The sequence below is a fragment of the Mucilaginibacter pineti genome (assembly GCF_900101875.1).
GTDB lineage: Bacteria > Bacteroidota > Bacteroidia > Sphingobacteriales > Sphingobacteriaceae > Mucilaginibacter > Mucilaginibacter pineti.
In genome coordinates this window covers 230686-346028 of sequence record NZ_FNAI01000004.1, presented here as the reverse complement: position 1 = coordinate 346028, position 115343 = coordinate 230686, and the positions used below count along the sequence as shown (strand labels likewise).

Genomic DNA, 115343 nt, shown 5'->3' with positions numbered 1-115343 from the left:
ATTTCCTTTCCGCTTTTTTCTTCGAGGTATAGCAATATCAAGGCCCTGTCAAGTTCTTTTAACTCGTTGATGAACTGGTGCAGCAGCGTTAGTTCGTGCTCTTTGTAGTTTATATCTTCGTCGTTAACAAAAGCGATCATACTTTCGGGCAATGCCGTTATCAGCTCATTTTTCTTTTTTTCTTTACGATAGGAGGCTATCGCCACGTTTAAGGCAACCCGATACATCCAGGTAGAAAATTTGCTCCGGTCGTCATAACTGGAAAATGAACGCCAAAGCTGAAGAACTATCTCCTGCATGAGGTCTTTTTTATCGTCCTCATCTTTTTTGAACGAATTGGCTATCTTGTAAATGATCCCCTTGTTTTGTTCAATTACCGCTAAAAATACTTCGTCCTGTTCAGGCGTGCCCATTGATTTGCTAATACTGTTACTAAAGTTATTTAACTTTTAGTGATTAGTTAACGCAAGGTGAGAAATGTCACAAGTCAACAGATAATTAGTTTGACAGATAATGTTGGGGGGCTAACCCATACCGAATTTAGTACGCCTATCAATTATGTAGTCCTTTTTACATGTAAACCACATTCTTTTGCATAAACTTGCAGTTTAAATAGTTGTTTAACCACAAACAGCCAATTATAAAGCATGAGTCAGGAGTTTTACCAGCAGATATTTAACAAGCAGCAAAATCTTGAGGCTGTACCATCAAACAAAGAAATTACCAAATGGGCGTTGCGGGTTATTCACCTGTTGTACCCCGAGCAAACGGCTAAGTTATTTGCTACCATTGATGAGCTGAAGCAGGAGTTTGCCTTGTTAGAAGCAGAGTTGCATCACATCATGGAAGCCACCAAAGCCTGCAGCGATTGCGACAATAAAAAACGTGCAGCCAGCTTTTTTGAAAATTTGCCCGCCCTTTACCAAACCCTGAATACCGATATACAGGCCATATTTAACGGCGACCCGGCCGCGCGCAGCGAATTTGAAGTGATTCGTACATATCCTGGGTTTTACGCCATATCGTTGTACCGTTTGGCTCACCGTTTATATGTAGATGATGTGCCGCTTATCCCGCGCATATTAACGGAATACGCGCATTCAAAAACGGGTATCGATATACACCCCGCGGCTGTAATTGGCGAATACTTTTATATAGATCACGGTACGGGCATTGTAATTGGAGAAAGTTGCAACATTGGCGCACATGTAAAACTGTACCAGGGTGTAACCCTTGGCGCGTTGAGTGTTGATAAAAGTATGGCCTTTACCAAGCGGCACCCCACGGTTGAGGATAACGTAGTGATCTACTCAGGTGCAACCATCCTGGGCGGCGAAACCATTATTGGCCGTGATAGTATTGTTGGCGGTAACGTTTGGCTTACCAAAAGTCTGCCGCCAAATTCAAGGATTTATCATACGCCAAGTCACCGGATACTAAAGCAGCTTACAAAACGCATCTTTGGATCAAAATAATAGTACAACTACCCCAAACAATGTAACATGGCTACACTCATTGATACCATAGGCAACACGCCGCTTGTTGAAATTAAAAGGCTTAACCCCAATCCTAATGTTAAAATATACGCCAAGCTGGAGGGGAACAACCCCGGAGGCAGCGTAAAGGATAGAGCCGCCCTCAACATGATCCGCAGCGCTATTGAACGGGGGGAAATTAAACCAGGCACCAAACTTATTGAGGCTACCAGCGGCAATACCGGGATAGCGCTGGCTATGATGGCCCGTTTGTTTGATTTGGAAATTGAACTGGTAATGCCCTCCAACTCCACCCGCGAGCGCACGCTTACCATGGAAGCTTTTGGAGCCAAAGTAACCCTGCTGGAAGGCATTGAACAATGCCGTGATTATGCCGAAGAAAAGGCCGCCACCGGCGAATATTATCTCATGAACCAGTTTGCCAACCCGGATAACTACGGTGCCCATATTAAAACAACCGGGCCCGAAATTTGGCGCGATACCGAAGGTAAGATCACCCATTTTGTAAGTGCTATGGGTACAACGGGTACCATCATGGGTAACTCTATTTATCTTAAACAGCAAAATCCGGAGATACGAATTGTGGGCTGCCAGCCAACCGAAGGTTCGTCTATCCCGGGCATTCGTCGCTGGCCTGTAGCGTATCTGCCAAAAATATTCGATGCATCAAAAGTAGACAGGGTGATAGACATCTCCGAAGCCGACGCTACGCTGATGGCCCGCAAACTGGCCCACACGGAAGGTATATTCGCAGGAATGAGCAGTGGTGGCGCACTAACGGCCGCTATTCAGCTGGCATCTGAGCTTAAAGAAGGTGTAATAGTTTTCATCTGCTGTGACCGTGGCGACCGGTATCTGAGCAGTGAATTATTTGGATAAACCCCTGAAGATCCGATTACTCAGCTATATCATAATTAACCACAACTGTTGGCAGCAGGGTAGCATTATCCAAAGGTACCTGGTTGTATGACATTATTGGCCTGCGCTTACTGTAAAAATCATATGCCTGCTGCTCAAGGGCTTTGCCAGCCACAGCAGGCGGGTTAAAGCTAATAGAGAACGGAATTATAAAGTCATGAAATTTTTCATGGTCTGGAATGATCCATTTATGGTTCGATTTTTTTAGTGCTTCAATAATAGGCGATACCAGGATTGCATCATCGGAATAATAAACAATGATTTTTTTAATGGTCCCTTTTTGATCGGCAGTAAATTTGAACACTGAAGTTCCTGTAGCCCTGGCTTTTATGATCTCTGGTGATACGGTAAGGCTATCCTTAAAAAAACGGGTTAATATAGGTGCGCCGCCCTGAAAAGGGAATGCAAGTTCTGTTTGGGCCTTAGCGCCAGCAGCCGATAATACGGCTATAAATAATACGATGATCTTTTTCATTTACTCTTCTTCTTTTGGTTCTCTTTTGCTGCCCAGGTACAATTCATACTCCAGCAGGCGGCAATCAAGCTTACCGTTATAAAACTCAATTCTTCTTGAAGGGCGTAAGCCTATCTTTTTGGCCAGATCGGGATTGCCTGTAAAAATATATCCGCGGTAGCCAAGGCATTTCTTTTTCATGAAATCGCCCATACGTGCATAGGTTGCTTCCAGTTTTGAGTGTACACCAAGGCGCTCGCCGTATTCCGGGTTAAACATTACTACGCCCGCATCCTCGGGTACTTCCGTAGCCTCAAAATCACAAACGGCAAAATCAATCAAATGGTCTACACCCGCAGTTTTTGCGTTCTTTTGTGCAATATCAACGGCATCTTCTGATATGTCTGTAGCTATGATCTTAAAGCCAATTTCTTTTTTTGCTTTATCTTTCAGCTTACGGCGCTCCACAAAAAACACGTTTTCATCGTACCCTAAAATATGCATAAAGCCATAATTCATACGGAACAAGCCGGGGTGTTTATCGGTAGCCAATAAAGCCGCCTCGATAGCCAGAGTGCCAGAACCGCACATGGGATTGATAAAAGTGCTTTTACGGTCCCAATTGGTAGCCATGATGGTTGATGTTGCCAAAGCCTCCAGCATAGGGGCTTTGCCAGGGATTTTGCGGTAGCTATGTTTTGCCAGCGTTTCGCCCGATGTATCCATGAATATATCGGCATCGCTATCCTGCCAGTACAGGTGTACCAGGGTTTTATTAGCTTCAGAACCAGAGTTCGGTCTGATCTCTTTTATAGCTTTAATCCTGTCCACAATGGCATCTTTTACCTTCACATTGGCAAACAACGGGGTTAAAATATGCTCATTGTTTACGTTTGAAGTTACAGAAAAATACCCGCTGAAGTCAATTAGTTTTTCCCATTCAATGGTAACCAATTCATCATACAATTGTTTAGGATCATCGGCCTTAAAGCTTTTGATAAGGTACAGCACCTGGCTTGCGCAGCGCAGGTTTAAATTAAGGGCAATGGTATCTGTTATAGTGCCTTTTAGCTCAACCCCGGTTTGAAAAACGCGGGTTGGCGTAAAGCCCAATGCCTCTACTTCCTGTTGAAGGTATGATGACAGCCTTTTGTTACAGGTGATTATGATTTTACTCTCGTTGTGGAAAACTTGCATATTAATTTGCAAAAATACGCATTATATACACCTGTTTTTTACATTCTATCTATTAACTTTACATTTTAATTATAAGCACTATGGAGATCAAAGGCAAAGTACATGAAGTTTCGGCAACACAACAGGTTACCGACTCTTTGAAAAAAAGAGAATTGATTATAGAATATATTGAAAATCCACAATATCCTGAGTACCTTAAATTTGAGGCAATTCAAGATCGTACAAGCCTTTTGGATAATACCAAAGTTGGCGATGATGTAGAGGTTTTCTTTAACCTTAAAGGCCGTAAATGGACTGATAAAATGGGTAAAGTTGTGTATTTTAACACATTACAACTATGGAAAATTAATGCTTTAAGTGCTGCAGGCGCTGCCAGCACTCCTGAATATGCAGCTCCATCAGCAGATATCAGCTCATCAAGCGATGATGACGATCTGCCATTTTAATTAAATTTTAAATTAAGCTACAATATGTAAAAGCTCTCTTTTGATAAAAAAGGGAGCTTTTGTGCTTGCTTGATTTTTTTGCATTAAACTAATGTATTTCATGAGATTTTCTATTTGATGTTTAAACTATTTTAAGGTAAGCTAATTGATATTTAGCTATTTAAACTGTTAAAATTTGTTAAATAGCACGTTTATCGGCTTATTTAAAATATTTTTGTTTTTACTGAAATGAAGAAAAGAAGCATCGTGTTGATTATCGGGCTAATGGCTTTTGCGCTTTTGGGTGTAATGGCTATGCAATTGTACTTTTTAAGGCAATCGTACCAGATGCAGGCTGAACTTTTCGACAGATCTGTTAATGAGGCTCTAAGCAACGTCGTATCCAAGGTAACCAAGCAGGATGCCAATAAATTTTTAAGTACCAAGGCGCAGGATAAAGTTGAAACGACAGACAGCCCGGGCCTAAGAATTGTAAAGAACAGTGCCAACAAACCATATATTGTAAAGGGAAAAAAAAAGCAAACCAACCGCGAAAAAAAGATAGCCCTGTTACGCGACAGCCTGGAGCGTATAATTATGCATAACAAGCTGGATGAGGAGCTAACCAATATGCTGCAGCAGGAAGGAGCTATTGATTTTAGCGTTAAAATGGAATCGTATACAGATGAGTTTGGTGTAGTGCATGTTAAATACACCCCCGAGCTCGTAAAAATAAATATCCCCCGTACGGTAAAAGGCCCTCAAAAGCTGCACAAATATGATACCCTGAGGTACATATACCCGGATCCTCAATTTGGCAAGCTGGTGGTATCTAAACTACGCTTAAACCCGCTTTGGCAGCGGGAACAGATCCGTAAGCAAAAAGAAAAACAGGTAACCCAGATTAAAAAGATGCTGCAGACAGATTCGCTGCAAAATTTAAATACGGGTAATAAAGCTACTGTTATTGAAAACCTAGCCGAAGAATACCGTAAAACCGGTGAGCCTTTAGACAAACGCCTGAGTCCTTTCTGGATAGATTCATTGCTTAGGTTTGAATTACATAACCAGGGGATTACGTCGCCGTTCAGCTATGAGGTTAGCACCGCAAACAGCGATTCATTGATATTTTCAAAAGCCAATGATGTAACCGGTCAGCGCCCCGACTTTACGGGCATGAACCCTTACCAAACGCTTATTTTTAGTAAAGATGTGATCAACGATCCTGGTTTAATCAGGCTGGTATTTCCGCAAAAAAACTCCTTGATATTAAGCAAGATGACAGCCACTATGGGCACTACCGGGGGGTTGCTGTTGGTATTGGTGTTTTGCTTTAGTTACACCATCTTCTCTATATTGAAACAAAAGAAGGTGTCTGAAATGAAAATAGATTTCATTAACAACATGACCCACGAGTTTAAAACTCCCGTATCAACCATCATGATTGCCAGTGAAGCTTTGCGCGATAGGGAGATTGCCGAAGACACAACAAGGGTATCGCGCCTTGCTAATATAATTTTTGAAGAGAATGAGCGTTTAGGTAGCCACATTGAGCGCGTGCTGAATATTGCCCGGATTGAAAAAAACGATTTTAAGCTGGATAAGAAACCGCTTGACGTAAATGATATGATAGCCGTTGTGGTAGATAGCATGGCGCTGAAACTGCATAAATGCAATGCAAAAACAACGCTTAACCTTTGCGAAGAAAGCACGGTTATTATTGCCGACGAATTGCATTTTTCGAACGTGTTATACAACCTTATAGATAATGCCATTAAATATAGTACAGACAACCCCGATATTACCATAAGTACCGCCACAAAGGGAGGCCAGGTGATTGTTAAGGTGGCGGATAAGGGCATAGGTATGAGCCGCGATCAGCAAACTAAAATATTTGAGCAATTTTATCGCATCCCAACTGGCAACCTTCATGATGTTAAAGGTTTTGGATTGGGATTGAGCTATGTAAACACCATTGTTAAGCGACTAAACGGTATTGTAAGCGTAAAATCTGAAAAGGAAAAAGGGTCGGAATTTGAATTGAAATTCTCGCTGGCTTAGGAGAGGAAGTCCGGAAGTCGGAAAAATCCGAAAGTCGGGAAGTGGGGTAGGTGCGAAAGCCGGGAAGTGAAAGCGATTTTAATATCAGAATAATATCTTTCGGACTTTCGGATTTTTCCGGCTTCCGGACTAAAAAAAACACATGAAAAAAATACTACTGGTTGAAGATGATGCCAATTTAGGTTTGCTGTTGCAGGATTACCTGCAGCTTAAAGGCAAATTTGATGTTGTTTTGTGTAAGGACGGCGAAGAGGGTTTGCGCGCCTTTACCAAACAGGTATATGACCTGTTGATATTGGATGTGATGATGCCCAAAAAGGATGGTTTTACATTGGGGAAAGACATCAGAAAGATAAACCCTCATGTGCCCATCATTTTCGCTACCGCCAAGGGTATGATAGAGGATAAAATGCAGGCCTTTAACCTGGGTGGTGATGATTACATTACCAAACCCTTTCGTATTGAAGAGTTACTGCTGCGCATAAACGCCCTGCTTAAACGCACTAGCGGTTCCGAAAAATCTGAAGAAGAAAAACAAACCAGTTTCAAAGTTGGGCGCTACACATTTGATTATACCACGCAAATTATCTCCATTGGCGATAGTAACCAAAAGCTATCAACCAAAGAAGCCGAACTGCTGCGCTTGTTATGTATGCGTAAAAACGAGGTGCTGACCCGCGAAGAAGCCTTGCTGAACATCTGGCACGATGATAATTATTTTAACGGGCGGAGTATGGATGTGTTTTTAAGCAAAATCAGAAAGTACCTTAAAGATGACCCCAATGTGGAGATCATTAACGTACATGGCAGGGGGTATAAGCTGCTTATTAATTAAGTTGTCGTCTAAAATATCTTCGGCATACGGGATAATGCTACCATTATTCCGTATGCCGAGTTACTTCACCTCCTTTTTTGTTAATCCAATTCAATCCGCTGATGCTGATACGGAATCTCGATATGGTTAAATCCTTTAGCCTTTAGTTTTTCACTAAAATGCTGCTGTACCTCGTATTCGCCATGCACGAGGAAAATCTTTTTAACCAGGGCCGGGTCCTGGCAGGCCAGAAAATGCAGCAGGTCCTCATAATCGCCGTGGGCGCTCATTGATCTTATCGATTTTACTTCGGCATTAACCTTGTACAGCTCGCCGTAGATATACACTTCATGATCGCCCGCTAATAAATGACCACCTAATGAGTTAGGCTCACAATAGCCCACCATTAGTATGGTATTCTTATCGCTGTTGATGTTATTTTTAATGTGATGCTTAACCCGGCCCGCCTCGGCCATGCCCGATGAAGAAATAATTACGCAAGGGCGCACATCGTTATTCAGGGCGATGGATTCCTCGGTAGATTGTATAAAGCGTAAACCTTTAAAGCCAAAAGGATTGGGGTCTGTCTTTAAAACTTCTTTCACATCTTTATTATATACCTCCGGGTGGTTCATCAAAACCTCTGTTGCCTTTTGGGATAGGGGGCTATCTACATAATAAGGCAGGTCAGGTAATACGCCTCTTAATTCTAATGCATTAAGTGCATAAAGTAATTCCTGCGTGCGCCCAACACTAAACGCTGGGATAATCACTTTCCCTTTTTTTACTTCGCAGGTTTGCTTAATGATCTCCAGTAAGGCATCCTCAATTGGTCCGAGATCTTTATGCAGAGAATCGCCATAGGTTGATTCCAGTAAAATATAATCGGCCTGGTCAAATGTTTGCGGATCATTCAGCAGCATATCATCATAGCGGCCAACATCGCCGCTAAAAGTGATGTTGGTAAGCTTTCCATCTTCCAGGATAGATACATGCACGGCTGCGCTGCCTAATATATGCCCGGCATCTGTAAATTTGAATTTCACACGGGGTGTTATTTCATGCTCCTGGTTATATTCTACAATTTTAAACAGACGCAGGGCGGTCATTGCCTGTTCGTCGGTATACAATGGTTCCAGCAATGGCTGGCCTTTGCGTGCGCGGTGCTTATTACTGTAAGCCACATCCTGCATTTGGATATGTGCCGAATCCATCAGCAGTATGCGGGCCAGATCCATAGTGGCCGATGTGCAAAATATGGGGCCGTTAAAGCCTTCGGCAACAAGGCGGGGTATTAACCCGCAATGGTCAATGTGGGCATGCGATAAAATCATATAGTCAACCTTTTTAGGGTTGAAGCCAAAATGCTCGTTCAAATCTTCAGATTGTTCGCCCATGCCCTGGAACATGCCGCAATCCAATAAAATACTGGTATCATCTTTTAGTCTGATAAGGTGTTTGCTGCCCGTAACATTACGTGCAGCGCCATGAAAAGTTATATTCATTTACAATATGGTGTTTTCAAATAAACCGGGCATGGCTGTAAAAGTTCTTAAAACAAATTTTACAACTAAATTATTAGTTGTAGATTTATTTTCTAAAATTCAACAGTTATGAAACTCAGTTTATTAATGGTTATGTTACTTTTTGTTAAAACGGTTTTTGCGCAACATATTGCCGATAGCTTTCAAAATGCCGAAGCTAAGGGGTATAGTATGCAAGCGCTGGATAAACAATACCCAAGCGCTATTGGCAGCGGCAATGTAGTATTTAAAGGGGATAATGAAAAACATTTAATAACCGCTTACACTGCCATGATACAGGATTTGAACGGCTACCTAAACAAAAACGATTTTAAATGGGGCGGCAAAGTGCACATATTTAACCGTATATATTTTGAACCCGATGGCAGCATAAGCTATTACCTGGTGAACTTAGCGCCAACCGGGCTAAACGAAGAAAGGCAAGCCCGTTTTTTAGCCCTGGTAAGTGCATTTATACAGGATTATAAGATAAATATAACCGCGAAAACCGGGTTTGCACAATGCAGTCCTATTACCTATCAGGATATAAATTAAAGCAACTAAAATTAAAACTAAAGATTTAGTTGTTAATTTGATTTATTGTTTTTACCTTAGATTAACCAATTGGATAGTTGGCGTGATTTTAAATAAACGCTAACGATTTTTACTTACAAGCACATGGAAATTAAAGAGTTAACCCGGGCCGAAGAACAAATTATGCAAGTGTTATGGCAACTGGAAAAAGCCTATGTAAAAGATGTGATCGATCTGCTACCTGAGCCAAAGCCGGCCTATAATACGGTATCAACCATTATAAGGATATTGGAAACAAAGGGATTTGTAGGGCACGAAGCATTTGGAAAAAGCCATCAGTATCACCCGGTAATAAGTAAAGATCAGTACCAGAACTTTGCTGCCGATAAACTGCTGAGCGGCTATTTTGATAATTCGGTGAACCGCATGTTTTCCTTCTTTGTAAAAAAAGAGAAGATAGATCTTAAAGAGGCTGATGCGATTATGAAACTAATTGAAAAACTTAAAGACAAATAGTTATGAGTTGGTGGCAATATTTATTACTGGTAAATATTTACCTGGTACTGTTTTACGCGTTTTATGTTTTACTGCTAAAAAAGGAAACCTTTTTTCAGCTTAACCGGGTGTACCTGGTAACTGCGTCGTTACTATCGTTCTTTATCCCGCTGATACAGGCAAATTGGGTGCAAAACCTATTTATTACCCAGCAGGTAAAATATACAATATACAGCAGCCCCGTTTTGGTATATCATTTTAAACCAGTTATAGAAGATGCCCACATAAGTGTTGGCGAAGTATTGGCAATATTTTACGTGTGCGGAATATTGTTTTTATTAACCAGGCTCATCTGGCAGTTGCTTAAACTAAAAAAGGTGATCAGCCAGCCACAAACCACCGCGGCCTATTCGTTTTTTAAGAAAATTAAGTTAGATGAAGGCAATGCGGATAACGCCATTATTGAAGCCCATGAACAGGTACACGCGCAGCAATGGCATTCGGCCGATGTATTGCTGATAGAGCTTGTCATGATCGTCAATTGGTTTAATCCGGTGGTATATATGTACCGCTTTGCAATCAAACACATTCACGAGTACATTGCCGACAGGCAGGCCGTGCAGGCAGGCACCAACAAGGCAGAGTATGCTTTGCTGCTGCTAAGCCAAACGTTTCACACGCCGGCCCACCAGTTGGTTAATCCATTTTTTAACCACAGTTTACTAAAACAACGTATCATCATGTTACAAAAAAATAATTCGCAGCGCATATCGCTCATAAAATACGGGCTATCGGCTCCTCTATTTATTTTAATGCTGATACTATCGTCGGCTACTATTAATAACAGTAAAACCGTAACTGTTATCAACAAAAAAGCCGCCCGCTTATTTACAACTCCAGCGGAGCCATTAGCATTAGCCCATGCCATAACCGCCGACACGGTTGTAATTGTATCCGACCCAAAACTTAAAAAACAAAACCAGGTTACCGTAACGGATGTAAAACTTAAGCCGGGACAAGTCCCCGTAACAGATGTAAAGCTTAACCCCGGGCAGGTTAAAGTAACCGATGTGGCTTTAGCCAGTAATGCCACCAGCAAAGCAATTTCAGTTGAAATACAAGCAGCAAGGGATACGGGAAAGAAGACCAAGGTGTTTGCTTCTGTTGAACAAGTTCCAGAATTTCCGGGAGGATCGCCGGCATTCAGTAAGTTTCTTTCAGCCAACATCAGGTATCCCAAAGAGGCCCGTGATAAAGGTATTCAGGGAAGAGTAATAGCAACTTTTATTGTTGAAACAGATGGTTCGCTTTCTGATATAAAAATTACCCGCGGCTTAGGTTACGGTTGCGATGAAGAGGCGGTAAGGGTACTTAAACTTTCGCCTAAATGGAAACACGGTACCCAAAACGGTAAGCCAGTAAGAGTACAGTACTCTGTGCCTATTCAATATAGTTTAGCTGCAGATGATGATGATAAAAAAGGGAAGAAAACAGGTGCCGTTAAAAAAGGTGTAGGCACAGATAATACATTTTCAACAGCAAGTCCCGATTCGGTTGTAAAGTTCAAAGGTAAAATGGGCAACACTGATCTGACAACCTTGAAGCTTGATCCCGCTAAACAACCGCTTTATATACTCGACGGCAAAGAGCTGACAGAAGGTGGTTTTAAAGACATTGACGTAAATACTATAGAATCAATACAAGTTTTAAAGGATGCCAGCGCACAATCCCTTTATGGCGAAAGGGCTAAAAACGGCGTTGTAATTGTTAATACAAAGAAAGATAACACGAAGTCGATAATCTTAAAGCCAAAAGAAACTAAGGAATAGGTTTTAGATGTTCAATAGTTTGTCATTGCTGTAAGGTACAAGCAATCTCATAGGACAAGTGGTGACCCAATACGATTAATATGATGGGGATCGCCACGCTACGCTCGCAATGACAAGGTGTAAAACCAGCGTCCTTTACAAATGTTGCTTAGATAGAATGTCCAATTAAACCTAATCCCATAAACAAAAAGCCGGTGATCTTAATAAAAGATCACCGGCTTTTTCATCTGAAATCTGCATATCTATAATCTGCAAATCTTACTTCGTATACCTGTTGATGATATCAACTATCACCTTATTTTCTTGTAGTTGTGGCAGGTAATCAAATAGTATATAATGTTTTTCCGGGTCGCTGGTAAGCGCCAGTTCCAACTGGCTTAATGCTTCGTTGTACTCGCCTTTGGCAAACAGGTAGGCTACCATGCGATAGTATAATTCCGCAGCTTCGGGGTTGTTCTTTATTGCCTGCGAGATGATCTCGATAGCACCAACAAGCCTGTTTTGCTCATATAATATCGATGAATAATCCAGCCATGCGTCAATATCAAGCGGATTAAGCTCTACCACTTTTTCATATGCTTCCTCAGCTTCGGTCATGTGGCCAAGTTTATATTCAGCATCGGCAATGGCAAACCAGTAATCGGCATTGGCAATATCAAGATCGAGCGCTTTTTTGTAAAAGTGCAGGGCCTCAAAATAGCGTTCCTCAAAATCAAGTGTAACACCAATTCCAAACCAGGCATCGGCCAGCTTAGGATCCATCTTAACCGATTTTTTGTAGAAAGCCCGCGCATCATCCATCTGCTCCAGCTTTTCGTAACATTCACCAATTGCGCAATAAGTATCGGCATTTGGCTGCTCATACTCAAAGGTGTGGCGGTATACTTCAATAGCCTCGGCATATTTTTCCAGGTTAACCAAGGCATTACCCTTGTTAAAGTAGGCCGACGCAAAGCTGTCTTTTATGAGGATGGCGTAGTCATAGGCATCAATAGCTTTTTCAAACAAACTTAGCTTGGTATAGGCGTTTCCCAGGTTGTACCAGGCTGCATAGCTGTAAGGTTCATTATCAATATATTGCTGGTAAAACTGAACACTTTCCTGCTGATTGTCCATTACGTCGTAGCAAAAAGCCAGCTCGTAAAGGGCATCTTGATTTTCCATATTTTGCTTTAAGCAAAGCTTAAGATAAGTAATGGCGGTATCATAATCGCCCATGTTTTGGTAAACGTAGGCAATGTGCAGTAATATTTCGTCGGTTTCTTCGGCCAGGCCAAGGGCTTTTTCATAGTTTTCCAGGGCTTCGCCAAAGCGTTCCATACTTTCGTAAAGGTTACCGCGGATAATATAGATATCGGCATCAGATGCCTCCAGCATGGCAGCTTTTTCAAGCGCCGCAAAAGCTTCGGGAACTTTATTGCCAACTACCAGCAACTGTGCCTGTTTTATTAAAAATACCGCCGCAAAAGGGTGCTGATTACGTGCATACTCTGCTACCTGTAATGCCCTGGATGGATCATTTTTTTCGATGTAATAGTCGATAATGTTCTCAAACGCCTGGGCATCAAAAAAGTACTGGTCTTGATTCCGGATCATTTCCTCGTACCGCTCTACCGAAAACTTTGGATCTTCGGTAAAACCAAATTCAAATTCTTCTTCCATTCAATTTTGTTTGCAGAACATCCGCTTTAGGTTACAATTGATATTGCTTTGTAAAGACTTATTGAGTTCAAAATACAATAAGTAAATATCCAATTTGCAATTAAGTTTTCAACATTCACACATTCTCAACAGCCTTTAGCTGCAAACCCTTGATAATTAATGTTAATCAATTAAGTGGCTGGTGGCGGGTGAAGAAAAAATTGCCTTAAAGATTTTTACCTTTGACAAAAGTAACAATTATGAACCTCGATATTAAAGATATTCTAAAACGTTTACATATAAACGATATAAACGAAGCTTTTAGTACTGGCAGCACCTGGGGCAGCAGCAACGGTGCCATAGTAAAAGATATTACGTCACCGGTTGATGGCCAAAAGATAGCGGCAGTAAAATTTGCTACTGAAAACGATTATAACCAGGTAGTTGTACAAGCCTCAAAAGCGTTCAAAACCTGGCGTACTACGCCGGCGCCAAAGCGCGGCGAAATTGTACGCCAAATAGGCGAGGCCCTGCGCGCCAATAAGCAAGCCCTGGGTACGCTGGTATCTTATGAAATGGGCAAAAGCCTGCAGGAGGGCCTTGGCGAAGTACAGGAGATGATAGATATTGCCGATTTCGCGGTAGGACTTAGTCGCCAGTTATATGGGTTAACCATGCACAGCGAACGCCCCGAGCACCGCATGTATGAGCAATACCATCCGCTGGGTATAGTTGGTATTATCTCGGCATTTAACTTCCCGGTGGCGGTTTGGAGCTGGAACTCGCTGCTGGCCCTTGTTTGCGGTGATGTTTGTATCTGGAAGCCATCCGAAAAAACACCTTTAACTGCCATTGCCTGTCAGCATATTGCGCAGGAGGTTTTTAAAAAAAATAACATTGACGAAGGCGTATCAAACCTGATTATCGGCGACCGTAACATTGGCGAGCTGATGGCTGCTGATACCCGCGTACCACTAATATCGGCCACGGGCTCAACCCGTATGGGTAAAGCAGTGAGCGCTGCTGTGGGTGCCCGTTTAGGTAAAAGCCTGCTGGAGCTTGGCGGCAACAATGCCATCATCATAACTGAAAATGCCGATCTGGATATGTCATTAATAGGCGCGGTATTTGGTGCTGTAGGCACAGCCGGACAGCGGTGCACCAGTACGCGCAGACTTATTATTCATGAAAGTGTTTATGATGCTTTTAAACAGAAACTGGTGAGCGCCTATGGGCAGATCCGCATAGGCAACCCGCTGGACGAAAACAACCACATGGGCCCGCTGATAGATGCGGATGCTGTAGCGCTTTATCTTGATTCTATTGAAAAATGCAAAGCCGAAGGTGGTAGGTTTGTGGTGGAAGGCGGCAAGCTGGAAGGCGCTGCCTATGCATCCGGCTGTTATGTAAAACCATGTATCGCCGAAGTTGAAAATCACTTCAAGATAGTGCAGCATGAAACATTTGCGCCAATACTTTACCTCATAAAATACAACACAATTGAAGAGGCTATCGACCTGCAAAACGGCGTTCCGCAGGGCCTGTCATCGGCTATAATGACCAATAATTTACGCGAGGCAGAACAATTTTTATCTTACGCTGGTTCTGATTGTGGTATTGCTAACGTAAACATAGGTACATCGGGTGCGGAGGTAGGCGGGGCCTTTGGCGGTGAAAAAGAAACCGGCGGCGGTCGCGAATCCGGATCTGATGCATGGAAAGTTTACATGAGAAGGCAAACCAATACTATTAATTATTCAAAAACGTTGCCTTTAGCGCAGGGGATCAAATTCGACCTCTAAAAATTATATACTAAATTATACATGTTTAATTTTCGCAAATACATTACCCGTTCTGTTTTATTCGCAGCGTTAAGTTTTAGTTTTTCTGGATCGGTACAAGCCCAGCAGGGCCCCGATGCTCAAATGATGCAAAAGCCCGATCCCGAACCTCCCCGGCACTGGCAGCTGATGGATTTAAAGGAGAACGGTTTTTACGGGATCAGCATAAAACAAGCTTATCTTTTTATACAAGGAAAAAAAAGCAAGCCGGTAGTAGTTGCAACTATTGATAGTGGAATTGATACCGCCCAACAGGACCTTAAAAGTGTTTTATGGGTAAACACCAAGGAAATTGCGGGTAATGGTATTGATGACGATCATAACGGTTATGTTGATGATATACACGGCTGGAATTTTTTAGGCGGCCCCAATGGAAAAGCCGATTTTAATGAAACCACCGAAGAGGTGCGCGAATACAATAAACTGGTTGGCAAATACGCAAACCTTACCGATGCCACCGCTACCGATAAAAAGGAATTTGCCTACTGGCAGCGTGTAAAAACAATTTACGATACCACCGTAAACAAGGCCCGTACAGAAACCACGCAATTACAACCAGTAATGAACGCACTTATGGTAACCAGCGGTTATATCAAAAAAGCGTTGAAGCTGCAGGCAAACGGAACTTTTGTTATTGCTGATCTGGATAAAATTAAAGCGGGTAATGATACCCTTACCCAAAGCAAATACGTTTGGAGTACCATATTTACACAGTCGGGAGGTAACAGCACCAACGCTGCGGTTATTAAAGACCTGAGCGAATACCTGGCTAAGTTAAATAACGATCTGGCGCCCGATCTGGATGCCCGTAAACGTATAGTTGGCGACAATGTAGATAGCATGGATCATAAACCGTACGGCAACAACCTGCTTAAATACCCGGATGCCTCACACGGTACCGGCGTAGCCGGACTGATTGGTGCAGCGCGCGGTAACAATTATGGTATAAACGGTATTGCCGACAACGTAAAGATCATGGCTATTAAGGCCGTACCTAACGGCGATGAGTACGATAAGGATATTGCCAATGCTATTCATTACGCGGTTGATAACGGAGCGCAGATAATAAATATGAGCTTTGGTAAAAAGCTGTCGCCACATAAGGTATGGGTAGAGGAAGCCTTTAAATATGCAGCATCAAAAAATGTGCTGCTGGTACAGGCATCGGGTAACGACGGCGAGGATATGGATAAAGAACCCGATAACCCAAATGATACTTTTTCTGACGGGTCGGCAACCGATGCAGACAATGTAATAAACGTCGGTGCATCTTCTGCCAGATTAGGTGAGCACTTGGCGGGTGACTTTAGCAACTACGGTAAAAAAAATGTAGATGTATTTGCACCGGGTGTTAAAGTAACTACTATTGATATGGATGCCGAATTTAATACCGAGGATGGCACCAGCTTTTCATCGCCAATAACGGCGGGTATTGCGGCCCTTGTACTGGAATATTATCCAACACTAAGCGCCAAACAATTAAAACAAGTAATTTTGCAATCGGCCACGCCATTATCCGGTACAATGGTTATAAAGCCCGGCAGCAAAACCGGCGAGAAGGTTGATTTTACCACGTTAAGCAAAAGCGGCGGCATTGTTAATGCTTATAAAGCATTGCAAATAGCATCAAAGATGCAGGGGGAGTTATAGTTTTTTGAACTAAGGGACTATTGGACTCTTGGATTAGGAAGATCATCTTAAAAGAAGTCCAATAGTCCCAAAAGTCCAATAATCTTTTACTCCTGAAAAATTATTTCTTCTTATCGCCGCCTATCGGTTTTACGGCGTCTTTTTTGCCTGATTGATAATCTGAAGGAGCTTTTTTACCTCCTTCTGCGGCGGGTTTCTTTTTTTCCTTTACTGCTTGTCTGTCTTTGCTCATGATCTTATAGGTTTTTGAATGTTGATTTTAAAAGGCGGCAAAACGTTTGCATCCCCAATAGTTTAGTATGTTAAAAGCATTATGCGGACTTAAATTTAACGCCCGGCTTAGAAGAGAAAATAGAATTGCTTTATTTTTTAAAACGTTTATTTTTGACGGATTATTACAGCAATTAATTAAAGGTAGCTGTTTTAATTAGTAATATACAGCCAGCAGTTAATTATTAATCATTTTTTAATGTGGAACTGCCTGTACATTTTCTTAACTTTGAACCAAAATTTAACACACGAATATTTATACTAAAGTACATTACTATAATTAGCTAAAAATGAAAAGCTTTATTTCAACAACATCTTACGCAGTTATAAATTACATAACAGCTTTATTGCTGCTTACCTCACCATGGTTATTTGGCTTTGTGCACGTAGGTGGCGCATCGTTGTTTTTACCGCTGCTGTTTGGATGGTACCAATTGATCATGGCCATATTTGCAAATAATAAGCTTGGCTTTTTAAAGGTATTCCCTATGCAAATGCACTTTGTACTTGATGTTATTTTAGGTTCATTCCTGATGTGCTCGCCATGGGTTTATAACTACGCAAATGAGCATCATTTATTTTTACCGCAACTTATTTTAGGTGGCGTGCTTGTTTTTGGTGGTGTATTTACACACGGATCGCAGTTTACCAACAGAACTGAACATGAAGCCCGTGCATGGCACCACTTTAATTAATAGCTCAACCATATTTGATATAACAGAAAAGGGACGCAATTTGCGTCCCTTTTCTGTTATATAGCATTCTTTTCCGCTTCTTCTTTTTCGCGCAGGTTGCGCATAATTTTTGTGAAGCCACGGTGCTGGTGCTGTTCGTCATATAAGGGAAAAACAAGGCCGCTGCCCCAAAAGCGTGTTCCATCCTTTCGCATGTGGTAACGCTCGTCAATAGCACGCCCGTCTTTTAATGATGTTCTTAACTCCATTTCGGGTACGCCTGCGGCAACATCCTCTGGAGTGAAAAATACACGGGCGCTTACGCCGATGATCTCGTGTTCGGTATATCCCAATACCTTTTCGGCACCCGTATTCCAGCTGTTAATGTCGCCGTTCTTGTCGGTAGTAACAACGGCATAGTCTTCCAGGCTTTCCAGCACCTGCCTGAAAAAATCCTCGCTCATCCTAAAATAACGGTCGTCGAACAAGGCTTCACTGGTTATAGCTTTATCGCTGGTAGGGTATTCAATAAAAATATTGTTGTTATCAATACCGCAGGCCAGCTGCATTGGCTCGCGGGTAATTTTATAAAACGTTTCATAGCCATCGGGCAGGTTATTTAATTGCGGCTTTTGCTTTACTGGCATTAGCGTAATATCAACGGCATCGTTAGTAAGCTGGTTATTTATGTTTACCAATAGGTGGGTGTAACCTTTTTCTATCAGGCTACCCAGTAGCTCGGGGGTTAATGGAATACGCATTTTTAAGTTTTGGTTTCTTTTCGGGTAGGTGCTCAAAAATGCTACCAGTTATTAACCTATAGGTAAAAAAGACATTTGATTTGGAAAAAGGGATTGGCGATGCGTGTTTAAAACACTTCGTTAAGCCCTAAAAAAAAGCCACCCGAGCCATAGCTGCCGCGCCCGTAATCAATGCAAAGGTTTGATCGGGTGTATTTATTGAACAGTAACCGTAAACCAACGCCGCCGCCAGGCTCCCAGTAACGCAGCAGTTTTATATTTCGCTGGTTGTCGGCCGATTCAATATTGGCAAACGTTACACCGCTAAGTAGCTTGTTTTTTGTTAAGGGAAAACGGTATTCCAACTCGTTATAAACAAACGATAAACCTTTGAACCTGCCGATAATAAATGCCCGGCCGATGCGCCCGTAAGCATCGCTGCCTGTTCCGGGTAGTTCCAGGTAAGGTAACGAGCCACGTAGCAGGTAATTGGCCCAATGCCAAAAAGCCAATACGTTTTCAGGGTGAGCTTCAGACAGGCTCCAGTATTTCCTGAACTCTGTTTTTAGCTGCAAGGCATTACGGTCGCTACCCAGCCAGGTTTGATTGCTGCGGAGAATCACATCTACATAAATACCCCTGAACGGGCGATTGGGCTGATCCCTGTTGTTGAATTGCAGGTTAAATAAAATACCATTTGCGGCATAGGCGTATGGCGAGTAGCCGTTTTGAATACTATACCGGTAATTATGGGTTTCAGTTATCGGGAAGTTTTTGCGATCGTCGTCAATATGGCTGTAAAAATTAAAGCTGAGGCCGGCGCCGGCGTAAATATGATTAGCAATTTTTCGGTAGATGCGTTCGTTTACTTTTATATATAAGTAGCGTACGGGGTATTCGTCAGGGTTATTCAGAAAATGCTGATTGTTCATTCTAAACTCGCCTTCGCCAAAGCTGCGCCTGCCGGTGCCCAGGCCGTTATCTTTGGCTATGGTTTTGCCAATTTGCATAGTGCCCTGCAGATTCCATTCATTTTGAGATGAAAAAGCATTGTGCTTAAACTCAAATGTAGACAGGCCTTTTGTAGAAATATAAGCACCTGCGTTAATAACGGATAACGTTGTGTTTTCGGGATTGCCAAAGTATTTGCCCCCCGATGTAATTACCCCTACCGCAAAACCCACGCTTGGGTTGTAGGCGGCCGATGGCAATACCGACCAGCTGGAGTGTTTTTTATTGCTTACCGTATCGGCCAGGCTTTTTTTGCCGCTGAAAAAATCGCTCAGAATACCATTAGCATCCAGTTCCGAATCAAGTGAATCAGCCTTATTCCCATGGATTTGCGCAAGCAATATGCCATTACTGAAAAATATAATACATGCAGTTACCAGGTAGCTGCAAAGTTGCGATCTCAATTCAGGAGTTTAATGTTAGTTATATGGCTAATATAAAATTATATACACTTGAAGCGAAATTTAAATGACATAGAAATGATAATTAAAATTTAGGAAAAGGAGCTCAAAAAATGCCCACCCAGCCGCGTTAGGGATAGCAGCGGATACCGGCCCGTGACTAAGGCCCGTGCAGTATGAGCGAATAGCCCGGCCGAAGGCAACGCCATTATTTTAAATACCAAAGCAAATGGAATACCAAAGCAATGGGTAGCCTCTATGAGGCAAAAAGACGGCTAATGATGTTTCTACAAACAGGTAGCTCCTAACGGAGCATCTTGTAGTAGCCTCAATTAATAAGCACATACATAAATGGCTATTCAAAGGGGGGATATAATTACCGCTTAAATTTAAAAACCTATCCACTTTTTCAACCGCCCGGCTCAACCTGTAAAGTATAACCCAGCACGCATCAAATTTTTCCACAAAAGCATTTGTTATTAACATAATAAGCTGTATCTTTGCAGTCCCGAAAATGCGGGGTATAATAAACGTTTAAACAATTTAATTTAAAGCAAGTGAATACGTTAAGTTACAAAACTGTCTCAGCCAACAAAAAAACCGTTAACAAACAATGGGTTGTTGTTGACGCACAAGGCGAGATTTTGGGGCGCTTGTCCACTAAGATCGCAATGATCATCCGTGGTAAAACCAAGCCAGATTTCACCCCGAACGTAGACTGCGGTGATAATGTAATAGTTATCAATGCAGACAAGGTAAAGTTGACCGGAAACAAATTCAGCGAAAAGCAGTATGTTTCTTACACAGGTTATCCTGGTGGTCAGCGCTTCATTTCTCCTAAGGAGTTAATGGCGAAACATCCAACACGCGTAATTGAAAAAGCCGTGCGTGGTATGTTACCTAAAAATCGTTTGGGTAAAGCATTATTTGGCAATCTGCATGTTTATGCAGGTTCTGAGCATCCTCATGCAGCACAAAACCCAACAACCATTTAACTTTTAATTTTTAAAGGAGAAAAGAAATGCCAACAACTAACACTTCAGGCAGAAGAAAAACAGCCGTTGCCCGCATCTACCTTTCAGAAGGAAATGGTGCGATCATCGTTAACGGTAAAGATTACAAAGAGTACTTCCCAACATTGCCATTACAGTACATTGTTACTCAGAGCACCGAAGTTTCTGGTTCAACCGGAAAATTTGATGTTAAAGTTAACGTTGCAGGTGGTGGTGTAAAAGGACAGGCAGAAGCCGTTCGTTTAGCTATTGCGAAAGCCATTGTTGAACTGGATCCTGAAAAGAAACCAGCACTGCGTGCTAAAGGTATTATGACCCGTGATGACCGTATGGTTGAGCGTAAAAAACCAGGACGCAAGAAAGCACGTAAGAGATTCCAATTCAGTAAACGTTAATCACAGGAGGACAACAAAATGGCAAGAACAACATATCAGGATTTACTGGATGCAGGTGTACACTTTGGTCACCTTACCCGCAAATGGGATCCGAAAATGTCACAGTACATTTTCATGGAGCGCAACGGTATCCACATTATTGACTTAAACAAAACCTTAACAAAGGTTGAAGAAGCTGCTGCAGCTATAAAACAAATTGTAAAATCGGGCCGTAAGGTATTATTCGTAGCTACAAAGAAACAAGCGAAAGATATTGTTGCTGATTATGCAAAAAGCGTGAACATGCCATACATCACCGAGCGTTGGTTGGGTGGTATGTTAACCAACTTTGCAACTGTACGTAAGTCAATCAAAAAGATGTCAAACATCGATAAATTGACTAAAGACGGTACTTACAGCAACCTATCTAAAAAAGAAAGACTGATGATACAGCGTGAGCGTATCAAATTAGAAACCCTTTTAGGTGGTATCTCTGATTTGAACCGTTTACCTGCAGCATTATTCCTTATCGACGTTAAGAAAGAACATATCGCAGTTTCAGAAGCTTTGAAGTTGAACATCCCTACATTTGCTATGGTTGATACCAACTCTGATCCTTCAAACATCGATTTCCCAATTCCGGCGAATGACGATGCTACAAAATCAATTTCATTGATCACCAGCATTATCATCAAAGCTATTGAAGAAGGTTTAGATGAGCGCAAACGCGAAAAAGAAGACGAAGCAGAAAAAGAAGCAGCTACCGCGAAAGCAAAAGCTGATGCTCCTGAAGTAAAAGACCGCAGCGAAAACGAAGGCGGTAAAAGAACCAGGAAAACTGCAGAAGTTGCAGACGTAGTTGCCGATGCTGATGCAGAAGCTCCTGCTGCTGAAACCGAAGAATAATTAAGTTGTGGGTTGTAAGTTGCATGTTGTAAGCTTAGGCTTATAACTGTAATGTACAACCCACACTTTTAATATTAAAAATAGTTACAGGTTACAGCACAGCTTTAACTTTGCCGGCAGCCTTAACATATAACTTACAATAAAAAACTTAAAAACATGTCTACAGTACAAATATCTGCAGCCGACGTAAATAAACTGCGCCAGCAAACTGGTGCCGGTATGATGGATTGCAAAAAAGCATTAACCGAAACTAACGGTGATTTTGAAGCAGCTATCGATTTTTTAAGAAAAAAAGGTGCTAAAGTTGCCGCAAGCCGTCAGGATCGTGAATCAAACGAAGGTGTTGTTATCTCTCGTACATCTGAAGATGGCAAAACCGGTGTTATCATCGAGCTTAACTGCGAAACAGATTTCGTAGCTAAAAATGCAGAATTTATCGCTTTTGCTAACCTTGTTGCTAACAAAGCGGTTGAATTTAAACCAGCAACAATTGAAGAGCTTTATGCCCTTAACATTGATGTTGAAAACACCACTACTACTATTGGTGAGGCTATCATTGACAAAACCGGTAAAATTGGCGAGAAAATTGGCGTATCTAAATTAGAGATCATCTCAGGCGAAAAAGTTATTGCTTATGTACACGGTAACTTCCGTTTAGGTGTATTGGTTGCATTAAACTCAAACCCAGCAGGTGCAGACGAAGCAGGTAAAGATGTTGCCATGCAAATTGCAGCTATGAACCCAATTGCGGTTGATAAAGATGGTGTTGATTCTTCATTAATTGAGCGTGAGCTTGAAATTGCTAAAGACGTGATCCGCGCCGAAGGCAAACCAGAAGAAATGGTTGAAAAAATTGCTGCTGGAAAGCTTAATAAATTCTACAAAGACTCAACCCTGTTAAATCAGGAGTTTGTGAAAGATTCATCTAAAAACGTTGCCCAGTTCCTGAGCACCGTTGAAAAGGGCCTCACAGTAACCGCATTTAAGCGGGTAGCTTTAGGAGCTTAAATATTTTATCCCCCTCGTTTTAACGAGGGGGATTTTTTTTGTCAAAAATGTTTCCTGTATGCCCAAGCCATTCTTATTAAGGCATTAAATCCTGTCATGCTGAGGAACGAAGCATCTATCGACAGATTTTTTGGCACCGGCACTTGTCGGTTAATAGATCCTTCCTCCGTCAGGATGACAAACATTGTTTAAACATGGCTACATCATAATGGCGAACTACTAAATAATAACGAAGCATGGTAACAGCGATCCACAATCTCCAACTCATTTCAAATGGGCAAATAACCCCTGGTAAAGCCGTTTTAATCTCCAATGGTAAAATCACTGATGTTATTCAAGAAACGGCTATCCCAGCCGATGCCGTGAAACACAATTTAAATGGGGCCTATCTTGCTCCCGGCTTTATCGATCTGCAAATTTACGGTAGTGGGGGCAAGCTATTTGCCGGCTCGCCAAGTGTTGCAGCATTACAACAGTTGGAAAACGATTTGCTTAACCAGGGAACCACCGGCTTTTTTGCTACTATAGGTACCAATACAAATGAAATTGTTGAGGGAGGAATACAGGCCGCTAAGGACTATCGTAAAACCTGTAAAGGTAATTTCTGGGGTTTACATTTGGAAGGGCCATATTTAAACCCGATCAAAAAGGGGGCACATCCCGAAAAATATATCAAGAAGGCTACGCTTGCCGAAGTTAAAGGATGGGTAGAAAGTGCTCAAGGCGAAATAAAAATGATCACCATTGCGCCAGAATTGCAGGATCAGGAGGTGATTGATTACTTGTATGCGCAGGGTATTATCATTTCATCGGGCCATAGCAATGCTACCTATGCCCAGGGAAAAGCCTTTTTAAATAAGCCGATACCGGCTGTAACCCATTTATTTAATGCCATGCCGCAGATGCACCACCGTGAACCGGGATACATTCCCGCTATTTTTGAAGAGCGGCCGTATACCAGTATCGTTGCCGATGGCAATCATGTTGATTTTGCCATGATTCGCCTGGCTAAACGGGAATTGGGTGATAAACTTTTTTTAATTACAGATGCCGTTACCGCAGCTACCGAAGGCACTTACCAGCACCAGTTAGTAGGCGATAAATATGTAATGCCCGACGGAACGCTATCCGGCTCGTCGCTTACGATGTTAAAGGCGGTTGAAAATTGTGTGAAACAGGTGAGGATACCCTTGGCTGAAGCGGTTAATATGGCCTCGCTATATCCGGCACAATTAGCTAAACAAACCACAAAGGGCCAAATACAAAAAGGCTTTGATGCTGAGCTGGCTATTTTTACAGCAGATTTCGAGGTGGTCGGAACATACATCAACGGTCATTTTTTAACAAAGACAACATAAAATTTTAACACTCGCTTTTATTCTTTATTTTTGGCGAACTACACTGACATGAACAACGCTTTATCAATTCTTGATATCTACAAAAGCAGTTTCCATCATTATCTATTAATAACAAATCACACCGTATGAAATACAAAAGAATCTTACTCAAGCTTTCGGGCGAATCGCTTATGGGCACCAGGCAATATGGTATTGATAACAACCAGGTTTTGCAATATGCCCAGGACATTAAAAATGTGGCAGACACAGGCATGGAAATAGCGATAGTTGTTGGCGGAGGTAATATTTTTAGGGGCCTAAGCGCCGAGAAATCGGGTATGGAACGTGCGCAGGCCGATTATATGGGCATGCTTGCAACTGTTATTAACTGTATGGCCCTGCAAAACGCATTGGAAAGCATTGGTGTAGAAACACGATTACAATCGGCCATAAAAATGGAACAGATTTGCGAGCCTTATATCCGTCGCAGAGCAATGCATCACTTAGAGGTTGGAAAAATTGTAATTTTTGGTGCTGGTACAGGTAATCCGTATTTTACTACAGATACAGCTGCTTCATTGCGCGCTATTGAGATAAAAGCCGACGTTGTATTGAAAGGTACCCGTGTTGATGGTATTTATACCGCCGACCCTGAGAAAGATCCATCTGCAACGCGTTATGATGAAATAAGCTTTCAGGAAGTATATGACAAGGGCCTCAATGTAATGGATATGACAGCCATTACCCTTTGCCAGGAAAATAAACTGCCTATCATTGTATTTGACATGAACAAACCCGGCAATTTCATGAAAATTGCCCAGGGCGAAGCCATTGGTACATTGGTAAAGTAATATAATTTGTTCTGTCATCCTGAGGAACGAATGCTCTATTCTTGAACATACTAAGAGATGAGTAAATACTTCACTGCGTTCAGCATGACAAGCGCGGCGTTATTTGTTCTTACAACCCCTGTCTATAAGGATTTTAAATCTTAAAGCCCTGTTATTCCGTAATTCTGGAATAACAGGGCTTTATTTTTTAAAGTATGAAAACGATTTGCACGGCAGTTATTTTATTATTTACTACGCTAACAGGCCCGGCTAATAAGCCGGTAAGTAAGGTTGATCTCAATAAATTTTCGGGTAAGTGGTATTCTTTGTACTCTATTCCTACCATGTTTGATAAAGGCACGCGCGAAACCACCACCACATATACCCTCAATGCCGATGGTTATTATAATGTGGTAACCGTAGCTAAAAAGGGTGAAGACAATGTAATAAAAACCTATAAATCAAAACTGTTTCCTGATAAAGAAGATAACGGAGCCGAAATGAAGGCGCAGTTCATTTGGCCTATAAAGGTTGATTACTGGGTTATTGACATAGCCGATGATTACTCCTATGCAGTAGTTGGGCATCCCGACCATAAGTTTTTATTTATCATGAGCCGCAAGCCATCCATACCGCAAAAGGAATATGAGGAGATCATAAGCCGTTGTAAAGCTATGGGTTATCCGGTTGAGAAATTGGTTTCGCAGCAGCACAAAGCCGGTTAATATTTTATATCCCCTAATTAATTGAAGGCCGCCCTATCAGCGGTCTTTTTTTTGCTGCTAAAACCAACATTTTATAAGGGTTTCTCGTAAAACTGGAAGCTATATTATAAATGAAAAGCTGGTTAAAAATATTACTATTATTGGTGGCTATTCTCGCTTTGGGCCTTGGCTTTTATATAAATCAGCGCTATTCGTTTGAGAAAAGACATGCTTTTATCCCCGAGAAAAAGTACAAGAATAACATATTAAGAATAGGCATAATTGGCGATAGCTGGGCCACCGGTATTTCCATAGATACCATTATAAGCGATGAGTTTTTAAGACACGGGCAAAAAACCGAGATCATATCTTTTGGTCAGCCCGAAGCAAAAACCAAGCAGATCTACGATAATTTATATGCTACTCCCGGTACGCCTTACTCCAGTAGTGAAATTTTGCACCATAACCTCGATTATTGTATAATTTTGGCCGGCACAAGTGATGCCAGCGGCGAAATGGGCGCTAAATTTTACGCCTATTATTGCTCGCTTATTATAGACGATTTGCTAAAAAATAAAATTGAACCTGTTTTTGTAACCATGCCCAGTTTTGGCTTTAAGGAAACTACCGATAGTTTGGGTATCCTTAAAAATGTACGCAATGAAGTAACGTCTTTACTGATAGATAATGGCAGCACCGGCAGTCTTGATGATTATCGTAAAGAGGTAAATGAATTGCTAAAAGATACCCACCTACAAGATTCAACTATTATTGTCCCTTTTAATAGCGCGGGGGATAGCTACCAAAAAAACAGGATCTTGTATCGCAATAGCGGGCATCTTTCAACTGCGGGCAAACAAAAAATGGGGCGGTTGATTGCCCAATATATTTTAGATAAAATGAAAAGCACAAATGCCCCGGTACAACATGGCGGAGCGGGCAACGAAAATATCGTTAATTCCGAAAAGAAGAAATGAGGCGACCTGCTGGTGGCTAACTCGTTAGTTTTTTGATATCGCGGTAGCAGAGATACAGCGGAATGATTCCAAAAATCCCAAAACAACAATCGATCAATCGCCAGTAAACGGGGATGCCCCTAATTGGACCGGCGATAAACGCCAAAGGGAAAACCATTACGCAGGCAATCATTCCAAATTCAATGATCCAAATGTTTTTTACTGGATCGCGCAGCGGCCCTATGAACACAGTTGCTATTACCAGGTGACCAAAAGCCAGCCAATCGGTACCATAGCTTAGATAGGGGTAGTTTTGATTAGTTGTTTTTACAGCGTGGTAAATGGTACTGATCCAGGCGGCCATAAAATCGGGGAATATATGCGCGTGTGCCGAAAGAAAGGCCAGTTCGGTTTCAATAGGGAAGGCGGTTATTCCGCTCAGTACCAGGCCAACAATAAACACAATTATCCAGTTTTTAACGCGCCTGCGTATTTTCTGCTCGTTTTGCATAATGAGGGTGAATTTATATAATTGTTGAGTTAATTTATTGCAATTAGCAGGTTTATGAAGATTTACTATATTTGTGTCAAAGGAAATGGTGTCTTCCTACTTAACCGCCCTAAAAAGCTGATGGCGCCTGCATAATGATTAAATCACGGGGAAACTTGTGCTAAATTTTGCAGGTGAAAAAATATAACAGCGGTTCCATTTCAAAATCTAAAGGTGTAATAAATCCCCACCTCTCCAATATTTCTTCGATATTCTATCTTAAATTAGCGTTCAATAAAATGAATGATAAACTTTTTACGTCTGAACAGTTTTTGATCCTGAAGCGCCAGTTGCGGTGGACCGTAATTATTATCCCTATAGCCATAGTAATAGGCAGTATGGTAGCACTGTTTTTATGGCTTTTGAGTTTAGCTATTCATTTTCGGTTTAAAAATACCTGGCTGCTTTACCTATTGCCCCTGGCCGGCATATTGATCCATTTTATTTATAAGCTGGCAGGTGGTTCATCAGAAAAGGGAAATAACCTTATCATCGACGAAATACACAAGCCTGGTGGCGGTGTGCCAAAGCGGATGGCACCTATTGTGCTGGCAACCACAATAATTACCCACCTTTTTGGCGGATCGGCAGGGCGAGAGGGCACAGCGGTGCAAATAGGCGGCAGCATAGCGCAAATGTTTGGCAAATGGTTTAGGCTTAATGAGGCCGATACCCGCATTGTACTCATTGCGGGGATAGCAGCAGGTTTTGGAGCTGTATTTGGCACCCCATTAACCGGGGCTATATTTGCTATGGAGGTGCTAACTATGGGCCGTATTCAATATAATGCACTGCTTCCCTGCCTTATTGCAAGCATTGTTGGCGATGTAACGGTGGCTGCTTGGGGCATCCATCATACGGCTTACCACATCGATGTTTTTGCAGTGGCGCCACATTGGTTTTCGGGTTATTTTTCGTTTGATGTTTTATTGCTGGTCAAGATCATCGTAGCATCCATAGCATTCGGATTGGCCAGTTATCTGTTTGCCAGTTTGGTTCATGGTATCAAAACCTTTTTTATAAAGCGGATCCCAATAGCCTGGCTTATTCCGGTCATTGGTGGATTGATCATTATAGGCCTCACTGCCATTTTGGGTAAACCCGATTATCTAAGCTTAGGTATCGATGCTGAACATGCAGGAGCGGTCACGATACCATCGGCATTTCATGCAGGCGGGAGCGACACATGGAGCTGGCTTTGGAAAACTATTTATACCACTGTTACGCTTGCTACGGGCTTTAAGGGGGGCGAGGTTACCCCGTTATTTTATATTGGCGCAACGCTGGGCAATACCCTGTCCGTTTTGATGGATGCACCAGTAGGTCTTTTCGCGGCGCTGGGTTTTATAGCTGTTTTTGCCGGGGCTACCAACACCCCGTTAGCATGCACTTTTATGGGCATTGAACTCTTTGGCGGGCAATATGCTATCTTTTTTGCAGTGGCCTGTTTTACAGCATACTTTTTTAGCGGGCACTCGGGTATTTACGGTTCGCAGCGTATCGGGATATCTAAATTAGATGACAGCCAATCAGCAGATTCCTACACCTTAGCAGATGCTGCAAAGCGCCGGCAAACCTATCTGCGGCAAAAAATAGAAAAGTATAAGCTGGGCAAAAAGTAGCAACTGGCAATTAACCGATACAAACTTTTATTGTTTCTTAGTAGAATCCTTAACGGCCTTTACTGCAGGGAGCTTGTCCCCGGTTTTTACAACTGTATCCTTGATTGCCTTTATTGTGCCGTTTGTCTTTATTGTTGTATCCTTAATTGCCTTGGGTGATGTTGCCGGACTGCCGGTTTTAACCGTGCTATCTTTAACAGCTTTTATAGGTCCTCCCTTTATAACCGAATCCTTTGTCATTTTTAGCGGACGCAGTTTCGTAGTATCAGTTTTAAGGCTATCTCCTTTTAACGAATGGCCTTTCAAGCTATCGGCAGCCGCACCATTTATTGGTTTGCCACCCGGTGCCTGCAAGCCAGACTTACCTTTTGCCGCTGCAGGTTTTTTATGTCTGGATGGAATGATGGATTCTTTTGATATAGGTCTGTCCTTCGGTTTCCAGATAAAGGCTTTTAGCAATTTATCATCCTCCGTAACCTTGCTCATTGGCAGGTATTTGTTTTCGGGTTTGGTTTCAAACTTGGTTCTTATAGCCTGTCCGTTTTTAAATGTTACCCTTATACGACTGCTGAGCGATCGTTGCATCCCCGTAACTTTACCGCTATCGCGTTTAAAGTAAATACTTTCGGCATTGCCTACGGTGTACATGGTTTCCAGCTTGTCGTTCTTAAAGAAACCCCGCATTTTTTTTCCGCCAACCTGGTTATAGTGTACCGAATCTTTTTTCTCGATATTAACAATAAACGCATTGGGGAACAACTCTATATTGTCCAGTTTTTTATTGCGCATTTGCAGGTAAACGGTATCGCCCGATAACTGGGAGTCCTGCGTCCAGAACATTGGTTTTACATAACAGCGTATAGTTGAATCACTGGCGCTGTAAAACAATGAGTCGGATTTTCCCTGCAGGTCCGATTTAAAGATCTTTACGTTATGGTGTGCTATCAGGATTCTTACCCTGGCAGTATCCGCCAGCTTGATTTCGTGGGTGGCAAAAACAGGATCGTTTTGACGGGCAACACGGGCAACACTGTCTTGTTTAGCCTTTTTTACCGCCGCCAAAGCATCCTTTTTACGTTGCAGCGAATCATTAACAGGTTTTGGCTTGCCGAAGAACAGCTTATGCAAATAGGTAGTATCCATCTGCATTCGCGGCCGAACAGCCACTAAAAACTTTGATGATGTGGGTTTCTTTTTAATTGCTGCCAAAGCAGCCGCTTTTTTCCCCGCTTCGGATGTGTCCACATATCTGAAAGCCCGTTGCTTTTCCTGGTAAGCCTTCAGGTTTTTGTAAGTCATTATCTGGGTTTCCAGCGTATCTGCCGTCATGTATATCGAGTCGCGTTTTACCTTTTCTGCCGGTTTTGCGGTAGTAGAAGTTGTAACGGCTGCTGTATTTGCTCCTTTCTTAGGCTTAATGGCTTCGCCCAGTTTGGCCATGTTGGTGATCTTCGCCGCATCGGCAGGTTTGTTTTTACCTTGTTTGGCTAACTCTTTTATAGCTGAATTTACCTGCGCCGAATCTTTATTGGAGATGGTTCCCTTTGGCAGGAGCGCCTGCCCCATTTTAGCCATATTGGTTATTTCATCGGTCGACATATTTTTCGCCTGTTCCGATAAGGCCTTAATAGTCGAATCTGCTTTTACCGAATCCTTTTTTGCTATAACAACGCCTTTCGGTTTCAGGTCCTGCACCATTTTGGATAGGTTGGTTACAGGCATAGTATTTGGTGGCGGCTTTAGCTCCTTGTTTTTAGCAAGCTGTGCCGGTGGAGGAACCGAATCTATTTTGGTGGTGTCCTTTTCTTCGGTGGTCATTACCACGTAGGCGTATTGCGTAACAACGGTGCGCTCATCGGCCCTGAAGTAAGTACCTAAATCGCCTTTCAGGGTAATCTTCTGTTCCCTGTCTATAAAGGTTATATTTTTAACGGCGCGACCATAGCCTTTAAGCTTATCATAAAATAAACTATCGCCTTTTAATGATTTTGTACCTTGTTTATACAGGTTGTGCTTGCCGAAAGCCGCCTGCTCTACAACGGTGTTATACTGGCCGTTTTCGGTGTAAAGGGTGTCGTTGTCTTTTTTTCCGTAGATGTTGCTTGGGCCTAAAAAGTAGGAGATTCGTGTGCCGGTATTATACCGCAGCGTATCTGTTTTTATAAGCGCATCGATGGTGGTAAGTACCACATCGTACCTGAAATACGAATCGCGGGAGTTGGCGAAATAGTAGCCATTTTTACTCGTAAGTACGTTATCCTTATTAATAAGCTTGCCACCACTGGTATAGGTGCCTATACGGGTGGCTGTATTATAGGTAAGGTAATTGGTAGTGAGGGTAGCATCCCTGTCAACCATTTTAACATTATCGGTAAGGATGGCGATTTTTGTATTACCGTTGTAATTTAACTTATCTGAGTAGATGTTGAGCGTATCGCCCTGATTAATATTTACATTGCTAAACGCATCAAAAGCATTTTCCTTGTAATAAAAGTAAGCACTGTCTGACCGTAAGGTGGAAAAGTCCTGCTTAAATACGCCTTTATACACCTTTATTACATCGCGGCCATTCATCTTTAAGCTCACGCTTCGTTCCGATTGTATCAGGGTTACGATCGACTTTTTTTGGCCCATAACTGTGGCCGCTATCGTCAATAATAATAAGCTTAAAACGTATTTCCTCACGTTGGCAAAATTAGTTTTTTGTTGGGGTTATTAAATTAATAATTTTGATGAATGCTACCAACTAAACAGTTTGTTGATTTTATTGAACAAAACGCGTTATTTACCGGCGACAGCAACATCCTGGCGGCGGTAAGCGGTGGCATGGACTCGGTTTTAATGGCCCATTTGCTAAAAGCCGCGGGCTATAATTTTGCTATTGCCCATTGCAATTTTCAGCTGCGTGCCGATGAAGCCCTGCGCGACCAGGAATTTTGCAATAGCCTGGCCAACCAGTTGCGCGTGCCCTTCCACACTATCAATTTCGACACCAAAGCGTATGCAGCCGATAAAAAGATCTCTATCCAGATGGCAGCCCGCGAATTGCGTTACCAATGGTTTGATACCCTGAGCCGCCAGGCTGGTTACCAGCATATTGCGCTTGCACACCACCAAAACGATACTATTGAAACAATATTGTTGAACCTTACACGCGGCACCGGAATTGCCGGTTTACACGGTATTTTACCTGTAAACGGTAAGCTGGTACGCCCAATGCTGTTCCTGAAACGCGAAGAAATAACCGCCATTGTTGAGCAGGAGAAAATATCCTATGTAGAGGATAGCTCCAACGCATCGGCAAAATATGCGCGTAATAAAATACGGCTGGAGGTGGTGCCAAGGCTAAAGGAGCTTAACCCATCGCTTGAAAATACTTTTGAAAATACCCTCAAGCATTTCAGGGATCTGGAACAATTGCTGGAAAATCACCTTACAGAATTAAGAAGAACCATACTTAAGCAGGGCATTGACGACAGCTATTTTTTAATTGAGGATATTAAAAAATTAAACCCTGCAGGCTTGCTGCTGTTTAAACTACTGCAACCATACGGTTTTAATGAAACTGCCGTTGAAGATGTGTTGTCGGTTTTGGATAAGCATTCAGGCCGCATATTTGAGTCGGCCGGGTATTTGTTGGTGCTTGACCGGGATAGGCTGATTCTCAAAAAAAGAACCATTGGCGGGCAGCAATCCATCAGCATAAATGAAACGGACCATGAGGTGCATTATGATGGGTACAAGTTGAATTTGCTGCATGACGACAGTGCTTTAATTATTAAAGATAATCCTATGGCCACATCAATTGATGCTGCTTTGCTGGTTTACCCGCTTACACTGCGTGCCTGGCAGGAAGGCGATTATTTTTATCCGCTGGGCATGAAGGGTAAGAAAAAACTGAGCGATTATTTTATCAACCAAAAAGTACCTTTGCATCAAAAGGACGAAATTCCGATACTGGTAAATGGAAATGACGAAGTAATGTGGGTTGCCGGGTACCGGGCCGACGAAAGGTATAAAGTAAATAATAACACTAAAAAAGTTACTATCTTCGAATTGTATAAACTAAGATGAGCGATAAAACAGCCTTTGTAGAAAAACAGTACCTCGGCAGGGAATTTATACCCATTACCATTCGCTTGGTTTTGGCTATGTTTTGCTTTGCAGCCTATTTTTTTACCGATGAACGCGAGCGTAACGGCGATTTGCTGGTTGTTGTGGGTTTTGCCATCATTATTATATCTATTATCATGGGGTTTCTGCTCCATTTCCGTACAAAGGTTGAAAATAAGAGCATTCTTCTTAATGGCTTGTGGACAACCCGCCTCGTAAAGATTGACCTTAACGGCATTGTGAAAGTGGAGAAGGGCTCCTACAGCCGCTATCTTTTTAATAACCCTGTTTATAACCTGCACACCAAGGGAACAATCCGTTTTTATACAGCCGGTAACGACGCCATTCACCTTACCGACAGGGATGGCCTGTTATACATCATTGGCTCCCAACATGCTAATGAATTTTTACGGGCGATTAAAGAGGAAATGAAAAAGTAATTTCCCAACACTTAGGAAGCGTTAATTGCGTGTGATTATAGGTGATTTAAATCAATAGCACCTATTGAACAGCAGCGTTGTATTTTAAAAATGTATTTGTTTTTATGTACATACATTTGTACATTTGATTTTATTCAAATCATTATAACTTACCTAACATTAGCTAAAACCGATGGCATCCACGCTTAAATCCTTGTCAACATTAATTGCTTCAATTGCAATATCCTGCACACAATTTTTTTGCTATGCGCAGGTAAAGCAGCCGGTTGATTATGTTGATCCGTTTATTGGTACATCAAATTCACGGTGGATGCTGTTCCCCGGCGTTACGCAGCCAAATGGCATGGTAAAGTTAAGTCCGGATAATCAGCAGGGTGTTTGGCAGGGAGGTTATGAGTATTCTATTGGCAGTATCCATGGCTTTAGCTTTTTGCACGGGTGGACAATGGCCGGTCTGCTCACTATGCCCGCCAATGGCGATCTGACCTTAAAACCCGGTGGCGCCGATGAACCATTTAAAGGGGCAAACGCGGGCTATCATTCGCGCTTCAGGCATGAGGATGAACATGCTTCACCGGGCTATTATTCTGTTTATTTGTTAGATCCTGAGGCAAAGGTAGAGCTTGCATCTACAGAAAGAGCGGGCTACGAGCGTATAACCTTCGCTAAAGACAGCACAAATCGCTTTATGGTAAGTTTAAATGTACCTGCCGAATATGGTTACGACTTAAAGGACGCGGTAATTACCAAGGTAAGCAACACCGAAATACAAGGCTATGCTAAATCCTCATCGGCGGGGTTTAATGATTATACACTTTGTTTTGTGATGCAGTTTAGCAAGCCGTTTCAGCAATTTAGCGGTTGGGTAGATCAGCGGGAAACCGGCAGTAATACCGAAGTAAAAGGAGCAAGGGATGTAGGTGCTTACCTAACTTTCCCAACCTCAAAACAGGAGCAGGTTATTGTGCGCACGGGTATTTCCTTTGTGAGCATAGATCAGGCACGCGGCAATTTAAAAACAGAATCGGCCGGGTTTAATTGGGATTTTGATGCTTTAGTGAAACATAACCGCGCTGCATGGAACAATATTTTAAAAACCATTGAGGTAGATGGCGGTACGGAAATAGATAAGAAAAAATTTTATACCAATTTTTACAGGTGCTTTACCGCTAAAATGATCATGAGCGATGCCGACGGCAAATACACCGATGCTTGTGAAAACGTACAGCAGCTCCCGGCAGGCAGAAAAGCCATGATTGGCGGCGATGCTTACTGGAATACGTTTTGGAATTTGAATTTGCTATGGTCGTTAACTACGCCGGATATTGTAAATCAGTTAGTTGGTACACAATTGGAAATGTACGAGAAAACAGGCTGGTTATCTAAAGGCCCGGCGGGAATAGAGTACTCAGGCATTATGGAAGGATCGCATGAAATGGCACTTATGACCAGCGCCTACCTGAAAGGTATAGTTAAAAAAGACGCCGGAACGGCCTACCTGGCTATGAAAAAAAATGTTACCGTTGAGCCGCAAAACACCTGCGGAGGGTATCCCGGAAATCCGAAAATAACCGACTATGCTAAGCTTGGGTACGTGCCCTATGAAAAAGGCGCTGCCTCCAAAACGCTTGATTATGCTTATGACGATTGGTGTGTGGCGCAAATGGCGCAGCTGCTGCACAAAAACGACGATTATAACTTTTTTTTAAAACGCTCGGGAAGCTGGAAAAATGCATTTGACCCGCAGCTAAAATATGTACGCCCAAAAGGCGAGAATGGTTCCTTCGAACCAAACTTCGATCTGTTTTCGGTAAATCATTTTGTGGAGGGCAATTCATGGCAGTACTCGCTGTACGTGCCGCATGATATCCCGGGACTGGTAAAGTTTATTGATAAGGATGTATTGCTGAAACGGATAAAAACAGGTTTTGAAAAATCGGAATCAAAAAAATTCGCCGCGCACGCGCTTGACCGCACCATGGGGCAATCTGCCGAGTATTACATTAACCAGGGTAACGAGGTAAATATGCAGGCCCCGTATTTGTTTAACTATGTTGGCAAGCCCCATTTAACCCAGTATTATACCCGTAAAATATTAAGCACATTTTATGATGCATCGCCATATGTTGGCTGGAATGGGGACGAAGATGAAGGCCAAATGGGGGCGTGGTTTGTTACCAGTGCACTGGGTCTTTTTGAAATGAACGGCGGTACATCGCCCGACTTGAAAATTGACCTTACCAGCCCGTTGTTTCAACACATCAAAATTAAGCTCGATCCGGCCTATTATGCGGGAAAGGTATTCGAGATAAAGGCTTATAATAATTCGCCCACAAATATCTATATCCAGTCGGCCAGGCTTAACGGAAAGCTTTTAACGGAAAATGCAATTAGCTTTAAAGATATAGTAAAAGGCGGCAAGCTGGAATTGTTTATGACATCAAAGCCCTAAAAGGAGGTTTTTAGTGCTTTCCGAGTGTTGTAAACAGCGCGTTAAGATCTATCAGTAAATGACAAATAATAAGCACCTTCAGGTTTCGGTATTTGTAATAATGATAGGCAAATACAAAGCCTATTATTATGGGTATCAACACATTTATCAGCGTGCCGTAGCCATAGTGCATTAACCCGAAAAGCAGCGTTGAAATTATAATTGGCAGATGTTCGTTCTTAAAAAACTTCATAAGCCTGGGAATCATATACCCTCTGAAAATGAGTTCTTCTACAACGCCAGCCGTAATAATGCCGAGTAATTTTAAGGGTATGCTAAAATTACGCATCAGCGAAAATGCCGCACTTGCTTTAAGCAAACCCAATGGTCGTAATATCACCACCGTTAATGCAGCCAGGGTTAAAATAAATAATAGGGTCCCAATAACCGATAAAATATAAAAGCCAAAGGAGTAGGCTTTTTCGGGCCATAGCAAAAAAGGCTGCCGTTCTTTTTTAGCTACGTAAATGTATATGATTGCCAGCCATACCCAGAAAACTATCCGAGTTATAAAAAAGCGTAATCCCATGGATAATTTTAATGCAGATAAAAATTGTGCACCCGCAAAAACAGCCAATAGCAATGCACCCGTAAGGATAAGTCCTTTTAATATAATGGTATTATCGCTTTTAACTGCCGTTTGTTCCATGTGGTATTTTAAGCGTAATATAGCTTATTTGCATCAATGTACCTCGCAATAAAAAAGCCCGCTTCATTTTGAAGCGGGCTCGGTAGAATTACATTTTCAACCCTATTTCTCTCAACCGCTCATCCAGGTATTCGCCGGCGGTGATATCAGTATATAATTTCGGATGCTCCTCATCAATACATGAAGCAAGGCTGGTTAAATCCATATTAGCTTTAGGATGCAGGAAAAAGGGCACCGAATAGCGGGAGTTCTTCATTTGATCGCGTGGCGGGTTAACTACCCTGTGCGTGGTTGATTTTAGTTTGTTGTTAGTTAAGCGTTGCAGCATATCGCCTACGTTAACCACCAGGTCTTCGCCATGTGCCTTAACCGGGAACCATGCGCCTTCGCGGGTAAGCAGTTCCAGCCCATCGGCGCTTGCACCTATAAGCAGGGTAATCAGGTTAATATCCTCATGCGCGCCGGCGCGTACGGCGTCATCCGGTACCGAGTCCAGGTCGGTAATAGGGAAATAGTGCAGTGTACGCAAAATGGAATTACCGTTGTGTACCTTATCGTCGAAATAATTTTCTGGCAGGTTCAGATAAACAGCAATAGCCTGGAGCAGGTGTTTGCCTGCACCTTCCAGTTTTTTGTAAACATCAAGTGTGGTGCTGTTAAAAGACGGCAGCTCATCAACTACTATATTGTCGGGATAAAGGTCTTTGATGACAGCTCCATCAGTAACTGTTTGGCCAATCTGCCAAAATTCTTTAAGATCGGGTGTTTTAAAACCCTTTGCAGTTTCCTTACTTTTACCCGTATAACCACGCTGACCAGCCAGGCCAGGGATCTCGTATTTTAATTTAATCTCGTCAGGCAATGAAAACAGGGTTTTAACCTGTGCATACAGTTCATCAATAAGTTGTTTGCTGAGGCCGTGGTTGGTGATGGTTACAAAACCTGTTTGGTTAAAGGCGCGGCCAATATCGTCAGAAAACTGCTTACGATCGGCAGCGTTGCCGTTTATATAGGAGTTAAGATCCAACCGTGGAATATTTACTGTGCTCATAGTATAATGTATATGGTAGAAGGCAAAATTATTCAAAATTTAAGATAGCTTTTGATAACCGGCGATAAAAAGTTTTTGTGTAACAATATAATAGTGCTAACTATACTAACTCATTAAAACAATTTTTGATTTAAACGTTTTATAATCTGTTCTGTCATACTACACGAACTACTTTTATAAAACCTTGAAAAAATGAAATATTTAAATAAAATATGCGGCTTAGGCGTAATAGCATTTTTGATAATGCTGGCCGTACCAAATAAGAGCCACGCCCAGGAGGGTGGCTATGTATCAGACCAGGAATTTTATGACGAGCTTGATCCTTACGGTACCTGGGTTGATGACCCTACCTACGGAAACGTTTGGATTCCTGATGCCGAAGATGGTTTTAGGCCATATGCCTCACGCGGGCACTGGGTAGTAACAGACTATGGCAATACCTGGGTGTCAGATTATCCGTGGGGATGGGCAACTTTTCACTACGGCAGATGGCGCTATGATGATTACTATGGATGGGAATGGATTCCGGGCCATGAATGGGCACCGGCATGGGTTAACTGGCGTAGGGGCGGTGGCTATTATGCCTGGGCTCCGTTAACACCAGGTATTAGCATCAGTCTTTCGTTTGGCAATAACTATCGTGTGCCCGATTCTTACTGGACATGCGCCCCCCAGGCTTACATTGGCCGGCCAAACATTTATAATTACTATGCGCCGCATGCCAGGGTAGTAAATATTATACACCAAACAACTATTATAAATAACACTTACGTGTATAATAACCGTACCTACGTAACAGGGCCGCGTATTACCGAAATAAGAAAAGTTACCAGAGAAAACGTTAGGGTATATAAAGTTGGTAATGCCAGCAGAAACACAGGCAATACAACTATTACCAATAACACGCTGAATGTCTATCGTCCTCAAATTCGGAAAACTGCCGATGCACGCCCGGCAAGGGTTGTAAACGGTAACGAATACCGGAAAGAGCACCCAACCGAAGGCATCGCCAATAGGCAAGGTGGCCAGGCAACTATAAACCGCAATAATGCGGCAAGGTTGGCGGCAGTTGCAAAAAGTAATAATGAAAAATTGGTTAAAGTTAATCACGACAGACCAGCCACCGCAACAAGGCCGGGACAGCCAGACAACAAACGTCCCGATCAGCCAAATACCCGGCCTGCACAAGCAGGGGCAAGACCAACACCAGCACAGGGCGATAACAAACGTCCGGATCAAAACACTCGTCCCGGACAAAGTGGTGTTAAACCTGCTGTACAACCCGGGGCACGCCCAACCAGGCAGCCAAACAACGCCCAAGCTACTGATCAGAATAAAGTAAGGCTGCAACAGGAACAGGCAAGGCAACAACAAGAGCAAGTTAAACAAAAACAACAGCAGGGACGACAAACCGGTCAGCAGCAACAGGATCAAGCTAAACAACAGCAGGCGCAGCAACGTCAGCAGCAAGCAGATCAAGCTAAGCAGCAGCAATTGCAACAACGTCAGCAGCAGGCGGGGCAGGCTAAGCAACAACAGGCACAGCAGCGCCAGCAACAACAGGAGCAGGCCAAGCAACAGCAGTTACAACAACGCCAGCAGCAACAAGAACAAGCCAAGCAGCAACAGGTGCAGCAACGTCAGCAACAACAGGAGCAGGCTAAGCAACAGCAATTACAGCAACGTCAGCAACAACAGGAGCAGGCCAAGCAGCAACAGCAGGTACAGCAACGCCAGCAACAACAACAGGCACAGCAGCAGCAGGCACAGCAACGCCAACAACAGCAAGCACAACAACGTCAGGCTCAACAACAGGCTCAACGCCAGCAGCAGCAAAAGCAGCAGCAGGAAAAAAGACCCGTTGCCCGTCCTGTTGATCAGTAATTGTTAAACATCTTATAAAATTGCAGATAGCACATATAAAGTTTATATGTGCTATTTTTATGTTTTTTAACTTCGCAAATCATATGAAATATTGGCTTTCCGCATTAGCTTGTACAATAATAACGGTATTATTGATAACGGTTTTCCCGGTAACAGATAAAGCAGAACATATTGCTGTACCTACTCCTAAACCATCGGCACAAATAAACTTTATTGAAAATTCATGGAACGAAGCTTTGAAACAGGCAGCGGCTCAAAACAAATACATTTTTGTTGATGCTTATGCCACATGGTGCGGGCCATGTAAAATGCTAAAAGCAACAACCTTTAAAAACAAAAAGGTGGCCGAGTTTTATAATGGTAACTTTATAAATGTAGCTATGGATATGGAAAAAGGCGATGGCCCGCAGCTTGCCGCTAAATGGGGTTTAAGAGCGTACCCAACATTGCTTATATTTACGCCTAAAGGTAAACCTGTTTACGGCTCCGAAGGGTATATAGGTGCGGATGCCCTGATAAGGTTTGGGGTAAAAGCGCTTAACAAATAAGCACATAAAAAAACCGGATCGCTTGTTATGCGCCCCGGTCTTTTTTAATATTTGAAAACAATGTAGCTTATGGAGTAGCTTTAACAATAAATGAACCCAACAGTAAATCATATACCTGGCCCATGCTCAATGGCTCATCAAATGCGGCGGTTGCAACAGCAACAGAAGTAGTAGATGCTGAATAGCTTTTTAGTGTTGTTACATTTACGCCACCTTGAGTAACGTTTTCTTCGCCTGCATAGTTGCCATCAACCAAGGCTACGCCGGTATCATTACCTTTTGATGCAGTACTGGTGATCCAAGGTGTAACACCTATAATCTGGCGTATTGCAGATGCGTGACGGGCCTCAACTGCGTGAATAGATAAAGCAGCAGTTAAAACAGTTTTATACAGATCGGCACCGGCTGCTGCCTTGTTGGCTAAAATGTTTTCGGCCTGACCTTTATAAGCGCGAACGCCGGTATCTTCAAACGCAAGGGCTACTTTAAGGAAAAGTGAGTTGTAATTACCAGCTGTAAATAATCCTTTAAATGGTCCGTTTCCGCTTCCATTGCCAGCTGTGTAATCTACTGCTGGTACAGTCGCTGGAGTGCCACCTACCGATTTTATAACATTGGTTAAAAATGTTACGTGGTTGTTTTCATCATCCTGGATATCCTTAATGTAATTTAAGTCAGAGGCAGGGATCAAGTTTGGCGCTGCTACTCCGGCATTATAAAATCCGGCTTCAAGATATTCTAAGGTAAGCGCATAGTTTAAAATATCAACAACTGAAGGAACAGCTGTTTGCGCTACTGATCTTTTTATCATTGTACCTAAAGCAAAAGGCACAGCGGCTAAGGCTACCTTTGAGCCAAAGCTGGTAATGTTTTTAATCGCGGCACGACGAGGGTTTAACTTGTCGGTAAAATCCGGATCAATTTTTTCAATTTCGTCTATTATATTAAATAAATTCATGGCGTTTTCTGGTTTAAGCTGCTACGTAATTGTAATTTGATGCACTAACTTTAGTTTTCAGGTATTTATTGGCAATTGCCAATACTTCGGCTATCGAGGCTGATTTATTCAATCCGTTGGTTCCGTCAACCTGATCGGAGGCTGCAAATGATCCTGGTACAAGTAGGTTGCTTATTAAAGCAGCGTGTCTTGCCTCAACTGAAACAATTTTACCAGCTAATGTAAGATAAACCCCACCGCCAATTAAATAGCCTGCGCCATCATAAGCCTTTACACCTGTATCTTCAAAAGCCTTGGCTGCGCCAAGCGTTGCAGCCCTGTTAGTAAAGTCAATTGAGCTAAAGTCAGGAGTTAGGCCTGGAATGGCATTTACGCCCAATGCAGCCTTAAAAAACTCGCGGTGTAAAATTTCGTGATCGCGGATGGAAGTTAACATCTCCTTTTCGCTGGAAGAGATGCCAGAATAAGGCGTTAAAATTACCTGAGTGTAAAATGCTGCTTCAAGTTGCTCTAAAGCATAAGCATAATTAAGGATGGCTAAATCTCCTGTTGCGCCAATATCAACACCGTTACTGGTAATTACTTTGTGATCTTTATGGCAGGCTGCAGTAGCTAAAAGGCCAACTGAGGCGGCCCCGATACCGGCGTAGCGCAGAAACGATCTCCGGGCCATATTTGCGCCGGTTATGTTTTCTTGTGATTCTGTTTTCATAGAAATTTAAATTTTAAAAGTGTTTCGATTGGTTTGCTTTGTTAGTATGACATACGCGTATAGAAACTCATCGGATTGTAAAATGTTGATAATTAACTCACTCTTAATCAGAGTACTTTTAATAGGAGTAAAATTTAAATGAAAAGGCTATGGAACAGCAAGGTAGACGTGTAAGTGTATCAACCGTTAAGGTTGTTGCGGGATGGTGGGGAGTTTAGATTGAAAAAGTTTTGCACAAAAAAGGCCGAAAGACTCTCGCAGTATTTCGGCCCTACATCTACCTATGAAAAACAACCCTTTGAGAAGGGTATAAAGTAATATTCAATTGCAATGCCAAATGCCAAAACAGGCCTATTAAGTATTTTTGGCTGTTTTTTAATTAATGAGATAAATTAACGTGGAATTACTTCCCCGGATAATGGGCAATACTTGCACAATGGGTTGATATTTAGATGGGTAACGTCACATCTCACTGTTTATATACAGCGATAACTCCAATTAAATAAGTGAACATACCAGAAACCATACGTCACAAATGTTGTTAATGAATTATGGACTACAATGTTTATTTATTGGCCACAGACCCTAAAAATCCTTGCCAGGATGTAATCCACTCGAGGGATACTCGATTGAAGGTTAGGGTTTTTTGCCTTGATGACGAGCGCTTTAGTCCCGATGATGGTGAAATTCAGCTATATGGGTACGCAAATAGTAAGTTATTTGCCTTTGAAACCATCAACATAGTAGCCGAAGATGCCCTTGACCTGGTAGGGGCAATACAGTGGTACGCCAACTATATCAGTTACCCGGAGATGGAAATCCTACCTGAAGACCCCCGGCCGGGCCAAAATATAGCCATGTAAGCTTATAAAGGACACATAATTATATTCCTTTTAATTATAACTGGTTAATAAATAGCCATCTAAAACAAAATGTAAATTTTTTTTTGAACAATAGATCAAAGATTCTATATTTGCAGACCCAAAAGCAAGGGAGTTTAGCTCAGCTGGTTCAGAGCATCTGCCTTACAAGCAGAGGGTCACTGGTTCGAACCCAGTAACTCCCACACTTTTAAAAGCCCGACAGAGATGCCGGGCTTTTCTTTTTTAGTTTATCACGTACATTTGCAAATAGTACTTAGCGGCGAGAAATATGTTTAACTTAACAATACATATGGTTTCGAGTCTTGACGGCTATATTGCCAAAAAAGACAATAGCATTTCGTGGTTTGAAACATCGGATAGCTACGAGAACGGAATTAACATTACGGAGCAAGAGGCGGCGGAGTTTCTTAAAAAGATAGACTGTTATATAATGGGTTCCCGGACATATGAACACGCCTTGGAGCTTTCAAAATCCTATGGATGGATTTACGGAGATGTGCCCACTGTTGTATTAACTCATAGAGAACTGCCCGTTGACAGGCAGAATATCGAAACTTATTCGGGCGATTTAAACAAACTTGTGAATGAACGGTTAAAACCGAATTATAAAAATGTTTGGCTTGTAGGTGGCGCTGAACTTAGCAGAGATTTCATCCGTTTAAACTTAGCTGACGAAATAAGGCAATCAATTCTACCCATTATTTTAGGTGATGGAATACCGTTTTTTGATCAAATAAGACAAGAAAAAGCGTTACATCTAAAAAACGTTACGGCCCACAGTAGTGGTATGGTAGAACTCTGTTACGAAATAAAAAAATAACATTTTTGCCGGCTGATGTAGTAGTTATTAAGTAACCTTACCATATCATTTAACAACCATGCTATTTCATTTCAGAGATAAGTTTCCGCAATTAAATCCCTATTGGGATAAGTATCTGGAATTTCAGCAACGGCTGGAAGTACCGGCAAAAACCATTTTGCTTTACGAGGGCAAAATATCGCAGAACTATATTTTTGTTGAGAAAGGCTGCGTAAGGGCTTTTTTTAATAATAACGGCGACGATAAAACTATCCAGTTCTTTTTCGAAAATGAAGGGCTTTTTTCGGTCGATAGCTTTGTTAATAATATTCCGAGTGTATTTAGCATAGAAACCATTGAGCCATCGGTTATTTACCTGCTGCCGAGGGAATACGTTACTCAATTGATGGCCGAGTTGAGTGCCGAACCGGATTTTTTGCAAATTGTGTTAAAAATGTTTACCCAAAGACAAACGCATTACATCAATGAATTTGTTTCCTTCATCCGCGATACGCCCGAGCAGCGCTATAACAACCTGTTAGTCGAACGGCCGCATATTGTACTGCGGGTTCCGCAGCATTACATTGCCTCTTACCTGGGTGTAAGTGCCGTACACCTGAGCCGTATTAAAAGTAAACTGGCAAAAGGTAAGTTACATTTCTAAACTTGATAACATATGTTATCGTTACGGGACTGCTTCCTGATCTAATTTTGTTTACACAAAAAAAGGAAAGAAAATGAAAGCAGCAGTAATATATCAAAAAGGGGAATTACCCCAATATGTAGATTTTCCGGAACCGGTAGCACAAAACGGCGACGAAGTGCTGGTTACGGTAAAAGCAGTAGCCATTAAACACTTTGATAAGGTACGGGCAGCCGGCAAGCATTATTCAAACGATGCACCGCAGGAAAACGGTCGTGTAATTGGCGGCGATGGCGTTTGCCTGCTGAAGGATGGCACAAGAGTATACGGCATGGGCGTAAGCGGCACGCTGGCTCAAAAAGCAACTATAGAAAAAGACCGGATTGTAAAACTGCCGGATGGGGTAGATGATGCTACAGCGGCAGCTTTGCCAAATGCCGTTATCGGTGCGGCAATGGGGCTTAAGTTTAAAGCAGACATTCAGCCCGGCGATGTGGTGTTTATAAATGGGGCCACGGGTTTTACAGGGCGCGTTGCGGTGCAGATAGCCAAACATTACGGAGCAAAAAGAGTAATTGTAACCGGCAGAAACCAAACTTCGCTCAATGATCTTTTATCACTGGGTGCCGATGAGATCGTATCTGTAATGCAGGACGATGAGCGTTTTAAAGCACAGATTGCCGCAATCCATTCACAAACGCCTATTGATATCATCGTTGATTATCTATGGGGACACACTGCCGAAATGATACTGCCCTGCCTAAAAGGCAAAGGCTCCTTTACCAATAAAATAAGATACGTATCTGTAGGCAGTATGACGGGCGATGTTATCCAATTATCCGCGGCAAATCTCCGTAGTGTTGATCTGCAGTTAACAGGTTCCGGCCTGGGTGCATGGTCCAAACAGCAGGTTGGTTTGCTTTTTAGCGAGATCTTGCCAGAGATGTTTCGTCTGGCGGCAACAGGCAGGCTAAAAGTGGAAACCACCTCCGTAAAGCTGGAAAACATCGCTGAGCTATGGAATCTGGAAGTAGCAAACGGGCAGCGGCTGGTGGTTACCATTTAAACGTTTTTAAAGTCAGGATTTCTATTCTGGAGATAAAGGAAATATACTGCTATAAACCCTTCAAGTTAAGTTTTGAAGGGTTTTTTGTTTGCGACAAATTGCGTCGCCCTATTTCATTATTTCCCGCTGAATATCAAATAAAAACTCGAAAAGGTTTACCTCTGTTGGAATAAGCAGTTTTTTACGGAGCCTGTACCTGCTTATTTCTACCCCGCGTACAGATATGGCCATCAGCTGGGCAATTTCCTTGCTGGATAGGTTCATGATCAGGTAGGCGCACAATTTAAGTTCCTGCTGGTTAATGGTAGGGTAGCGCTCTTTAAGTACGGTAAGGAAATCGGCGTGTACCTTATTAAAGTGTACCGAAAATTGCTCCCACTCTTCGTTTATTTTTTTCTCTTCTGATAAAAGACGCAGGATCTTTTTAATCTCTACAGCATCTACCATGTCCTGGCCGGATTTGTTGAGGCGCTGCAGTTCTTCCTTTACCTTTAACAAAAACTCTTTCTTTTGCACCAGGTTCATCGCTGCCGATGCCAGTTCGGAGTTTTTGTATTCAATTTCAGTTTCCAGCTTTTCATTGCGAAGTTTAACAACTTCGGTTTCGGCTATTTCCAGTTCCAACTGGTGAAGGTAAGCCATACGTTTTTGTTCTTCCTCGTTCTTTTGGCGCTGTAGTAAAAGCTCTTTTTCCTGGTTGCGTACATGGCGTTTTTCCTGCAGCTTATAAAAAAAATAAAGCAGGGAAATTACCAGCAATATATAAATGCCATAAGCCCACAAGGTTTGGTACCAGGGTGGATTAATGGTGAACGAATATGTGCTCACCGGCGATTCGTTATTTTGATGGTTGCGCGCCCTTATCTTAAAGGTGTAATTGCCTGCTGGTAAATTAGTATAGTCCTTTTCGGATTTTTTCGACCAATCAGACCATTCCTTATCAAATCCGTCTAAGAAATAACTGTATTCTACATTTGACTGTTCCTCAAAAATGGGCGATGAGTATTCAAAATGCAGGGAATTCCATAAGTAGCTTAATGATGGCGTGCTGGCTGCCGATTGCCGGCCATCGTCATTCACATGGCCAAAGTAGCCACCAAAAAGCAGGCTGTCTGTATTGGCTATGGCTTTTACCTTCCTGATATAAATTTGCAGCGGGTGGATATTTTCCTTGTATTTAGCATAGTTGATATGATAAAAGCCATTTTCGCCGCTTACAAAAACGTTGTTGTCGTTTATTGGATACACGTTTTCAAAGCCGCTCAAGATACGCCCAGTTAACTCGGGGAAATTGATAATGTTGGGCTTATGATGCGAGTAATCAACCACGGCCATACTTTTACCCTGCACAAACCAAATATTACCCGCTGGGTCCTGCTTTAGGTAGCGCAGGCTACGGGTGCCAAAAATGCTTTTAAACTCGGCCGAGATCATGAACCTGTCGGTTTTGCGGTTGTATTCATACACACCTTTTTCGGTAGCTACAACCACCCGGTTACGGATCTTAAAAACAAAATTGTTGAGGGTTGATGGCAAGCCCTCGGCTTGTGTATACACTTTTGCCTGCTGGCTGTTAAGGCTCAGCTTATAAACGCCGCGATAGGGGTGCGATGTCCAGATGGTATTATTACTGTCGATCTCCAGGTAACGAGCCGACTCTTTAAAATTGCCGACACTGCCTTTATCAATAAAGGCAGCGTCCTTATGCTCAAACAGGCGCACGCCATAATAGTTACCGGCTGCGATTAACGAGCTATCCGCTTTTTTCGATAGCGAATGAAAAAGCCAGAAACCACCGCTTTTATCAACAGGGACAAGTTTGTCGTTCTTTATCTCCGAAAAACCATCATCGCTTCCCGCCAGTAAACTGCCATTTACAACCGATAAATTCCATGATAGGCCTTCAGACAGGCTCCGGAAATTATTACGTGTATAACTCAGATCGGCAATGGGATTTATCGGTAACTGATAAATACCGTTGGATAGTGCGAAGTAAAGGCTGCTTTTATACATTGCCATAGAAAAACCGCCGCCATCCTTAAAAACTGTGGGGTTTATGTGCTTAACCGCATTATTGTAGGCTATAAAATCAATGCCATTATCAAGTCCCAGCCATATATTATGGTTATTATCCATAAGCAGGGTGTGCACATTACTGTTTTGCAAGCCATCTTTTTTGGAGATATTATCAACAACGGTACCATCCCGGTTTACCTGGTAAATACCGTTTGAATAAGTGCTGATAAGAAAGCTATTAGCATCTAACTGAACCGCATTGGAAAAATGCTGACCGTTATCTATCCCAAGGCCATTAAATACCCAGGGTTTTAGCTGGTTACCGGTTAAAATGAACACCCCGTTTTTGGCGGTAGTAATGAGGCTTGATGTTTTATTAAAAGGCGATATGCTGGTAATATAAAAGCCATTAGGTAGCAGGCTTTTGGCAATGAGGGTTTCCCAGCTGCCATCTTTATAAACAAGTACCCCCTTTTGCTCATCGTGCACTATCAGCTGTTTTTGATGCAGCCCCATATACAACCATGCCGAATATGCGGGATAAATAGTTATCTGGTTATTGCTGTACCTGAAAATACGGGTACGCGAGCGAAAAAATATATCGCCATCATTACAAACGATATCCCATATATCTGAAAATTTTTGATCGGCTTTGGGCAGCAGATTTTTTAAGGAAGTGAAAGTCAGCAATCCGTTTTTGTCCGGCGAAAAATAACCTATTTCGTCCTGGCCGCCGGCATACAATCTTTTATCATTTCCAAATTCAATTGACCATACAATGGTTTTATTAGGCAGGGGATAAAGCTGCCAGTAAGCGCCGTCGTAAACCAGTACGCCCTCGTTATTGGCAAAATACATACGACCTTGCGCATCCTGTTTAATTTTCCAGTTTTGGGTGCCCGCGTTGTACTGTTTTTTTTCATAATTAATAGTTTCGCGCTGTCCGATGTAGGCCTGCGCAAACAAAACCTGCACGTTGGCAAGTATCACAATTACAAATAAAAAGGCTCTTAACGGCATAATTAGGCGGTATTGGCTAAGCTACATCATTTTTATGCAGCTAAACAAGGCTTATAATAATGAATTTACGAAATTTTGAAACTGTGTGGTAGTGATGTAGTGCGATATTTCATTTCTGATAAACCTAAACATACATTTGATTTCATAAACCAATGCTTCGGCAAATAAACTTTCATTAAAAAAACTATTATGTATATGTGTACAGAATACTGTACTGCAGCCTGTTTTTTAAACAGCCGCAGTTGCATGTATCTGGGCGGAATAAGGACCAGCATGGCCCCGGAATTTCCACCCTGAAAATACATGCTTTAGCGCTTACCAATGGCGCGCCTGTAAATGCGGCTCAGCTACCGGCATTGGCAGTTAATAAACTTAATTATAAACCAAAATTAAACCATAGTATGCAATTAAAACTCAAGTTTTGTCTGGGCATCGCTTTGCTTTTGTGCTTTGTGAACGGGGCCTTTGCGCAAAACCTTCGCTTAAGCGGAAAAGTAACATCAAAAGCAACAGGAGAAGTATTACCCGGCGCTTCTGTAAAAATTAAAGGCACAGCCACAGGTACGCTAACCGACGTTAACGGCTTTTACAGCCTGTCGGTGCCGCAAGGTGGCGCAACCATAGTAGTAAGCTTTATTGGCCTTACCACTGTTGAAAAGAAGGTGACCGAAGCCGGTGAAGTGAATTTTTCGATGGAAGATAGTCCGGCGAGTGCATTGAATGAAGTAGTAGTGATGGGCTACGGTACACAAAAGATCACTAATGTTTCGGGCGCTATATCAACCGTTAAAGCATCCGATCTGGCAAAGGCGGCACCGGTACGTTTAGACGATGCCTTACAAGGACGCGCGTCTGGCGTAACTGTCATCCAGGGTGGTTCACCCGGTTCGCAACCAACACTTGTTATCAGGGGGATCCCATCATTTACAGGGAGTGCCCCACTGGTTGTGATCGACGGATCGCCGCAGGATCAGGTTGATTTTAACTCCATTAACCCAAATGATATAGAATCGGTAAACGTATTAAAGGATGCCGCCACGCTTGCCATATATGGTGTTAAGGGCGGTAACGGGGTTATCGTGATAACTACCAAATCGGGCAAAAAAAATCAAAAAACGGTTATTTCATTGAATGCTAATTATGGTGTGCAGGAAGTAGCTCATAAAGTAGGCGTGTTAAACGCAACCGAATATGGCGCTATAATTAATGAAGCCAGCGTATCAGCAGGTGGCGATGTGGTTTTTCCCGACCTTACTAAACTTGGCGTTGGTACCAACTGGCAGGATCAGGTATTTGAAACCGCACCATTGCAGGTTCACAACTTATCTGCTACCGGCGGCAGCGATAAAATGCAATACTTTTTAGGCGCCGGTTACACCAGCCAGGGTGGTATTGTAGGCGGTTATGATAAATCGAGATATAACAGGGGTAACTTTACAGCCAACCTAACCTTCGATTTGAGTTCAAAGGTAAAATTCATTGTAAACGCTACAGATGTTATCCTTAGCTCAAAAGGCATTCAGGAAAACTCATTTAACAGCATCCTGGGCAGTGCCTTGAATTTCGACCCAACTGTACCTGTTTTAAATAATGTTGCAGGCACACCGGGTAAATACGGTTTTAGTAATACTATTCTGTCTGAAATTTATAACCCGCTTACCAAGCTGGATAATACTTACAATCAAAACTCAGGTAATAAGCTATATGGTAAGTTTGAGTTGCAGTACCAGGTAATAAAAGGACTTACACTAACCAGTCGCTACGGTTACCGTAAATACGATGCCACCTCTAAAACATTTACACCGCTTGTGTTTTACGGGCCAAACAATGTTGACAACACCATGAAGGCCGATGGCACAACGGTTATTGGCGCGCATAATAGCGTAGCACAGGCAAAAGACAGTAATTACAATTACACCTGGGAAACATTTGGCAATTACAATTTCGATGTTTTCAAAGATCATCACTTTGAAACCGTTGTTGGTTTTTCTATGGCCAAAACAACTAACAATTCTGCTGGTGCAAACAGGCAGGATGTTCCTTTTAACTCTTGGCAATTTGCAGACTATACCGCTGCCACAGGTGTCAATAATGCCGATAACCTTACAGCGGCAGGTGGATATTACTACCAGGGTTTTCACACAAATAATTCACTATTCGGACGTTTAAATTATGATTACAAAGGGACTTATTTAGCTTCATTTTCAGGCCGTCGCGACGGTTCTATTGCTTTTGGCGCCAACAATAAATATGCAAACTTTTATGCAGGTTCATTGGGCTGGGTTGCAACCAATGAGGATTTTTTCCACGTGTCATTCATTGATTATTTAAAGATAAGAGGTAGTTACGGTACCTCGGGTAACGAAAATACGCCACCACAATCTGTACAGATCGTTACCGGCGGCCCGGATTATGGCCCAACAGCCAATAGCAACGGTTACACCTATGGCAATGTATTTTATCCCGGTTCAACAGTTGCATCGGCAGAAAATAAAAACCTTGCATGGGAAGTACAAACACAATCAAACATAGGTTTTGATATCACCCTGTTAAAAGGAAAACTTTCCCTATCAGCAGATTATTATGAAAAAAAGGTAAAAGGGCTTTTGTTTAAACCATCAGCATCCTTATACCTGGGTACAGTACCAATCCCTGATGCCAACATAGGTTCAACCAAAACCAATGGCGTTGATATTACCTTAACCTACAACGAAACCGTAAATCAGGATTTTAAACTTGGCAACTCGTTTACGTTTACTACTGCTAAAAACATAGTAACAGCAACCAACACAGATGGTACCGCGAGGGTTGTGGGCGGCAGTTATTTTAACGGCCAATCGCAAACGGTAACTGTATTTGAAAAAGGGTTTACCCCGGGCTATTTTTATGGTTATAAAACAGACGGCTTGTTCCAAACCGCTGCCGAAATTGCCGCTGCACCAACACAGGCCAATGCCCAGCCGGGAGATATCCGTTATGTAGATGTAAACAAGGATGGCCAGATAACATCTGCCGATCAAACCAAAATAGGCGATCCATTCCCTAAGTTCACCATCGGCTGGAATTTGAACCTTTCCTACAAAAACTTCGATTTTACCGCGTTTACCTACGCCTCGATAGGTGGCGATATTTACCGCGCCTACGAGCGTAACGGTACCTACACCAACAAATTCCGCGGCATCTTAGCCCGCTGGACCGGACCCGGAAGCACCAATGATGCCCGTTATCCGCGCAACTCGTTTGATGATGCCAACAATAACGCCCGCGTATCCGACAGATATGTAGAGAACGGCACGTTTGTGAAGGTTAAAAACCTGCAACTGGGTTATAATTTCCCAACATCACTTATCAAAAACACCTTTAAATCGGTACGGCTGTTTGCACAGGTAAGGAATGCGCTCACCCTTACCAAATACTCCGGTTTTGATCCTGAAATACCAGGTGGAATATTGGAGAGCGGTATTGACCGTGGTGCATACCCTATAGCCAGAACTTATTCTGTTGGGCTTGATATTAAATTATAATCATTTAAATAGCTATTAAAATGAAAAAGATATACATAAAGCTAATGGGCCTGGTAGTGTTACTAACCGCGCTTACAGCATGCAAAAAATTCATACAATATGATCCGCATGATGAGTTTAAGATCACCGAGCTGGATTATTTGAAATCAGAAAGCGATTATCGTACCATGACCGTCAGCGCTTACACACCGCTACAATGGCTAAATCAGGTTGTACCTACCGGCGATATCGCTTCAGACAATTCGGTAAGTGCCGGCGAAGGTCCTAATGATGTGGCGTCATTAAAGCAAATGGACGATTATACGTTGGATGCTACGAACAGTACCCTTACAGACCTTTGGCAGGTTGCTTATGAAGGCATAAACCGCACCAATTATTTAACGCAATACAAGGATAAAAACCTGGCAGGCCAAACTGTTGATTTCGCGGGTAAAAGCGCCCTGTACGGCGAGATTACCTTTTTACGCGCCTACTACTACTTTACATTGGTTAAGCTTTTTGGCGATGTGCCTTTATTTACCGATAAGCGTTTAGGCTTAAGCGATTCAAGGAGTCTTAAAAGAGCCCCTAAAGCCGATGTTTACAAACAAATTGAAACAGATTTACTAAGTGCTATTGCCGTATTGCCACCAGTGGCTGTTGTACAGGCGCAACCGGGTAAAGTAACCAAATATGCTGCTATGGCATTATTAGGGAAGGTTTACCTGTATGAAGGTAAGTTTGATGAGGCCAAAGCTATTTTAGAGCCGATAATTACATCGGGCGCATTTACATTAGTTCAGAACTTCGATTCGATATTTTTACTTGCCGGCGAAAATGGTCCGGAATCTGTTTTCGAAATTCAGTATTCCAACGGTTCGCCGTACTACAACTGGGGCGGTACAACACGCGGACAGGGTAATTATAACGTACAGCAAAACGGTGTGCGTGGTATAAGCGGTACAACCCCATATGCAGCAGGCTGGAGCACCGATATGCCAACACAGGAATTGGCAGCAGCTTACGCCCCCGGCGATCAGCGTAAAGATGCTACGGTATTTAACATGGAAGCCTACAAGCAAAATTCCCCTCCGGCTTGGAATATCGATTACCAGGTGGCCCCATACCGCAATACCGGTTTTTACAATAAAAAGTATTTGCCATACAAAGGCGAAACATCCGGCCAAGTGGAGCTGAACTATGATAATAACTTCAGGACCATCCGGTATGCCGAAGTATTGCTGATGGCTGCCGAGGCCAACAATCGTGCAAGCGCCCCCGATGATACAAAAGCGCAAGGCTATATTAACCAGGTGCGCCACCGTGCATTTCAGGATGATAACCACCAGGTTACTGTAACCGGCACTGCCTTAAAACAAGCCATCTGGGATGAAAGAAGGTTGGAACTGGCTATGGAGGGCGATCGCTTTTTTGACCTCGTGCGAACCGGGCAGGCAGCAACAAAACTTACAGGGTTTAAAACGGGTAAAAATGAAGTATTCCCTATTCCGCAGTTAGAAGTGCAGGTTTCTGGGTTAGCGCAAAATCCGGGATACTAATCATTAACCATTAAAATTAAAGATCATGAATGCAATAAAATATATTTTTAGCATAGCATTTCTACTCGCTGTTATTGTGGGCTGTAAAAAGGAAACCTATACCGATACGGCTTTTATAAATGGCGCTACTGCCCCGGCCAAACTATCGGTAATGTATAACATTACACAGGATAACTCGGGCCTGGTAACCATTACGCCAAATGGCGAAGGCGCATCGGTATACGATGTTTATTATGGCGATGCCAGCAGCACACCAGCAAAGGTTTATGCAGGTAAAAATACCCAGCATACCTATGCCGAGGGTTCATACACGGTTAAAATAGTAGCCCATAATGTTACAGGAAAAACCGCCGAAATGACGCAGCCATTAACCGTTTCATTTAAAGCGCCCGAGAACGTTGAGCCTACTATTACTACCAGCGGCTTAACCGTAACCGTTTCGGCTACTGCTGATTATGAAACGCTGTTTAAAGTTTACTATGGTGATTCAACTTCAACCTCACCAGAACCATCACATTCGGTTTTGCAGGGACAGAACATAACGCATACTTATACAAGCGCGGGTACTTATGAAGTTAGAGTAGTAGCCTTAAGCGGTGGTGCTGCAACAACCGAGGTAAAACAAACCGTTAAAGTTGGCAAGCAGATAGATTTGCCGGTTACGTTTGATGACCCTAACTACGATTACACCATGAGCGATTTTGGCGGTAACATATCATCTGTAGCTGTCGATCCGGCAAACCCGGCCAACAAGGTGTTGAAAGCCATTAAGGGCGCAGGTTCAGAGGTTTGGGCCGGAACCACTATTGGTACCGCACTGGGCTTTGCAACCAAAATTCCGCTAAGTGCAAGTGCTACCAAAATGAGCGTTCGCGTTTATTCACCGGCGGCAGGTCTGGATATCAAACTAAAAATTGAAGACCATGCCGATGGTACACACGCCGTTGAAACTGATGTTAAAACAACCGTAGCCAATAAGTGGGAAACGCTGGTGTTTGACTTTGCCAACCAGGCAGCAGGTACACCGGCCTTAAACGCGGGATATACTTATGATAAAGCGTCTATCTTCTTCAACTTTGGCGTAGCCGGCGATGGTAAGGCTTATTACGCCGACGACCTGCAAACGGTAGTTGCCATTAAACAGATCAGCCTGCCTGTTACGTTTGACGAAGCCAATGTTGATTACTCGGTAATTGATTTTGGTAATAACGTAACCGCCGAGGCTGTCGACCCAACAAATGCTACCAACAAAGTAAAATTAACCACCAAACCAAGTGGTGCGCAAACATGGGCCGGTACTACCATCGGTACAAATTTAGGCTTTGCAACTAAAGTACCATTGGCCGCAGGTGCCATGAAAATGAGCGTGCGTGTTTATTCGCCAGCAGCAGGTTTGGATATCAAACTGAAACTGGAAGACCATACCGACGGCACCAAAGCGGTAGAAACGGATGTTAATACCACGGTTGCAAACGCATGGGAAACATTAACCTTTGATTTTAGCAATCCTGCATCGGGTACCCCGGCATTTAACAGCGCGGTTACTTATGATAAGGCTTCCATCTTCTTTGATTTTAATGTAGCGGGCTCCGGCAAAAAATTCTATTGGGACGATGTTAAATTCCTGGGAAATGTAGAGCCTACCGTTTTGGGGTTCCCGCTTACTTTCCAATCGGCTATAATTGATTATACCTTTACCGATTTTAACGGCGGTGGAGTTACAATCATCAACAATCCGCACGCTACAGGTATTAATACCAGCACCAAGGTTGGCCAAATGGTAAAAAGTAATGGCGCAACCTATGGCGGCAGCTATATTGCCATGCCTGGCCCTATTGATTTTTCGACAAAGAAAACGTTTACCATGAAGGTTTACTCACCAAGGGTAGGCGCTAAGGTATTGTTAAAGGTAGAGAACTTAACAGACGGTAATACCAGCTATGAGAAAGAAGTAACCACCGCCAAAGCCGGCGAATGGGAACTGCTTACGTTTGATTACAGCGCCGTAGATGTGTCAAAATCATACCAGAAAGTAGTACTCATATTTGATAACGGAACCATGGGAGATGGATCTGCAAATTATACCTGGCTGTTTGATGATATTACACTTAATTAATTTCAAAAATATTGATCATGAAAATTAATATAAAAGCAATCGCACTCATTTTTATGGCCGCTGTTATTAATTTAAGCAGCTGTACAAAAACCAAATATTCATTTGGTGATATAAAAACCCCAACCGATGTAAGCTTAACAGCAAAAGTTGCCGGTGTAACCGATGCCACGCCAAATGGCACGGGCAACGGCGCTGTGACCATTACCCTTGCAGCCCAAAACGCCATAACTTATAAGGTTGATTTTGGCGACGGTCACGTTATAATGGAACCTGCAGGCACCATTAATTATAGCTACACCAGCCCGGGTACATTTGATTATACCATTACCGTAAGCGCAGTGGGCACCGGTGGTACATCATCAACCGTCAGTAAAAAAATTACTGTTTTTGTTGATTTTACCATCCCCGAAGCAATGATGACAGCGCTAACCGGTAATGCCTCAAAAGTGTGGCAAACTGCAAACGAAACTGTAGGCCACGTAGGTGTTGGTCCGGCGGATACGTACCAGTCTGATTATTATTCGGCTGCGCCAAATGAGCGTGCTGCATGTTTATATGATGATGAAATTACGTTTACCAAGGTAGGTAACGGCATCACCATGTCTATAGATAATAAAGGCGCTTCATTCTTTACCGCGGCGGCTACTGCTTTCTACGGTAAATCGGGTGGTGATAACTGTTATGATATAGATGAAACCGGCGTTAAAAAGCTGGCCTTCATGAATGCCACATCAGGTTCAACCAGTGCAAACTCAACACGCATACAATTCGTAGTTCCTGGTAACGGATTAATAAACTTCGGTACCGGCGGTACAGCCTACGAGATCATGGCCTATACAGACAACACCATAACGTTAAGAAACATTGGTATTGATAAGCTGGCCTGGTATCAGAAATTACAAGTAAAAAAATAATAAAATGAAGTATCTACGAATAACCTTTTTAGCGATGCTGGTATCAGTATTCGCCAATTGCAAAAAAAGTGGTAGCGATGGTGCAGCAAACACTAATGTTGCACCCACAAATCTCAGCATTAATACAACGGTTAATACTGATAATAGTGGCAATGTTGTGTTCACAGCTTCGGCGAATAACGCGGTTAGCTATGACTATGATTTTGGCGACGGCACTTATCAAACTGTACCATCGGGTGTGGTAACTTATAAATATCTGGCATCGGGTACGTATACGGTTAACGTAGTGGCTAAAGGTTCGGGCGGTACAACGCTGTCGAAATCCACATCGGTAATAGTCACGGTAACACAAACTGTAACCTGGTCTGACGAGTTTAACACGCCCGGCGCACCTGATCCAACAAAATGGGTTTATGATACAGGTACCGGCGATAATGGCTGGGGTAATTCCGAATTGGAATATTACACCAACCGCAGCGATAACGTAATTGTATCAGACGGTACGTTGAAAATAACCGCTAAAAAGGAAAACTTCGGTGGCAGTGCTTACACATCGGCCAGGATGCTTACAAAAGGTAAATTTTCGTTTAAATATGGTAAGCTGGAAATTAAGGCTAAGCTGCCTGCCGGTGGCGGTACATGGCCCGCTATATGGACACTTGGTGATGATTTTGCAACCAACCCGTGGCCGGCCTGCGGCGAGATGGATATTATGGAACACAAGGGTAACGACCTTAACCGGATCTTCGGTACGTTCCATTATCCGGGCCACTCGGGCGGTAATGCCAATGGTAAAACAATCGTTATTGAAAATGCTACAACGCAGTTTCATGTGTACGCCCTGGATTGGTCGCCAAGCACCATAAAAATGTCTGTGGATGGCAATGTGTATTTCACATTTGCCAACAGCAGCGCGGTACCTTTTAACCATAATTTCTTTATCATTTTAAACGTAGCAATGGGCGGTACTTTCGGGGGAGCAGTTGATCCTGCATTTACCAGCGGTACTATGGAAATTGATTACATAAGGTTAACCGGTAATTAATAGCGGCCCAATACCATCTGTCTGATCTTTTGATCTGGTCTTTTTCTTATACAGAATAAGCATCAGAGGGATGGTATTGGGTTTTTTGTAAAGAATGAGGCATGCAAATGCTTTTAACTCCCTGATTATTATGAACCATTACAAATATAAATACAAGTGTATACTGGGTGTTTTGGGTGCCATTGTATTGCTGGCATCATGTTCGCCGTTAAAACAAACCAGTGCCGCAGGCCCCAATGAAAAGGTGGTTTTTTTTGACGACTTTAACGGTAACAAGCTGGATAATGCCAAGTGGAACGTTGAGGTAACCGGTATGCATTTCAATAATGAACTACAGGCTTATGTCGATTCATCGGCAACAATATTTATAGCGCATGGCGCACAGGCTGAGGGTGCCGCCAATGGTGCGTTGGTATTGCAGCCGCGCTCGGCACCAGGCTTTAAAACCAAGGATGGGCAAAGTTTCGATTTTATATCGGGCCGGATAAATACAAAAGATAAATTTGAGTTTACCTACGGCACCGCCGAAGCAAGGATCAAGGTTACCGAAGGTTCTGGTCTGTGGCCGGCCTGGTGGATGCTGGGTACTAACGGCGAATGGCCAGCCTGCGGAGAAATTGATATCATGGAGCACGTTGGCGAAAAGGACTGGGCCAGTGCAGCTGTACATGGTCCCGGCTACAGCGGCGAAACCCCTTTTGTAAACCGCCAGTACTTCCCACCAAATAATGACGTAACTCAATGGCATACCTACGCTGTGGATTGGACACCTGACAGCCTGCTGTTCAAATACGACGGCGTACTGATGTTCCGTATCAACAGGCACATGGTTGAACATTACGGTAAGTGGGCGTATGATACCCCCCAGTTCCTGATGTTGAATTATGCCCTGGGCGGAGCCTATCCGGTAAAAATAAATAACCTTAAAACGCCTTACCTGGGCATGCCGCAATCAACTGCCAACATGGTGAAAAACAACAAAGTAAAAATGCTGGTAGATTGGGTGCGCGTTACCAAAAGGAGCGATCAGACCAGGTAGATCAGTTAAACAACACAAAAAACCGCCCGGTTTATCCGGGCGGTTTTTTGTGTTATTAAGGATAGGCTTATCCTCTTGTTTTTGCTTTTTTGTTTCTCAGCATCATTTTAATGCGTTTGCGTTTTAATGATATAAAAGTACTTGCCTGGTCGTTATCCTGTATGTGATATTTGTAGCTCAGTATTATATCGCGGTATGATAGCACATCTATAACCCTATGATCATCAGCCGAAAGAACGGGCAGCACCTCGGCCTTTTGTTCAGACATCAGCTCAACAGCCTTACGCAGGTTATCATTGCTTTGAACCGACAGGTGATCAGGTTGTGTGATTTCCCTTAATGAGGTTTCCAGGTTTTCGCGGTATTTGTAAATGTCTGATAATTTAACCGTTCCGGTATACCTGTTATCGTTGTCTGTTGTTACCAGGAAACTGTCCTGAACGTTTTGGTTCTTTAACAATTCCCTTACCTCAAGTATAGTAGCATACGCGTTCAGTATTGTTTTTTTACCGTTGATAACCCTTGCCACATTTATTTTTTGTAAAATATCGGGTTCAAAGGAGTCGGGTGTGAAAACACCGCGACGGGCTATCTTCTCGGTCATGATGGTGTTTTCCATAAATATAAACGAAACGATGTATGCAGCAGTACATGCGCCTAATAAAGGCAGTAAAGCGTGCGACTGCATGGTTGCTTCAAGAGCAAAGGTAATGCTGGTTAAGTAAGCTCTTGATGCCCCCGCGAACATGGCCGACATGCCAATAAGCGCTGCCATTGGAATAATGATACCTGCCTGCGGAAACCAGGTCTGTATCAGGGTGCCAATAATGGCACCCGCTGCGCCGCCAATAGTTAGTAAAGGCGCCAGTGTACCGCCCGATGTGCCGCTACCCAAGGCAATAGCCCACGATAGGAATTTAAAAAGACATAAGGTACAAATAAGGGTTAACGGCCATTTGCCCGATAGGATGCCGGTAATATTATCGTATCCAACGCCCAGTGTATGTGGCGCGAAATAGCCAATAACACCTACAGCCAAACCTCCTATTGCCGGCCACCACATCCAGTTAAGGGGGAGTTTTTCGAAGCTATCTTCAATAAGATATACAATTTTGGTGATTCCCAGTGATAAAAACCCTATAATTAATCCTATAAAACTATAAACAGCCAATGAAAGGTTTGATGGTGTAGCAAGATCGGGCATGGCAAATACGGGGCCGCTTTCAAACAATAAATGATGACCTGCAGCCCCGGTTATGCACGCCAGCGCTACCGGTAAAATTGATTTTGGTGAAAACTCAAATAGCAATAATTCAATGGCCAGGAAAACAGCTGCTATGGGTGTACCAAAGATGGCCGACATGCCCGCCGTAGCACCCGATGCTAAAATGATCTTACGCTCGTTTGATGAGATCCTGAACAGCTGCCCCAAAGTTGAACCCAATGCCCCACCGGTAGCAATAATGGGGCCTTCGGCTCCAAACGGGCCACCGGTTCCTATGGCTATAGCCGATGATATAGGCTTTAAAAAAGTAATGGATGGCTTTATCTTACTGCCATTCACCAGTATTTGTTCCATGGCTTCCGGTATACCGTGGCCCCTGATGGCTTTTGACCCGTATACGGCCATTAAACCAACCAATATACCGCCAATGGCGGGTATAATAATAACCAGCAAGCCCAGGTGATTACCAGCCGGACTGTGGAAGCCAAACTCAAACAAGCCGTAAAAAGAAATATTTGTTACCAAGTTAATAAGATAGATCAACGCTTTTGCAATAAGGCTTATAGCTACAGCTACTGCTATTGAAAGGCAGGAAATAAATAGCAGGCGCTTTTTTGTGGCCCAGTTGTTTTTTGAGTTGTTTACTGATGGCTCAAAGGAGTTTAATATGGGCGAAATGGGGATTCCGTTCCCGATGTTGTGTTTTTTCATTTTTCATGGTGCAGAACCGATTGCCTGCCGTTACGAGAATAACATGTTGTTTTGATTTTGCAAAAGTATACATTATTAAATGTTTTAGCAATTGAAATTTTATTAAAAATATTGTTTATACAATATTAAAATTAATTAAATTGCAATTTTATTTATATTTTTATTGTTTAAACAATGTATTTGAAGCGCGATATTTGCATCGGCACTTGTGGCTTTATGGAGGGGATATGGTGTGTTTAACTTTTAATTGACTATATAATAATTAATATTGCACTCGTTAACCAGGCCAAAATTTTATGACAAAAACAACCCATATATGTGATTTAAACACCTGCTTTTTGTGCCGGAACTGTTTAAAAGACTGGTTACCCGCTATTGCAGCAAACAGGGAAAACTTTGTTGTAAAAAAAGGGCAACAGTTATTTAAGGAAGGGGATAATGTTACCGGGATCTACTTTGTATATAGCGGCATTATTAAAGTACATAAACGCTGGGATCAGGAAAAAGACCTCATATTACGGTTTGCAAAACAAGGCGATATTTTAGGGCATTTGGGTTTGGCCGATACCACATCTTATCCCATATCAGCAACGGCTATTGAACCATCGGTTGTCTGCTACCTTAAAATGGATTTTTTTGAATCGTCATTAAATGTAAACAACCAGTTTACCTATAAATTGATGCGCTTTTTTGCCAATGAGCTGAATGAATCGGAAAAACGGATGCGCAACCTGGCACATATGCCCGTAAAAGAGCGCATAGCGCAAGCGCTGTTATCACTTAAAGATCAATTTGGACTAAATACCGATGGTTACCTTAATATTGAACTTACCAGGCAGGACCTTTCATCATATGCCAGCGTTGCCTACGAAACCTTGTTTAAAGTTACCCAGGAGTTTTTGCAAAACAATTTGATTGCCATAACCGGCAAAAATATTAAGTTGTTGAATGAACAGGCATTACAAGCCATGACGCTTGAAAAGAAGGTTTAAATAGTTGTGTTCCGTTAAAGCACGTTCAATAAAGCTCCTGTAAACATTGCGTATACGTAGCCCCAATGGGGATGGTATGGTTGCCGATGTTTATTTGCGCCCTGTCAAACCGGGTAACTTTTTCGCGGGCCACTATAAATGCGCGGTGCGTGCGGATAAACCGTGGTGAGGGGAGCAGCTGCTGCATATCGCTTATGGTTACGCGGGTGCTTAGTTGTTTATCGCCTTCGAGGTATACTTTGGTGTAGTTGCCAGCCGCCTCAATAAATAAAATATCGGCAAGCATTACTTTAATTTGCTCGTAGCCGTCTTTTATAAATACGGATGCCGGTTCTTCGGTCTGGGGCTGGCGATTGCGAAGGGTATAAAGCTCCTGCGCTTTATTGCAGGCCTTTAAAAATCGCGATAGCGAGAAGGGTTTTAACAGGTAATCAATAGCATCAAGCTCAAAGCTTTTTACGGCATGTTCCGAATAGGCGGTTGTAAACACCACCATAGGCGGATTGGTGAGGCTGTGCAGGAAATCTATCCCGCTTATATCGGGCATTTTTATATCCAGGAAAATAAGATCTATCTTGTTCTGCTGCAGGTAGGTCAACGCATCGAAAGCATTCGTAAAAGTGGCGCTAAGTTCCACAAACGGAACCTTAGCCGCATGAGATCTTACAACATCAAGGGCTATGGGTTCGTCGTCAATGGCAATGGCTATCATTAGTTAAATGTAGCTATTTGATATTAATTGCACTGTTAAGTGAATAAAAAATTCCTTGGCATTCTGGCGGATCACCAGGTCATACCTATCGGGATATAACAGGCTGAGGCGTTGTTTTACGTTTTCGAGGCCAATACCGCTCTGCCCTTTTTCAGGGTCGTTATCGGGGCGGATATGAATGCTGTTATGTACATCAAAATAAAGGGTATTATCCTTGGTTTGCAGTGTTACCTTTATGTGTGACGGGTTTTGCAGGCTGATACCATGTTTAAAGGCGTTTTCCACAAAGGGGATCAACAGCATGGGCGTTATCATTAAATCGCCGGTATATTCCTCTATTTGTGTTTCAATGGTAACATCTTCTGAGGTTGATGTGCGCAGCTTTTGCAGCAGGATGTAGTTGTTGAGGTAATCAATATCGCGCGATAGGCGGATGGTATCCTGCGTGTTTTCCTGTAGCATAAAACGCATCATATCGCCAAGTTTCTGAATGCCCTCACCAGTGCGTTCGGCATTTTCCTGCAGGGCAGTGCCGTAAAGTGTGTTAAGGGCATTAAACAAAAAGTGCGGGTTTATCTGCGATTTAAGGAAGTTGAGATTAGCATCTGATTTGCCCAACTCGGTTTTAAGGGTTTTAATCTCTTCATCTTGTCTGGCATTGCGGCTTTTATGTATATTCCATGAGATGGGCATTACCAATAATAGCTGTGTAAAAAAATTACCGATCACGATAACAGCTATTTGATTTCCATCGGTATAAACATGTAATGAGAAGATGGCAGTTGCTGTGCTGAACATCCGGTTTGGGTATTCAAAGCAAAAGCCGATACCGGTTAATATTAAGCACGAAAAAAGGGTTAATAAAACCATACGGCCAGCGTAGTTCCCTAAGCCCTTATTGCGGATAAAAAGTTTTGGTAATAACCTGTGTACCGAATAAAGATATATTATTATGGCTGCCGGGCCGGCAAATATGATGTAAAATTTAACAGCTTCGGGTAACGAAAGATATAGCGAGCCTACTACAAGGAGTATCCATGATGCGGTAAGTAAGGCTGCTTCGTAGTATAAGGCGTTTTCTTTATTCCTGGTATTTCTGTTAAACAACAACAATAATATTTTTATGGCCAGTAAGGCGGCAAAGTATAGGTTTATAATGCCCAATATAGTACAGGCACCGATGAAAATAAATACAAAAAGCGTATTGGATGCTGCTGGCTGGTTTTCCTTTTCAAAAGCCGGCTCCACATAAAAACAGAGCAAAAGGTAACTAATAAAAGTAACAATGGAGTTAAATAAAATGGGTACAATAAGGCCGCTTAGGTAATTGTTTTTAAGGTCGGTTACACGAATTTCATCGCCTATTGTGAATAGCAGGGAAGTGAGGATGATGCCCGTCACTATCCAGAATTCAATCCGGGCAACATCGTTCTTTAATTTCATGTTTAGTTGTTTATACATGGCTTTTGTGGGTTTGGTTATTTAATGGCACAATGGTACAAAAGCGTATTTTTTTTAATATTTAAATGTGACGAAGCTACCCAAAAATGTGATGAACATGCAAAATCCCGACTTAATTCATATTCGGTTGTTTATCATATCATGATCTTTTTAAGGATCTCGTCTTTTTTCATGCGCGATACCGGTACCTGGCTGCCATCGCTCATTATAATAAAGCCACCTTCGGTTTTTACATAGGATGCTATTTTTTTGAAGTTTACCAGGTGCGACTGATGGGTGCGTAAAAAGCCAAACGGTACCAGCAGGTCGTCATAATCTTTCAAGGTTTTACTCACCATATATTTTTTGCCGTTGTTAAGATAAATGTGCGTGTAGTTGCCCTCGGCTTGCAGGCGTATGATGTTGTTGATGGTTACAAACTCAATTTTCTCCGCCATGGCTATAGCAATACGCTGTTCGTCTTCGCCACGGTCGAGGTTTGAGATCAGTTCTTTTAGGCGTAGGTTTTCTTTTTTTGGGCCAATGTGCTGCAATGCTTTATCAACCGCGCTGGTAAGTTCTAAAATATTAATAGGTTTTAGCAGGTAATCAATAGCACAGGCCTTAACCGCCTGGATGCCATATTTATCAAAGGCGGTTACAAAAATAACCTCGAAGGTTTGCGCCCCGTTTAACGAGCGCAAGAGGTCGAACCCCGATTCGGCACCCATTTCAATATCCAGGAAAAGCAGGTCGGGTTGTAGCTGCCTGATGAGTTTAATAGCTTCGGCGGGCGATGTGGCCTCGCCAATAACCTCAACGCCGGGGCAATATTCCTGTAATAGCAGGCGCAGGTTTTTCCTGCTTTTTGGCTCATCATCAACCAGTATACTTTTAATTACCACGGTTTAGTTAATTGGGAGTGTAAGTGTAACAATAGCGCCTGTACCATTATCCTGGTTAGCCAAAATTAGTTGTGCCTTGTGGCCATCAGCCTGCAAAATACTTAGTCGTTCGTTAACCAGTTTAAGTCCGAAACTATTTGGGTTAACAGGGTTGCCATTAAATCCCGGGCCATTATCGCTTACTATTACACTCAGGTTATTGTCAGTGGTAAATATATTAATTTCGAGCTTTCCCTCGGCGCCCTTTTGTGCAAGGCCGTGAATAATGGCGTTCTCTACCAGTGGCTGTATGATCATACCGGGGATCTCAATCAGCTCGGTATTAAGGCCGGGGGCTATCTGCATGTTTAAATCAAAATCAAAACGCAACTGCTCTAACTGGCAATACAAGGTCACGGCGTCCAGCTCTTCGGATAAAGCAACCATGCTTTTCTCCGAATTGTTAAGCACCTTACGCATCATCAAAGCAAATTTTTCGAGGTAGATATTGGCCTCCTTATACAGTTTGCTGTTGATAAGCGACTGGATGGAGTTTAAGGCGTTAAAGATAAAATGCGGGTTCATTTGCGAGCGGATTGCTTTTATCTCCAACTCTTTTATGCGTTGTTTTACGTTTAGTTCGCGTTTTATTTTTGCTACGCGATTCCTGTAAATCAGATAACCCGCTATAAATGCCAAAAGGATGGAGCTTGCGCCCCATCCTAAAGTTGTGTAAAATTTTGTTTTTTGATCCTTGCTGTACCGTGTTACCGCGGTTGCTTTTTGCAAGGCCTTGTCAAGCCGTTCGTAATCAATCTCGGACTTGTTGGTTTCGTTGTTCATGAAAAGGTTGCTGCCAATATTAGGTATATCATCAACTACCCGTAACCACTTATCAAAAAAGTATACGCTTGATTCACCACCGTAAATCTCAACTCCCTTCATGTTTAGCGGGCTGCCATCAACCTCGTTATAACTTATATTGGGCTTCTTTAAAAACGAGCCGTCAATGGTCATAGCTCCATATCCCCGCGAGGCCAGCTGTATAATTACAAACTGTACTTTTTCGGGATCTTGTTTTTTGATAAAGGGTTCGTACTGTTTCAGGTCATCGGGCGAGGTATAGTTTATAATAACACATACCTGTTTCCCTTTAAATTTTTCCAGATCGAGTTTTTGTCCGTTTTTGAATGTTATGTTTAATGGAGATGACTTACCGGGTTCCCAGGCTGCCAGTGTGTTCCATTTTTCTATGATAGGTTTGGTAAGGGTGGTATCACCGCAATTATTTATAAAATCAAGATAGTATGGTTTAAGTTTAGCAAGGTCTTTAAAGTGGCTGGCATGTAATTCCTGGTCCAACTGTTTTGAAAGTGCCAGGTAAAGCGCATAGCCCTTAAATGACGCCAAACATGCCGAATAATCTGTCAGGAAACCGTTTTGACCACCGTTAATCAGTTTAAGCTTTGCGCTGCGGTAAAGCACCAGCCAATTGAAACAGGTTTTATACCAATCACTGTTAGGATAATCATTCATCAATACCGGCAGGTTGTCAATGTCTGAAAAGTAATTGGCTGGAAAACCCTCAAAGGATGCAGCAGATTGAGGAGTGTACAGGTAATTATTATGATAAAGCACGTATAATCTGGCTTCGGCCTGCAAGTAAATCCATTCGTTAGTATAATAATCGATAGCGGTTTTTGAAACTTTGCCTTTAAGGGTATTGATCAAAGCGTCGAAATCCTTTTTGCCTTTTTCCTGGAAGGCTATAAAACTATCCATTGATTTTGAAGCCGCCATCATATCCGGAAACTGGTTGCCTTGCTGCATATAAAGTTGATATAGTGGTTTTTGTGCGGCAGCATCGGCAGCTCCCGATCCTGAATAAGTAACCGTTTCCAAAAAGGGCCCGCTGAAGTAAGGGCCGCGAACAAGTTTCTTTACTGTTTCTGCATCTTGTGGTTCCAAAGCATCGGCAGTAATGGTTAAGGTATCACCGGGTTTTACGAGTGGTTTTATAGTGTTTAGCGGGTTTTGCCCATAAATAAATAACACGGCTGTAGGTTCGGTAAGCAGTATTTCAGTTTTAAAAGTTCCGTCGGCATTAATTTTTATAGTGCCAAAGTCAGTATAAATTTCTGGCTTATTATTGCCGGTAAGGTGGTGCAATATTTTACCGGTAATAAGTACGTTTTTACGTACCGGGAACGATGCGGCAACAGGTAGAATGGAGATATCACTTTCGATAGCCTTATTTGATACAACATCTTTTAATCCACTGATTGGCTTGCCACTTAACGCCTGCATATTGCCCTTTTTAATAGTAGTGGCAATAATGTTAAAAAGACTATTTAGGAACGGCGGTGGAAGCGACTCATAGCTTTGTGAAGACATATTGCTGATCACCTTTTTTGGGCTTATCTCCGTTATCATAATTTGTGGGTAGGGCTTTTTATGGTCATCTATCTTAATAACCTTGCCTTGCGCGTCAATTTCAACCCCTAAGGTTATCCGCGAAAGTGTATCGCTATTGCCTTGCAGGTAAGCGGGATAATAGCTGTCATAGCCATACCATTTATCGGCGAAATAACGCTTAAACTTTAGCCGCTCAAGCGTAGCATTGTACAATTCATGCCCGTTCGCTAATTGTTTATTTAATACGAACCTAATGTCGTATTGGCTTTTGCCCTGTTCGCTAGTCATCAGGTCTTCGACGGATGAGCCGGCGCCAATTGTTTGGCCCTCGCGGGAGTTAATGTTTACCTGCACTTTAAACCAGTCGCCGGGCTTTAGTTTAAGGAATGGGTTTTGGGCCGATAACAACAGCGGGAATAGCATCCCCAGGGTTATCATTAAAAGTTTTCTCTGTTTCATTGTTTTGTTATTTGAAACAAAGGAGCCGAAATGATAGGGTAGTATTATTGGTCATTGAGCAAGCGGTAGTTATCACTTATTATTCGGCAAATAAACGCAATTAAGATGTGCATTCATACCGTTTAATTTACCAGATGGATATCTTTTAAATGCACTGATTTGCTGTTTTGTAACAAATTTGTTGAAACGGGCCTATGATATAATTAAGCCTGCTTTTTTACGCCCAGCACAACTTTACGCTCTAAATCTTTAAAAACCAAAGCTTTCATATTAAGTTAATTAACAATTAAACGTTGAATTAATGCATAATGCAACGGTTGATTATCATTCATAAGCTTAGTATGAACGGTAATATATCTTATCACTATGATTAAAGGAGTAAATAAAATACCTATAAAAAGATACGGATTAATTGTCGCCTTGTTGGTTGTTCTTTTCTCGGGCGTGTTCTATCTGTATCTGCATTATCACAGGGCGCAAAATTTAAAAAACAGTATCGGAAAACTTATCTCGGCCCGCGAAAATTCATCGCTTATTGATAGCTGTTTGCTTATTTTATATAGCGCCGATAATAACATTCATTTATATGCTTTAACCGGCGATAAGGAGTACAAAAGAAAGTTTGCCATCCAAATAAAGGAGGTATCGGCCACCGTGAAAAAGGTAAAGTCCGATCAGCAATATTCAACCAACCTTACCCCGGCTACACTGGGCAAACTTATTAGTGAAAAAGCCGCCAAAACAGATAATTATTTAAAACTTCAACAGCTTACAGACAGCCTTATAAAGCTATCTATTAAGGCCGAAAAAATGCAATCGGTTAAGAAAACGACCGTGGCTATGCCTGTTGTTAAAATAACAAGCTCAACAATACACATAGATACCATTAAGTTGCCGGCAAAAGCACCCGAACGGAAAAAATTCTTCGGGCGGATAGTGGCTGCATTTTCGGGCAAACAAAAAGACCAGAAACCTGCCGATGCGATGATCATTAAGCGAGATACACAGATTAAAACAGTAGAACAGGTAAGAACTGAGTACATCCATCTGAGGCCTAAACCAACCGAAGATCATATTCGCCTTTTTAACGCCAATGCCAATCTTAAAAACAGCGAGCGCGAGATACTGCGGATTAATAATAACCTTATCTCGGAGATAATAAAATCACTTAAGCAATATAAAATTGCTGAGCAAAACTACGCCCGGGAAAGCAAAGTAGAATTAGCCGACCAAGTGAGCGATGTGTTTAATGAGTATGGTTATCTATCTAAATTAACCATAGCAGCACTGTTTATACTTATGGTTGTCGTACTTTACAATATCTGGAAGTTGTACCATAACGGGCGTTATCTGGTTTATCATTCAGAAAAAGCCGAAGAATATGCCGTTGCCAAAAGCAGTTTTATGGCTAGCATGAGCCATGAGATACGTACACCTTTAAATTCGGTGCTTGGTTTTTCTGAGCAATTGAGCATGACCAGGCTTGATGATGAGCAAACCGAGCAGATAAACGCCATTCGCAGTTCATCACAAATGCTGCTGGAGGTGGTTAACGAGATCCTTGATTTTTCTAAATACGAAACCGGCAAGATTAACTTCGAAAGTCAGCCCTTTATGCCTTATCAAGCCTTGGAGGATGTATTAAACACCGTGAGTATACAGGCCGCCAAAAAAGGCATCAAACTAAAAATGAATTTACAGTTTGATAAAAACACCTGTTTTACCGGCGATGTACTGCGCCTTAAACAGGTAGTAATGAACCTTTTGGTAAATGCCATTAAGTTTAGCACTAACGGAACTGTTTTACTGCATGCAAGGCTCATGACCCAAACAGACGGGCAAGCAGCATTAAAAGTGAGGGTTAAAGATAATGGTATCGGTATAAAAAAGCAAGATTTGCCCGCTATTTTTGATGAGTTTGTACAGGTGAGCGACGCGCAAAAGGTAACGCACCGTAAAGGCACAGGGCTTGGTCTGGCTATTTGTAAAAAAATAATAGAACTACAGGGCGGCAGCATCCGCGTAATAAGCGAATTGGGAAAAGGATCGGTATTTAGCTTTGAGCTGCCGTTTTTGCCTGCCAATAAAAATGATATTGTTGTTGAAACTCCCGTAAGTAAAGAGGATTTGGCCCGCGCAGTTAAAAACAAACACGTTTTGCTGGCCGATGATAACCAACTTAACGTATTGCTGGCAAGTACCATATTAAAAAAATGGAGCATTACTTGCCATAAGGCCTATAACGGGCAGGAAGCGCTGGCGCTGTTTAATGCCAATAATTATGACTTGGTACTCACCGATATTTTGATGCCTGTAATGGGCGGTTTGGAACTTACCGCCAACATTCGCAAAAACAAAAACATGCTAAGGGCCGAAACCCCTATTATTGCACTTACTGCAAATGTGCTTAAGGAAGATAGGGATAACTACATGCGAAGCGGGGTAAATGATATTGTATTGAAACCCTTTGCGGAGTTAAATCTCATAGAAAAGATTGCCGGAGTGCTAAAAACAAAGGAGGTGCCGTTCATAAATTTTTTGATAACCGAAAGTGATTTGATGGTTTAAATCATTGCAGATCAAATAAAAAGCAAAAAAGAATGTTAAATTTTGATTAAATAATTAGTCTACTAACCCTATAGTGCATATATTTGTAATAATTGTTATTATCGATCTAACCAATTAGTTCTTTATGGTAAATAATGAGGTCAGTCAAACTAAAAAAGAGAAAGCCATTGGTTTTCTCTTTTTTGCTTTAAGACAATGGCATTTTATTTGCCAATAAAAAAACATCGGCATAGTTATGGTGTTATCTATATAAATACCACCATCATGATCGATCCTAAAGATACCTCGCCTGCTGCAAACGATGGCAAATATGAGTTTCAGCTTCATTTTGGAGGTCGGGATCTGACCTGCCGGGTGGAGAAAGAACAAAATCAACTGCACGTTTTTATAGATAACAATATCAACGCCGAACTTACCATACAGCCCGATGGCAACTTAACCCAAACCGGCGGTAACAACCTGCCCGATTCAAGCATCGAGTTTATCAAGAAGCATGTTTTGGAACAGCAGGGTGCCTAAGAATTTGCCGGTGCGGCGAAGTGTTTTTGGGCGACACGGGAACGTTTCGCTGCACCGGTTTATACATTACGATAATACTTCCTCCAATACATCCGCCGACCGGATGTTGCCGAAACCTTCGATATGCAGGGCGTAGTATTCTAATAGTTTCTGGATCAGGTACCGCCGCTCGTCGTTACTCAACTTTAATTGCTGCATATCCTCAAAATTGCATAACAGTAGCTTGCTGAAGTTTTGCGTATGCGGCGGCGACAGATACAAAACGCTATCGGGCTTAAATTTACTGAAGATGCCATTTTTCATGTCGAAATAATCGGCGTTACCGGCCAGCGCCCTGTCAGGATAAAAACCGAGATAACGGGTTAGCTGTGCCATGAATAGCAGATGAAAGTTGGCAACGCTACCCGTTTGATGGTCAAGCCACTCGATGGCGCTAAACACAAAATCAAAAATATTTTCCTCCGCCGATTGCTGTTTTATGGATTTGTACAACACCTCGTTTAAAAACATGGCAATGCAGCTTTTTACTACATCATAAGGAATTGTGAGCAGCACCGGGGCATTTTTAAGTTCGGTAATGCGCTGCACGCCGCCGGTGTTTTTATGATAAACCACCAAGTTAAGTAAATGCAAAGGCTGCAGCATATTGCGGCCTATTTTAGCCTTTGGTTTTTTTGCCCCATTGATGATGTAGGATTGCAGCCCAAATTTTTCGGTGAAGATCTGTACAATTACACTGCTTTCGCCGTAATCGGTAGCTTTAAATATAATGCCCCGGGTTTTATGCAGCATGGTGTACCAGCAAAATAAGTTTAGGTAAAAATATAACCAGGCCGGTAACTAATGCAAACAAGGCGGCAATAACTACAGCCCCGGCACATACATCCTTTACATGCCCCGCCTTTGTATTATAGGTTGGCGATACCAGGTCGGTTAGGGTTTCAATGCTGGTATTTATAAGTTCGGTAATTAAAACCAAAGCAATGGCCAAGGTTATCCACAACCATTCGTTTGTGGCAATATGCAGCAAAAAACCCATTGCCGCGGCCAAAACCGTCGCTGCCAAATGAATCCTGAAATTGAGCTGGGTAGTTGTTGTATACCTCAAACCCTTAAACGCGAAACCAAAACTGCGTACCAGTTTTTTCATATACAAAAATACGTGTTATTGTTTAGTTTTTAAGCGCCATCAAGAACGAACGACATAAGTACACACGAGCGGGGCGGTTTATTACTAAAAAGCGGGGAACCCGCTTTTTAGTAATAAACCTTTAGCCTTTACCGGGTTAACCCATTGTCACAAAGTAAAGTTCTTGGCGGGGCGGGTAAATCTAAATTCGTAGTTTAGCGCCTCGTTTTAGAATTGTAAAGAATGTTCTGGGAAAAAACTGCTTCAATTATCCTCAAAAACCGGCTTGTGATACTCTTTACAGTATTGGCATTGAGTGCTTTGATGGGCTACGAGGCGTTTAAGGTTAAAGTAACCTTTACCGGTGGTAAAGTACTGCCCGTTACCGATTCGGCTTTTATACGGTACAACCAGTTTAAACAAACCTTTGGACAGGATGCATCATCTATGCTGCTGGCTGTATCAACCGAAAAGATATTTAATAAGGCTGTTTTTAACGAATGGTATAAAACGGGCAATAGTTTAAAAACGGTACATGGTATTAAAGCAGTAATTTCGGTAGCAAATATTTACGATTTGCAGAAGGATACCTTGCAGCACCGCTTTGTAATAAAGCCATTGGTGAGCCGGCCGGTGGCAACCCAACAAGCGGTTGATAGTGTAAAGCAGCAGCTTTTAAACTTGCCGTTTTACCAAGGCCTTATTTTAAGTGAGGACGGTAAAACCACGCTAATGGCCGTAACCTTTGATGATAAGATCTTTATTTCATCGGCGCGGGTACCTATTATTAACAAAATATTAAAAGCCGGGCAGGAGTTTGAAAAACGCACCGGCATTAAAGTGCATTACTCGGGATTGCCGCACATTCGCAATGTGGTGGGTAATTTGGTATCGCATGAAATGTCGCTGTTTTTAGGCTTGTCGATATTGGTATCGGCGCTTATCCTGCTCATCTTTTTCCGCGCGTTTTTCCCGGTGATATTCCCGGTGATCATTATAATTTTAGGCGTGGTTTGGAGCCTGGGCGTACTTGTTCTGTTAAAGTACGAAATGACCATACTTACCGGCATTATTCCGCCGCTTATTGTGGTTATCGGCATCCCGAACACAATTTTTATCCTCAATAAATATTTTCACGAATATGAGCTATCGGGCGATAAACTGGGCGCGCTTGGTATAGCTATTGAAAAGGCTGGTATCACTACATTCGTAGCTAACATTACCACGGCCATTGGTTTCAGCGTACTTTGCTTTACCCACAGCGACATCCTTGTGCAGTTTGGAATGGTGGCATCGGTAAGCATCATGGCTACTTTTGCGCTAAGCCTTATACTTATCCCCATTATTTTTAGCTACCTGCCGGCACCAAAAGCAAGACATACAGGTATAAAGGATAGCAAGCTGATGGTAGCCACACTAACCTGTATCGATACATTGGTGCACAAAAAACGCAGGTGGATATACATTGGTACGCTGGTGCTTATAGCGATATCGGCAGTGGGCATTTACCGTATAAATATCAATGGTTATGTGGTTGATGACCTGCCGCAAAACAACATAGCGCTAACCGATCTTAAATATTTCGAATCGAGTTTTAAAGGAGTGCTGCCGCTGGAGGTAAGTATTGATACCAAACGCAAAAACGGGGTGATGAACCTTGGTGTTATCCGTAAGGTAGAAAAACTGGAAACCCTCATCTCTTCTTACCCCGAATTTAGCAGGTCTATCTCTTTGGTGCAGGTGCTTAAATTTAGCACTCAGGCATTTTACGGGGGTAATAAAGATTACTACCGCCTGCCCGATGGCCTGGAGCAAAACTTTATTCTCAATTATGCCGGCAACTCGGGCAAAAGCGGCAATACACTCAATAGCTATCTTGACAGTACCCGCCAGGTTACCCGCGTAACCTTTGAAATGATAGATGCCGGATCGAAAAAAATGAACTCGGTACTTGCCGAGCTACAGCCGCGGATTGATTCTATCTTCAACCCCAAAAAGTTTCATGTGGAGCTTACCGGCAGCAGTATCATATTTATAAAAGGCACCAACTATCTGCTTAAAAACCTTTACGAAAGCCTGGCCTGGGCCATTATCTTGATTGCCGGGGTAATGTGGGTGCTATTTCGTGGCGTTAAAATGATAGCTGTATCTTTGCTGCCCAACCTGGTGCCGCTAATTATTACTGCAGGCCTCATGGGTTTTTGCGGCATTCCGCTTAAGCCGTCGACCATATTGATCTTTAGTATAGCTATGGGTATTTCCAGCGATCAAACTATATATTTTATTACCCGTTATCGTCACGAATTGCGTAACACCAAAAAGAGTATTTCGCAAATTGTTACCGATACCATCCACGAAACGGGGGTGAGTATGATATTTATAGCCACGGTACTATTCTTTGGTTTCGGTGTTTTTGTGGTATCAAAATTTGGCGGTACGGTGGCTTTGGGCACACTGCTGTCCATAACTCTGCTAGTAGCCATGATAAGCAACCTTACCTTGCTGCCCGCGTTTTTACTAAGTTTAGAAAAACGGGCAGATAGGAAGAAAGCAAAAGGGATTGATATAGCGTAAGTCTTACTATCAAGTAAGAGTATCATATAAAAGTGTCATCTCGAAACGAGGCACGAGTGAGAGATATTATACGGCCCCGCATTCGAACTTTGATATCGTACAAGATTTCTCGCTACGTTCGAAATGACTACTTTTTATATTAAATTATATCTGAAATGGATCTTAAACTCAACAACAAAGTAGCCCTTGTACTGGCAGCCAGTAAGGGTTTGGGAAAGGCAATAGCCACAGCCTTAGCCGCCGAAGGCGCTAAGGTTATCATTGGCTCGCGCGATGAGAAGGAACTAAACCAAACCGCTGCCGAAATAAAGGCGCTTACGGGTAATGAGGTTATCGCTATCCCGGTTGATGTTTCAAAAGGCAATGAGATAGCCGAATTTGTAAAAAAGGCTGCCGCAGCTTATGGTAGGATAGATATTTTGGTTAATAATGCCGGTGGGCCGCCGTTTGATAAGTTTGAGAACTTTGATGATGAACAATGGCAAAAAGCCTTCGACCTTAACCTGCTTAGCGTAGCCCGGTTGAGTAAACTTGTGTTACCGTATATGCAACAATCCGGCAGCGGGCGTATCATTAATATTATCAGTGGTTCGGTAAAGGCGGTGCTGGGTAATTCGGTACTATCAACCAGTATGCGGATGGGGGTTGTGGGCATGGCTAAACTAATGGCCGACGAATTTGGCCCCTATAATATCACGGTAAACAATGTAGCGCCGGGATTGATCTTAACCGACCGTATAAAACATACCCTGCCAAAGGATATAGACTCTGAAACGGCCATAAAAGACAAAGCCAAAAGCATCCCCCTTGGCCGCATAGGTAAACCCGAAGAACTGGCTGCGCTGGTAACCTTCCTGGCCTCTGAACAAGCAGCTTACATCAGTGGTACAACTATACAGGTTGATGGCGGGGCAAACAGGAGTATTTTTTAGGGACTAATCCTTTAAATAAAGATCAGAAAGGGCCATAGTTGTGATAACATCGGGCCAGAATTCAAACGATTGTATCCCAGCTCTTACAGGTAAAACATCAGTTTTTACCCATCTTTTCTGTTTCATTAAATTCATCTGCGCACTGTATTCAAGATTTTTTGAAAAAGGATTACTAACCCTCAATTCCATTTGCTTGTGTGCCTTGCCTTCAGATATTTGGGTAAAAGAAATAGTTAACGTTTTTTTCTTACTTACAATTGCAGAAACCCTTTTGAGGTTTACCAGACTGTCTTTAACTATATCTGCCTCAATAAAAATTTCTTCGCCGGGAAAAATCTGGATTATTTTGTTTTGAATGACATAAGAGGTGGCCGGCATTGCCGCCTTATAAAAGTTGGAATCACTAACGAATAGCTTTAGTTCAAAGGCGGGCCTTGTGTTTATATCAACAGGTTGCGAAAAGCATAGCCTGCTAATGAGCATTAAGGCAATAAATAGATATTTTTTCATGGTAACACCGGCGCTTTGAATACGTGGACTAAGGTCTAAAATATAATTTACCTACACCTTCGTTTTATTCTCTTTCAAATAATCTATAATTAAAGTAATTAAAACCACAACAACAGCCATGATAAGGCCGGTGGCGGCACCTTGTAAAATTATTTTCCATTTAGAATTCTGTAAAGCAGGGACTAATGTCGTTGCCAAAAACAGGAATAATGCCACCAGTAGCAATATTGTAGTACGCTTTACTTTATTTTTCACTCTTCTAAATTAAAAAAATCATTTATAAATTCTGTATTTTTGCAACCTCTTAAAAAAGAGGTGATAAAAGGCAAAAAATATACATGTACAAGGAATATAAGCAGTTAAACTTATCGCAAACAGGCAAAGAAGTACTGGAGTTTTGGAAACAGAACAACATATTTGAAAAAAGTATCAGCAGTCGCCCGGCAAGTAACCCTTACACTTTTTATGAAGGGCCACCGAGTGCTAATGGTATGCCCGGCATTCACCACGTAATGGCGCGTTCTATAAAGGATATTTTTTGTCGTTATAAAACACTAAAAGGTTACCAGGTAAAACGCAAAGGCGGCTGGGATACTCACGGCCTACCTATTGAACTGGCTGTTGAAAAAGCTTTAGGAATAACTAAAGATGATATAGGTAAAAAGATAAGCGTTAAAGACTATAACGATGCCTGCCGCAAGGAAGTGATGCGTTATACCGATGTTTGGAACGATCTTACCGAAAAAATGGGCTATTGGGTTGACCTTAATGACCCGTACATCACCTACAAAAACGAATACATTGAAAGCCTTTGGTGGATACTGAAGGAATTTTATAAAAAAGGCTGGCTGTATAAGGGTTATACCGTACAGCCATATTCACCCAAATCGGGTACCGGTTTAAGCTCGCACGAGTTGAACCAGCCGGGTACTTACAAAATGGTGAAGGATACCTCCATAGTAGCTCAGTTTCATTTAAAGAACGATCAGCAGCATCCGTTGATCCCGGTTTTATTTGAAGATATAAACGAGGATACCACTATACTGGCATGGACAACCACCCCCTGGACACTGCCATCAAATTGCGCATTGGCCATTGGCGAAAATATAGATTACGTAAAGATTCGCACTTTTAACCCGTATACGTTTGAACCGGTGAGTGTAGTGCTTGCAAAAGCCTTGGTTGGCAAATACTTTAAAGCCGAAGGTGAAACCGCATCGTTTCAGGATTATAAGGGCGGCGATAAGATTATTCCATGGGAAATAAGAGCCGAGATAAAAGGTATTGAATTGGTTGGCCTGCGCTATCACCAACTGATGCCTTACGTGAGTAATGAAGATCTGGAACAAAACGCTTTCCGCGTTATCCCTGCCGACTTTGTTACTACCGGCGACGGTACAGGTATAGTGCACACTGCCTCTGTTTTTGGTGCGGATGACTTCAGGGCCTGTAAAGAGAACAATGTGCCATCAGTAATGGTGAAGGATGAAGCAGGCAAGGAAGTACCATTGGTGAACAAGCAAGGTCGCTTTGTTGACGAGGTTACCGATTTTGCAGGTTACTACGTTAAAGAAGAATACTACACTGCCGAAGAACGCGCCGAGCCTGGCTTTAAAGCCACAGATGTGCTCATCTCTATCAAACTAAAAACAGAGAATAAAGCCTTCGACGTAAAAAAATACGAACACAGCTACCCGCACTCCTGGCGCAGCGACGAGCCGATATTGTATTATCCGTTGGATAGCTGGTTTATAAAAACAACCGCTGTTAAGGATAAACTTGTTGAGCTTAACAAAACCATCAACTGGAAACCTGAATCTACCGGTACCGGCCGTTTTGGTAACTGGCTGGAAAATCTGGTTGACTGGAACCTGTCGCGTTCACGTTACTGGGGTACCCCGCTGCCTATCTGGCGCGAGGAAAATGGCTCCGAAGAAAAATGTATCGGCTCAATAGAGGAACTGAATAAAGAGATAGACCTTGCTGCCGCTGCAGGTTTTATGCCGCAGAGTTTCAGGCTGGAAGATATGCACCGCCCGTATGTAGATGATGTGGTGCTGGTATCATCAAAAGGCAACAAAATGCTGCGCGAGCCCGATCTTATTGACGTTTGGTTTGATAGCGGTGCTATGCCTTACGCGCAGTGGCATTTCCCTTTTGAAAACGAAGAAGAATTTAAAAATGCCTACCCGGCAGATTTTATTGCCGAGGGTGTTGATCAAACCCGTGGCTGGTTTTTCACGCTACACGCCATAGCCGTTATGCTAAGCGAAGCCAGCGACAAGGTAAAAGCTGTTAACGAACAGGTTGGCAATAAAGGTATAGCGTTTAAAAACGTGGTATCGAACGGATTGGTGCTTGATAAAAACGGCAACAAAATGTCTAAACGCCTGGGTAACGGCGTTGATCCGTTTGCTACCATTGAGCAGTTTGGCGCTGATACAGCCCGCTGGTACATGATAAGCAATGCCGCCCCATGGGATAACCTTAAATTTAACGAGGAAGGGATTGATGAAGTACGCCGCAAATTCTTCGGTACGCTGTACAATACTTATTCGTTTTTTACGATGTATGCCAACATCGATAAGTTTAAATATACCGAACCGGAGATAGATTTGGCCCAACGCCCCGAAATTGACCGCTGGATCATATCATTATTAAATACCCTTAGCCGCGAGGTTGATGATTTTTATGCCGATTTTGAGCCAACCAAGGCCGCCCGCGCCATACAGGAATTTGTTGACGCGCATTTCAGCAACTGGTACATCCGTTTAAGCCGTCGCCGTTTCTGGAAATCAGATAACTCTGATGATAAGTTATCGGCATATCAAACGTTATATACATGTTTAATAACTATATCTAAATTAATGTCGCCAATTGCGCCGTTTTTTGCCGATAGGTTATATAACGATTTAAACTCGATAACGGGTAAAGAGGAATTTGAATCAGTACACCTGGCTTATTTCCCAACTTACCATAACGAGTTGGTGGATACCGCGCTGGAGGAACGTATGCAGATGGCACAGGATATATCATCATTGGTGTTATCGCTGCGTAAAAAAATTGGAATAAACGTACGTCAGCCCCTAAGTAAAATCCTGCTGCCTATATTAGATAAAAACTTTAAGGAGCAGGTAGATCAGGTAAAAGATTTAATATTATCTGAAACCAACATCAAGGATATTGAGTATATTACCGACACCGCGGGTTTCATCAAAAAGAAGATAAAACCAAACTTTAAAGCATTGGGTGCAAAGGTGGGTAAGGATATGAAAGCGGTAGCAGAAGCTATTAATAACTTTACAAATGATGATATTGCCGAATTAGAGGTAAACGAAAGTATTAATGTACTTGGTGGTAAATATTTAATAGCTGATACTGACGTAGATATCATTGCAGAAGATGTACCGGGCTGGCAAGTAACAAACCAGGGCAAACTAACGGTGGCTTTGGATGTTACCATAACCAATGAATTGAAACAAGAGGGTATTGCCCGCGAGCTGATAAACAGAATCCAAAACTTACGTAAGGACAAGGGCTTTGAGGTGACGGACAAGGTCGATGTTCGTGTTTTTGATCACCCGTATATCAGCGAAGCGGTAAAAAGCAATTTAACCTATATTTGCGCCGAAGTTTTGGCGGTAGGCATAGTGCTTGATTCCCAATTAAATGATGGTGATTTAATCACCATTGATGGACAAGAAATTTTGATTGTTATTAGTAAAATATAAATGAAAGTAGAAAACGAAAAAACCAGATACTCTGAGTCAGACCTGCAGGAATTTAAAGCACTCATCCTGGATAAACTGCGTATTGCTAAAGAAGAATTAAATTCACTTGCAACCTCATTAAGTTCGCCAAATGCAAACGGAACTGATGATACAGCAGGTACTTATAAAACTTTGGAAGATGGTTCTGCCACTTTGGAAAAAGAACAAATAAACCAGTTAGCTGCCCGTCAGAAAAAATTTATCGATCAGCTGGAAGCTGCGTTGGTACGTATTGAAAATAAAACCTATGGCATTTGCCGCGAAACAGGTAAACTGATCCCTAAGGAGCGTTTACGTGCCGTGCCGCATACCACCATGACAATGGAAGCAAAATTAAGGCAATAAATGAAGGCTGCTTACACCAAACCTTTTTTAACTGCTGCATTTATTATTCTTGCCGACCAGATCATCAAGACCTGGGTGCATAGCCACATGTATATGGGCGAAGAAATTCGCTTTTTTGGCAGCCACGGCATGCTGCACTACACCGAAAATAACGGTATGGCGTTTGGTATGGAGTGGGGCGGCGATGCCGGCAAACTTGCTTTAACACTGTTTAGGATTGTTGCCGTTTGCGGTATTGTTTATAGCTTGGTTTACCTTATAAAGCATAAATATCACCGCGGATTGGTCATGAACGTAGCGCTTATTTTAGCCGGCGCGGTAGGGAATATTATCGACTCTACATTTTACGGTATCATGTACAAATATGCGCCGCTTTTTCATGGGCGTGTGGTTGATATGTTTTACTTTCCGCTGTTCAGAGGAACGTATCCATCATGGCTTCCATTTTTTGGCGGTGAGCCATTTGAGTTTTTCCGCCCGGTATTTAACCTTGCCGATTCGGCCATATGCGTAGGCGTTATCATGATATTAATATACCAGAAACGCTACTTTAAACATGAAGTGCCGGAATTGAGCAGCCCCAACAGCGAAATGGTTGAGGAATAAGCAGACGTAAAATTATATGGAAGGCCCGATGCTGATTGATCTCAGTTTCGGGCTTTTTTTATTGACATCGAGCAGGCATTTTAAATACCGCGTCATTGCTTCGTTCCTACCCACGACAAGTTATGTGTAAGGGCCTGTCACCCTGAGCTTGTCGAAGGGTCGCGCGTAGAGGCCTTTGCCCGCTATGCTTCGACAGGCTCAGCATGACAGCCCTTTTTTTTATAATTTCCCATGTCATTTCAAGCTTCAGAGGCTACGGATTTTAAACCTCGCAATGACGTATTGAATAGCTGTCGCGAGTTACAGCAATTAATCCCACAAAAAAAGCGATGAGTAAAACTTATCGCTTTAAAAATATCTTTATAGTTGCTTATTCATTTTCAATAGCTGCAAAAACTTCCAGCAGAATATCCCATTTTTTTGTTTTATCAAGCTCCCAAATGCGTACATAGTTGTAATTGCTTACCACGTTGCCTTTTGTAATACGGGCATGGCCATAAGTGTACGCCAGGTCATTACTTGATGAACGACCCCCATCGGTAGTTTCGGCGGTAATGGTGATTGCCTGGTTATTAATAAATTTCATGATCACGTCTGATCCTACCATCGGCTCAAAGCCGGGGAAGTAATAATGTGCTTCCGGACTTAAAAACTCCTTATAACCAGCTAATGAAGAAAGGGTTAAAGAGTGATTAAATATTTTATCGGTATTTATGATAATAGTTTTAGCAGCGAATGGGTCTTTACTTGGAGCTGTTTTTGTAGCAACCTCAGCATCTTTAAAATCAGTAGGTGTTTCTAGCTCGCTTTCTGGGTGTTGTATACCGAGGTCAATAAGCAATTTGAATTTATTATCGGCATCGGTACGCCATATGGATACGTAGTCGCCAAATACTTTGTCATCTTCGCCTTTGCCGTTACTAAACACGTACGGCCCTGCGGTAAAAGCAAGGTCGCCATTGGATGATATACGGGCAAAGTTTGGTTTCCAGCTTAATTTACCGGGTTGTTTATCAATATTGTTATAAAAATCTACTATTTTAACTGCGTCGGGTTTAAAAACTATACCTTCAGGATCTGCAACAGATAAAAAGGCATCCTTCATGCCCTTACGTTCAACTAATTTGTTAAAAGCGTCTTCGGCACTAACTACTTTCTTTACCTGGGCTGGGCCGGTTTGCGCAAATGCAAATGTGCCGTAGCTTATAAATGTAGCAGCTAATAATAATTTTTTCATGTTCATGTATTATTTGGGGCAATTTAGTAATAAATTTTAAGTCGATGTGTAATTGTGGCTTTCATTAAACGTAAGCACTTGCCCATTACTGGTGTATTGTTGGGTTGTACCTGAAACGAAAACACCTGTAATTAATTGTATTTAAGCAGCGTTAAACATATAAAAATTGTGCCAATCAATGAATAAATTCAAATTGAAATTTACTTATATTAGCATACCCATGTTTATTTTGGTACGTTTAAATATAAAAACTAATTAACTCGGTATTGTTAATAATGTTTTAAATAGCGCCTGTTGTTGTATTTAATCTTTAAAAATTACTTCGCCATGAAAAATCGCATATTCTTTTTTTTCACGTGTATGGTATTGGGTGGTTTCACCGCTACTGCCCAGGTTAAGTTTTCAAATGATATTGAGGGCAAGCCCTATATGGAAAAAAGCGATACCGAGATAGAAGGTAACCCTTATTTGATACCCGATTGGGTTATAGGCTCGGTTGTGCTTGGCAACGGTAAAACAGGCACCCTTAAACTCAGGTACAACATTGCAAAGGATGAGCTTTCATTTGAAAATCCAAAGGATACATCTTCCTTAAACTTTATTGACGTCGTTAAAAGCTTCACCTTAAATCCTTTTAAAATTGATGAAAGCAACCTGTTGCCGCTGGTGTTTGATAGTGGCTTCCCCGCCATTGACAATCAAACCACTGCAACCTATTACCAGGTTATTGGAGGTGGCAAAGTCAAACTGTTAAAACATTATAAGAAGAAGATAGAAATTAGTAAAGCTTTTAACTCGGCAACATCAACCCAAACATTTGTTTTGGCCGATAGCTATTACCTGCTGATTAACGGGCAGATGAGCAAGATAAAACCCACACAAAAAACAATAGCTGCAGCATTTAAGGATAAAGAGCCCCAACTGCAAACCTACCTAAAGACCAACAGTATAGACTATAAAAGCGATGCCGATCTGGCTAAATTGTTTGGCTATTATAACTCGTTGTAAATGAAAAGCGGCAAGTGATTTATCACTTGCCGCTTTTTATTAGCTTTTGCTCCAGAGCGTTCCTTCTTTACTATCCTTTAGCTGGAAACCTATTTGCGATAGGCCCTCGCGGATCTTATCTGAGGTGGCATAGTCTTTATTTGACTTGGCCTCGTTGCGCAGGCTTACAATGAGGTTGAGGATTTTGGGCAGATCATCGTTGTCGGCCTGCTCGTCTTTTAAGCCTAATATATCCTCCACAAAAGTATGCATGAGGGTTTTAAGCAGCTCGAGGTTAGCAGCATCTATCTTCATTTTGCCATCATGTACCGAATTGATAATGCGCGATGCTTCAAACAATTCGGCAATAAGTACCGGACTGTTAAAATCATCGTTCATGGCGGCGTAGCAACGAGCCATGAGGGGCTCAATCTCAATTTCGGTGCTGTTGGATGCCTTTAATCCATCAAGCAGTGCGTAGGCATTCATAAGGCGTTTAAAGCCTTTTTCTGATGCTTCCATTGCCTCGTTGCCAAAATCAAGGGTACTGCGGTAATGAGCCTGCAGCATAAAAAATCGCACCGTCATAGGGCTGTAGCCTTTGTTAAGGATAGAATTTTCCCCGCTGAAAAGCTCATGCGGTAAAAAACTGTTACCTAATGATTTCGACATTTTTTGTCCGTTAACCGTTAGCATATTGGTATGCACCCAGTAATTGGCCGGGTTTTTACCGCAGCAGGCTACATGCTGGGCTATCTCGTTGGTATGGTGCGTGGGTACAAGGTCGAGCCCGCCGCCGTGAATATCGAATTGATCGCCAAGGTATTTCTGGCTCATGGCCGAGCATTCCAGGTGCCAGCCCGGAAACCCAACACCCCAGGGTGATGGCCATTTCATCAAATGCTCGGGTTTGGCTTTTATCCACAGGGCAAAATCAAGTTTGCCATGTTTTTCCTGCTGACCGCCCAGTGTACGGGTATTGTTCAGCAGATCTTCCAGGTTACGGCCGCTTAAAATGCCGTAATTTTTTGTTTTGTTATATTTTTCTACATCAAAATATACCGAGCCATCTACTTCATAGGCATAACCGTTTTCCAGTATCAGCTTTACCATTTCTATCTGCTCAATAATGTGGCCCGTAGCGGTAGGCTCAATACTTGGCGGTAAGGTATTCAGTATTTGCATTACATCATGAAAGCCAACGGTGTACTTCTGTACAATTTCCATTGGTTCCAGCTGGGCTATTTTGGCTTTTTTAGAGATCTTGTCTTCACCTTCATCCCCGGCATCACCTTCCAGGTGGCCGGCATCGGTTACATTACGTACATAGCGCACTTTGTATCCAATAGCGGTAAGGTACCTGAACATCAGGTCGAAAGATATATAAGTACGACAGTTGCCCAAATGCACATCGCTGTAAACAGTAGGGCCGCAAACGTACATGCCCACATGCGGGGCATTCAAAGGCTTAAATTCTTCTTTTTTACGTGTTAAAGTGTTGTAAACAAATAAATTTTGTTTCATGAGTGCAAACTTACGATTTTTTAGATTTTAAGCTATCAATAAGAATCAAGAGATTAGCGTCAAGAATCAAGAGAAGGTAAAATAATTAAAACTTTGTCTTGATTCTTGACGCTTACATCCTGACGCTATTTTAGTTGAGCACCACATCGCTGCGCAACGGGTAATGATCTGATAGTTTCTTTTCAATTACTTTGTACGTGACTATATCAAACTGCGGGCTGGCCATAATATAATCTATTTGATAGTTAGGGAAATCGCCGTTATAGGTGCGGCCAAAACCAGAACCCTTTTCGCGGAAGGCATTTTTAAGTCCGTCGGCCATTTGGTTTACCGCGTAGGAAGCGGGGGTGTCATTAAAATCGCCGGTAATAAGGTAGGGATAGGGGCACTTTGCGGCATGGTCCTTAATCATAACTACTTGCTGGCTCCGTTTAATAAAAGCTATTTTTAGTTTGCCGCCCAGCCGCTTGGTCGACCGTATATCTGTTTTGCCTTTTTTTGAAACGCTATCCAGATATTTATAATCCTCGGGGTCAAACCTTATCGATTGCAGGTGTACGCTATATACACGGAATATTTTCTCGCCTTTTTTCACGTCGACAAACAGGCATTGGTTTGCTGATTTTTTTTCGGAAAGGTGTATTATCCCCCGGGAAATGATAGGGAATTTGGAAAAAATAGCCATGCCTATAGCCTCGGTGTTGTTAAAATTAAAGGGCTCGAAGTAAAAGTTATTTGACCCCATTATTTTTATAATAGAATCGCGCATTTCATACTGGCCCTTATTTTTGGTGTAAAACTCCTGGAAGCCTATAATATCCGGCTGTTGCTGGCTTATTAAACTTAGTATTTCGTGCTTGGTTGATATATCGTTAGTAGCCCCGTAACGTTTAAAGTTATGCGCGTTATAGGTCATGATGCGCATGGTATTTGCCCGGGTAGGTTTATCAACATCCGGCCCTCCCGTGCGGAAGCCTACATTGTTAAGCAGTACATTCCAGCCAACTAAAATGGTAACGAACGATAACAGGAACAGCCACCGCCTGCGCAGCAGCCAAAGCGCAAGCATAATTACATTTGAAACAAGTAAAACGGGGTAGGCCAAGCCAAAAAAGGCAACTATCCAGTACTTTTGCGGGTTAACGTGTGGTGCAAGATAACTGATCAATAAAGCAACGCAAAGCAACAGGTTTATCCATAATAATACTTTACCTATAAAACTCTGCTTTTTGTTATTTCTCATTTTTGCTTGCGCGGAATAGGATCTCTCTTTCCTGCTTGTTAAGGCTATCATAGCCCGATTGTGATATTTTATCTAATATACGGTCTATTTCTTCCTGTCGAGGAAACTCTACGGTGTTTTTATTTGAGTTGCCGGGCACCACTTTTAGTTTAGATCGTGATTTAAACAGGTTACTGATGCCGCCTATCCAATCGTGCCCTTTTTGTAGTTGTTTTATATAGATGAAGCCAAACAAGGCCCCGCCAAGGTGGGCAATTTCGCCGCCTGCATTGGGGCCTACGGTTCCTAAAAAGTCTATTACTAAAATAACCAGCACCAGCCATTTTAATTTTACTGGGCCTATAAGTATTAATGATATGGTGTAATTGGGTAGCAGCGTTGCCGTAGCCACTACAATAGCCATAACACTGGCCGATGCGCCTACTATGGTGCTTTCTGCTGCCGCGTTAACACTGGTAAAGGCCGGGAGTAAATTATAAGCCAGCAGAAAGAACAAGGCGCCCGATAAACCGCCTAATATGTATAAACCGATAGTGCGCTTATTGCCCAGGTATTCTTCAAATATTTGGCCCATCCAGTATAACCAAAGCATATTAAACAGAATGTGTAATATCCCCGCGTGCATAAACGAGTAAGTAAGCGGCGTCCAGAAATGGATTAATAGCGTGGGTAGGTGCGCGGGTAGCTGTAGGTATTTATCTGCATAAAAAGATATCATACTGGGTCTGCTAAATGAGGTTAGCAGCAGCTCAAGCGTAGCCGGTATATTTATAGCCAAAAAAACAATAACGTTAATACCAATAAGCAGGTTTAACTTATTGCCAGACCGCAGCATTTTGTATTGAATGTTTTGCCAAAGGGTACTCATAAAAATAAATAGTTATTAATTTGATAACTCCTGTTTGTTAATAAAAATTGTCTGTATGCTGCAATCGCCAGGCTTTTACCAATATAAAGCCTATAAGTGCACCGCCTAAGTGGGCAAAATGCGCTACCGAATCGCCGGCAAATTGTTCAACACCTAAAAATAGCTCAACCACAACATAAATAGGAATAATATATTTTGCTTTTATAGGCACCGGAATAAACATGATCATGAGCTCCATATTTGGGTAAAGCATCCCAAATGCTATTAGCAACCCAAATATAGCACCAGATGCGCCCACTATGGATGTATGGTAAATACCGTAGAGCTTTATAGCTTTTTCTTGCCCAAATGCAAGGTAAGATGAATCAAGCCCCGGATGATTAATGGTGATGCCGCCTGTAATAGCATGTACCTCATAAGCCTGTACCAGCATTTGAAATGCAATAGCACCAATGCCACAAATAAAATAAAAGCTTAGGAACCTCTTTGATCCGATGGCGTACTCAACAATGGGGCCGAATGAAAATAACGCAAACATGTTAAAAAAGATATGTGCGAGATTGCCATGTACAAACATGTAGGTAATTACTTCCCATAGCCTGAAATTTGGCGAATTGAAATAAAACATACCAAAATTGTCGGCAATTGGATTTGGGCCGTTTGCCCCCTTGTCAAATATTAAAACGGGTATAAAGCAAAGGATATTTATGATCAGCAGGTTTTTTACAACCGGTGGTATATTAGCAAAAGGCGACTGGTTAAATCCGTTCATAGTATAAGTAAAGCCCGCAGGCTATTTTTCAAATCGTTCAATTAATTCGGCCAATGTAAATGTACTGATTACGGGCTTACCATTCAATGCCTGGTTTGGCATTTGGCAGGCAAAAAGCTGGTCTATCAGTTGATTCATTTCTTCCAGCGATAATTTGGTACCAGTTTTTATGGCCGCGTTGCGCGCCAGCGAGCGTGCCAGGTTATCCCGTTTATCTACCTTTAAAATGGCCATATTGTTTTTAAAGCCTTCCAGCAAATGTTCCAGTAGTTCATGCTCGTCAACATTGTGCAATTCGGCCGGTACGCCTTCAACAACAACGGTGTTTTTACCAAACTCCCTAATGTCAAAACCGAGGGCCTTAATATCGGGCAAAAGCTCTCTTAATAACTCAAAATCGCTGCCGTTTAGTGTTACCGATTGTGGAAATAAACTCTGCTGGCTTACGCCCGAATGATTTTGCAATTGCTGTAAAAAACGTTCGTACAAAACGCGTTCATGGGCTGCCTGTTGCCCTATCAACATAAAGCCCGATTTAATTTGCGACAGGATAAACCGGTTATGGATCTGGAACAACTGCCGTTCGCTGGGCTTGCTTACTTCCTGTTCATCAACCGTTATCAGTTTCTCCTCGTGCATTTGGTGTTGCAGGTTGGTTTCCTTTTTGGTTATCTCGTAAAGCGTATTCCAGTTATGCGGGATGGGGTTGCTGCGGTGCTCATCGCTATTGCGGAAGGTGGGATATTCTCTCGCCGGCCTTTTTTCGGCAGCAAAAGGATTGAAATCCGGATTAAAGGATATGGTTGGCGCTACTATTTCCTCAAAAGGCTTGGGCGTTATCAGGTGCTCAATACTGTTCTCCTGGTCAAAATCCAAACTTGGCGTAATGTTATACCGCCCCAACGATCGTTTTACCGCAGACCGGATAATGGCATAAATAGCTTTCTCGTCCTGGTATTTGATCTCGGTTTTAGTGGGGTGTACGTTGATATCTATCTTGGATGGATCAATATCAATGAACAATACATACATGGGATAGCTATCATCCGGCAGCAGATCTTCGAAAGCGGTAAGTACAGCATGGTTCAAATACGCATCACGGATAAAGCGGTAGTTCACAAAAAAGAACTGCTCGCCGCGGGTTTTGCGGGCAAACTCGGGCTTGCCAACAAAGCCACGCAGGTTAATAATGGTGGTATCTTCCTCAACCGGTACCAAACGCTGGTTATAATTATTGCCAAACAGGTGTACAATGCGTTGTTTTAACGCTGCTCCTGGCAGGTGGTAAACTTCCTGGCCGTCATGATGCAGCGTAAAAAATATCTGTGGATTGGCAAGTGCTACGCGTTGAAATTCATCAATGATATGGCGCATCTCCACCGGGTTACTTTTTAAAAAGTTACGGCGGGCAGGTGTGTTATAAAACAGGTTTTTTATGGAGATAGACGTACCCACATTGGCCGAACATGCCTCCTGGCTCACCACTTCTGATCCTTCTATAAAAATGCACGTACCCAGCTCGTCCTCATGCCGGCGGGTTTTCATCTCCACCTGGGCAATGGCCGCTATGGATGCCATGGCCTCGCCCCGGAAACCCATAGTGCGTATGGCAAACAGATCATCGGCTTTGCGTATTTTGGAGGTGGCGTGGCGCTCAAAGCACATGCGGGCATCAGTAGGGCTCATGCCGCAGCCATCGTCAATAACCTGTATCAATGATTTACCGGCATCTTTTATAATGAGCTGTATTTTTGAGGCCCCGGCGTCAATAGCATTCTCCACCAATTCTTTTACGGCAGATGCTGGTCGTTGCACCACTTCGCCCGCGGCAATCTGGTTGGCAACGGCATCCGGTAAAAGCTGTATTATATCTGACATTTTAAAAAAATTCCCTTCAATTTCGTTTTCGATGCTAAATTAAATATTTGAAGGCATAACTTTATGATTTGGTAATTGTATATGTACAGGATGATAACAACACGGAGCAAAGAATAAGTATAATAGAACAAATAATAGGGATAAAGATGATATAAAAAGGACAACTCATAGATTTACTGTCTTTTGCCTTCGCACTATTATCGTTGTTCCTTGTTCTTTACTCTTTATTCCATCGTCCCACAAAAAATCTACTTTATGAAAAAATTATTGCCAGTGCTGTTGCTTTTGGCCGCGGCCTGCAAACAAAAAGAATATAATGCTGATCTGCTGGTTAAAAACGCCGTTGTTTATACGGTGGACAGTAACTTTAGCACCGCTAACGCCTTCGTGGTAAGTGGTGGTAAAATTTTAGCGGTTGGAAATGCCGATACGCTGGAGCAAAAATATTTTGCCCGTGAGGTTTTAGATGCCAACGGTGCCGCCGTATATCCCGGTTTTATTGACGCGCATGCGCACTTTTATGAGTACGGTATGGGCTTGCAGGAGGTTAACCTGGTGGGTACCAAAAGCTGGGGCGAGATCATAGACTCTGTAAGTGCGTACTCAACCCGCAACCCTGATGGCTGGATCATTGGCAACGGCTGGGATCAGAACGATTGGGCAAAAGAGGAGTTTCCGGATAAGGCCAAGCTCGATTCGCTGTTTCCGGTGAGGCCGGTTATACTGAGCCGGGTTGATGGCCATGCGGTTATTGCCAACCAGGCCGCGCTTAATATTGCAGGCGTAAAACCAGGTCAAACTATTAACGGTGGCCAAATTGAAACTATTAAGGGCAAGCTTACCGGCGTACTGGTTGATAACGCGGTGGGCATAGTAACCCGCAAAATACCAGAGCCTCCCGCGCCGATGGTAGAAAATGCGCTGCTATCGGCACAACAAAATTGCTTTGCTGTAGGGTTAACTACCGTTGATGATTGCGGCCTGCCTTATGCCATGATCAGCACCATTGCCGATCTGCAGCATAAAGGCTCCTTAAAAATGCGCATTTACATGATGCTGGCCGACAGGCAGGAGAACTACGAATACCTTTTTAAACACGGCGTTTATAAAACTCCCGGTTTAAATGTAAGGGCGTTTAAAGTTTATGCCGATGGCGCACTGGGATCATACGGGGCTGCGTTGCTCAAACCCTATACTGATTCAACAAACAAAAAAGGCTTTTTGCTAAGTAGCCAGGCCCACTTTGAGCAGGTTGCCAAATTGATATATGACAAAGGATTCCAGATGTGTACCCATGCCATTGGCGATTCGGCAAACCGCGTTATGCTTAAAATTTATGCCAGCGTATTGAAAGGTAAAAACGATCGCCGCTGGCGTATTGAACATGCGCAGGTGGTATCGCCGGAAGATGTAAAATATTTTGGCGATAATAGCATCATTCCATCAGTGCAGCCTACACATGCCACATCAGATATGTATTGGGCGGGCAAGCGACTGGGTAAAGAGCGCCTGAAATCGGCCTATGCTTACAAAAAATTATTAGGTCAGAATGGCTGGTTGCCCCTGGGTACCGATTTTCCGGTGGAGAATATTAACCCCATGTACACGTTTTATGCAGCAGTTGAACGTAAGGACCGCAAGGGATATCCTGCCGGCGGTTTCCAGATGGAGAACGCGCTTAGTCGTACCGAAGCCCTCAAGGGGATGACTATTTGGGCAGCCAAAGCCAACTTTGAAGAAAAGGAAAAAGGGAGCATCGAACCCGGTAAATATGCCGATTTTGTGCTGCTGGATAAAGATATTATGAAAGCAAAAGGCGCTGATCTGCCAAATGTAAAAGTGATCAAAACTTATATAAACGGAGTAAAAGTATATGATAAAAAGTAAGTGGGGCAGTGTTGCTTTTGTGTTGTTGGGTTTTTCAATATTTAATACGGCTTGTGCGCAAAACCCGCCCCTTACCGGTAAAAATTACATTGCAGAAGAGCGGTTGGTTGAACACTCAACCGTGTTACTCAATAACAGTAAATACCTTATTCCGCTGCAAAATCTCGATCAGCTTAAAATAGCCAGCGTTCATTTCAGCAACCAATATACCACTGCTTTTGATAGCCTGCTTAACAAATACAGCAAGGTGCAAACCTTTGACGGTAATGTTTATACAGGCGCCAAGACCCTTAACGATCTATCTGCCGATTTGATGTGGTATAATACCATCATTATACAATTAAACGAAGCCGATCTGAATAATCCGCAGCTGGCAGATTTTATTAACGGGAACCAAAAACTAAAGAATGTAATAGTTGCAGTATTTGGCGCAGGCACGGTGTTTGGTAAACTTACCAATATCAGCGCACCAATTATCTGGAGCGAGCGGATTTCGCCGGTATCGGCGTATTATGCTGCGCAGGCTGTTTTTGGCGGCTTGCCTATTACGCAAAAACTTACTAAAACTTATTCGCCGCAATTTGCATCGGGTATGGGTTTTATTACTGATAAAACAAGGCTGCAATACACAGTGCCCGAAGAGGCCAACATCAACGCCAGCGACCTGGCAAGCATAGATAACATTGCCCGCGAAGCCATTGCCCAACACGCCACTCCCGGCTGCGTTGTTTTGGTGGCTAAAGACGGTAAGGTGATCTTCAATAAGGCTTATGGTAACCATACCTACGATACGCAGGTGCCCGATAAGATAACCGATATCTTCGACCTGGCATCTATGACCAAAATATCGGCTACCACCATAGAGGCTATGGCCCTTACCGACCAGGGAAAGCTAAGCCTGGAAAATACTATTGGCGATTATGTTCCGCTGGCTAAAAAAAGTAACAAGAACGATATTAAGATAAGCGAACTGCTGCTGCACCAGGCAGGATTGATCCCCGATATTCAGAGCTTTGAAAAAGTAAAGCCAACTGATCATAGCACCGATTCATCGGCTGCTTATCCAACAAAAGTATCCGAGCATTATTTTTTACGGGCCAACTATTATAAGGATGTAATGCTGCCCGAAATGCTGAACTCGCCGCTGCGCACCCGCGGCCAGTATGTGTATAGTGATGTGAGTATGCTATTTATGAAGGAAGTAGTAGAAAACATTACCTCCATCCCCGAAAACGTATATGTACAGCAACAATTCTATAATCCGCTGGGGATGCAGACTGCCGGATTTTTACCGCTATACCGCTTCAATGCCGCGCAGATAGTACCAACCGAAAATGATCAGGAATATCGTCGTAGCCTGCTTGATGGTTACGTGCACGACCCGACTGCTGCCCTTATGGGAGGCGTTGCCGGTCATGCGGGTTTATTTGGCAGCGCCAATGATGTGGCCATACTTTACCAGATGCTGCTTAACCGGGGTACCTACGGCGGCAAGCAATATTTTAAACCTGAAGTGATTGATCTGTTCACCTCCAAGCAATCGGCCGTAAGCAGGCGCGGTTTGGGTTTTGACAGATGGGACCCTATTGCCGAGCGCCATTATCCATCGCGCCTGGCATCGGAGCAAACCTACGGGCACACCGGCTTTACCGGTACCTGCGTTTGGGTTGATCCACGTTTTAACCTGGTGTATATATTTTTATCAAACCGGGTAAACCCATCGGCCTCCAGTAACAAACTATCCAGCCTCAACATCAGGCCACGGATAATGGATGTGGTTTATGAGGCGATAAGCAAGGGAATTTGATTTCGGGTTTCGGAGTTTTTTACTGGCGCGGGCTTTTCAGCCCGTGACTTAGCATGGTTGCGGCTTTCAGCCGCAGGATAAGCTGGAAGCTTATGCCCTGCTTTCACACGGGTTACGCTGCGCTAAACCCGCGCGAGGGGGGAGTTGGTGCGTGTAAAATAAATCACAATAGCTGGTTAAATTCCAATCGCTCCCCATCCGGTCCTGTAATATTAAAAATACTTACAGCCGTTTTTCCAAAATTGCAGAAAAACAGGCTCGGGTTCCAGCACGTTGAAGCCGGCTTCGCTTATCACTTTGAAAGTTTCGTTGATATCGCTTACGTCAAAGGCAACATGATCTACATGGCCATCTTTGCGGCTTCGGATGTCGCCGAGCGCACTTTCTGGAAACTGGTAAAGTTCAAGGATCATGTTGCCACGTTGCATCATTATGCACGTGCCTTTTTCGCCATTGTGGTCAAAGGGCCGTTCCATCGTGTTAATAAAGCCCAGTCTTTCGTAAAATTGCTGCGACGCAACAACGTTGGTAACCGGGATGCCAATGTGCTGTATGCCGTTGATTTGTAAATTGATAGTGTTTTCCATCGCCTTGATAGTTTGTAGATAGATCACCCAAATATGCGGGTTAACGAAGTTAAATCATTTTACACAGTGTTAACACATTTGCCATAAATTGCTGTTAAACTTGCAGCGCATTATAAAACATTTAATGGAATAGCAGGGGGCATCCCGCCGAAGAATCACCAAAAAATTGCCCCCGGTATATCTGTTAGCTTTAAAGATAAAATTAGCTTAATGAAAATCGGAATCGTTTGTTATCCAACATTCGGCGGAAGCGGAGTTGTTGCCACTGAATTGGGCAAGGCCCTTGCCGACCGCGGTCACCAGGTTCACTTTGTAACCTATAATCAACCGGCCCGGTTAGATCTGTTTTCCGAAAATTTGTTTTACCACGAGGTGTCGGTAAATAATTATCCCCTGTTTGATTTTCCGCCGTATGAACTGGCCCTGGCCAGCCGGCTGGTGGATGTGGTAAGGCACGAAAAACTCGATCTGCTGCACGTTCATTACGCCATACCACATGCCTCGGCGGCTTTTATGGCCAAGCAAATATTAATGACCTACGGCATTTATATCCCCGTAGTTACCACCCTGCACGGTACCGATATTACCCTTGTGGGTAAAGATCGTACGTTTAAACCAGTGGTTACCTTCTCCATCAATAAATCAGATGGTGTCACTGCCGTATCTGAAAATCTGAGGGAGGATACTTTTAAGTTTTTTGAAATAGAGAACGAAATACGTGTGATTCCCAACTTTATTGATCTTACGCGCTTTAGTCTTAAAGCAAAAGATCATTTCAAAAAAGCCATTGCTCCATCGGGCGAAAAAATACTGGTGCATACCTCCAACTTCCGTAAGGTAAAACGTACCGAGGATGTGATAAAGATATTTGCCAAAGTGGTTAAAAAGATCCCATCGAAATTATTGATGGTGGGCGATGGTCCCGAACGCTCGGGCTGCGAGCAGCTTTGCCGCGATTTGGGTGTTACCGAAAATGTGCGCTTTTTGGGTAAGCAGGATGCTATTGAAGAAATTCTTTCTGTTGCTGATTTGTTCCTGATGCCATCGCAATCAGAAAGTTTTGGTTTGGCAGCTTTGGAAGCTATGGCTTGTAAAGTGCCGGTAATAAGTACCAATGCAGGCGGTTTGCCTGAGCTTAATGTTGATGGCCTTACCGGTTTTCTGCGTGATATTGGCGATGTTGACGGCATGGCCGAACGCTCTATCTATATACTTGAAGACGAGGCCCGATTGGAAACTTTTAAAGAGAATGCCCTGGCCCGTGCTAAGGAGTTCGACCTATCTACCATACTGCCAATTTATGAGGCTTATTACTTGGAAGTAATTGAAAGGTGCAAGGATAAATAACAAAAGTTTTGTATATTGACAGTTCAATATAAGAGTTAACGGATACACTGCCGTTAATGTAATAAACACGATACAAACGAAAGTTTGTTTTCTAATCGGTTAAAAATTATCGCTAATGTTAATTAACTTAGCTTATTGTTTCACTTTAAAACTAAAACTTATGGCAAAGCACACAACTTTAAAACGTGGACAGTTACTTAAGTACATTGGTAAAAGGTGGAGAAATTTAAACATCAGCTACCCATTCATGAAATTTTTAGGTTATGACGGCAATGGCTTCGCCGATGTATGGGTAGAATACCAGGGCCGCTTGATGCTGCTAGCCTTGAAAGAGGTTGAGCTGGTAAGCGTAGCCGCGTAAGTTCACTGTTTGTAAGCCTATTTTCCTTCGTTACTATTTTCAGGGTTTGTTACTGCGTACAGTATTTGGCAATATAGCTATCGGCCTTGTCGCTGCCTATGTTGTGAATAAAGGTCCAATCGGTACATGCGCCTTCATTATCATGCTGCTTTAGCTTTTCGTTGGCTTGTTTTAGCATGTCGCTTATCAGCTCATCATCAAAGCCCAATTGTTTTTTGAGGGCTATGATGGTGGGCTCTTTTGACAGATCGGCCGTACCCTTGTATTTGTTAATGTAAAAGTTGGTAACAGCGTTTTCCAGCTCCTGGCGGTTTTTATAATCATTAATGGCTGCTTGCATGTCTATCGCTTTGGTGGTTCCGCAGCGGGTTTGGTCGGCATCAAAGCGTATGGGTTGTATGATGCTGGTAGTGCTCACATAATCGGCAGGTACCGTCCATTTGCCCGATGTAAGTTTAATAACGCGCAGCGCCTCATCATCCAGATCGATCCCTAAACCCTGCGCAACCTTTGCTTCAATAACCTTTCCATCTTTATCTAACTTAAAGGCAACATCAATAGTACCTGCTATGCAGTTTTGCCGAGAGTATTCGGGGTAAACTATCTTGGTCCGCAAAAAATCGAGCAGGGCAGATTGCCCGCCTTTGAATGCCGGCTGGGCGAAGGCATAACCTGCGGTTGCCGCCATCATCAACACACTTATAAACAAACGCTTAACCATAGTATAAATATCGACAATTAAATTGCAATAAGGTTTAAGGGAATTGCGGGTAAATGGCCGAATAAGCAAGAATTAATTATTGGCGGAATTTTAAAAACCCAGCACCCAACCCGGATCGGGCACATTAGCCTTGTACTTTTCCATCTCCGAATATTTACACACGCCGGGGTAATCGCCCCACTTGCCTTCCATATCAAACATCAGTTGAAAATGCAGGTGCGGCGGCCATTGGCCGTTTTCGATGTTGTTACCCAAGGTGGCTATTTGCTGATCCTTGTTTACAGGCATGCCAACGGTTAGTGTTTCCAGACTTGTGCGACTCAGGTGGCCGTAAAGGCTGTACAGTGTTAATCCATCCAGGCTGTGTTCTAATATAATGCAGGGGCCATAATCGCCCAGGTTATTGTTATCCTGAAAGCTATGTACTTTGCCATCAAATGGGGTATAAATGGGTGTGTCGGCTGGTCCCCAAATGTCAACCCCGAGGTGCAAACGGCGGGGTTCATCCTCGGTATCAAAATGGGCGCTTACCGCATAAATGGTACGATGTTCCAGATAACCACCAATGCCGTAGCGTGCTTTATTGACTTTTAGCTTGTTACTAATCCAGTTGCTAAATGCTTGGGCATCGGCAATAATTTCGGTGGTTAGTTCGGTATTGGTTGCGGTAAACTCTAACGGAAAAAGCCGGTCGGTGCCGGCTTTATAGTCAACCACTTTGCCAATGGCAGCAGGGTTGTTTTGTAAATAGTTTTTTAACAGCGCGTGCTTATCCATCCGGATAAAATTATTCGGCTTCGGTATCGGGCTGGCGCTCTTCTTTACTTATCTTATCAAAGATCTTATCCATACGCTCAACGTATTCGCTGGTATCATCTACAAAAAATTCAAGTTGAGGGATGATGCGCACCTGGTCTTTGATTCGTGCACCCAATTTATAACGAATTTCGGAGGCATGCAGTTTAATGGTTTGCAGGGATTGCTGTACGTTGGTTGTATTACCAAAAAAACTCAAAAATATGCGGGCGATGGCAAGATCGGGTGTTACACGTACCTTGGTTATGGTTACCAGTGTGTTGGGCAAATAGTTCATGCCTTCGCGCTGAAATATGGCGGCAAGGTCCTCCTGTATTACTCCGGCAAATTTTTGCTGACGTTTTGATTCCATGATAGTTAGTTACGCCACTTAGGCAGATGAGTTTAAATTGATTGGTTTAACCGGGATTAATAAAAAGCTTTTATTAAAGCTTAGTTACAAACATCCTGCGGTATCTCTTTTGTTATTTTTACTACTTTTTTTACAACCAGGGTACTGTCATACTCAGATCCCATACCCTCCTTGCCCGATTTTGATTTGATACCCTCTACCTCAACATAAACCGGCTCATAAGGTTTTTCGAAGTTCATTTGAGAGTATTGCAGCTCCAGCTGCGACGAGCTATCGGTAACCCAAAACTCACGGCCGCTGTCACAATCCTTAAATGACTTTATTTCGGGGCCAAAGCTGTACAGCCCTTTGTAAATGGTGGGTTTATCTCCTTTGTCTGCTTTACGGTTACATGAGCATGCAGCAATAAAAATAAATACAAGCGCGCAATATTTAATATACCTTATCCTCATATAAACAAATTTACAAATCCTGTTTGATTTCATCGAGCCCTTTAATACTTAATCGTGCACTTATTCCTGATGCTATAACAGCAATGGCGCCTACTGTTAAAAATACCAAACCAAAGTCGGATAGTTTTATGGCAATAGGGTAGGCATCAATTATTGACGTTTTTGTACCCATTTTTATCATGCCATAATGTTGCTGCGCAATACAAAATACCAGTCCCAATACTACACCCGCAATACAGCCAATAGCCGATATCATCATCCCCTCGAAAAAGAAAATGCCCTGTATCATTCGTTTATTGGCACCCAGTCCGCTTAAAATGGCAATGTCTTTACGCTTATCAATCACCAGCATGGTTAACGAGCCAATTATATTAAATATTGCTATAATAAGCACAAAGGTAAGTATCATGTAAATAGACCAACGCTCAAAAGTGAGGGTTTTATACAGTTCGGTGTTTTGCTGCTTTCGGTTTTTTACGGTGAACTTGCTGCCAATGGCATCCTCAATTTTACTTTGTACGGCTGCCAGGTTAGTACCCTTTTTATAGGTAAGCTCAAGTGATGATACCTCAACAGGCTGATCCAGCAAATCACGGGCAAACTCAATTGGAGTTACCACAATATCATCAAACTCCTGCTGAATGGCAAACACGCCCGAAGGATTTATTGACCGTACCTCGAACTCATTTAGCGGATTGGCCGAATTTACCACACCTCGCCGGGGCGAATATATTTGGATAGGCGCGAGCGCGTCATGTACGTTAATGCCCAGGTTGCCCTGTATGGTTGCCCCTACAACCGCAAAATACTGCCCATTATTTTTTAACGTGAATGAGCCGTTTTGTACCGTACTATCCAGCTGTTTATTTTTCAAAAAATCGTCGCTTACGCCTTTGATGCTACCAATCAGCGGTTTGTCGCCATACCTGATGAGGGCTTTTTCCTGCAATACCTGCGTAAAGGAAAACAAGTGCTCATCCTTATGCAGCGATTTAAAATAAGGCGTATTTGGGTCGAAGGTTTTTCCGAGGCGTGTTTCGATCTTTATCTCGGGCGAAAAATTGCTGTATAACGACAGGATCACCTCCTCCAGCCCGTTGAACGCCGATAAGATAATGATCAGGGCTGCACTGCCTATAAGCACCCCCAGCATAGATATGCCCGAAATGATATTGATGGCGTGCATTTTTTTGCCCGAGAACAGGTATCTTTTAGCTATGTATATAGAGGTGTTCAATTATGGTTGCGTTGTGAGCTGTAAGTTATCACTTAATTTAAAAAAGGGTTGTTTTGTTTTTCGTATCCGATAGTTGTTTCGGGGCCGTGACCGGGATAAACGGTACAATCGTCGGGCAGCCTGAACAATTTGTTCTCTATATTATCCACCAATTGTGTGAAATTACCACCCGGTAAATCAGACCGGCCAATGCTTAACCTGAACAACACATCGCCGCCAATTAAAATATTGGTTTCCCTATCATAAAAGCATAACGATGCCGGTGAATGCCCGGGCGCAAATATGAGGTGCAGGATTGTATCTCCAAATGTAATGCTACCGGTTTCAGATAAAAACTCGTCGGGCAGGGGCGATACCTCGTACCTGATACCCATTTGCGGGGCATAAGATACAACAGCCGCCAGCGTATCCGATTCGCCAATGTGGAATTTGGGTTTTAGTCCGTACTTATCAAATACAAATTTATTGCCCAGTACGTGGTCAATATGGCAATGGGTATTTAGCAGCAGCACGGGGGTTAAATTATTATCCTTTATAAAATTTACCACCACATTTTGTTCGGTAGCGGTATACATGCCGGGGTCAATAATTACACATTGGCCGGTTTCATCATATAAAAGGTAGGTGTTTTCCTGGTAAGGATTATTTACAAAGGATTTAACTTTTGCCATGCGGTAAAAGTACGGAATAAATTTGTTGGCGAAAGTGAAGCCGCCTCCCTTTTACAGTCGGTGGTTTAAAACGAGGCACAGCAATTGCGGTTGTTTAATTTTCAACGAAAATAATTTTCGCGGGTAAAAGCCGTTCCTGTATAATGAGGACGGCTTTTCTTCATCATAACTTCATAACTATTGTGCGCATCAAAACTTTTTATGGGTTTTAATCGTATCTTTGGAAACATTATAAATAAGAGTTCTATTATTCTAATTTCAATTCAGTGATAATCATAATATTCTTTATAGCGCACTGGTTTTTGTCGCTATTCTTCCAAACGTTCTTTTTACATAGGTATGCATCACACAAAATGTTCACTACCAACAAATTTTTTGAGGGGACATTTTACCTGCTTACTTTCATTTGCCAGGGTTCGTCGTTTTTAAACCCGCGGGCCTACGCTATCATGCACCGCGAGCATCATGCCTACAGCGATACCGAGAAAGATCCGCATTCACCGCACTTTTTCAGGGATGTTTTCCAGATGATGGTTTACACTGCCAAAAGTTACCGTATGCACGAGAAAAAATTAAAAGAACCTGAGGAACGCTTTAAGGGAAATATCCCAGAATGGCGCACTGTCGATTTCATTGGTTCATCAATGATATCGCGCCTTACTTTCGGCGTATTATACATTGCTTTTTATGTAGCTTTTGCTACCAGCTGGTGGATGTTTTTACTTATTCCTATCCACTTTTTAATGGGCCCTATTCACGGTGCTATTGTTAACTGGTGCGGTCATAAATATGGTTACGCCAATTTTGATAACGGCGACAAATCAAAAAACACTACTCCGTTTGACTTTTTAATGCTGGGCGAGCTGTTCCAGAATAATCACCACAAACGCCCCAATAACGCCAACTTCGGCGCGAAATGGTTCGAGATAGACCCAGTTTACCCGGTAATGAAACTGATGCACTGGATGCACATCATAAGGCTGAGGAAAGCTTATTTGTAGAACTTTTGGGACTACTGGACTTCTTGGACTATAGGACTTCAGAAAGGATAAAAGAATTTTTAATATTTAAAGCAGGCCGTAATCGATAAGATTACGGCCTGCTTTTTTTATATTCAACAATAAGTCCTTTATCTTTTGTCCAACGGTCTTTTATCCAAAGTCCAATAGTTCAATAAGTCTTATAGTCCAGAAAATCCCATAGTCCCATAGTCCAAAAAGTTCTATCTTTGCCGCTCATAAAGCATATACCAAATGAATGTTTCTGTATTAGCTCAAAATTTACGTGGCTCCGAGATCATTAAGATTGCCGGCGAGATCAACGAATTAAAAAGACAAGGTCAAAACATAGCTAACCTAACCATTGGCGATTTTGACTCGAATATTTATCCCATTCCGGCTGATTTGAAGGATGGTATTGTTGAGGCTTATAACCAAAATCAAACCAACTATCCGCCGGCAGACGGTATGCTTAACCTGCGCGAAAGTGTATCGGCTTTTTTAAGCAGCAGGATGAACCTGCATTATAAGCCCAACGAAATTTTAATATCCGGCGGCTCTCGTCCGCTTATATATTCTACTTTTTTAGCACTGGTTGATCCGGGCGATAAGGTGGTTTTCCCGGCACCGTCATGGAACAATAATCACTACAGCGACCTTACAGGTGCCGAAGCGATCATTGTTGAAACCAAACCCGAAAATAACTTTATGCCTACGGCAGATGAGATAGCACCGCATTTAAAAGGTGCTACGCTGCTGGCATTATGTTCACCGCTAAACCCTACCGGTACCATGTTTGCCAAAAAAGATCTCGAAGAAATTTGCGACCTGGTGATTGCCGAGAACAAAAGCAGACCGGCAGGTCAAAAACCATTGTACTTACTATATGATCAAATTTATTCGCAATTAACCTTTGGCAGTTTTGTGCATTACGATCCGGTTAATTTGCGCCCCGAGCTTAAAGATTATACCGTGTTTATTGATGGCGCATCAAAATGTTTTGCAGCTACAGGCGTGCGTGTAGGCTGGGGCTTTGGCCCGGCAAATATTATCGACAATATGAAAGCCATTGTTGGGCACATGGGGGCGTGGTCGCCCAAGGCCGAGCAGGTTGCCATGGCACATTTTATAAAAGATACCCCGGCGGTTGATGCTTATTTGGGCGATTTAAAAGGTAAAATAAAAGCCAGTTTAGATACCCTGCACGAAGGTTTCCAGGCTATGAAAGCCGATGGGTTTAGCGTTGATTCCATTGAACCGATGGGTGCCATATACCTTACCCTGAAAATTGATTACGCCGGCAAAACTACACCAGATGGTACAGTGCTGAACAGCGCTGCGGATATAAATTTTTATCTTATTAAAGAAGCAAAATTAGCACTGGTTCCCTTTGCAGCCTTTGGTAACGACGAGTCCATGAACTGGTTTCGTGCATCGGTGGGGGCAAGCACACTTGCAGATATTCAGCAATTGGTACCAAGGGTTAGGGAAGCGTTGAGTAAGCTTGTCTGATCAGAATTTGAGAATTGACAGAATTGTTTGTTCATTACCCATAAGACACAAGAGCAGGCTAATAGCCTGCTCTTGTGTCTTATGGGTTTCGTATTTTTACGGCCAGTCATCCTGGGCACAGCGAAGGATCTAATCACCACTAATACAGGCTGACTTTGCAATGCTTGCAATAAGTTTGTTAGCATCGCCATCCAAAACTAATTGCCCTCCAAAAGGTTATGTATAGTACCATGGCCAAAAAACCGTTACTTGAATTTACCGACAGAGGCATTTACTGTTCGCAGGGCAAGTTTTACATCGATCCCTGGAAACCTGTTGACGATGCCGTAATTACCCATGCCCATGCCGATCATGCTTACGTTGGGCATAAACACTACCTGGCGCATCATTTGTCGCGCGAGGTGTTGTATTATCGCCTTGGCGAAATTCAGCTGCAGACAGTGGAGTACGGCGAAACAGTGATGAAGAATGGTGTGAGTATTTCCCTGTTCCCTGCCGGTCATGTAATCGGTTCGGCGCAGATCAGGGTAGAATATAAGGGTGAGGTTTGGGTAGTAAGCGGCGATTACAAAACGGAGGACGACGGCATTTCTACACCTTTTGAACCTGTACAATGCCACCACTTTATATCAGAATGTACCTTTGGTATGCCGGTTTATACCTGGAAACCACAGGTGCAGATCTTTGAGGATATTAACAACTGGTGGCGCAGCAACCTGCATAATGGCCTTGCAACCGTTTTAGTTGGCTATTCCTTGGGTAAGGCGCAACGCATACTACAAAACCTCGATCTGTTTAATGGCAAAGTTTATACCCATGGCGTAATTGAAAATACAAACGAAGCGCTGCGCCGTAATGGGGTGTTGCTAAACCCAACCGAAAGGATCACACAGGAATCAATAAAAGAGGAAGTTAGAAAAGGTATCATTATAGCGCCGCCTTCATCGGTAGGTACGCCGTGGATGCGGAAGTTTCAGCCATACAGCTTTGGCTATTGTTCGGGTTGGATGGCTATCCGTGGTGCCAAACGCCGCCGTGCTGCCGATCGTGGGTTCGTACTATCAGACCATGCTGATTGGGATGGCCTCATCAGCGCCATTGATGCCACCCGCTGCGAAAGTGTTTATCTCACCCACGGGTACACCGCCACCTTCGCCCGGTATTTAAGCGGCATTGGTTTTGACGCGCATGAGGTACATACGTTATATGGCGGGGAAGAAGAGGAAGCCTCACTCCAACCTTCTCCGGAGGAGAGGGGGCTTGAAGCCCATGAACAAGATAATAGAAATGCAAATAAAGAAGTCCTCTCCTTTGGAGAGGATTTAGGTGAGGCCGGAGGAACCCCATCATGAAAGCATTCGCCCAACTTTTCCTTTCCTTAGATGAAACCAACAAAACCAACGAAAAGGTTAAAGTTTTAAAGGATTATTTTATGGCCGTGCCCGATACCGATAAAATGCACATGCTCGCATTGTTCACCGGGCGCAAACCCAAACGGCAGATCAATTCTACGCTGGTACGTAATTGGGCCATAGAGGCATCGAACATACCCGCGTGGCTGTTTGAGGAAAGTTACCACGTAGTGGGCGACCTTGCTGAAACCATGGCCCTGCTGATGCCCCAAACTACCGAAAGCAGTAGTAAAACCCTTACCGAGTGGATAGCCGAGATCAATAACCTTAATAACAAAACCGAGGATGAAAAAAAGGAGTGGCTGCTAAGTTCATGGGCTATGCTGGACAGCCAGGAACGTTTTGTATTTAACAAATTACTTACCGGCAGTTTCAGGGTAGGGGTGTCGCAAAATCTGGTGATTAAGGCGTTGGCAGATATTTCGGGACTGGAGGCAGCAGTGCTTACCCACCGCATAATGGGTAGCTGGATGCCGGAAACCCTGCAGTTTGCCCAATTGATGGAAGAGCAGGATGCCTCGGAAAATATATCCCGACCCTATCCGTTTTTTCTCGCCTATCCCATACAAGAAACATCCGAAAAACAAAAAACACCCGCTGAAGTTGGTGTTGCGTTAGGCAACGCAGCTGACTGGCAGGCCGAGTGGAAGTGGGACGGCATCCGGGCGCAAATGATAAAACGCGGCGGCGAGATCTTTATCTGGAGTCGCGGCGAAGATTTGGCGACGGAAAAATTTCCCGAACTGCATCCCTTTTTAAATGCCCTGCCCGATGGTACAGTGATAGATGGCGAGATTCTGAGTTTTCAACATGGGTTGCCGATGTCCTTTAATGTGCTGCAAACCCGTATCGGCCGCAAAAATCTTAGTAAAAAAATATTGGAAGAAAGCCCGGTAGCGGTTATAGCTTATGATTGCCTGGAATATAATGGCGAAGATATCCGCGCAAAAACGCAAGCCGAAAGGCGGGTGATACTGGAACAGCTACAGGCACAGACACTCTACCCGGAAGTTTTCAGACTCTCGGCCTTGATAAAATTTAATACCTGGGATGAGCTGGGCGATATTCGGGGGCAATCCCGAGCTATGATTGCAGAGGGTATTATGCTGAAACGTAAAAGTGCGGCCTACCAGGTTGGTCGCCGCCGTGGCGATTGGTGGAAATGGAAGATCGATCCGTTATCGGTAGATGCGGTGATGATCTACGCCCAAAAAGGCCACGGTCGCCGGGCCGATTTGTATACCGATTATACCTTTGCGGTTTGGGATGGCGATAAGCTGGTGCCTTTTGCTAAAGCGTACTCGGGCTTAACAGACGCCGAGATAAATAAGGTTGATTACTTTGTAAAACGCAACACCATTGAAAAATTTGGTCCGGTGCGCACCGTAAAACCCGAGTTGGTTTTTGAAATTGGCTTTGAGGGAATCAACAGATCAAGCAGGCATAAATCGGGCATCGCGCTGAGGTTTCCGAGGATATTGCGATGGAGGCACGATAAGCCCAAGGAAGAAGCCGATACGCTGGACAGTTTAAAGGCCCTGTTGGGCGATGGAACAGAATAAATTAAGCGATATTGGAATTTTTGTAATTACTTTGCCGGCTGAAAAGTATAAAAGCATAATCAATGATAGTAATTAATAGTTTTAGCGAGTTTGAGGAGCAAATTGGCAAGGAGTTGGGGGTATCGTCATGGCATACCATTACCCAGGAACAGATCAACAAATTTGCCGATGCTACGCTGGATCATCAATGGATCCATACGGATACTGAACGTGTAAAAACCGAAAGTCCGTTTAAAACCACCATTGCCCACGGTTATCTTACGTTATCGCTGATCCCTTATTTATGGAAAGAGATAGTGGAGATACGGAACCTGAAAATGGAAATTAACTACGGTATTGAAAACCTGCGCTTTGCCCAGCCGGCACTTGTTGACAGCCGTGTGCGCCTTAAGGTTAAACTTGCCGGTTTATTAAACCTGCGTGGTGTTATTAAAGCAACTATGGCAATTGAACTTGAAATTGAAGATCAGAAAAAACCGGCTTTTACCGGCGAGGTTGTTTTCCTGTATCACTTTACTTCGTAACAGGCGGTTATTCCTCCACCAATTCCACCTCGGCAACGGGACTGAAAAGGTAAGTCCTTTTCGTTTTAATCTCTACGCATTTAAAACGCTTGCGCAATTGCTCTTCCTTGCGGAAAACGCGGTCGCCTTTTATTTTAAATAACGCCTTAAATGGAATTTTTTCTACAGTAGTAACCGCTTCTTTCGGCGCATCGTATTTGCGCAATGAGCGGTACAGGTTTAAGTCGGAACAACTGGACGCGGCGGGGTTATCCAAATAATTGATGATGGCGTGTTTAACATCGGCCGGGAAAATTTCCTTTTCAAAAAAAGGCTGCATCATTTTTTTGAAGTTGTTTTTCCACTCGGTGCCATGCGGTTTTGCTTTTTGTTTATGCTCATTCCAGGTATGCAGGTGTGCAAACTCGTGTACGGTGGTTACCAAAAAAGCATAGGGGTTAAGATCATAGTTCACCGAAATACGGTGACCTTTACCTGCATAAGGCGAACGGTAGTCGCCAAATTTAGTGCCGCGGTTTCGCGAAATTTTAAACTCGCATTTAAAGTAATCTATCCAGCGGCCAATAAGGGGAGCCGCATCCGGCGGAAGATATCTTTCTAAAACTTTTACTTTATCCAATTTTCTACCTCTATATCAAAATTAAGGTTTTATGGTGAAAGGTAAAAGGCGAAAGGTTGATGAATTGTGGACTAACTGTCAATATTTACGATTGCTGGCGCCCAATGGTCTATAGACTAAATCTATTTCAACAAATTATAAACTATAATGCTGGCGGTATAGGCGAGCGCCGTCATGTAGGCAAATTGCGCTGCGGGCCAGCGCCAGTCTTTTGTTTCGCGGTATACTACGGCAACGGTGCTGGCGCATTGCATGGCGAAAGCGTAAAACATCATAAGCGAGAACGCAACAGCTAACGTAAACACGGGTTTGCCGGTATCGGGATTTTTTGCGTCGTGCATTTTTTCCTGTACAGATTGCAGCTTGTCAGCATCGCCCTCTACGCTGTAAATGGTGGCCATTGTGCCAACAAAAACCTCGCGCGCGGCAAATGAGCTGATGAGTGCTATGCCTATCTTCCAATCGAAGCCTAATGGTTTAATTGCAGGCTCTATCACATGGCCGAACACACCGGCGTAAGAGTTCTCCAGCTTTTCAGACGCAACGACTTTAGTAAGGCTATCGGGCGTCATTGTTTTAGTGTATTGTGACTGGCTGTATTGCTGATCTATCTTTGCAAACCTATCGCCGGGTCCATAGGATTTTAGCACCCAAAGAATAATGGATACCGCAATGATCACCTTACCCGCCTGAAAAACGAAGGTTTTGGAACGATCATACATGGTGAATGCTACGTTTTTCCACCTAGGCATACGGTATACAGGCAGTTCCATAATAAAGTAACCGCGTTCGCGGGCTTTCAGGATGAATTTCATTACAAAGGCAACAATCACTGCCGATACAATGCTGAGCAGGTACATAGCCGTAAGAGCCAGGCCCTGCAAATTAAATATCCACCAAACATTGCGGTTTGGCACCACCAAAGCGATAAGAAGGGTATAAACCGGTAACCGGGCAGAACAGGCCACCAATGGCGTAACCATGATGGTGATCATACGATCTTTCCAGTTTTCGATGTTGCGTGTACTCATGATGGATGGTACCGCGCAGGCAAAACCACCAATAAGTGGTACTACCGATTTGCCGTTGAGGCCAACCTTACGCATTACCTTGTCCATCATAAACGTAACGCGCGACATGTAGCCCGTATCTTCCAAAATAGAAATGAGCGCAAATAAAATGGCTATCTGCGGTATAAATACAAGTACACCACTTAATCCTGCTATTATGCCATCAATTAGTAAGCTGGCCAATGGGCCGGCAGGTAGTACTTTAGTAGCAGTGCTTTGCAGCCGTACAAACAGGTCTGATATCAGATCCATAGGGTAGGACGACCATGAAAATATAGCCTGGAATATGAATATTAGTATGGCGAAGAATATGATAAAGCCAAATATCTTGTGGGTAAGTATCTTATCAATTTTATTGCTCAGGGTTTCGGCCTGTGCTGTTTCAGGCTTTTTAACTGTGTCGTAAAGGAGGTCGTTTATGAAATTATACCTGGCAATGGTTTCTGTAGCCTGTGCCTTTTGCGAATGGAAGGAAAACTCTTTTTCAGACTCCTCAATACGGTCGCTTTCTGCAGGCGATAAAAATTTCAGTGTTTCGTGCTGATGCGCCAGTTGCAGGGCAAAATAAGGGTTAGCTATATTTAGCTCCTCCTGGATGCGGGCAATCAGTTGTGGTGCTATGGGTTCCACATCAATAGTATCCTGTTGCAGAGCTATTTTGTTGGCGTATGCAATGGTGGTTTTTAGTTGGTCTATACCCTTTACTTTACGCGCCGAAATGGAAACGACGGGCACGCCCAGTTTTTTGGCAAACAGATCGACATTAATAATGATACCCGCTTTTTCAGATACATCTATCATGTTAAGCGCCACAACCACCGGGATTTTCATATCGGCAATTTGGGTATACAGCAGCAGGTTGCGTTTTAGGTTGGATGCATCCAGGATCACGACAATCAAATCGGGAATCATCCCCTTGGATTTATCAGCTAAAACAGAAAATACAATAGATTCATCCTGGCTTTTTGGATAGATGCTGTAAGTACCTGGCAGATCAATGATCTCGGCGGTACGGCCATCTGGCAACTGGCAAAAGCCGGTTTTTTTATCAACGGTAACCCCCGGAAAATTTCCTATTTTTTGATTTAAACCGGTTAAAACATTAAAGAGTGTTGATTTACCGGTGTTTGGATTTCCTACAAGTGCAACTCTTATATCGGCTTTCAATGCTTACAAAAACTACTGCAAAATAATGGTGGAGGCTTCAAATCTACGCAGGCTTAACTGGTAACCCGAAACGTGAATTGCGATAGGATCGCCGAGGGGAGCAATACGCGAAATTCTTACTTCTTCGCCTGGTAAACAACCCATTTCCATCAATTTTACCGACATTTCAAGATCGGTAAACTCCTTTACAATTCCTGTTTCGCCTATTTCAAGTTGTGAAAGCTTCATCGTGTGTTTTTTAACCAGAGCAAATGTAAGCTTATTTATATTAAATCCAAATAAGAATGAAGCTTGATTTGACAATTTGAAGATTTGAAAATGAATAAAGCTATTTATTGAAATCTGATGACATATTCAAATTAGCACATATTCAAATTTTCAAATGGAATTGTTTTTATAACGCCAAAATGCGGGCAGCCACAGCCTTTATGAAATATACCGCATGATGATATGCTGCCGATTAGCATAGCTGCTACTATTATTAAAAATCTACTTTTTTTCATGACTCATTGCTGTAACGGTGAGCATAACACCAAACATTCCCATACATACACCCAATACATCGCAAAATAGATCGTTCCAATCGGCATCGCGCCAGGTAAAGACCTCTAATTGCAGTATCTCTATTAATCCGCCAAATAAACCAAAAGCGACCATCACTACCAGTGCCTGTTTATACGAGAATGATTTGGGTTTTTGTTGCCTGATAATGCCATTACAGCATAATACTACCATTGTAAAAAACAAACCGCAATGTGTTAGTTTATCAAATCCGGGAAAAAAAGCAGTCGATTCGCCGGCAGCGCTCAGGTCAACAGAGCAAATAATTAAAATAAATAAGGCCCACAAAATTGCGGGCCCGTGATATTTTAGTGTTGATACCATTTAAGCGCCAATAACGGCTTTATAATCATCGGCCGATAAAAGCTCATCAACAGATGATGGATCAGAAAGTGTGATCTTTACCATCCAGCCTTCGCCATACGGATCAGAGTTTACCAGTTCGGGCTCATTGTTAAGGGCGGGGTTTAGCTCGCTAACAGTTCCGGCAACCGGCATAAACAGGTCAGATACGGTTTTAACGGCTTCAACTGTACCGAAAACCTCATCCTTGCCAACTTCTTTCCCTAAGGAAGCAATATCAATGTAAACAATATCGCCAAGCTCGCTTTGTGCAAATTCGGTAATGCCTACGGTTGCTACATTGCCTTCAACTTTTATCCACTCGTGGTCTTTAGTGTATTTTAATTCAGCGGGAAAATTCATGTTGTTAATTTTAATGTGTTCAAAAATAATAAAACTTTAGGGTAGTACAACATTTTTTCGGTGTGTTAAAACGGGGTTTTAAACGGTCATAATAGAAAATTAAGCTGGTGTTGTTTTGCAAACGTTTGTGTTGTTTTTGGCTTCACCGGAAGGTTAGCCTCACCTAAACGGCGAAGCCCTCATGTAATAATCCTCTCCAAAGGAGAGGACTTTTGATTTGAATAGTTTAAAGCTGCATTTTTAAACTTAGCTTCTTACTCCCTCTCCTTTGGAGAGGGCAGGGGTGAGGCTTTACAAATAAGAAAATAAAACCTATTTGTGTAAAAATTGTTAACTATAAAAACAATATAAAACATCACCATGAAAAAATTAAGTTTAATAGCGATGATGGCAATTGCTGCCTTATCGTTCCAGGCCTGTAAAGGCGGCGGCAAAAGCGGCAGTACCGACAGTACAGGTGCAGTTAAGGACACAGCCGACAGTGTGAACAAAGTAAAAGATACTACAACCACTGGCGTAACCGGTATTGCAGTTGATAAAGACGACGCTAAATTTGCGACCTCGGCTGCCAATGGCGGAATGGCCGAAGTAGCAGTAGGCGAACTGGCTTCACAAAAAGCCATTAATGCCAAAGTGAAAGAATTTGCAGCAATGATGGTTACAGATCATGGAAAAGCAAATGCTGAGCTGATGGAAATAGCTAAAAAGAAAAACATCACCCTGCCAACTGAACCAGATACCGACCATCAAAAGATGAAAGCCGATTTAGCTGCTAAATCAGCAAGCGACTTTGATAAAGCCTATGTTGATGCAATGGTCGACGGACATAAAAAAACGATCTCAATGTTTGAAGATTTTGTTAAAAACGGCAAGGACGCTGATTTAAAAGCTTTTGCCGAAAAAACATTACCTACCATAAAAGGGCACCTGGCCGAAATTGAAGCTATCAAAAAAGGCATGAAATAATCAGCGTTTATTTAACGCGACTGAAGGGGGGAGATAATTTATCTCCCCCCTTTTTTTTTGTAAGGCGGCTTGTATTGACCCATATAAAATGATATTTTAGATTAAATTGTATTTAATTGCAGCTTAATTCATCAAACTAAAATCTTTTTCTCAAGTTTGACGGAAGATTACCTACGTAAAACACTATGTCAGCAAAACCAATAGTAACTGGGCTTATGGCCTACGGCATGTCGGGCAGGGTATTCCATGCCCCGTTTTTAACCACCAATCCGGGATTTACCTTTAAGGCGGTGGTTGAGCGCCATGAAAAAAAAGCAGTCAAAAAATATCCGGATGTAATAAGTTATAACGCCATAGATGAGTTACTGGCCGATGCCGAGATAGAACTCATTGTAGTTAACACGCCCAACAATACCCATTTTGATTACGCCATACAGGCCCTTAATGCCGGCAAACATGTACTAATTGAAAAACCGGCTGCGGTTACATCTGCCGAGGTAAAGGCCTTATTTGATCTGAGTAAAAAGCTTGGCCTGAAGGTGATGGTTTATCAAAACCGCCGGTACGATAGCGGCTTTATATCTGTTAAGGAAGTTATTGAAAGTGGCCGGCTTGGTGAATTGATCGAGGTTCATTTTCGGTTGGATAGGTACCGGATGCCTATCGGCGTAAAGCAATTCAAGGAAACTAAGGGTACACCGGGTAATGGGCTAACGTATGATTTAGGCGCACATCTTGTAGACAATGCCATTAGTGTTTTTGGTCGGCCGTTGAGCTACATAAAAACTACTGCCACGCACAGGCCAGGTTCACAGGTTGATGACTATTTCAACATTCATTTAACTTATCCAAACCAGCTACATGTTTACCTTACATCGGGTTTGCTTATAGCCGAAGCACTGCCAGGTTTTGTTATTCACGGAACGCTTGGGAGTTTTGTGAAATTACGTACCGATGTACAGGAAGCACAACTGGATGCCGGAATGATGCCCGACGATCCGGAATTTGGTATTGAGCCGGCGGGAAGCGAAGGCAAACTGGTGCTGATGGGCGCCGATAATAGTAAAACTGTAGAATGGGTACCGTCAGATAAAGGTAATTATAACGGTTTATTTGAGGCCGTTTATCATACAGTGCGTGAAAACGCGTTATTCCCTGTAACTGAAGAGCATATTGCCTGGCAGATAGAATTGCTGGAAAGTTAAAAATATCGTAACTATGCTTTAACGAAAGTTTATATGAATACAATGAAAAAAATATACTTACTGCTTTGTTTAATTATTACCGCGGGCTGTAGCCAGGCGCAAAGTCCGGTTGGTAAAACCACCATTCCTCCGTATCATATATTAACTACTGATAGTGTTTATGTTACCCCGGCCAATCTTAATAAGCATAAGTCAGTGATGGTGATTTACTTCGCCCCGGATTGCAGTCATTGCCAACACCTGATGTATGACATGAAATCGGAATTGCCAAAGTTAAAAGATGTGCAAATTGTGATGATCACTTTTGTGTTGCAGCTTAAAGCAATACAGGTTTTTCAGCGTGATTTTGACCTGGCTAAATACCATAACATAACCATTGGAACAGAAGGTTATACCTATTTTGTACAGAAGTATTACAATGTACACAATACCCCATACATTGCTATTTACGACAAGAACGGCAAGTTATCTCAGACATTTGAAAAGGTGCCCAAAATACCGGATCTGATGACAGCGTTGAAGAAAGTGTAATCAGATGTGCAGATTATAGATTTCAAATGTGCAGATTACAGATGTGCAAATTACAGATTTCAAATGTGCAGATAAAAAATGCTTGGGGTATTGAACTGATAAGGTAAATACCCCAAGCATTTTTTCTTATCAAAGAAAATAAAAATCAATCATCTGAAATCTGCACACCTGCACATCATTGTTGCTGTTGTTGCTGCTGAACTATCTCCATATATCGTTGGTAGCTGTTTTTTGAAAGTTCAGTTACGGCTTGTAACACCGGGGCGTCATGAATAGCCTTATCTTCGTAAGGCGATCCATTTTCATCTTCAACGTTTACGGCAACCTCAAGTTTATGGCCCGATGAGCCTTTATAAACTCCCTTTACCGGCGAACAATCAGAAAAATTACGACCTACCGCAAGGCGTACATGAGTATCATTGGCTATACAGTTATTTGTAGGGTCGATACCCAGCCAGCCGTAATCCGGAATATAGGCTTCGGCCCAGGCATGGGTGGCACCTTCGCCGCGCATGGCGCTGCTATGGGTGCATATATAGCCGCTTACATATCGGGCCGGTATTTTTAGCAAGCGCAGCATCACCATTAAAATGTGGGCAAAATCCTGGCAAACACCTGCTTTTAACTTCCAAACCTCATCTAAAGTGGTTTCAACTGTGGTAACGCCTTTTATGTATTCAAAATTCTGATATACATAACTACAAAAACGCAAGGCTATCTGAAATGGAGTTTCGTCCATCAGTCGCTCCTTGTTCACAATTTCCTGCAGGTCGGGCAGGCCTTCAAAATATTCCTGTTTCAGAAAATCAATGTAAGGCACCATGTATTGAATCTGTTTCAGGTATTCCCATTGCTGCTCGGGGAAAATATCATTTACAGGCAAGGGGCGCTGTTTGGTAACAACGCTAAGTCGTGAGTTAATAAGCATTACCGAGTGCTTATCGCTGTAAGTAAAGCTGCCTACCTCATTGCCATAATAATCAATATGAGTATCAACAACAGGATTACCGGTAATATGCAATTCCTGTTTTATTACATCCTGATACTCATCCTTTATAGGGAATAAGATGATCTGGTTAGCACTATCGCGCACCAGGCCCTCGTAGGTGTATTTGGTTACATGTTGTATTTTAAATTCAGGCACGATGTTTTAAATTAAGTGATTTGATGATTTGAAAATTTGAAGATGCCTTTTGCAACTCACTATGTTTTCAACTCATCTTATTTCAAATTGGGTTAATATTATCATCCTCAAATTTTCAAATTGAAATTATGAGTTTGCGAAGTAGTACTCGTTAAGGGAATTACCTACTCCATAAAGTTCCGTTCGTATTTGCGAAAGGAAAACATGCAGCCCTTCGGCTCTTATACTCCTTACCGAACTGTATTTGATCCGGCTTTGCAATCGCCCTATCTGGAACGACATTTCCCGGTAATTGTCAACGTTGGTATCGTTTTTTAACCTGTCGAAATAGCGCTGGATATTATTAACCGAGTAAATAACCGACCGCGGAAAGTCATTGTTTAAAACCACCTGCTCCAGCACGTTTTCAGCCTCAAAGCCTTCACGATAGGTTTTAAGGTACAGTTCATAGCCGCCTAAAGAAAGCAACAGGTGTTTCCAATAAGTAGTATCGGTTAGCAGATCGGGGTTATCACTTATCGAGCTAAATTTAGTATCCAGGATGTCCACCGATTGAATCGCGCGTTCCAGGTATTTACCTATGTTCATAAAGCTTCGTCCCTCGCCACGCTCCATCGTGATCTCCACAGTGCCGTAATAAAGCATTACCTGTTTTATCAAAACATCAAGTACGCCAATGGGGTCCTCACGCTGCAGGGAGCGTTCCAGGCGCGAATCTTTCACCGTATGGTAATACTCGTTAAGGCATTGCCAAAGATCCTTGGTGATGTGTTCCTGTACACCACGGGCGTTTTCACGCGCCAATGTGATAATGTTAAGGATGGAATTGGGATTATTCTTACCCGTAACCATGTATTTTAATACCGATCGGCTATCATTATCCAGCTTATCAGCCTCAGCCTCATCCAAGCCGGCAAAAATCCTGATCACGGGTTCCCATGTAAATTCCTGAACCGTATCCTGCGATGAGGCGTAATTAATTTTTAACATGCGCAACATACCATCGCTTCGTTCAATGTAACGGCTTAACCAATAAAAACTTGCTGCAACCCTGCTTAACATATGAGCCCCCTAACCCCCTGAAGGGGGAATGATTTTAATATTGAATATCGAATTTCCAACATCGAATAATGAAATAAATTTTACTTCGGTGTTCATTATTCAAAATTCGAAGTTGGGTGTTATTGGTCCTTTTTCTTTTTGTCCTTCGTCTTTTATCTTTCTTCCCTCCCCCTTTAGGGGGCCGGGGGGCTTACGCTAGCACCCATGTATCCTTACTGCCGCCTCCCTGCGAACTGTTTACCACCAATGAACCTTCTTTAAGGGCCACACGGGTTAATCCGCCTGGTACTATTTCTATGCCATCTGGTCCATATAAAGCGTAGGGCCTCAGGTCGATGCGGCGGGGTTTAAGGGAGTTTTGCATATAGCATGGCGCCGCCGAAAGGCTAATTGTTGGCTGCGCTATAAAGTTGCGCGGATCTTTCAGGATCTCTTTTTTATAGTCGTCAATTTCCTGTTCAGAGGCCGCATGCCCCATCAGCATGCCGTAGCCGCCGCTGCCATTGGTTTTTTTAACCACCATTTTATTGAGGTTTTTAAACACGTAATCGCGCTCATCCCGGTTACCAAGCTGGTGGGTAGGTACATTTTTAAGTATAGGCTCCTCGTTAAGGTAGTATTTTATCATGTCGGGCACGTATACGTAAACCGCTTTATCATCGGCTACGCCGGTGCCAATGGCGTTTACAATGGCAACATTGCCCTTACGGTAAGCACCCATAATGCCAGCCACGCCCAGCATACTCGATGGGTTAAATACCAGTGGATCAAGGTATTCATCATCAACCCGGCGGTAGATAACATCTACCTGTTGCAGGCCGGTGGTGGTTTTCATGTATACTTTGTGGTTATTTACCACCAGGTCGCGGCCTTCCACCAGCTCCACACCCATGAGGCGGGCGAGGGTGGTATGCTCAAAGTAAGCCGAGTTAAAAATACCCGGACTAAGCAGTACTATAGTAGGGTTTGAGATCTGTCTGGGCGATAGTGCCAGCAGGTTTTTATACAATATTGTAGGGTATTCTGTTACGCTGCGTACGCCG

The 115343-nt window shown here is 42.7% G+C and carries 101 protein-coding genes, 1 tRNA gene and 1 riboswitch (2 of these 103 only partly in view); of the genes, 57 read left to right on the top strand and 45 right to left on the bottom strand.

Translation table 11 applies throughout. The annotated features are described in order from the left end of the window. Window positions 1–413 carry the 5' portion of an RNA polymerase sigma factor gene (locus BLS59_RS12065; protein WP_091149523.1) on the bottom strand. 97 nt of this gene lie to the left of the window's left edge, so 413 of the gene's 510 nt are visible here — the first part of the coding sequence; it begins with the start codon at window positions 411–413; its stop codon lies beyond the left edge, outside the window. A 234-nt stretch (window positions 414–647) separates the two neighbouring features. On the opposite strand from BLS59_RS12065, the gene epsC reads away from it, so the two are divergent. Together epsC and cysM are read left to right on the top strand one after the other, a co-directional pair. Then, window positions 648–1475, top strand: a complete 828-nt coding sequence (gene epsC / locus BLS59_RS12060) for a serine O-acetyltransferase EpsC (protein WP_091149522.1) — start codon at window positions 648–650, stop codon at window positions 1473–1475. A gap of 27 nt (window positions 1476–1502) precedes the next feature. Further along, on the top strand, window positions 1503–2375 hold the full coding sequence (cysM, locus tag BLS59_RS12055) for a cysteine synthase CysM (protein WP_091149521.1): 873 nt from the start codon (window positions 1503–1505) through the stop codon (window positions 2373–2375). A 16-nt stretch (window positions 2376–2391) separates the two neighbouring features. Here the strand turns inward: cysM and BLS59_RS12050 are convergent, their stop codons facing one another. After that, window positions 2392–2889, bottom strand: coding sequence for a hypothetical protein (locus BLS59_RS12050; RefSeq protein ID WP_091149520.1), 498 nt, complete (start codon window positions 2887–2889; stop codon window positions 2392–2394). After that, window positions 2890–4065, bottom strand: a complete 1176-nt coding sequence (locus tag BLS59_RS12045; RefSeq protein ID WP_091149519.1) for a THUMP domain-containing class I SAM-dependent RNA methyltransferase — start codon at window positions 4063–4065, stop codon at window positions 2890–2892. Window positions 4066–4145: 80 nt separating this feature from the next. Between BLS59_RS12045 and BLS59_RS12040 the strand changes: the two genes are divergently transcribed. The 3 genes from BLS59_RS12040 (at window position 4146) to BLS59_RS12030 (ending at window position 7386) form a co-directional block, all read left to right on the top strand. Beyond that, on the top strand, window positions 4146–4511 hold the full coding sequence (locus tag BLS59_RS12040) for a DUF3127 domain-containing protein (RefSeq protein ID WP_091149518.1): 366 nt from the start codon (window positions 4146–4148) through the stop codon (window positions 4509–4511). A gap of 228 nt (window positions 4512–4739) precedes the next feature. Continuing rightward, window positions 4740–6551 (top strand): sensor histidine kinase, encoded by a 1812-nt coding sequence (locus BLS59_RS12035; RefSeq protein ID WP_091149517.1) that lies wholly within the window; start codon window positions 4740–4742, stop codon window positions 6549–6551. 142 nt (window positions 6552–6693) lie between these two features. Next, the gene (locus BLS59_RS12030; RefSeq protein ID WP_091149516.1) at window positions 6694–7386 is read left to right on the top strand and encodes a response regulator transcription factor; all 693 of its coding nucleotides are present in this window, start codon (window positions 6694–6696) and stop codon (window positions 7384–7386) included. Between the two features lie 80 nt (window positions 7387–7466). Here BLS59_RS12030 and BLS59_RS12025 read toward each other — a convergent pair whose 3' ends face one another. Next, on the bottom strand, window positions 7467–8870 hold the full coding sequence (locus tag BLS59_RS12025; RefSeq protein ID WP_091149515.1) for an MBL fold metallo-hydrolase RNA specificity domain-containing protein: 1404 nt from the start codon (window positions 8868–8870) through the stop codon (window positions 7467–7469). Between the two features lie 108 nt (window positions 8871–8978). Here BLS59_RS12025 and BLS59_RS12020 point away from each other — a divergent pair, with 108 nt between their 5' ends. The 3 genes from BLS59_RS12020 to BLS59_RS12010 all read left to right on the top strand — a co-directional run bounded on the left by BLS59_RS12020 (window position 8979) and on the right by BLS59_RS12010 (window position 11746). Then, window positions 8979–9443, top strand: coding sequence for a hypothetical protein (locus BLS59_RS12020; protein ID WP_091149514.1), 465 nt, complete (start codon window positions 8979–8981; stop codon window positions 9441–9443). Window positions 9444–9566: 123 nt separating this feature from the next. After that, window positions 9567–9938, top strand: coding sequence for a BlaI/MecI/CopY family transcriptional regulator (locus tag BLS59_RS12015; protein ID WP_091149513.1), 372 nt, complete (start codon window positions 9567–9569; stop codon window positions 9936–9938). 2 nt (window positions 9939–9940) lie between these two features. Further along, window positions 9941–11746: a M56 family metallopeptidase gene (locus BLS59_RS12010; RefSeq protein ID WP_091149512.1), complete on the top strand. Its 1806-nt coding sequence runs from the start codon at window positions 9941–9943 to the stop codon at window positions 11744–11746. Between the two features lie 258 nt (window positions 11747–12004). Here the strand turns inward: BLS59_RS12010 and BLS59_RS12005 are convergent, their stop codons facing one another. Further along, entirely contained in the window at window positions 12005–13408 is a 1404-nt protein-coding gene (locus BLS59_RS12005) for a tetratricopeptide repeat protein (protein WP_091149511.1), read from the bottom strand. Window positions 13409–13647: 239 nt separating this feature from the next. Here BLS59_RS12005 and amaB point away from each other — a divergent pair, with 239 nt between their 5' ends. Beyond that, window positions 13648–15189 (top strand): L-piperidine-6-carboxylate dehydrogenase, encoded by a 1542-nt coding sequence (gene amaB / locus BLS59_RS12000; protein WP_091149510.1) that lies wholly within the window; start codon window positions 13648–13650, stop codon window positions 15187–15189. Between the two features lie 21 nt (window positions 15190–15210). Next, window positions 15211–16878 carry a S8 family serine peptidase gene (locus BLS59_RS11995; protein ID WP_091149509.1) on the top strand — a complete coding sequence of 556 codons (1668 nt, stop codon included), beginning with the start codon at window positions 15211–15213 and terminating at the stop codon, window positions 16876–16878. A 100-nt stretch (window positions 16879–16978) separates the two neighbouring features. On the opposite strand, the gene BLS59_RS32485 is transcribed toward BLS59_RS11995, so the two are convergent. Then, window positions 16979–17110: a hypothetical protein gene (locus BLS59_RS32485; RefSeq protein WP_262492947.1), complete on the bottom strand. Its 132-nt coding sequence runs from the start codon at window positions 17108–17110 to the stop codon at window positions 16979–16981. 328 nt (window positions 17111–17438) lie between these two features. Between BLS59_RS32485 and BLS59_RS11990 the strand changes: the two genes are divergently transcribed. Next, the gene (locus BLS59_RS11990) at window positions 17439–17843 is read left to right on the top strand and encodes an SPW repeat domain-containing protein (protein ID WP_091149508.1); all 405 of its coding nucleotides are present in this window, start codon (window positions 17439–17441) and stop codon (window positions 17841–17843) included. Between the two features lie 56 nt (window positions 17844–17899). On the opposite strand, the gene BLS59_RS11985 is transcribed toward BLS59_RS11990, so the two are convergent. Both BLS59_RS11985 and BLS59_RS11980 read right to left on the bottom strand, forming a co-directional pair. Beyond that, on the bottom strand, window positions 17900–18583 hold the full coding sequence (locus BLS59_RS11985; RefSeq protein ID WP_143014114.1) for a PAS domain-containing protein: 684 nt from the start codon (window positions 18581–18583) through the stop codon (window positions 17900–17902). Window positions 18584–18690: 107 nt separating this feature from the next. Further along, complete coding sequence (locus BLS59_RS11980; RefSeq protein WP_091149506.1) at window positions 18691–19977, bottom strand: BamA/TamA family outer membrane protein; 1287 nt, start codon at window positions 19975–19977, stop codon at window positions 18691–18693. Window positions 19978–20531: 554 nt separating this feature from the next. Here BLS59_RS11980 and rplM point away from each other — a divergent pair. From rplM to BLS59_RS11940, 8 genes are all read left to right on the top strand, one after another. After that, window positions 20532–20969 (top strand): 50S ribosomal protein L13, encoded by a 438-nt coding sequence (gene rplM, locus BLS59_RS11975; RefSeq protein WP_091149505.1) that lies wholly within the window; start codon window positions 20532–20534, stop codon window positions 20967–20969. A gap of 26 nt (window positions 20970–20995) precedes the next feature. Next, window positions 20996–21382 carry a 30S ribosomal protein S9 gene (gene rpsI, locus BLS59_RS11970; RefSeq protein WP_090638861.1) on the top strand — a complete coding sequence of 129 codons (387 nt, stop codon included), beginning with the start codon at window positions 20996–20998 and terminating at the stop codon, window positions 21380–21382. Window positions 21383–21400: 18 nt separating this feature from the next. After that, window positions 21401–22267 carry a 30S ribosomal protein S2 gene (rpsB, locus tag BLS59_RS11965; protein ID WP_091149504.1) on the top strand — a complete coding sequence of 289 codons (867 nt, stop codon included), beginning with the start codon at window positions 21401–21403 and terminating at the stop codon, window positions 22265–22267. Window positions 22268–22423: 156 nt separating this feature from the next. Continuing rightward, on the top strand, window positions 22424–23275 hold the full coding sequence (tsf, locus tag BLS59_RS11960) for a translation elongation factor Ts (protein ID WP_091149503.1): 852 nt from the start codon (window positions 22424–22426) through the stop codon (window positions 23273–23275). Between the two features lie 236 nt (window positions 23276–23511). Continuing rightward, complete coding sequence (gene nagA / locus BLS59_RS11955; RefSeq protein WP_091149502.1) at window positions 23512–24633, top strand: N-acetylglucosamine-6-phosphate deacetylase; 1122 nt, start codon at window positions 23512–23514, stop codon at window positions 24631–24633. Window positions 24634–24758: 125 nt separating this feature from the next. Further along, the gene (gene pyrH / locus BLS59_RS11950; protein WP_091149501.1) at window positions 24759–25463 is read left to right on the top strand and encodes a UMP kinase; all 705 of its coding nucleotides are present in this window, start codon (window positions 24759–24761) and stop codon (window positions 25461–25463) included. A 194-nt stretch (window positions 25464–25657) separates the two neighbouring features. Further along, window positions 25658–26167: a lipocalin family protein gene (locus tag BLS59_RS11945; RefSeq protein ID WP_091149500.1), complete on the top strand. Its 510-nt coding sequence runs from the start codon at window positions 25658–25660 to the stop codon at window positions 26165–26167. A 110-nt stretch (window positions 26168–26277) separates the two neighbouring features. Next, window positions 26278–27123, top strand: a complete 846-nt coding sequence (locus BLS59_RS11940) for an SGNH/GDSL hydrolase family protein (RefSeq protein ID WP_091149499.1) — start codon at window positions 26278–26280, stop codon at window positions 27121–27123. 16 nt (window positions 27124–27139) lie between these two features. Here the strand turns inward: BLS59_RS11940 and BLS59_RS11935 are convergent, their stop codons facing one another. Further along, complete coding sequence (locus BLS59_RS11935) at window positions 27140–27613, bottom strand: hypothetical protein (RefSeq protein WP_091149498.1); 474 nt, start codon at window positions 27611–27613, stop codon at window positions 27140–27142. A 72-nt stretch (window positions 27614–27685) separates the two neighbouring features. Continuing rightward, a riboswitch (Fluoride riboswitch) is annotated at window positions 27686–27750 on the top strand. A 141-nt stretch (window positions 27751–27891) separates the two neighbouring features. Between BLS59_RS11935 and BLS59_RS11930 the strand changes: the two genes are divergently transcribed. Further along, the gene (locus BLS59_RS11930; protein WP_091149595.1) at window positions 27892–29274 is read left to right on the top strand and encodes a voltage-gated chloride channel family protein; all 1383 of its coding nucleotides are present in this window, start codon (window positions 27892–27894) and stop codon (window positions 29272–29274) included. Between the two features lie 27 nt (window positions 29275–29301). Here the strand turns inward: BLS59_RS11930 and BLS59_RS11925 are convergent, their stop codons facing one another. Then, on the bottom strand, window positions 29302–31908 hold the full coding sequence (locus tag BLS59_RS11925; RefSeq protein ID WP_091149497.1) for an OstA-like protein: 2607 nt from the start codon (window positions 31906–31908) through the stop codon (window positions 29302–29304). A gap of 102 nt (window positions 31909–32010) precedes the next feature. On the opposite strand from BLS59_RS11925, the gene tilS reads away from it, so the two are divergent. The 3 genes from tilS (at window position 32011) to BLS59_RS11910 (ending at window position 36279) form a co-directional block, all read left to right on the top strand. Then, the gene (tilS, locus tag BLS59_RS11920) at window positions 32011–33348 is read left to right on the top strand and encodes a tRNA lysidine(34) synthetase TilS (protein WP_091149496.1); all 1338 of its coding nucleotides are present in this window, start codon (window positions 32011–32013) and stop codon (window positions 33346–33348) included. Next, window positions 33345–33827: a hypothetical protein gene (locus BLS59_RS11915; protein ID WP_091149495.1), complete on the top strand. Its 483-nt coding sequence runs from the start codon at window positions 33345–33347 to the stop codon at window positions 33825–33827. Before tilS ends, BLS59_RS11915 begins: the two co-directional genes overlap by 4 nt. Before the next feature lie 172 nt (window positions 33828–33999). Then, entirely contained in the window at window positions 34000–36279 is a 2280-nt protein-coding gene (locus BLS59_RS11910) for a GH92 family glycosyl hydrolase (RefSeq protein WP_091149494.1), read from the top strand. Between the two features lie 10 nt (window positions 36280–36289). On the opposite strand, the gene BLS59_RS11905 is transcribed toward BLS59_RS11910, so the two are convergent. Next, window positions 36290–36967 carry a CPBP family intramembrane glutamic endopeptidase gene (locus BLS59_RS11905; protein ID WP_091149493.1) on the bottom strand — a complete coding sequence of 226 codons (678 nt, stop codon included), beginning with the start codon at window positions 36965–36967 and terminating at the stop codon, window positions 36290–36292. A gap of 88 nt (window positions 36968–37055) precedes the next feature. Continuing rightward, window positions 37056–38018, bottom strand: a complete 963-nt coding sequence (locus tag BLS59_RS11900) for an isopenicillin N synthase family dioxygenase (RefSeq protein WP_091149490.1) — start codon at window positions 38016–38018, stop codon at window positions 37056–37058. 192 nt (window positions 38019–38210) lie between these two features. Here BLS59_RS11900 and BLS59_RS31590 point away from each other — a divergent pair, with 192 nt between their 5' ends. Together BLS59_RS31590 and BLS59_RS11890 are read left to right on the top strand one after the other, a co-directional pair. After that, a complete protein-coding gene (locus BLS59_RS31590) occupies window positions 38211–39902 on the top strand; it encodes a DUF6600 domain-containing protein (protein ID WP_162842614.1) in 1692 nt (563 codons plus the stop codon). 83 nt (window positions 39903–39985) lie between these two features. After that, on the top strand, window positions 39986–40450 hold the full coding sequence (locus tag BLS59_RS11890) for a thioredoxin family protein (RefSeq protein ID WP_091149594.1): 465 nt from the start codon (window positions 39986–39988) through the stop codon (window positions 40448–40450). Window positions 40451–40517: 67 nt separating this feature from the next. Here BLS59_RS11890 and BLS59_RS11885 read toward each other — a convergent pair whose 3' ends face one another. Together BLS59_RS11885 and BLS59_RS11880 are read right to left on the bottom strand one after the other, a co-directional pair. Continuing rightward, window positions 40518–41408 (bottom strand): ferritin-like domain-containing protein, encoded by an 891-nt coding sequence (locus BLS59_RS11885; RefSeq protein ID WP_091149488.1) that lies wholly within the window; start codon window positions 41406–41408, stop codon window positions 40518–40520. 13 nt (window positions 41409–41421) lie between these two features. Continuing rightward, window positions 41422–42120: a ferritin-like domain-containing protein gene (locus tag BLS59_RS11880; protein ID WP_091149485.1), complete on the bottom strand. Its 699-nt coding sequence runs from the start codon at window positions 42118–42120 to the stop codon at window positions 41422–41424. A 551-nt stretch (window positions 42121–42671) separates the two neighbouring features. Here BLS59_RS11880 and BLS59_RS11875 point away from each other — a divergent pair. The 5 genes from BLS59_RS11875 (at window position 42672) to BLS59_RS11855 (ending at window position 45512) form a co-directional block, all read left to right on the top strand. Further along, the gene (locus BLS59_RS11875) at window positions 42672–42983 is read left to right on the top strand and encodes a hypothetical protein (protein ID WP_091149483.1); all 312 of its coding nucleotides are present in this window, start codon (window positions 42672–42674) and stop codon (window positions 42981–42983) included. Between the two features lie 128 nt (window positions 42984–43111). After that, a tRNA-Val gene (locus tag BLS59_RS11870) sits at window positions 43112–43186 on the top strand. Window positions 43187–43272: 86 nt separating this feature from the next. Further along, a complete protein-coding gene (locus BLS59_RS11865; RefSeq protein ID WP_205411250.1) occupies window positions 43273–43824 on the top strand; it encodes a dihydrofolate reductase family protein in 552 nt (183 codons plus the stop codon). A 58-nt stretch (window positions 43825–43882) separates the two neighbouring features. Continuing rightward, the gene (locus tag BLS59_RS11860; RefSeq protein WP_091149481.1) at window positions 43883–44467 is read left to right on the top strand and encodes a Crp/Fnr family transcriptional regulator; all 585 of its coding nucleotides are present in this window, start codon (window positions 43883–43885) and stop codon (window positions 44465–44467) included. A 73-nt stretch (window positions 44468–44540) separates the two neighbouring features. Continuing rightward, window positions 44541–45512, top strand: a complete 972-nt coding sequence (locus BLS59_RS11855) for a quinone oxidoreductase family protein (protein WP_091149479.1) — start codon at window positions 44541–44543, stop codon at window positions 45510–45512. A 108-nt stretch (window positions 45513–45620) separates the two neighbouring features. On the opposite strand, the gene BLS59_RS11850 is transcribed toward BLS59_RS11855, so the two are convergent. After that, window positions 45621–48548, bottom strand: coding sequence for a ligand-binding sensor domain-containing protein (locus BLS59_RS11850; RefSeq protein ID WP_091149477.1), 2928 nt, complete (start codon window positions 48546–48548; stop codon window positions 45621–45623). A gap of 197 nt (window positions 48549–48745) precedes the next feature. Here BLS59_RS11850 and BLS59_RS11845 point away from each other — a divergent pair, with 197 nt between their 5' ends. From BLS59_RS11845 to BLS59_RS11820, 6 genes are all read left to right on the top strand, one after another. Then, window positions 48746–52072 carry a SusC/RagA family TonB-linked outer membrane protein gene (locus tag BLS59_RS11845; RefSeq protein WP_240315224.1) on the top strand — a complete coding sequence of 1109 codons (3327 nt, stop codon included), beginning with the start codon at window positions 48746–48748 and terminating at the stop codon, window positions 52070–52072. A gap of 20 nt (window positions 52073–52092) precedes the next feature. Next, complete coding sequence (locus BLS59_RS11840) at window positions 52093–53610, top strand: RagB/SusD family nutrient uptake outer membrane protein (protein ID WP_091149475.1); 1518 nt, start codon at window positions 52093–52095, stop codon at window positions 53608–53610. Window positions 53611–53635: 25 nt separating this feature from the next. Further along, window positions 53636–55726, top strand: a complete 2091-nt coding sequence (locus BLS59_RS11835) for a PKD domain-containing protein (protein WP_091149473.1) — start codon at window positions 53636–53638, stop codon at window positions 55724–55726. Window positions 55727–55743: 17 nt separating this feature from the next. Further along, window positions 55744–56640 (top strand): PKD domain-containing protein, encoded by an 897-nt coding sequence (locus BLS59_RS11830; RefSeq protein ID WP_091149471.1) that lies wholly within the window; start codon window positions 55744–55746, stop codon window positions 56638–56640. Between the two features lie 4 nt (window positions 56641–56644). Continuing rightward, window positions 56645–57685 carry a family 16 glycosylhydrolase gene (locus tag BLS59_RS11825; RefSeq protein ID WP_091149468.1) on the top strand — a complete coding sequence of 347 codons (1041 nt, stop codon included), beginning with the start codon at window positions 56645–56647 and terminating at the stop codon, window positions 57683–57685. Window positions 57686–57815: 130 nt separating this feature from the next. Further along, complete coding sequence (locus BLS59_RS11820) at window positions 57816–58724, top strand: glycoside hydrolase family 16 protein (RefSeq protein ID WP_091149591.1); 909 nt, start codon at window positions 57816–57818, stop codon at window positions 58722–58724. A 67-nt stretch (window positions 58725–58791) separates the two neighbouring features. On the opposite strand, the gene BLS59_RS11815 is transcribed toward BLS59_RS11820, so the two are convergent. Continuing rightward, complete coding sequence (locus tag BLS59_RS11815; protein ID WP_091149466.1) at window positions 58792–60660, bottom strand: chloride channel protein; 1869 nt, start codon at window positions 60658–60660, stop codon at window positions 58792–58794. A 296-nt stretch (window positions 60661–60956) separates the two neighbouring features. Here BLS59_RS11815 and BLS59_RS11810 point away from each other — a divergent pair, with 296 nt between their 5' ends. Further along, entirely contained in the window at window positions 60957–61652 is a 696-nt protein-coding gene (locus BLS59_RS11810) for a Crp/Fnr family transcriptional regulator (protein ID WP_091149464.1), read from the top strand. Window positions 61653–61677: 25 nt separating this feature from the next. On the opposite strand, the gene BLS59_RS11805 is transcribed toward BLS59_RS11810, so the two are convergent. The 4 genes from BLS59_RS11805 to BLS59_RS11790 all read right to left on the bottom strand — a co-directional run bounded on the left by BLS59_RS11805 (window position 61678) and on the right by BLS59_RS11790 (window position 67562). Continuing rightward, window positions 61678–62364 carry a LytR/AlgR family response regulator transcription factor gene (locus tag BLS59_RS11805; RefSeq protein ID WP_091149462.1) on the bottom strand — a complete coding sequence of 229 codons (687 nt, stop codon included), beginning with the start codon at window positions 62362–62364 and terminating at the stop codon, window positions 61678–61680. Between the two features lie 3 nt (window positions 62365–62367). Beyond that, the gene (locus tag BLS59_RS11800; RefSeq protein WP_091149459.1) at window positions 62368–63825 is read right to left on the bottom strand and encodes a sensor histidine kinase; all 1458 of its coding nucleotides are present in this window, start codon (window positions 63823–63825) and stop codon (window positions 62368–62370) included. Window positions 63826–63959: 134 nt separating this feature from the next. Beyond that, on the bottom strand, window positions 63960–64709 hold the full coding sequence (locus BLS59_RS11795) for a LytR/AlgR family response regulator transcription factor (protein ID WP_091149457.1): 750 nt from the start codon (window positions 64707–64709) through the stop codon (window positions 63960–63962). A 3-nt stretch (window positions 64710–64712) separates the two neighbouring features. Beyond that, window positions 64713–67562 carry a sensor histidine kinase gene (locus BLS59_RS11790; protein ID WP_091149454.1) on the bottom strand — a complete coding sequence of 950 codons (2850 nt, stop codon included), beginning with the start codon at window positions 67560–67562 and terminating at the stop codon, window positions 64713–64715. A 366-nt stretch (window positions 67563–67928) separates the two neighbouring features. Here BLS59_RS11790 and BLS59_RS11785 point away from each other — a divergent pair, with 366 nt between their 5' ends. Together BLS59_RS11785 and BLS59_RS11780 are read left to right on the top strand one after the other, a co-directional pair. Then, a complete protein-coding gene (locus BLS59_RS11785) occupies window positions 67929–70130 on the top strand; it encodes an ATP-binding protein (protein WP_091149451.1) in 2202 nt (733 codons plus the stop codon). A gap of 264 nt (window positions 70131–70394) precedes the next feature. Beyond that, window positions 70395–70649 (top strand): hypothetical protein, encoded by a 255-nt coding sequence (locus tag BLS59_RS11780; RefSeq protein ID WP_143014111.1) that lies wholly within the window; start codon window positions 70395–70397, stop codon window positions 70647–70649. A gap of 66 nt (window positions 70650–70715) precedes the next feature. On the opposite strand, the gene recO is transcribed toward BLS59_RS11780, so the two are convergent. After that, complete coding sequence (gene recO, locus BLS59_RS11775) at window positions 70716–71441, bottom strand: DNA repair protein RecO (protein ID WP_091149447.1); 726 nt, start codon at window positions 71439–71441, stop codon at window positions 70716–70718. Then, entirely contained in the window at window positions 71431–71799 is a 369-nt protein-coding gene (locus BLS59_RS11770) for a diacylglycerol kinase family protein (RefSeq protein WP_091149444.1), read from the bottom strand. Before BLS59_RS11770 ends, recO begins: the two co-directional genes overlap by 11 nt. Before the next feature lie 222 nt (window positions 71800–72021). Between BLS59_RS11770 and BLS59_RS11765 the strand changes: the two genes are divergently transcribed. Together BLS59_RS11765 and BLS59_RS11760 are read left to right on the top strand one after the other, a co-directional pair. Continuing rightward, entirely contained in the window at window positions 72022–74352 is a 2331-nt protein-coding gene (locus BLS59_RS11765; protein WP_091149442.1) for an efflux RND transporter permease subunit, read from the top strand. A gap of 155 nt (window positions 74353–74507) precedes the next feature. Then, window positions 74508–75284 carry an SDR family oxidoreductase gene (locus BLS59_RS11760; protein ID WP_091149439.1) on the top strand — a complete coding sequence of 259 codons (777 nt, stop codon included), beginning with the start codon at window positions 74508–74510 and terminating at the stop codon, window positions 75282–75284. Window positions 75285–75287: 3 nt separating this feature from the next. On the opposite strand, the gene BLS59_RS11755 is transcribed toward BLS59_RS11760, so the two are convergent. Both BLS59_RS11755 and BLS59_RS11750 read right to left on the bottom strand, forming a co-directional pair. Then, window positions 75288–75794, bottom strand: a complete 507-nt coding sequence (locus tag BLS59_RS11755; protein ID WP_091149436.1) for a hypothetical protein — start codon at window positions 75792–75794, stop codon at window positions 75288–75290. Between the two features lie 51 nt (window positions 75795–75845). Continuing rightward, complete coding sequence (locus BLS59_RS11750; protein WP_091149433.1) at window positions 75846–76049, bottom strand: hypothetical protein; 204 nt, start codon at window positions 76047–76049, stop codon at window positions 75846–75848. 83 nt (window positions 76050–76132) lie between these two features. Between BLS59_RS11750 and ileS the strand changes: the two genes are divergently transcribed. Genes ileS through BLS59_RS11735 form a run of 3 tightly spaced genes read left to right on the top strand, consistent with a single transcriptional unit; the run spans window position 76133 to window position 80515 of the window. Continuing rightward, window positions 76133–79525 carry an isoleucine--tRNA ligase gene (gene ileS, locus BLS59_RS11745; RefSeq protein WP_091149432.1) on the top strand — a complete coding sequence of 1131 codons (3393 nt, stop codon included), beginning with the start codon at window positions 76133–76135 and terminating at the stop codon, window positions 79523–79525. Further along, window positions 79526–79909, top strand: coding sequence for a TraR/DksA family transcriptional regulator (locus BLS59_RS11740; RefSeq protein WP_091149429.1), 384 nt, complete (start codon window positions 79526–79528; stop codon window positions 79907–79909). Further along, entirely contained in the window at window positions 79910–80515 is a 606-nt protein-coding gene (locus BLS59_RS11735; RefSeq protein WP_091149427.1) for a lipoprotein signal peptidase, read from the top strand. Between the two features lie 370 nt (window positions 80516–80885). Here BLS59_RS11735 and BLS59_RS11730 read toward each other — a convergent pair whose 3' ends face one another. Beyond that, window positions 80886–81752 carry a Cif family virulence factor gene (locus tag BLS59_RS11730; protein ID WP_143014110.1) on the bottom strand — a complete coding sequence of 289 codons (867 nt, stop codon included), beginning with the start codon at window positions 81750–81752 and terminating at the stop codon, window positions 80886–80888. Window positions 81753–82079: 327 nt separating this feature from the next. On the opposite strand from BLS59_RS11730, the gene BLS59_RS11725 reads away from it, so the two are divergent. Next, window positions 82080–82760 (top strand): hypothetical protein, encoded by a 681-nt coding sequence (locus BLS59_RS11725; protein ID WP_091149421.1) that lies wholly within the window; start codon window positions 82080–82082, stop codon window positions 82758–82760. Window positions 82761–82799: 39 nt separating this feature from the next. Here the strand turns inward: BLS59_RS11725 and cysS are convergent, their stop codons facing one another. The 5 genes from cysS to mutL all read right to left on the bottom strand — a co-directional run bounded on the left by cysS (window position 82800) and on the right by mutL (window position 89024). Next, window positions 82800–84263 (bottom strand): cysteine--tRNA ligase, encoded by a 1464-nt coding sequence (gene cysS / locus BLS59_RS11720; RefSeq protein WP_091149418.1) that lies wholly within the window; start codon window positions 84261–84263, stop codon window positions 82800–82802. A 130-nt stretch (window positions 84264–84393) separates the two neighbouring features. Then, window positions 84394–85506 carry an endonuclease/exonuclease/phosphatase family protein gene (locus BLS59_RS11715; protein ID WP_162842613.1) on the bottom strand — a complete coding sequence of 371 codons (1113 nt, stop codon included), beginning with the start codon at window positions 85504–85506 and terminating at the stop codon, window positions 84394–84396. After that, window positions 85496–86374 (bottom strand): rhomboid family protein, encoded by an 879-nt coding sequence (locus BLS59_RS11710; RefSeq protein WP_091149414.1) that lies wholly within the window; start codon window positions 86372–86374, stop codon window positions 85496–85498. The genes BLS59_RS11715 and BLS59_RS11710 overlap by 11 nt, the downstream gene beginning before the upstream one ends. Before the next feature lie 37 nt (window positions 86375–86411). Continuing rightward, window positions 86412–87146: a rhomboid family intramembrane serine protease gene (locus BLS59_RS11705; RefSeq protein WP_091149412.1), complete on the bottom strand. Its 735-nt coding sequence runs from the start codon at window positions 87144–87146 to the stop codon at window positions 86412–86414. Window positions 87147–87167: 21 nt separating this feature from the next. Then, entirely contained in the window at window positions 87168–89024 is a 1857-nt protein-coding gene (gene mutL, locus BLS59_RS11700) for a DNA mismatch repair endonuclease MutL (protein WP_091149410.1), read from the bottom strand. A 255-nt stretch (window positions 89025–89279) separates the two neighbouring features. Here mutL and BLS59_RS11695 point away from each other — a divergent pair, with 255 nt between their 5' ends. Together BLS59_RS11695 and BLS59_RS11690 are read left to right on the top strand one after the other, a co-directional pair. After that, window positions 89280–90911 (top strand): amidohydrolase, encoded by a 1632-nt coding sequence (locus BLS59_RS11695; RefSeq protein ID WP_091149408.1) that lies wholly within the window; start codon window positions 89280–89282, stop codon window positions 90909–90911. Next, the gene (locus BLS59_RS11690) at window positions 90898–92718 is read left to right on the top strand and encodes a serine hydrolase domain-containing protein (RefSeq protein WP_091149405.1); all 1821 of its coding nucleotides are present in this window, start codon (window positions 90898–90900) and stop codon (window positions 92716–92718) included. The genes BLS59_RS11695 and BLS59_RS11690 overlap by 14 nt, the downstream gene beginning before the upstream one ends. A 212-nt stretch (window positions 92719–92930) precedes the next feature. Here the strand turns inward: BLS59_RS11690 and BLS59_RS11685 are convergent, their stop codons facing one another. Further along, window positions 92931–93305: a VOC family protein gene (locus tag BLS59_RS11685; RefSeq protein WP_091149401.1), complete on the bottom strand. Its 375-nt coding sequence runs from the start codon at window positions 93303–93305 to the stop codon at window positions 92931–92933. A 210-nt stretch (window positions 93306–93515) separates the two neighbouring features. Between BLS59_RS11685 and bshA the strand changes: the two genes are divergently transcribed. After that, window positions 93516–94652: an N-acetyl-alpha-D-glucosaminyl L-malate synthase BshA gene (gene bshA / locus BLS59_RS11680; RefSeq protein ID WP_091149399.1), complete on the top strand. Its 1137-nt coding sequence runs from the start codon at window positions 93516–93518 to the stop codon at window positions 94650–94652. A gap of 160 nt (window positions 94653–94812) precedes the next feature. After that, on the top strand, window positions 94813–95013 hold the full coding sequence (locus tag BLS59_RS11675; protein ID WP_143014109.1) for a hypothetical protein: 201 nt from the start codon (window positions 94813–94815) through the stop codon (window positions 95011–95013). A 49-nt stretch (window positions 95014–95062) separates the two neighbouring features. On the opposite strand, the gene BLS59_RS11670 is transcribed toward BLS59_RS11675, so the two are convergent. From BLS59_RS11670 to BLS59_RS11645, 6 genes are all read right to left on the bottom strand, one after another. Continuing rightward, window positions 95063–95734 (bottom strand): energy transducer TonB, encoded by a 672-nt coding sequence (locus BLS59_RS11670; RefSeq protein ID WP_091149393.1) that lies wholly within the window; start codon window positions 95732–95734, stop codon window positions 95063–95065. 90 nt (window positions 95735–95824) lie between these two features. Next, entirely contained in the window at window positions 95825–96511 is a 687-nt protein-coding gene (locus tag BLS59_RS11665) for a peptidoglycan DD-metalloendopeptidase family protein (RefSeq protein WP_091149391.1), read from the bottom strand. Between the two features lie 10 nt (window positions 96512–96521). Further along, on the bottom strand, window positions 96522–96902 hold the full coding sequence (rbfA, locus tag BLS59_RS11660) for a 30S ribosome-binding factor RbfA (protein ID WP_091149388.1): 381 nt from the start codon (window positions 96900–96902) through the stop codon (window positions 96522–96524). A gap of 80 nt (window positions 96903–96982) precedes the next feature. After that, window positions 96983–97354: a hypothetical protein gene (locus BLS59_RS11655; protein ID WP_091149590.1), complete on the bottom strand. Its 372-nt coding sequence runs from the start codon at window positions 97352–97354 to the stop codon at window positions 96983–96985. A 10-nt stretch (window positions 97355–97364) separates the two neighbouring features. Further along, window positions 97365–98591, bottom strand: a complete 1227-nt coding sequence (locus BLS59_RS11650; protein WP_091149385.1) for an FtsX-like permease family protein — start codon at window positions 98589–98591, stop codon at window positions 97365–97367. Between the two features lie 32 nt (window positions 98592–98623). Beyond that, a complete protein-coding gene (locus BLS59_RS11645; RefSeq protein WP_091149383.1) occupies window positions 98624–99262 on the bottom strand; it encodes an MBL fold metallo-hydrolase in 639 nt (212 codons plus the stop codon). Window positions 99263–99528: 266 nt separating this feature from the next. On the opposite strand from BLS59_RS11645, the gene BLS59_RS11640 reads away from it, so the two are divergent. From BLS59_RS11640 to BLS59_RS11620, 5 genes are all read left to right on the top strand, one after another. Further along, window positions 99529–100263 carry an acyl-CoA desaturase gene (locus BLS59_RS11640; protein WP_091149380.1) on the top strand — a complete coding sequence of 245 codons (735 nt, stop codon included), beginning with the start codon at window positions 99529–99531 and terminating at the stop codon, window positions 100261–100263. Window positions 100264–100515: 252 nt separating this feature from the next. Then, a complete protein-coding gene (locus BLS59_RS11635; RefSeq protein WP_091149378.1) occupies window positions 100516–101772 on the top strand; it encodes a pyridoxal phosphate-dependent aminotransferase in 1257 nt (418 codons plus the stop codon). Window positions 101773–101990: 218 nt separating this feature from the next. Next, window positions 101991–103124 carry a ligase-associated DNA damage response exonuclease gene (locus tag BLS59_RS11630; protein WP_240315223.1) on the top strand — a complete coding sequence of 378 codons (1134 nt, stop codon included), beginning with the start codon at window positions 101991–101993 and terminating at the stop codon, window positions 103122–103124. Then, complete coding sequence (locus BLS59_RS11625) at window positions 103121–104746, top strand: ATP-dependent DNA ligase (RefSeq protein WP_091149375.1); 1626 nt, start codon at window positions 103121–103123, stop codon at window positions 104744–104746. Before BLS59_RS11630 ends, BLS59_RS11625 begins: the two co-directional genes overlap by 4 nt. Window positions 104747–104808: 62 nt before the next feature. Beyond that, window positions 104809–105270 carry a MaoC family dehydratase gene (locus BLS59_RS11620; protein WP_091149373.1) on the top strand — a complete coding sequence of 154 codons (462 nt, stop codon included), beginning with the start codon at window positions 104809–104811 and terminating at the stop codon, window positions 105268–105270. Window positions 105271–105277: 7 nt separating this feature from the next. Here the strand turns inward: BLS59_RS11620 and BLS59_RS11615 are convergent, their stop codons facing one another. The 5 genes from BLS59_RS11615 to gcvH all read right to left on the bottom strand — a co-directional run bounded on the left by BLS59_RS11615 (window position 105278) and on the right by gcvH (window position 109392). Further along, complete coding sequence (locus BLS59_RS11615; RefSeq protein WP_091149370.1) at window positions 105278–105889, bottom strand: SprT-like domain-containing protein; 612 nt, start codon at window positions 105887–105889, stop codon at window positions 105278–105280. 122 nt (window positions 105890–106011) lie between these two features. Continuing rightward, entirely contained in the window at window positions 106012–108126 is a 2115-nt protein-coding gene (gene feoB, locus BLS59_RS11610; RefSeq protein WP_091149367.1) for a ferrous iron transport protein B, read from the bottom strand. A gap of 12 nt (window positions 108127–108138) precedes the next feature. Then, a complete protein-coding gene (locus BLS59_RS11605; RefSeq protein WP_091149364.1) occupies window positions 108139–108354 on the bottom strand; it encodes a FeoA family protein in 216 nt (71 codons plus the stop codon). Between the two features lie 261 nt (window positions 108355–108615). Beyond that, window positions 108616–109011 carry a VanZ family protein gene (locus BLS59_RS11600; RefSeq protein ID WP_091149361.1) on the bottom strand — a complete coding sequence of 132 codons (396 nt, stop codon included), beginning with the start codon at window positions 109009–109011 and terminating at the stop codon, window positions 108616–108618. After that, window positions 109012–109392 (bottom strand): glycine cleavage system protein GcvH, encoded by a 381-nt coding sequence (gene gcvH / locus BLS59_RS11595; RefSeq protein ID WP_091149359.1) that lies wholly within the window; start codon window positions 109390–109392, stop codon window positions 109012–109014. Window positions 109393–109752: 360 nt separating this feature from the next. Between gcvH and BLS59_RS11590 the strand changes: the two genes are divergently transcribed. From BLS59_RS11590 to BLS59_RS11580, 3 genes are all read left to right on the top strand, one after another. After that, the gene (locus BLS59_RS11590) at window positions 109753–110358 is read left to right on the top strand and encodes a DUF4142 domain-containing protein (RefSeq protein WP_091149356.1); all 606 of its coding nucleotides are present in this window, start codon (window positions 109753–109755) and stop codon (window positions 110356–110358) included. A gap of 185 nt (window positions 110359–110543) precedes the next feature. Then, window positions 110544–111563, top strand: coding sequence for a Gfo/Idh/MocA family oxidoreductase (locus BLS59_RS11585; protein WP_091149354.1), 1020 nt, complete (start codon window positions 110544–110546; stop codon window positions 111561–111563). Window positions 111564–111605: 42 nt separating this feature from the next. Then, window positions 111606–112094, top strand: a complete 489-nt coding sequence (locus tag BLS59_RS11580) for a TlpA family protein disulfide reductase (protein ID WP_091149351.1) — start codon at window positions 111606–111608, stop codon at window positions 112092–112094. Window positions 112095–112269: 175 nt separating this feature from the next. On the opposite strand, the gene BLS59_RS11575 is transcribed toward BLS59_RS11580, so the two are convergent. The 3 genes from BLS59_RS11575 to BLS59_RS11565 form a co-directional block, all read right to left on the bottom strand. Beyond that, window positions 112270–113238, bottom strand: a complete 969-nt coding sequence (locus BLS59_RS11575) for a transglutaminase family protein (protein ID WP_091149348.1) — start codon at window positions 113236–113238, stop codon at window positions 112270–112272. Window positions 113239–113364: 126 nt separating this feature from the next. Further along, window positions 113365–114300: an alpha-E domain-containing protein gene (locus BLS59_RS11570; RefSeq protein ID WP_091149345.1), complete on the bottom strand. Its 936-nt coding sequence runs from the start codon at window positions 114298–114300 to the stop codon at window positions 113365–113367. Window positions 114301–114490: 190 nt separating this feature from the next. Then, window positions 114491–115343 carry the 3' portion of a circularly permuted type 2 ATP-grasp protein gene (locus BLS59_RS11565; protein ID WP_091149343.1) on the bottom strand. The gene runs 596 nt beyond the window's last position, so 853 of the gene's 1449 nt are visible here — the last part of the coding sequence; the start codon falls outside the window, past its right edge — the gene reads right to left on this strand; it ends in the stop codon at window positions 114491–114493.

Coding starts and splice junctions, on each gene's coding strand:
- bshA (WP_091149399.1), top strand. CDS start 93,516: ATGAAAATCGGAATCGTTTGTTATCCAACATTCGGCGGAAGCGGAGTT.
- tsf (WP_091149503.1), top strand. CDS start 22,424: ATGTCTACAGTACAAATATCTGCAGCCGACGTAAATAAACTGCGCCAG.
- BLS59_RS11865 (WP_205411250.1), top strand. CDS start 43,273: ATGTTTAACTTAACAATACATATGGTTTCGAGTCTTGACGGCTATATT.
- BLS59_RS12030 (WP_091149516.1), top strand. CDS start 6,694: ATGAAAAAAATACTACTGGTTGAAGATGATGCCAATTTAGGTTTGCTG.
- BLS59_RS11655 (WP_091149590.1), bottom strand. CDS start 97,354: ATGAGGATAAGGTATATTAAATATTGCGCGCTTGTATTTATTTTTATT.
- BLS59_RS11730 (WP_143014110.1), bottom strand. CDS start 81,752: ATGAAAAAATTATTATTAGCTGCTACATTTATAAGCTACGGCACATTT.
- cysM (WP_091149521.1), top strand. CDS start 1,503: ATGGCTACACTCATTGATACCATAGGCAACACGCCGCTTGTTGAAATT.
- BLS59_RS11850 (WP_091149477.1), bottom strand. CDS start 48,548: ATGCCGTTAAGAGCCTTTTTATTTGTAATTGTGATACTTGCCAACGTG.
- nagA (WP_091149502.1), top strand. CDS start 23,512: ATGGTAACAGCGATCCACAATCTCCAACTCATTTCAAATGGGCAAATA.
- BLS59_RS31590 (WP_162842614.1), top strand. CDS start 38,211: ATGAAATATTTAAATAAAATATGCGGCTTAGGCGTAATAGCATTTTTG.
- BLS59_RS11740 (WP_091149429.1), top strand. CDS start 79,526: ATGAAAGTAGAAAACGAAAAAACCAGATACTCTGAGTCAGACCTGCAG.
- mutL (WP_091149410.1), bottom strand. CDS start 89,024: ATGTCAGATATAATACAGCTTTTACCGGATGCCGTTGCCAACCAGATT.
- BLS59_RS12015 (WP_091149513.1), top strand. CDS start 9,567: ATGGAAATTAAAGAGTTAACCCGGGCCGAAGAACAAATTATGCAAGTG.
- BLS59_RS11590 (WP_091149356.1), top strand. CDS start 109,753: ATGAAAAAATTAAGTTTAATAGCGATGATGGCAATTGCTGCCTTATCG.
- BLS59_RS11860 (WP_091149481.1), top strand. CDS start 43,883: ATGCTATTTCATTTCAGAGATAAGTTTCCGCAATTAAATCCCTATTGG.
- BLS59_RS11825 (WP_091149468.1), top strand. CDS start 56,645: ATGAAGTATCTACGAATAACCTTTTTAGCGATGCTGGTATCAGTATTC.
- BLS59_RS11725 (WP_091149421.1), top strand. CDS start 82,080: ATGAAAAATCGCATATTCTTTTTTTTCACGTGTATGGTATTGGGTGGT.
- BLS59_RS11925 (WP_091149497.1), bottom strand. CDS start 31,908: ATGGGCCAAAAAAAGTCGATCGTAACCCTGATACAATCGGAACGAAGC.
- BLS59_RS11760 (WP_091149439.1), top strand. CDS start 74,508: ATGGATCTTAAACTCAACAACAAAGTAGCCCTTGTACTGGCAGCCAGT.
- BLS59_RS11685 (WP_091149401.1), bottom strand. CDS start 93,305: ATGGAAAACACTATCAATTTACAAATCAACGGCATACAGCACATTGGC.
- BLS59_RS11810 (WP_091149464.1), top strand. CDS start 60,957: ATGACAAAAACAACCCATATATGTGATTTAAACACCTGCTTTTTGTGC.
- BLS59_RS11690 (WP_091149405.1), top strand. CDS start 90,898: ATGATAAAAAGTAAGTGGGGCAGTGTTGCTTTTGTGTTGTTGGGTTTT.
- BLS59_RS11710 (WP_091149414.1), bottom strand. CDS start 86,374: ATGAGTACCCTTTGGCAAAACATTCAATACAAAATGCTGCGGTCTGGC.
- BLS59_RS11885 (WP_091149488.1), bottom strand. CDS start 41,408: ATGAATTTATTTAATATAATAGACGAAATTGAAAAAATTGATCCGGAT.
- BLS59_RS11820 (WP_091149591.1), top strand. CDS start 57,816: ATGAACCATTACAAATATAAATACAAGTGTATACTGGGTGTTTTGGGT.
- BLS59_RS11665 (WP_091149391.1), bottom strand. CDS start 96,511: ATGGATAAGCACGCGCTGTTAAAAAACTATTTACAAAACAACCCTGCT.
- BLS59_RS12020 (WP_091149514.1), top strand. CDS start 8,979: ATGAAACTCAGTTTATTAATGGTTATGTTACTTTTTGTTAAAACGGTT.
- BLS59_RS11880 (WP_091149485.1), bottom strand. CDS start 42,120: ATGAAAACAGAATCACAAGAAAACATAACCGGCGCAAATATGGCCCGG.
- recO (WP_091149447.1), bottom strand. CDS start 71,441: ATGCTGCATAAAACCCGGGGCATTATATTTAAAGCTACCGATTACGGC.
- BLS59_RS11635 (WP_091149378.1), top strand. CDS start 100,516: ATGAATGTTTCTGTATTAGCTCAAAATTTACGTGGCTCCGAGATCATT.
- BLS59_RS11855 (WP_091149479.1), top strand. CDS start 44,541: ATGAAAGCAGCAGTAATATATCAAAAAGGGGAATTACCCCAATATGTA.
- BLS59_RS11905 (WP_091149493.1), bottom strand. CDS start 36,967: ATGGAACAAACGGCAGTTAAAAGCGATAATACCATTATATTAAAAGGA.
- BLS59_RS11985 (WP_143014114.1), bottom strand. CDS start 18,583: ATGCGTATTCCATTAACCCCCGAGCTACTGGGTAGCCTGATAGAAAAA.
- BLS59_RS11840 (WP_091149475.1), top strand. CDS start 52,093: ATGAAAAAGATATACATAAAGCTAATGGGCCTGGTAGTGTTACTAACC.
- BLS59_RS11945 (WP_091149500.1), top strand. CDS start 25,658: ATGAAAACGATTTGCACGGCAGTTATTTTATTATTTACTACGCTAACA.
- BLS59_RS11570 (WP_091149345.1), bottom strand. CDS start 114,300: ATGTTAAGCAGGGTTGCAGCAAGTTTTTATTGGTTAAGCCGTTACATT.
- BLS59_RS11995 (WP_091149509.1), top strand. CDS start 15,211: ATGTTTAATTTTCGCAAATACATTACCCGTTCTGTTTTATTCGCAGCG.
- BLS59_RS11770 (WP_091149444.1), bottom strand. CDS start 71,799: ATGAAAAAACTGGTACGCAGTTTTGGTTTCGCGTTTAAGGGTTTGAGG.
- cysS (WP_091149418.1), bottom strand. CDS start 84,263: ATGAAACAAAATTTATTTGTTTACAACACTTTAACACGTAAAAAAGAA.
- BLS59_RS11620 (WP_091149373.1), top strand. CDS start 104,809: ATGATAGTAATTAATAGTTTTAGCGAGTTTGAGGAGCAAATTGGCAAG.
- BLS59_RS12010 (WP_091149512.1), top strand. CDS start 9,941: ATGAGTTGGTGGCAATATTTATTACTGGTAAATATTTACCTGGTACTG.
- BLS59_RS11785 (WP_091149451.1), top strand. CDS start 67,929: ATGATTAAAGGAGTAAATAAAATACCTATAAAAAGATACGGATTAATT.
- BLS59_RS32485 (WP_262492947.1), bottom strand. CDS start 17,110: ATGAGCAAAGACAGACAAGCAGTAAAGGAAAAAAAGAAACCCGCCGCA.
- BLS59_RS11765 (WP_091149442.1), top strand. CDS start 72,022: ATGTTCTGGGAAAAAACTGCTTCAATTATCCTCAAAAACCGGCTTGTG.
- BLS59_RS11935 (WP_091149498.1), bottom strand. CDS start 27,613: ATGCAAAACGAGCAGAAAATACGCAGGCGCGTTAAAAACTGGATAATT.
- BLS59_RS11755 (WP_091149436.1), bottom strand. CDS start 75,794: ATGAAAAAATATCTATTTATTGCCTTAATGCTCATTAGCAGGCTATGC.
- BLS59_RS11715 (WP_162842613.1), bottom strand. CDS start 85,506: ATGAGAAATAACAAAAAGCAGAGTTTTATAGGTAAAGTATTATTATGG.
- BLS59_RS11830 (WP_091149471.1), top strand. CDS start 55,744: ATGAAAATTAATATAAAAGCAATCGCACTCATTTTTATGGCCGCTGTT.
- BLS59_RS11605 (WP_091149364.1), bottom strand. CDS start 108,354: ATGAAGCTTTCACAACTTGAAATAGGCGAAACAGGAATTGTAAAGGAG.
- BLS59_RS11585 (WP_091149354.1), top strand. CDS start 110,544: ATGTCAGCAAAACCAATAGTAACTGGGCTTATGGCCTACGGCATGTCG.
- BLS59_RS11695 (WP_091149408.1), top strand. CDS start 89,280: ATGAAAAAATTATTGCCAGTGCTGTTGCTTTTGGCCGCGGCCTGCAAA.
- epsC (WP_091149522.1), top strand. CDS start 648: ATGAGTCAGGAGTTTTACCAGCAGATATTTAACAAGCAGCAAAATCTT.
- BLS59_RS11630 (WP_240315223.1), top strand. CDS start 101,991: ATGTATAGTACCATGGCCAAAAAACCGTTACTTGAATTTACCGACAGA.
- rpsB (WP_091149504.1), top strand. CDS start 21,401: ATGGCAAGAACAACATATCAGGATTTACTGGATGCAGGTGTACACTTT.
- BLS59_RS11800 (WP_091149459.1), bottom strand. CDS start 63,825: ATGTATAAACAACTAAACATGAAATTAAAGAACGATGTTGCCCGGATT.
- BLS59_RS11835 (WP_091149473.1), top strand. CDS start 53,636: ATGAATGCAATAAAATATATTTTTAGCATAGCATTTCTACTCGCTGTT.
- gcvH (WP_091149359.1), bottom strand. CDS start 109,392: ATGAATTTTCCCGCTGAATTAAAATACACTAAAGACCACGAGTGGATA.
- BLS59_RS11910 (WP_091149494.1), top strand. CDS start 34,000: ATGGCATCCACGCTTAAATCCTTGTCAACATTAATTGCTTCAATTGCA.
- BLS59_RS11915 (WP_091149495.1), top strand. CDS start 33,345: ATGAGCGATAAAACAGCCTTTGTAGAAAAACAGTACCTCGGCAGGGAA.
- BLS59_RS11815 (WP_091149466.1), bottom strand. CDS start 60,660: ATGAAAAAACACAACATCGGGAACGGAATCCCCATTTCGCCCATATTA.
- rbfA (WP_091149388.1), bottom strand. CDS start 96,902: ATGGAATCAAAACGTCAGCAAAAATTTGCCGGAGTAATACAGGAGGAC.
- BLS59_RS12040 (WP_091149518.1), top strand. CDS start 4,146: ATGGAGATCAAAGGCAAAGTACATGAAGTTTCGGCAACACAACAGGTT.
- BLS59_RS11705 (WP_091149412.1), bottom strand. CDS start 87,146: ATGAACGGATTTAACCAGTCGCCTTTTGCTAATATACCACCGGTTGTA.
- BLS59_RS12025 (WP_091149515.1), bottom strand. CDS start 8,870: ATGAATATAACTTTTCATGGCGCTGCACGTAATGTTACGGGCAGCAAA.
- BLS59_RS12050 (WP_091149520.1), bottom strand. CDS start 2,889: ATGAAAAAGATCATCGTATTATTTATAGCCGTATTATCGGCTGCTGGC.
- BLS59_RS11675 (WP_143014109.1), top strand. CDS start 94,813: ATGGCAAAGCACACAACTTTAAAACGTGGACAGTTACTTAAGTACATT.
- rpsI (WP_090638861.1), top strand. CDS start 20,996: ATGCCAACAACTAACACTTCAGGCAGAAGAAAAACAGCCGTTGCCCGC.
- tilS (WP_091149496.1), top strand. CDS start 32,011: ATGCTACCAACTAAACAGTTTGTTGATTTTATTGAACAAAACGCGTTA.
- BLS59_RS11890 (WP_091149594.1), top strand. CDS start 39,986: ATGAAATATTGGCTTTCCGCATTAGCTTGTACAATAATAACGGTATTA.
- BLS59_RS11940 (WP_091149499.1), top strand. CDS start 26,278: ATGAAAAGCTGGTTAAAAATATTACTATTATTGGTGGCTATTCTCGCT.
- BLS59_RS11780 (WP_143014111.1), top strand. CDS start 70,395: ATGATCGATCCTAAAGATACCTCGCCTGCTGCAAACGATGGCAAATAT.
- BLS59_RS11990 (WP_091149508.1), top strand. CDS start 17,439: ATGAAAAGCTTTATTTCAACAACATCTTACGCAGTTATAAATTACATA.
- BLS59_RS11930 (WP_091149595.1), top strand. CDS start 27,892: ATGAATGATAAACTTTTTACGTCTGAACAGTTTTTGATCCTGAAGCGC.
- BLS59_RS11875 (WP_091149483.1), top strand. CDS start 42,672: ATGGACTACAATGTTTATTTATTGGCCACAGACCCTAAAAATCCTTGC.
- BLS59_RS12045 (WP_091149519.1), bottom strand. CDS start 4,065: ATGCAAGTTTTCCACAACGAGAGTAAAATCATAATCACCTGTAACAAA.
- BLS59_RS11600 (WP_091149361.1), bottom strand. CDS start 109,011: ATGGTATCAACACTAAAATATCACGGGCCCGCAATTTTGTGGGCCTTA.
- BLS59_RS12005 (WP_091149511.1), bottom strand. CDS start 13,408: ATGGAAGAAGAATTTGAATTTGGTTTTACCGAAGATCCAAAGTTTTCG.
- BLS59_RS11580 (WP_091149351.1), top strand. CDS start 111,606: ATGAAAAAAATATACTTACTGCTTTGTTTAATTATTACCGCGGGCTGT.
- BLS59_RS12035 (WP_091149517.1), top strand. CDS start 4,740: ATGAAGAAAAGAAGCATCGTGTTGATTATCGGGCTAATGGCTTTTGCG.
- ileS (WP_091149432.1), top strand. CDS start 76,133: ATGTACAAGGAATATAAGCAGTTAAACTTATCGCAAACAGGCAAAGAA.
- BLS59_RS11625 (WP_091149375.1), top strand. CDS start 103,121: ATGAAAGCATTCGCCCAACTTTTCCTTTCCTTAGATGAAACCAACAAA.
- BLS59_RS11805 (WP_091149462.1), bottom strand. CDS start 62,364: ATGATAGCCATTGCCATTGACGACGAACCCATAGCCCTTGATGTTGTA.
- BLS59_RS11790 (WP_091149454.1), bottom strand. CDS start 67,562: ATGAAACAGAGAAAACTTTTAATGATAACCCTGGGGATGCTATTCCCG.
- amaB (WP_091149510.1), top strand. CDS start 13,648: ATGAACCTCGATATTAAAGATATTCTAAAACGTTTACATATAAACGAT.
- BLS59_RS11645 (WP_091149383.1), bottom strand. CDS start 99,262: ATGGCAAAAGTTAAATCCTTTGTAAATAATCCTTACCAGGAAAACACC.
- BLS59_RS11670 (WP_091149393.1), bottom strand. CDS start 95,734: ATGGTTAAGCGTTTGTTTATAAGTGTGTTGATGATGGCGGCAACCGCA.
- pyrH (WP_091149501.1), top strand. CDS start 24,759: ATGAAATACAAAAGAATCTTACTCAAGCTTTCGGGCGAATCGCTTATG.
- BLS59_RS11900 (WP_091149490.1), bottom strand. CDS start 38,018: ATGAGCACAGTAAATATTCCACGGTTGGATCTTAACTCCTATATAAAC.
- BLS59_RS11735 (WP_091149427.1), top strand. CDS start 79,910: ATGAAGGCTGCTTACACCAAACCTTTTTTAACTGCTGCATTTATTATT.